General features: G+C 60.4%; 100 protein-coding genes and 2 pseudogenes (2 of these 102 only partly in view). 48 read left to right on the top strand and 54 right to left on the bottom strand.

Annotation, left to right across the window (positions count from 1 at the left end; translation table 11 throughout):
• The 4 genes from murA to hisC all read left to right on the top strand — a co-directional run.
• Positions 1–295, top strand: partial view of a UDP-N-acetylglucosamine 1-carboxyvinyltransferase gene (murA, locus tag HFK74_RS24385; RefSeq protein ID WP_180205711.1) — the end only. 971 nt of this gene lie to the left of the window's left edge; the window shows 295 of its 1,266 coding nt (coding positions 972–1,266); its start codon lies beyond the left edge, outside the window; its stop codon occupies positions 293–295.
• Between the two features lie 126 nt (positions 296–421).
• On the top strand, positions 422–1,057 hold the full coding sequence (hisG, locus tag HFK74_RS24390; protein WP_008018703.1) for an ATP phosphoribosyltransferase: 636 nt from the start codon (positions 422–424) through the stop codon (positions 1,055–1,057).
• A gap of 125 nt (positions 1,058–1,182) precedes the next feature.
• Positions 1,183–2,508: a histidinol dehydrogenase gene (gene hisD, locus HFK74_RS24395; protein WP_180205712.1), complete on the top strand. Its 1,326-nt coding sequence runs from the start codon at positions 1,183–1,185 to the stop codon at positions 2,506–2,508.
• A 1-nt stretch (position 2,509) separates the two neighbouring features.
• Positions 2,510–3,562 (top strand): histidinol-phosphate transaminase, encoded by a 1,053-nt coding sequence (hisC, locus tag HFK74_RS24400; RefSeq protein ID WP_180205713.1) that lies wholly within the window; start codon positions 2,510–2,512, stop codon positions 3,560–3,562.
• 101 nt (positions 3,563–3,663) lie between these two features.
• On the opposite strand, the gene HFK74_RS24405 is transcribed toward hisC, so the two are convergent.
• The 3 genes from HFK74_RS24405 to algW all read right to left on the bottom strand — a co-directional run bounded on the left by HFK74_RS24405 (position 3,664) and on the right by algW (position 7,749).
• Positions 3,664–4,383, bottom strand: a complete 720-nt coding sequence (locus tag HFK74_RS24405) for a DUF4198 domain-containing protein (protein ID WP_180205714.1) — start codon at positions 4,381–4,383, stop codon at positions 3,664–3,666.
• Between the two features lie 12 nt (positions 4,384–4,395).
• The gene (locus tag HFK74_RS24410; protein ID WP_180205715.1) at positions 4,396–6,501 is read right to left on the bottom strand and encodes a TonB-dependent siderophore receptor; all 2,106 of its coding nucleotides are present in this window, start codon (positions 6,499–6,501) and stop codon (positions 4,396–4,398) included.
• A gap of 87 nt (positions 6,502–6,588) precedes the next feature.
• Positions 6,589–7,749, bottom strand: coding sequence for a Do family serine endopeptidase AlgW (gene algW / locus HFK74_RS24415; RefSeq protein ID WP_180205716.1), 1,161 nt, complete (start codon positions 7,747–7,749; stop codon positions 6,589–6,591).
• Between the two features lie 103 nt (positions 7,750–7,852).
• Between algW and HFK74_RS24420 the strand changes: the two genes are divergently transcribed.
• The 3 genes from HFK74_RS24420 to cysN all read left to right on the top strand — a co-directional run bounded on the left by HFK74_RS24420 (position 7,853) and on the right by cysN (position 11,694).
• A complete protein-coding gene (locus tag HFK74_RS24420; protein ID WP_180205717.1) occupies positions 7,853–8,611 on the top strand; it encodes a Nif3-like dinuclear metal center hexameric protein in 759 nt (252 codons plus the stop codon).
• Between the two features lie 257 nt (positions 8,612–8,868).
• Positions 8,869–9,786 carry a sulfate adenylyltransferase subunit CysD gene (gene cysD, locus HFK74_RS24425; RefSeq protein ID WP_008054388.1) on the top strand — a complete coding sequence of 306 codons (918 nt, stop codon included), beginning with the start codon at positions 8,869–8,871 and terminating at the stop codon, positions 9,784–9,786.
• Positions 9,787–9,795: 9 nt separating this feature from the next.
• On the top strand, positions 9,796–11,694 hold the full coding sequence (gene cysN, locus HFK74_RS24430) for a sulfate adenylyltransferase subunit CysN (protein WP_180205718.1): 1,899 nt from the start codon (positions 9,796–9,798) through the stop codon (positions 11,692–11,694).
• 166 nt (positions 11,695–11,860) lie between these two features.
• Here cysN and HFK74_RS24435 read toward each other — a convergent pair whose 3' ends face one another.
• Genes HFK74_RS24435 through HFK74_RS24445 form a run of 3 tightly spaced genes read right to left on the bottom strand, consistent with a single transcriptional unit; the run spans position 11,861 to position 15,253 of the window.
• Positions 11,861–12,766: an acyltransferase gene (locus HFK74_RS24435; protein ID WP_180205719.1), complete on the bottom strand. Its 906-nt coding sequence runs from the start codon at positions 12,764–12,766 to the stop codon at positions 11,861–11,863.
• Positions 12,767–14,866 carry a phosphate acetyltransferase gene (gene pta / locus HFK74_RS24440; protein ID WP_180205720.1) on the bottom strand — a complete coding sequence of 700 codons (2,100 nt, stop codon included), beginning with the start codon at positions 14,864–14,866 and terminating at the stop codon, positions 12,767–12,769.
• A 60-nt stretch (positions 14,867–14,926) separates the two neighbouring features.
• Positions 14,927–15,253: a DUF3565 domain-containing protein gene (locus HFK74_RS24445; protein WP_180205721.1), complete on the bottom strand. Its 327-nt coding sequence runs from the start codon at positions 15,251–15,253 to the stop codon at positions 14,927–14,929.
• On the opposite strand from HFK74_RS24445, the gene HFK74_RS24450 reads away from it, so the two are divergent.
• From HFK74_RS24450 to HFK74_RS24460, 3 genes are all read left to right on the top strand, one after another.
• Positions 15,222–15,707, top strand: coding sequence for a peptidylprolyl isomerase (locus tag HFK74_RS24450; RefSeq protein WP_008054392.1), 486 nt, complete (start codon positions 15,222–15,224; stop codon positions 15,705–15,707). The two genes, HFK74_RS24445 and HFK74_RS24450, sit on opposite strands and share 32 nt — an antisense overlap.
• Before the next feature lie 122 nt (positions 15,708–15,829).
• Complete coding sequence (locus tag HFK74_RS24455) at positions 15,830–16,312, top strand: glutathione peroxidase (protein ID WP_180205722.1); 483 nt, start codon at positions 15,830–15,832, stop codon at positions 16,310–16,312.
• Positions 16,313–16,521: 209 nt separating this feature from the next.
• Positions 16,522–17,625, top strand: a complete 1,104-nt coding sequence (locus HFK74_RS24460; RefSeq protein ID WP_180205723.1) for an NADH:flavin oxidoreductase — start codon at positions 16,522–16,524, stop codon at positions 17,623–17,625.
• Positions 17,626–17,712: 87 nt separating this feature from the next.
• Here the strand turns inward: HFK74_RS24460 and HFK74_RS24465 are convergent, their stop codons facing one another.
• Both HFK74_RS24465 and cysZ read right to left on the bottom strand, forming a co-directional pair.
• Complete coding sequence (locus tag HFK74_RS24465; RefSeq protein WP_180205724.1) at positions 17,713–18,912, bottom strand: glycosyltransferase family 1 protein; 1,200 nt, start codon at positions 18,910–18,912, stop codon at positions 17,713–17,715.
• Positions 18,913–18,951: 39 nt separating this feature from the next.
• Complete coding sequence (gene cysZ / locus HFK74_RS24470; protein ID WP_180205725.1) at positions 18,952–19,704, bottom strand: sulfate transporter CysZ; 753 nt, start codon at positions 19,702–19,704, stop codon at positions 18,952–18,954.
• 314 nt (positions 19,705–20,018) lie between these two features.
• On the opposite strand from cysZ, the gene trxB reads away from it, so the two are divergent.
• Positions 20,019–20,975: a thioredoxin-disulfide reductase gene (gene trxB / locus HFK74_RS24475; protein WP_150769431.1), complete on the top strand. Its 957-nt coding sequence runs from the start codon at positions 20,019–20,021 to the stop codon at positions 20,973–20,975.
• 177 nt (positions 20,976–21,152) lie between these two features.
• Here trxB and HFK74_RS24480 read toward each other — a convergent pair whose 3' ends face one another.
• The 7 genes from HFK74_RS24480 to HFK74_RS24510 form a co-directional block, all read right to left on the bottom strand.
• Positions 21,153–22,403, bottom strand: a complete 1,251-nt coding sequence (locus tag HFK74_RS24480) for an aspartate aminotransferase family protein (RefSeq protein ID WP_180205726.1) — start codon at positions 22,401–22,403, stop codon at positions 21,153–21,155.
• A gap of 220 nt (positions 22,404–22,623) precedes the next feature.
• Positions 22,624–22,962, bottom strand: a complete 339-nt coding sequence (locus HFK74_RS24485; RefSeq protein WP_180205727.1) for a HopJ type III effector protein — start codon at positions 22,960–22,962, stop codon at positions 22,624–22,626.
• A complete protein-coding gene (locus tag HFK74_RS24490; protein ID WP_180205728.1) occupies positions 22,955–23,251 on the bottom strand; it encodes a DUF1244 domain-containing protein in 297 nt (98 codons plus the stop codon). Before HFK74_RS24490 ends, HFK74_RS24485 begins: the two co-directional genes overlap by 8 nt.
• 78 nt (positions 23,252–23,329) lie before the next feature.
• The gene (gene folX, locus HFK74_RS24495) at positions 23,330–23,701 is read right to left on the bottom strand and encodes a dihydroneopterin triphosphate 2'-epimerase (protein ID WP_008054404.1); all 372 of its coding nucleotides are present in this window, start codon (positions 23,699–23,701) and stop codon (positions 23,330–23,332) included.
• A gap of 2 nt (positions 23,702–23,703) precedes the next feature.
• On the bottom strand, positions 23,704–24,279 hold the full coding sequence (gene folE / locus HFK74_RS24500; RefSeq protein ID WP_180205729.1) for a GTP cyclohydrolase I FolE: 576 nt from the start codon (positions 24,277–24,279) through the stop codon (positions 23,704–23,706).
• 19 nt (positions 24,280–24,298) lie between these two features.
• A complete protein-coding gene (gene folM, locus HFK74_RS24505; protein ID WP_180205730.1) occupies positions 24,299–25,009 on the bottom strand; it encodes a dihydromonapterin reductase in 711 nt (236 codons plus the stop codon).
• A 53-nt stretch (positions 25,010–25,062) separates the two neighbouring features.
• Positions 25,063–25,632 carry an antibiotic biosynthesis monooxygenase gene (locus tag HFK74_RS24510; protein WP_180205731.1) on the bottom strand — a complete coding sequence of 190 codons (570 nt, stop codon included), beginning with the start codon at positions 25,630–25,632 and terminating at the stop codon, positions 25,063–25,065.
• 209 nt (positions 25,633–25,841) lie between these two features.
• On the opposite strand from HFK74_RS24510, the gene HFK74_RS24515 reads away from it, so the two are divergent.
• A complete protein-coding gene (locus tag HFK74_RS24515; RefSeq protein ID WP_180205732.1) occupies positions 25,842–26,801 on the top strand; it encodes a MerR family transcriptional regulator in 960 nt (319 codons plus the stop codon).
• A gap of 3 nt (positions 26,802–26,804) precedes the next feature.
• Here the strand turns inward: HFK74_RS24515 and HFK74_RS24520 are convergent, their stop codons facing one another.
• Both HFK74_RS24520 and HFK74_RS24525 read right to left on the bottom strand, forming a co-directional pair.
• Positions 26,805–27,410 carry a hypothetical protein gene (locus HFK74_RS24520; protein ID WP_180205733.1) on the bottom strand — a complete coding sequence of 202 codons (606 nt, stop codon included), beginning with the start codon at positions 27,408–27,410 and terminating at the stop codon, positions 26,805–26,807.
• Between the two features lie 64 nt (positions 27,411–27,474).
• Positions 27,475–27,939: a PAS domain-containing protein gene (locus HFK74_RS24525; RefSeq protein ID WP_180205734.1), complete on the bottom strand. Its 465-nt coding sequence runs from the start codon at positions 27,937–27,939 to the stop codon at positions 27,475–27,477.
• Positions 27,940–28,041: 102 nt separating this feature from the next.
• Between HFK74_RS24525 and HFK74_RS24530 the strand changes: the two genes are divergently transcribed.
• The 4 genes from HFK74_RS24530 (at position 28,042) to HFK74_RS24545 (ending at position 31,725) form a co-directional block, all read left to right on the top strand.
• Positions 28,042–28,497, top strand: coding sequence for a flavodoxin (locus tag HFK74_RS24530; RefSeq protein ID WP_180205735.1), 456 nt, complete (start codon positions 28,042–28,044; stop codon positions 28,495–28,497).
• Between the two features lie 168 nt (positions 28,498–28,665).
• On the top strand, positions 28,666–29,448 hold the full coding sequence (locus tag HFK74_RS24535; RefSeq protein WP_180205736.1) for a class II aldolase/adducin family protein: 783 nt from the start codon (positions 28,666–28,668) through the stop codon (positions 29,446–29,448).
• Positions 29,448–30,350, top strand: a complete 903-nt coding sequence (locus HFK74_RS24540; protein WP_180205737.1) for an alpha/beta fold hydrolase — start codon at positions 29,448–29,450, stop codon at positions 30,348–30,350. Before HFK74_RS24535 ends, HFK74_RS24540 begins: the two co-directional genes overlap by 1 nt.
• A gap of 463 nt (positions 30,351–30,813) precedes the next feature.
• Positions 30,814–31,725: an SDR family oxidoreductase gene (locus HFK74_RS24545; protein WP_180205738.1), complete on the top strand. Its 912-nt coding sequence runs from the start codon at positions 30,814–30,816 to the stop codon at positions 31,723–31,725.
• A 45-nt stretch (positions 31,726–31,770) separates the two neighbouring features.
• Here HFK74_RS24545 and HFK74_RS24550 read toward each other — a convergent pair whose 3' ends face one another.
• Positions 31,771–32,031 carry a hypothetical protein gene (locus HFK74_RS24550; protein ID WP_180205739.1) on the bottom strand — a complete coding sequence of 87 codons (261 nt, stop codon included), beginning with the start codon at positions 32,029–32,031 and terminating at the stop codon, positions 31,771–31,773.
• A complete protein-coding gene (locus HFK74_RS24555; protein WP_257230418.1) occupies positions 32,028–34,178 on the bottom strand; it encodes an S-type pyocin domain-containing protein in 2,151 nt (716 codons plus the stop codon). Before HFK74_RS24555 ends, HFK74_RS24550 begins: the two co-directional genes overlap by 4 nt.
• A 700-nt stretch (positions 34,179–34,878) precedes the next feature.
• Here HFK74_RS24555 and HFK74_RS24560 point away from each other — a divergent pair.
• From HFK74_RS24560 to HFK74_RS24575, 4 genes are all read left to right on the top strand, one after another.
• On the top strand, positions 34,879–36,672 hold the full coding sequence (locus HFK74_RS24560) for a DUF1302 domain-containing protein (protein WP_180205740.1): 1,794 nt from the start codon (positions 34,879–34,881) through the stop codon (positions 36,670–36,672).
• Between the two features lie 24 nt (positions 36,673–36,696).
• Entirely contained in the window at positions 36,697–38,067 is a 1,371-nt protein-coding gene (locus HFK74_RS24565; RefSeq protein WP_180205741.1) for a DUF1329 domain-containing protein, read from the top strand.
• Positions 38,068–38,207: 140 nt separating this feature from the next.
• Positions 38,208–40,760: a LuxR C-terminal-related transcriptional regulator gene (locus HFK74_RS24570; RefSeq protein ID WP_180205742.1), complete on the top strand. Its 2,553-nt coding sequence runs from the start codon at positions 38,208–38,210 to the stop codon at positions 40,758–40,760.
• Positions 40,761–40,953: 193 nt separating this feature from the next.
• Complete coding sequence (locus HFK74_RS24575) at positions 40,954–43,395, top strand: DUF6543 domain-containing protein (protein ID WP_180205743.1); 2,442 nt, start codon at positions 40,954–40,956, stop codon at positions 43,393–43,395.
• Between the two features lie 4 nt (positions 43,396–43,399).
• On the opposite strand, the gene HFK74_RS24580 is transcribed toward HFK74_RS24575, so the two are convergent.
• Complete coding sequence (locus tag HFK74_RS24580; RefSeq protein WP_180205744.1) at positions 43,400–44,194, bottom strand: IclR family transcriptional regulator; 795 nt, start codon at positions 44,192–44,194, stop codon at positions 43,400–43,402.
• A gap of 165 nt (positions 44,195–44,359) precedes the next feature.
• On the opposite strand from HFK74_RS24580, the gene hmgA reads away from it, so the two are divergent.
• Genes hmgA through maiA form a run of 3 tightly spaced genes read left to right on the top strand, consistent with a single transcriptional unit; the run spans position 44,360 to position 47,620 of the window.
• A complete protein-coding gene (gene hmgA, locus HFK74_RS24585) occupies positions 44,360–45,664 on the top strand; it encodes a homogentisate 1,2-dioxygenase (protein ID WP_180205745.1) in 1,305 nt (434 codons plus the stop codon).
• A 3-nt stretch (positions 45,665–45,667) separates the two neighbouring features.
• Entirely contained in the window at positions 45,668–46,972 is a 1,305-nt protein-coding gene (gene fahA, locus HFK74_RS24590; RefSeq protein ID WP_180205746.1) for a fumarylacetoacetase, read from the top strand.
• A 12-nt stretch (positions 46,973–46,984) separates the two neighbouring features.
• Entirely contained in the window at positions 46,985–47,620 is a 636-nt protein-coding gene (gene maiA / locus HFK74_RS24595) for a maleylacetoacetate isomerase (protein ID WP_180205747.1), read from the top strand.
• 282 nt (positions 47,621–47,902) lie between these two features.
• Here the strand turns inward: maiA and HFK74_RS24600 are convergent, their stop codons facing one another.
• Positions 47,903–48,706, bottom strand: a complete 804-nt coding sequence (locus HFK74_RS24600) for a SirB1 family protein (protein ID WP_180205748.1) — start codon at positions 48,704–48,706, stop codon at positions 47,903–47,905.
• A 182-nt stretch (positions 48,707–48,888) separates the two neighbouring features.
• On the opposite strand from HFK74_RS24600, the gene HFK74_RS24605 reads away from it, so the two are divergent.
• Positions 48,889–49,908 carry a Glu/Leu/Phe/Val dehydrogenase gene (locus HFK74_RS24605; protein WP_180205749.1) on the top strand — a complete coding sequence of 340 codons (1,020 nt, stop codon included), beginning with the start codon at positions 48,889–48,891 and terminating at the stop codon, positions 49,906–49,908.
• Between the two features lie 214 nt (positions 49,909–50,122).
• Here HFK74_RS24605 and HFK74_RS33295 read toward each other — a convergent pair.
• Positions 50,123–50,362, bottom strand: a pseudogene (locus HFK74_RS33295) (YebG family protein); the annotation flags it as partial.
• A gap of 292 nt (positions 50,363–50,654) precedes the next feature.
• On the opposite strand from HFK74_RS33295, the gene HFK74_RS24615 reads away from it, so the two are divergent.
• Entirely contained in the window at positions 50,655–51,155 is a 501-nt protein-coding gene (locus HFK74_RS24615; protein WP_180205751.1) for a phosphate-starvation-inducible PsiE family protein, read from the top strand.
• On the opposite strand, the gene HFK74_RS24620 is transcribed toward HFK74_RS24615, so the two are convergent.
• Both HFK74_RS24620 and HFK74_RS24625 read right to left on the bottom strand, forming a co-directional pair.
• Entirely contained in the window at positions 51,152–51,469 is a 318-nt protein-coding gene (locus HFK74_RS24620; RefSeq protein ID WP_180205752.1) for a DUF3509 domain-containing protein, read from the bottom strand. The two genes, HFK74_RS24615 and HFK74_RS24620, sit on opposite strands and share 4 nt — an antisense overlap.
• A 246-nt stretch (positions 51,470–51,715) precedes the next feature.
• Entirely contained in the window at positions 51,716–53,092 is a 1,377-nt protein-coding gene (locus HFK74_RS24625; protein ID WP_180205753.1) for an L-serine ammonia-lyase, read from the bottom strand.
• A gap of 135 nt (positions 53,093–53,227) precedes the next feature.
• On the opposite strand from HFK74_RS24625, the gene HFK74_RS24630 reads away from it, so the two are divergent.
• Complete coding sequence (locus HFK74_RS24630) at positions 53,228–54,175, top strand: LysR substrate-binding domain-containing protein (RefSeq protein ID WP_008054444.1); 948 nt, start codon at positions 53,228–53,230, stop codon at positions 54,173–54,175.
• A gap of 214 nt (positions 54,176–54,389) precedes the next feature.
• Positions 54,390–54,800 carry an HPF/RaiA family ribosome-associated protein gene (locus HFK74_RS24635; RefSeq protein WP_008054445.1) on the top strand — a complete coding sequence of 137 codons (411 nt, stop codon included), beginning with the start codon at positions 54,390–54,392 and terminating at the stop codon, positions 54,798–54,800.
• A gap of 235 nt (positions 54,801–55,035) precedes the next feature.
• Here HFK74_RS24635 and fecA read toward each other — a convergent pair whose 3' ends face one another.
• The 3 genes from fecA to HFK74_RS24650 all read right to left on the bottom strand — a co-directional run bounded on the left by fecA (position 55,036) and on the right by HFK74_RS24650 (position 58,985).
• Positions 55,036–57,369, bottom strand: a complete 2,334-nt coding sequence (gene fecA, locus HFK74_RS24640) for a TonB-dependent Fe(3+) dicitrate receptor FecA (RefSeq protein WP_180205754.1) — start codon at positions 57,367–57,369, stop codon at positions 55,036–55,038.
• Positions 57,370–57,561: 192 nt separating this feature from the next.
• Positions 57,562–58,500, bottom strand: a complete 939-nt coding sequence (locus HFK74_RS24645) for a FecR domain-containing protein (RefSeq protein ID WP_180205755.1) — start codon at positions 58,498–58,500, stop codon at positions 57,562–57,564.
• A complete protein-coding gene (locus HFK74_RS24650; RefSeq protein WP_180205756.1) occupies positions 58,497–58,985 on the bottom strand; it encodes a sigma-70 family RNA polymerase sigma factor in 489 nt (162 codons plus the stop codon). Before HFK74_RS24650 ends, HFK74_RS24645 begins: the two co-directional genes overlap by 4 nt.
• Positions 58,986–59,196: 211 nt before the next feature.
• Between HFK74_RS24650 and HFK74_RS24655 the strand changes: the two genes are divergently transcribed.
• The 3 genes from HFK74_RS24655 (at position 59,197) to HFK74_RS24665 (ending at position 63,395) form a co-directional block, all read left to right on the top strand.
• On the top strand, positions 59,197–59,754 hold the full coding sequence (locus HFK74_RS24655; RefSeq protein WP_180205757.1) for an RNA polymerase sigma factor: 558 nt from the start codon (positions 59,197–59,199) through the stop codon (positions 59,752–59,754).
• Positions 59,751–60,740, top strand: coding sequence for a FecR family protein (locus HFK74_RS24660; protein ID WP_180205758.1), 990 nt, complete (start codon positions 59,751–59,753; stop codon positions 60,738–60,740). The genes HFK74_RS24655 and HFK74_RS24660 overlap by 4 nt, the downstream gene beginning before the upstream one ends.
• A 228-nt stretch (positions 60,741–60,968) precedes the next feature.
• Positions 60,969–63,395 carry a TonB-dependent receptor gene (locus HFK74_RS24665; protein ID WP_180205759.1) on the top strand — a complete coding sequence of 809 codons (2,427 nt, stop codon included), beginning with the start codon at positions 60,969–60,971 and terminating at the stop codon, positions 63,393–63,395.
• Between the two features lie 97 nt (positions 63,396–63,492).
• Here HFK74_RS24665 and HFK74_RS24670 read toward each other — a convergent pair whose 3' ends face one another.
• Both HFK74_RS24670 and HFK74_RS24675 read right to left on the bottom strand, forming a co-directional pair.
• On the bottom strand, positions 63,493–63,942 hold the full coding sequence (locus HFK74_RS24670; RefSeq protein ID WP_180205760.1) for a hypothetical protein: 450 nt from the start codon (positions 63,940–63,942) through the stop codon (positions 63,493–63,495).
• A 148-nt stretch (positions 63,943–64,090) separates the two neighbouring features.
• Positions 64,091–64,966: a helix-turn-helix domain-containing protein gene (locus HFK74_RS24675; RefSeq protein ID WP_180205761.1), complete on the bottom strand. Its 876-nt coding sequence runs from the start codon at positions 64,964–64,966 to the stop codon at positions 64,091–64,093.
• A gap of 138 nt (positions 64,967–65,104) precedes the next feature.
• Between HFK74_RS24675 and HFK74_RS24680 the strand changes: the two genes are divergently transcribed.
• Positions 65,105–66,007 carry a DMT family transporter gene (locus HFK74_RS24680; RefSeq protein WP_180205762.1) on the top strand — a complete coding sequence of 301 codons (903 nt, stop codon included), beginning with the start codon at positions 65,105–65,107 and terminating at the stop codon, positions 66,005–66,007.
• Positions 66,008–66,019: 12 nt separating this feature from the next.
• Here HFK74_RS24680 and HFK74_RS24685 read toward each other — a convergent pair whose 3' ends face one another.
• Positions 66,020–66,529: a DUF2165 domain-containing protein gene (locus HFK74_RS24685; protein ID WP_180205763.1), complete on the bottom strand. Its 510-nt coding sequence runs from the start codon at positions 66,527–66,529 to the stop codon at positions 66,020–66,022.
• 175 nt (positions 66,530–66,704) lie between these two features.
• On the bottom strand, positions 66,705–67,679 hold the full coding sequence (locus HFK74_RS24690; protein WP_180205764.1) for a D-glycerate dehydrogenase: 975 nt from the start codon (positions 67,677–67,679) through the stop codon (positions 66,705–66,707).
• 199 nt (positions 67,680–67,878) lie between these two features.
• On the opposite strand from HFK74_RS24690, the gene HFK74_RS24695 reads away from it, so the two are divergent.
• Positions 67,879–68,136 carry a hypothetical protein gene (locus HFK74_RS24695; RefSeq protein WP_020796706.1) on the top strand — a complete coding sequence of 86 codons (258 nt, stop codon included), beginning with the start codon at positions 67,879–67,881 and terminating at the stop codon, positions 68,134–68,136.
• Positions 68,137–68,162: 26 nt separating this feature from the next.
• Here HFK74_RS24695 and norR read toward each other — a convergent pair whose 3' ends face one another.
• Positions 68,163–69,713 carry a nitric oxide reductase transcriptional regulator NorR gene (gene norR / locus HFK74_RS24700; RefSeq protein ID WP_180205765.1) on the bottom strand — a complete coding sequence of 517 codons (1,551 nt, stop codon included), beginning with the start codon at positions 69,711–69,713 and terminating at the stop codon, positions 68,163–68,165.
• Between the two features lie 156 nt (positions 69,714–69,869).
• Between norR and hmpA the strand changes: the two genes are divergently transcribed.
• Positions 69,870–71,051, top strand: coding sequence for an NO-inducible flavohemoprotein (gene hmpA / locus HFK74_RS24705; protein ID WP_180205766.1), 1,182 nt, complete (start codon positions 69,870–69,872; stop codon positions 71,049–71,051).
• Between the two features lie 123 nt (positions 71,052–71,174).
• Here hmpA and HFK74_RS24710 read toward each other — a convergent pair whose 3' ends face one another.
• The 5 genes from HFK74_RS24710 to HFK74_RS24730 all read right to left on the bottom strand — a co-directional run bounded on the left by HFK74_RS24710 (position 71,175) and on the right by HFK74_RS24730 (position 76,499).
• A complete protein-coding gene (locus tag HFK74_RS24710) occupies positions 71,175–71,816 on the bottom strand; it encodes a transcriptional regulator (protein WP_180205767.1) in 642 nt (213 codons plus the stop codon).
• Positions 71,817–71,907: 91 nt separating this feature from the next.
• Complete coding sequence (locus HFK74_RS24715) at positions 71,908–73,035, bottom strand: FAD-binding oxidoreductase (protein WP_180205768.1); 1,128 nt, start codon at positions 73,033–73,035, stop codon at positions 71,908–71,910.
• Between the two features lie 149 nt (positions 73,036–73,184).
• Positions 73,185–74,129: an ornithine cyclodeaminase family protein gene (locus HFK74_RS24720; protein WP_180205769.1), complete on the bottom strand. Its 945-nt coding sequence runs from the start codon at positions 74,127–74,129 to the stop codon at positions 73,185–73,187.
• 124 nt (positions 74,130–74,253) lie between these two features.
• Entirely contained in the window at positions 74,254–75,744 is a 1,491-nt protein-coding gene (gene rhlB / locus HFK74_RS24725; protein ID WP_180205770.1) for an ATP-dependent RNA helicase RhlB, read from the bottom strand.
• A gap of 98 nt (positions 75,745–75,842) precedes the next feature.
• Positions 75,843–76,499, bottom strand: a complete 657-nt coding sequence (locus HFK74_RS24730) for an alpha/beta hydrolase (RefSeq protein WP_180205771.1) — start codon at positions 76,497–76,499, stop codon at positions 75,843–75,845.
• Between the two features lie 468 nt (positions 76,500–76,967).
• Between HFK74_RS24730 and HFK74_RS24735 the strand changes: the two genes are divergently transcribed.
• From HFK74_RS24735 to HFK74_RS24750, 4 genes are all read left to right on the top strand, one after another.
• The gene (locus tag HFK74_RS24735; protein WP_180205772.1) at positions 76,968–77,999 is read left to right on the top strand and encodes an amino acid ABC transporter substrate-binding protein; all 1,032 of its coding nucleotides are present in this window, start codon (positions 76,968–76,970) and stop codon (positions 77,997–77,999) included.
• Positions 78,000–78,064: 65 nt separating this feature from the next.
• Entirely contained in the window at positions 78,065–79,246 is a 1,182-nt protein-coding gene (locus HFK74_RS24740; RefSeq protein ID WP_180205773.1) for an amino acid ABC transporter permease, read from the top strand.
• Positions 79,247–79,256: 10 nt separating this feature from the next.
• Positions 79,257–80,354, top strand: a complete 1,098-nt coding sequence (locus tag HFK74_RS24745) for an amino acid ABC transporter permease (RefSeq protein ID WP_180205774.1) — start codon at positions 79,257–79,259, stop codon at positions 80,352–80,354.
• 11 nt (positions 80,355–80,365) lie between these two features.
• Positions 80,366–81,130: an amino acid ABC transporter ATP-binding protein gene (locus HFK74_RS24750; RefSeq protein WP_007905492.1), complete on the top strand. Its 765-nt coding sequence runs from the start codon at positions 80,366–80,368 to the stop codon at positions 81,128–81,130.
• A 192-nt stretch (positions 81,131–81,322) separates the two neighbouring features.
• On the opposite strand, the gene HFK74_RS24755 is transcribed toward HFK74_RS24750, so the two are convergent.
• Complete coding sequence (locus HFK74_RS24755) at positions 81,323–82,291, bottom strand: LysR family transcriptional regulator (RefSeq protein ID WP_180205775.1); 969 nt, start codon at positions 82,289–82,291, stop codon at positions 81,323–81,325.
• A 269-nt stretch (positions 82,292–82,560) separates the two neighbouring features.
• Between HFK74_RS24755 and HFK74_RS24760 the strand changes: the two genes are divergently transcribed.
• The 4 genes and pseudogenes from HFK74_RS24760 (at position 82,561) to HFK74_RS24775 (ending at position 87,436) form a co-directional block, all read left to right on the top strand.
• Entirely contained in the window at positions 82,561–84,060 is a 1,500-nt protein-coding gene (locus HFK74_RS24760) for an efflux transporter outer membrane subunit (protein ID WP_180205776.1), read from the top strand.
• A 139-nt stretch (positions 84,061–84,199) separates the two neighbouring features.
• Positions 84,200–86,387, top strand: a pseudogene (locus HFK74_RS24765) (FUSC family protein).
• Entirely contained in the window at positions 86,377–86,577 is a 201-nt protein-coding gene (locus tag HFK74_RS24770; RefSeq protein ID WP_180205778.1) for a DUF1656 domain-containing protein, read from the top strand. The pseudogene HFK74_RS24765 and the gene HFK74_RS24770 overlap by 11 nt, the downstream one beginning before the upstream one ends.
• A 10-nt stretch (positions 86,578–86,587) precedes the next feature.
• A complete protein-coding gene (locus tag HFK74_RS24775) occupies positions 86,588–87,436 on the top strand; it encodes an HlyD family secretion protein (RefSeq protein ID WP_180205779.1) in 849 nt (282 codons plus the stop codon).
• 102 nt (positions 87,437–87,538) lie between these two features.
• Here HFK74_RS24775 and HFK74_RS24780 read toward each other — a convergent pair whose 3' ends face one another.
• The 15 genes from HFK74_RS24780 to yaaA all read right to left on the bottom strand — a co-directional run bounded on the left by HFK74_RS24780 (position 87,539) and on the right by yaaA (position 107,337).
• Entirely contained in the window at positions 87,539–88,363 is an 825-nt protein-coding gene (locus HFK74_RS24780; RefSeq protein ID WP_180205780.1) for an SDR family oxidoreductase, read from the bottom strand.
• Between the two features lie 33 nt (positions 88,364–88,396).
• Complete coding sequence (locus tag HFK74_RS24785; protein ID WP_180205781.1) at positions 88,397–88,861, bottom strand: multidrug transporter; 465 nt, start codon at positions 88,859–88,861, stop codon at positions 88,397–88,399.
• A 269-nt stretch (positions 88,862–89,130) separates the two neighbouring features.
• Positions 89,131–90,582, bottom strand: coding sequence for a mannose-1-phosphate guanylyltransferase/mannose-6-phosphate isomerase (locus HFK74_RS24790; RefSeq protein ID WP_180205782.1), 1,452 nt, complete (start codon positions 90,580–90,582; stop codon positions 89,131–89,133).
• A 196-nt stretch (positions 90,583–90,778) separates the two neighbouring features.
• Positions 90,779–91,435, bottom strand: a complete 657-nt coding sequence (locus tag HFK74_RS24795) for an alginate O-acetyltransferase AlgF (protein ID WP_110746934.1) — start codon at positions 91,433–91,435, stop codon at positions 90,779–90,781.
• Positions 91,436–91,452: 17 nt separating this feature from the next.
• Positions 91,453–92,628, bottom strand: coding sequence for an alginate O-acetyltransferase (locus tag HFK74_RS24800; protein WP_180205783.1), 1,176 nt, complete (start codon positions 92,626–92,628; stop codon positions 91,453–91,455).
• An 11-nt stretch (positions 92,629–92,639) separates the two neighbouring features.
• Positions 92,640–94,205, bottom strand: a complete 1,566-nt coding sequence (locus HFK74_RS24805; protein ID WP_180205784.1) for an MBOAT family protein — start codon at positions 94,203–94,205, stop codon at positions 92,640–92,642.
• A gap of 209 nt (positions 94,206–94,414) precedes the next feature.
• A complete protein-coding gene (locus HFK74_RS24810) occupies positions 94,415–95,527 on the bottom strand; it encodes a mannuronate-specific alginate lyase (protein ID WP_180205785.1) in 1,113 nt (370 codons plus the stop codon).
• An 8-nt stretch (positions 95,528–95,535) separates the two neighbouring features.
• The gene (locus HFK74_RS24815; RefSeq protein WP_180205786.1) at positions 95,536–96,987 is read right to left on the bottom strand and encodes an alginate O-acetyltransferase; all 1,452 of its coding nucleotides are present in this window, start codon (positions 96,985–96,987) and stop codon (positions 95,536–95,538) included.
• A 10-nt stretch (positions 96,988–96,997) separates the two neighbouring features.
• A complete protein-coding gene (gene algG, locus HFK74_RS24820) occupies positions 96,998–98,575 on the bottom strand; it encodes a mannuronan 5-epimerase AlgG (protein WP_180205787.1) in 1,578 nt (525 codons plus the stop codon).
• A gap of 26 nt (positions 98,576–98,601) precedes the next feature.
• Positions 98,602–100,092, bottom strand: a complete 1,491-nt coding sequence (locus HFK74_RS24825; protein ID WP_008060522.1) for an alginate export family protein — start codon at positions 100,090–100,092, stop codon at positions 98,602–98,604.
• A complete protein-coding gene (algK, locus tag HFK74_RS24830) occupies positions 100,089–101,591 on the bottom strand; it encodes an alginate biosynthesis TPR repeat lipoprotein AlgK (RefSeq protein WP_180205788.1) in 1,503 nt (500 codons plus the stop codon). The genes HFK74_RS24825 and algK overlap by 4 nt, the downstream gene beginning before the upstream one ends.
• 9 nt (positions 101,592–101,600) lie before the next feature.
• Positions 101,601–102,770 carry an alginate biosynthesis protein Alg44 gene (locus tag HFK74_RS24835; RefSeq protein ID WP_180205789.1) on the bottom strand — a complete coding sequence of 390 codons (1,170 nt, stop codon included), beginning with the start codon at positions 102,768–102,770 and terminating at the stop codon, positions 101,601–101,603.
• 36 nt (positions 102,771–102,806) lie between these two features.
• Positions 102,807–104,291 (bottom strand): mannuronan synthase, encoded by a 1,485-nt coding sequence (gene alg8 / locus HFK74_RS24840; protein WP_180205900.1) that lies wholly within the window; start codon positions 104,289–104,291, stop codon positions 102,807–102,809.
• 138 nt (positions 104,292–104,429) lie between these two features.
• Entirely contained in the window at positions 104,430–105,746 is a 1,317-nt protein-coding gene (locus HFK74_RS24845) for a nucleotide sugar dehydrogenase (protein WP_180205790.1), read from the bottom strand.
• Between the two features lie 811 nt (positions 105,747–106,557).
• Positions 106,558–107,337 carry a peroxide stress protein YaaA gene (gene yaaA, locus HFK74_RS24850; protein ID WP_180205791.1) on the bottom strand — a complete coding sequence of 260 codons (780 nt, stop codon included), beginning with the start codon at positions 107,335–107,337 and terminating at the stop codon, positions 106,558–106,560.
• Between the two features lie 244 nt (positions 107,338–107,581).
• Here yaaA and HFK74_RS24855 point away from each other — a divergent pair, with 244 nt between their 5' ends.
• The 6 genes from HFK74_RS24855 to HFK74_RS24880 all read left to right on the top strand — a co-directional run bounded on the left by HFK74_RS24855 (position 107,582) and on the right by HFK74_RS24880 (position 112,902).
• Positions 107,582–108,706 carry a polysaccharide deacetylase family protein gene (locus tag HFK74_RS24855; protein ID WP_180205792.1) on the top strand — a complete coding sequence of 375 codons (1,125 nt, stop codon included), beginning with the start codon at positions 107,582–107,584 and terminating at the stop codon, positions 108,704–108,706.
• A gap of 338 nt (positions 108,707–109,044) precedes the next feature.
• A complete protein-coding gene (locus tag HFK74_RS24860; protein ID WP_008060535.1) occupies positions 109,045–110,439 on the top strand; it encodes a PhoH family protein in 1,395 nt (464 codons plus the stop codon).
• Positions 110,440–110,673: 234 nt separating this feature from the next.
• Positions 110,674–111,147 carry a cyclic pyranopterin monophosphate synthase MoaC gene (gene moaC / locus HFK74_RS24865; protein ID WP_008060536.1) on the top strand — a complete coding sequence of 158 codons (474 nt, stop codon included), beginning with the start codon at positions 110,674–110,676 and terminating at the stop codon, positions 111,145–111,147.
• On the top strand, positions 111,144–111,386 hold the full coding sequence (gene moaD / locus HFK74_RS24870; protein WP_180205793.1) for a molybdopterin converting factor subunit 1: 243 nt from the start codon (positions 111,144–111,146) through the stop codon (positions 111,384–111,386). Before moaC ends, moaD begins: the two co-directional genes overlap by 4 nt.
• Before the next feature lie 3 nt (positions 111,387–111,389).
• The gene (gene moaE, locus HFK74_RS24875; protein ID WP_180205794.1) at positions 111,390–111,839 is read left to right on the top strand and encodes a molybdopterin synthase catalytic subunit MoaE; all 450 of its coding nucleotides are present in this window, start codon (positions 111,390–111,392) and stop codon (positions 111,837–111,839) included.
• A 286-nt stretch (positions 111,840–112,125) separates the two neighbouring features.
• Entirely contained in the window at positions 112,126–112,902 is a 777-nt protein-coding gene (locus HFK74_RS24880) for an ABC transporter substrate-binding protein (RefSeq protein ID WP_180205795.1), read from the top strand.
• A gap of 159 nt (positions 112,903–113,061) precedes the next feature.
• On the opposite strand, the gene HFK74_RS24885 is transcribed toward HFK74_RS24880, so the two are convergent.
• Positions 113,062–113,988, bottom strand: a complete 927-nt coding sequence (locus HFK74_RS24885) for a DMT family transporter (RefSeq protein ID WP_180205796.1) — start codon at positions 113,986–113,988, stop codon at positions 113,062–113,064.
• 122 nt (positions 113,989–114,110) lie between these two features.
• On the opposite strand from HFK74_RS24885, the gene HFK74_RS24890 reads away from it, so the two are divergent.
• On the top strand, positions 114,111–114,637 hold the 5' portion of the coding sequence (locus HFK74_RS24890; protein ID WP_180205797.1) for a LysR family transcriptional regulator. The gene runs 367 nt beyond the window's last position; only the first 527 of its 894 coding nucleotides appear in the window; it begins with the start codon at positions 114,111–114,113; its stop codon lies beyond the right edge, outside the window.

The following is a 114,637-nucleotide window of genomic DNA, read 5'->3' on the forward strand; positions in this document are numbered from 1 at the left end:
CGCTGTGATCGAGACGATCTTCGAAAACCGCTTCATGCACGTGTACGAGCTGCATCGCATGGGCGCCAAGATCCAGGTCGAAGGCAACACCGCCATCGTCACCGGCACCGAGAAGCTCAAGGGCGCGCCAGTGATGGCCACCGACCTGCGTGCTTCGGCCAGCTTGGTGATCTCGGCGCTGATCGCCGACGGCGACACCCTGATCGACCGCATCTACCACATAGACCGTGGTTACGAGTGCATCGAAGAGAAACTGCAGATGCTGGGCGCCAAGATCCGTCGCGTTCCGGGCTAGTTCCTGCTTCATGGGTACAGGGACGTGCCCGTTGATTTGTTGAAGTCGAGCCGGTTTCCGGCTCGATGTGTGTCCGGCGCCATTTGCGACCGGGCATGAGTACCTTGATAAGGACTGACGTTTCCCATGTTGACCATCGCACTGTCCAAGGGCCGCATCCTTGACGACACCCTGCCGCTTCTGGCTGAAGCGGGCATCGTGCCGACCGAGAATCCGGACAAGAGCCGCAAGCTGATCATCCCCACGACCCAGGAAGATGTACGCCTGTTGATCGTGCGTGCCACCGACGTGCCGACGTATGTCGAGCATGGTGCCGCCGACCTCGGTGTCGCCGGTAAAGACGTGCTGATGGAATATGGCGGCCAGGGCCTCTACGAGCCACTGGACCTGCAGATTGCCCAGTGCAAGTTGATGACCGCCGGCAAGGTCGGTGCGGTCGAGCCCAAGGGCCGCCTGCGTATCGCCACCAAGTTCGTCAACGTTGCCAAGCGTTACTACGCCGAGCAGGGCCGCCAGGTCGACATCATCAAGCTCTACGGCTCGATGGAGCTGGCGCCGCTGATCGGCCTGGCCGACAAGATCATCGACGTGGTCGACACCGGTAACACGCTGCGGGCCAACGGCCTGGAGCCACAGGATTTCATCGCGGCCATCAGCTCCCGGCTGATCGTCAACAAGGCTTCGATGAAAATGCAGCACGCCCGTATCCAGGCGTTGATCGACACCCTGCGCAAGGCAGTGGAGTCTCGACACCGCGGCTGATTCACTTGCGCGACGTTGAGTCGCGCCGTCTATCCGCCTCATAGCCAGAATTCTCAGGTGCCCAAGCGGATCGAATGTTAGTTTCGGGCGCCTGAGTTTTTTGCCAATCCTATGAGGCTCTCGCTATGACCGCACCGACTGCAATTCGCCGACTCAACGCTGCTGACCCGGATTTCGCGCATCATCTGGATCATCTGCTGAGCTGGGAAAGTGTGTCTGACGACTCGGTCAATCAGCGCGTGCTGGATATCATCAAGGCTGTTCGCGAGCGTGGCGATGCCGCATTGGTGGAATTCACTCGTCAGTTCGACGGGCTGGACGTCGCGTCCATGGCTGACCTGATCCTGCCGCGCGAGCGCCTGGAGCTGGCACTTACCCGCATTACCGTGCCACAGCGCGAAGCCCTGGAAAAAGCCGCGGCCCGCGTACGCAGCTACCACGAAAAGCAGAAACAGGACTCCTGGAGCTACACCGAAGCCGACGGCACCGTGCTGGGCCAGAAGGTCACGCCGCTCGATCGCGCCGGTCTGTACGTACCGGGCGGCAAGGCGTCGTACCCCTCTTCTGTGTTGATGAACGCGATTCCGGCCAAGGTTGCTGGTGTGACCGAAGTGGTCATGGTGGTGCCGACCCCGCGGGGTGAAATCAACGAGCTTGTACTGGCGGCTGCCTGCATCGCCGGCGTTGACCGCGTCTTCACCATCGGCGGCGCGCAAGCGGTTGCCGCGCTGGCTTATGGCACCGAAAGCGTCCCGCAGGTCGATAAAGTGGTTGGCCCGGGCAACATCTATGTCGCCACCGCCAAGCGTCACGTGTTTGGCCAGGTCGGTATCGACATGATCGCCGGTCCGTCGGAGATCCTCGTGGTATGTGACGGCCAGACCGATCCTGACTGGATCGCCATGGACCTGTTCTCCCAGGCCGAGCATGACGAAGACGCCCAGGCGATTCTGGTCAGCCCGGATGCGGCCTTCCTCGATCAGGTCGCCGCGAGCATCGCCAAACTGATGCCGACCATGGAGCGCGCCGAGATCATCGAAACCTCGATCAACGGCCGTGGTGCGCTGATCCTGGTGCGTGACATGGAGCAAGCCATCGAAGTGGCCAACCGCATCGCGCCGGAGCACCTGGAGTTGTCGGTCGCCGATCCGCACGCCTGGCTCCCGCAGATCCGCCACGCCGGCGCCATCTTCATGGGCCGTCACACCAGCGAAGCACTGGGCGACTACTGCGCAGGCCCGAACCACGTATTGCCGACGTCCGGCACGGCGCGGTTCTCGTCGCCACTGGGCGTATACGACTTCCAGAAACGTTCGTCGATCATTTTCTGTTCGGAGCAGGGCGCGTCCGACCTGGGCAAAACCGCTTCCGTGCTGGCCCGTGGCGAGTCGCTGACCGCCCACGCTCGCAGTGCCGAATACCGCATCATCGACGACAAGCAGGGGAACTGAGATGAGTAAATTCTGGAGCCCGTTCGTCAAGAACCTGGTGCCCTACGTACCGGGCGAGCAGCCAAAACTGGCGAAACTGGTGAAGCTCAACACCAACGAAAACCCGTACGGTCCATCGCCCAAGGCCCTGGCCGCGATGCAGACCGAACTGAGCGACAACCTGCGCCTGTACCCGGATCCGAACAGCGATCTGCTGAAAAATGCCGTTGCCAAATACTACGGCGTACAGAGCAACCAGGTGTTCCTCGGCAACGGTTCCGACGAAGTCCTGGCGCACATCTTCCACGGCTTGCTGCAACACGATCAACCGCTGCTGTTCCCGGACATCAGCTATAGCTTCTATCCAGTGTACTGCGGGCTGTACGGCATTAAGTTCGACGCAGTGCCGCTGGACGAGCAGTTCCAGATCAATCCTGCGGACTACGCAAAACCGAACGGCGGGATCATCTTCCCCAACCCGAACGCACCGACCGGTTGCCTGTTGGCGCTGGAGGCGGTCGAGCAAATCCTCAAGGCCAACCCGGATTCGGTGGTCGTGGTGGATGAGGCTTACATCGACTTCGGTGGCGAGACGGCAATCACCTTGGTGGACCGTTATCCGAACCTGCTGGTGACCCAGACCCTGTCCAAATCCCGTTCCCTGGCCGGCCTGCGGGTTGGCCTGGCGGTGGGGCATCCGGACCTGATCGAGGCGCTGGAGCGGATCAAGAACAGCTTCAACTCCTATCCGATCGACCGCATCGCGAACGTCGGTGCGGCAGCGGCATTTGAGGATCGCGAGTATTTCGACAAGACCTGTAGCCTGGTGATCGAGAATCGCGAATGGGTGACCTCCCAATTGCAAGCCAAGGGCTTTGAAGTGTTGCCGTCGGCGGCGAACTTCATTTTTGCCCGTCACGCGCAGCATGATGCAGCGGGACTGGCGGCGAAGTTGCGTGAGCAGGGCGTGATCGTGCGGCACTTCAAGCAGGAGCGGATTGCGCAGTTCCTGCGGATCTCGATTGGTACGCCGGAACAGAACCAGGCACTGATCGACGGCCTAGGCGACCTGTAAGAGCAAGGCTTGCCCGCGATGAACGATAACGCGATGAAACTGCTTTACCGCGGAACCGTTCATCGCGGGCAAGCCATGCTCCTACAGGGTTCGGTGTAGATCTACTCGTGATGCGCTTCGCCCAGGAACGTCAGCGAGCTGAACAGCCCCCGACTGTTCACGTCGGGGCTGTCCTTCACCGGCACTTCCACCTGCGCCGCAATCACATTCAACCCTTCATTGCGCACCAGCACCCGCGCCCGACCGTCTGCATCAGTCTCGGTGGTGAGGGTATTCGGCGCATTGCGGTAGGCGCCAACCAGCTTCACCCCCGCCGCCGGCTTGCCATCCAGTAGCACCCGGACCGGTAACTGCTGGCCCGGTCCAACGCCCAGCGGATCGACCTCCGGCAGGATCAGCAGTTTGATCTGATCGAGTTTCGGCAGCTTCGCTCCCGGCTGATAAATCGCCAGGCTGTACTTGAATGTCTCTGTGGATTCAATGGCGCCGGGCACTTTGCTGCGGCCCTCGTTGATCCATTTTTTCTCGGCTGTTTGCGACCACATGCCATTGTTGAGTGCCACGGCGATAACCGCGGCCGGCTTCAGCGGTTGCAGGCGTGCGTGGTCGGCCAGGCGCTGCACCGTGACCGGAATCATTTTTCCGTTGCTGTCGTAGGCCCAGGCACCGCTGATTTTCTGCGCCTTGAACGCATTGTCCTCGGCGCCATGGCCGTAGATCACTTCAATGTTGCCGCGGCGTTGTTCTGTCCACAGGCCGTGGGCCGAGGCCTGGGTGGCGAACAGCAAACCGAGCAGCGCCAGGGGTTTGAGAGGGTGCATGAAGACGTCCTTTTACAGAGTGAGTGTCAGGCTGACAGTGAAATTGCGCGGCTCGCCGGGGTTGACCCAGTAGTTGCTGTACGAGCGCTCGAAGTATTTCTCGTCGAAAACATTGTTCAGGTTCAGCCCCACCGTGACGTTTTCGCTTGCCCTGTAATGGGCCAGCAGGTCGACGGTGTGGTAAGCCGGTAGCTCGAAGTCGCTGCCGGCTTCACCCGAGCGATCGCCGACATAGGTGAAGGCCGCGCCGACGTCCGAACCGCGCCAGTGGCCGTCCTGAAACTCATAAACCCCCAATAGGCTGCCGCTGCGTTTAGCCACGCCGAGAATTCGGCTGCCAGTGGGAATGGCCTTGTCGCCTTGGGTGACTTCGGCATCGATGTAGGCGAAGGCGCCGATCACCCGTACCGCATCGGTGACTTGCCCGGCGAATTGCAGATCGAAGCCCTGGCTGCGCGCCTTGCCCATGGCGCGGCTGGTGTCAGTGCCCGGATCGAGGGCGAGGACGTTTTCCTTCTCGATATGGAAAGCGGCGAGGGTGCTGCTCACGCGTTCGTCGAACAGCTCGCTCTTGATGCCGACTTCATAGCCGACGCCTTCTTCCGGGTCGAAGGATTTGCCGGCGGCGTCCAGGCCGTTATTGGGTTTGAACGAGGTGGACACATTGGCGAACAGGCCGACGTCAGGCGTCAGCTGATAGAGCAGGCCGGCCCGTTGGGTCAGGGCGTCGTGACGCTGGCGGCTGGTGGTGTCGCGGGTGTGGTCGTCGATGCTCTGCTCGAAGTGTTCGAAGCGTGCACCGAGCATGCCCCGCACCTTGTCAGTGAAAATGATCTGATCCTGCAGGTTCAGTGCATGGCTTTCGACGTGCTCGAAGAAGTCCGTCCCTGAGCGCGCACCGTCGGGTTTCGGCTGGCCGTAAATCGGGTTGTAGATGTCGATGGCGTAGGGGCTGCCGGCGATCGTCGTGACCCGCTCGTCCTTGCGATAGTTCTCGTACTCGCTGCCGATCAGCAATTCGTGCTGCCAACTGCCGAGGTCGAACAGGCCGCGCAGTTCGAGCTGGGTGATGCTGTCGTGCCAGTTGTTGTCACGCTCACGGTAACGGCGGTTGACCGAGTGGCCATCGGCATTCAGCGGCCGTGACTCGGAGGCGAAACCCCAGAGTTTGCCCTCCTTGTAGTGGCTGGCCAGGCGCAGCTTCCAGGTGTCGTTGAGCTGATGTTCGAGTGCGGCTTGCAGCAGATTGTTGTGGTTGTCGATGTCGCCGTCGTTGGGTTCGCCGAGGAAGGTCGAACGGGAAACGCCACTCCACGTGTTGTTCGGCGCGACAATGCCACGGTCGAAGGTGGAGCTGTGCCGGACGAATTCGCTTTCCACCAACAGGCTGGTGTCGGGATTGAGTTGCCAGCTGAAGGAGGGCGCGACGAACACGCGTTGACTGTCGACATGATCACGGAAGCTGTGATTGTCTTCGACGGCCAGGTTCACTCGCGACAGGACATCACCTTGTTCATCCAGCGGCGTGTTGAGGTCCAGCGTGGTGCGATAGCGATCCCAGCTGCCAGCGCTGGTTTGCAGTGTGGCAAAGGCGCCAGGCTGTGGCTTCTTGGTGACGATGTTGACCGTGCCGCCGGGATCACCCCGGCCATACAGGCTGGCAGCCGGGCCTTTGAGCACTTCGATACGTTCGATGTTGGCCGCATCCGGTGTGCTGGGGTAGCCCCGGTTGGCGCTGAATCCGTCCTTGTAGAACTCCGACGTGGTGAAGCCGCGCACGCTGTATTCGTAGAGCGTCAGGCCGCCGAAGTTATTCTGCTTCGACACACCGCCGGCAAAATCCAGCGCGCGTTCGACGCTGGTACTGCCCAGGCCCTTGAGCACGCTGGCGGGAATCACGCTGATCGATTGCGGGATGTCGCGGATGGCCGTGTCGGTCTTTGTCGCGCTGGATGAGCGGGTGGCACGATAGCCTTCGACCGGGCCTGTGGGGGATTCGTAATCGGAAGTGACGCTGATGGCGTCCAGTTCAAACGTGGGTGATTCTTCGGCGAAGACCGGGTTTCCCAGCAGGCCGAGGGCGAATCCGACGAAGGAGGCCTTTGTTCGAGACGACATGTTATGTTGTTCCAATTACAGTAATTGAAACAATATAACATGTCTAATGAGAATGTCTTCCAATAGCCCGTTTTTCTCGGGCCAGGGTTAGTTCTCTTCTTTTTCCTTGACCGGCGCAGGTGGCGGACGCAGGCCGATTTCCGCCGTGAGCTTGAGTTCCTTGCCATTGCGCATCACCTGGATAGTGACCTTATCGGTCGGCTTGATCCGCGCCACCTGGTTCATCGAGCGGCGGCCATCGCCCGCCGGCTCGCCATCGATGCTGAGAATCACGTCACCCAATTGCAGGCCGGCCTTTTGCGCGGGACCGTCGCGGAAAATCCCCGCCACCACAATGCCCGGACGCCCCGACAGGCCAAACGACTCCGCCAGTTCCTGGGACAATGGCTGCACTTCGATACCGAGCCAGCCGCGAATCACCTGGCCGTGTTCGATGATCGACTTCATCACTTCCATGGCCAGCTTCACCGGAATCGCGAAGCCGATGCCTTGCGAGCCGCCGGACTTGGAGAAGATCGCCGTGTTGATGCCGGTCAGGTTGCCATTGGCGTCCACCAGCGCACCGCCGGAGTTGCCGGGGTTGATCGCGGCGTCTGTCTGGATGAAGTCTTCGTAGTTGTTCAGGCCCAGTTGATTGCGCCCGGTGGCACTGATGATGCCCATGGTCACGGTCTGGCCGACGCCAAACGGGTTGCCGATGGCGAGGGCCACGTCGCCGATGCGGATGTTGTCGGAGCGGCCGACAGTGATCGAAGGCAGTTTCTTCAGGTCGATCTTGAGCACCGCGAGGTCGGTTTCCGGGTCGCTGCCGATCACCCGTGCCAGGGTTTCACGGCCGTCCTTGAGCGCCACCACGATCTGGTCGGCGCCGCTGGTCACGTGGTTGTTGGTCAGGATGTAGCCTTCCGGGCTCATGATCACGCCGGAACCGAGGCTCGACTCCATGCGTTTCTGCTTGGGCGAGTTGTCGCCGAAGAAGCGACGAAACTGCGGATCCTCGAACAGCGGATGATTGGGTTTGTTGATGACTTTGGTGGTGTACAGGTTCACCACCGACGGCGCGGCGGTGGTCACCGCGTCGGCATAGGACACCGGGCCTTGCTGCATACTGGTGGTTTGCGGGGCTTGTTGCAGGTTCACGTCGAGGCTTGGAAGCCCGACCCACTGCGGGTAACGCTGGATGATTAACAGAGCGACAAGCACGCCGGCCAACAGCGGCCAGCCGGAAAAACGCAGCGCCTTGAGCATTAAGCACGTCCTGAGAGAGTTGCAGGCGGTTAGAGACCGCTCATAATGACGCGCATTATACGAGGCCGCGCGTGCCTCTGAACGGGATATTTAGGAGTCTTTTATGGCCGTCGCCCTGAGCACCCTGGTCGAAGAAGCCGACCGTTACCTCGGCAGTTCGAAAATTGCCGATTACTGCCCCAACGGCCTGCAGGTCGAGGGCCGGCCGCAGGTGATGCGCATCGTCAGTGGCGTCACCGCCAGCCAGGCCTTGCTCGATGCCGCGGTGCAGGCCAACGCCGACCTGGTGCTGGTGCATCACGGCTATTTCTGGAAAGGCGAGAACCCGTGCATCACCGGCATGAAGCAGCGCCGCCTGAAAACGCTGCTCAAGCACGACATCAGCCTGCTGTCCTATCACCTGCCGCTGGACTTGCACCCTGACGTTGGCAACAACGTGCAGTTGGCGCGGCAGCTGGACATCACCGTCGAAGGCCCGCTGGATCCCGATAACCTGAAACTCGTCGGTCTGGTCGGCTCGTTGAACGAGCCCGTGACGCCCCGGGATTTCGCCCGTCGGGTGCAGGAAGTCATGGGGCGCGAGCCACTGCTGATTGAAGGCAGCGCAATGATTCGCCGCGTTGGCTGGTGCACCGGTGGCGGTCAGGGCTACATCGATCAGGCGGTACTGGCGGGTGTCGATCTGTACCTCAGCGGCGAAGCCTCGGAGCAAACCTTCCACAGCGCCCGGGAAAACGACATCAGCTTCATTGCGGCCGGTCACCACGCCACCGAGCGCTATGGCGTGCAGGCGCTGGGTGATTACCTGGCGAAACGGTTTGCGCTTGAGCACATCTTCATCGATTGCCCCAACCCGATTTGACTTTGCGCGGAGTACGATTTTTTGTAGGAGCGAGGCTTGCCCGCGAAAAACGATGACCGGGCGCATCAGGTACACCGCATTATCGTTCTTCGCGGGCAAGCCTCGCTCCTACGAGATCGGAGAAGCCCAAACAGGCGGGCATATTCATATGCTCTTTCGATCTAGTTGGCGTCCTGATTAGAAGGGGTCGCTGTGCTAGGATTCCCCGCTCGAACACGGCCCGCTGGCCGTTCATAAGAATGTTTTCGTGAGTAGCCATGGTCGACAAACTGACGCATCTGAAACAGCTGGAGGCGGAAAGCATCCACATCATCCGCGAGGTGGCCGCCGAGTTCGACAACCCGGTGATGCTGTACTCCATCGGTAAAGACTCCGCCGTGATGCTGCACCTGGCACGCAAGGCGTTCTTCCCCGGCAAGCTGCCGTTCCCGGTAATGCACGTCGACACCCAGTGGAAATTCCAGGAGATGTACAGCTTCCGCGACAAGATGGTTGCCGAGCTGGGCCTGGACCTGATCACCCATGTGAACCCTGAAGGTGTGGCGCAAGGCATCAACCCGTTCACCCACGGCAGTGCCAAGCACACCGACATCATGAAGACCGAGGGCCTGAAACAGGCACTGGACAAGCATGGTTTCGATGCCGCCTTCGGTGGCGCGCGCCGCGATGAAGAGAAATCCCGCGCCAAGGAGCGCGTGTACTCGTTCCGCGACAGCAAGCACCGCTGGGACCCGAAAAACCAGCGCCCGGAGCTGTGGAACGTCTACAACGGCAAGGTCAACAAGGGCGAATCCATCCGCGTATTCCCGTTGTCGAACTGGACCGAGCTGGACATCTGGCAGTACATCTATCTGGAAGGCATCCCGATCGTCCCGCTGTACTTCGCCGCCGAGCGTGAAGTCATCGAGAAGAACGGCACCCTGATCATGATCGACGACGAGCGCATCCTCGAACACCTGAGCGATGAAGACAAAGCCCGCATCGTCAAAAAGAAAGTGCGTTTCCGTACCCTTGGCTGCTACCCGTTGACGGGCGCGGTGGAGTCCGAGGCCGAAAGCCTCACGGACATCATTCAGGAAATGCTCCTGACGCGAACTTCCGAGCGCCAGGGCCGTGTCATCGACCACGATGGCGCAGGCTCGATGGAAGATAAAAAACGTCAAGGTTATTTCTAAGGGGCTGTCATGTCGCATCAATCTGATTTGATCAGCGAGGACATCCTCGCCTACCTGGGCCAGCACGAACGTAAAGAGCTGCTGCGCTTTCTGACCTGCGGTAACGTCGACGACGGCAAGAGCACCCTGATCGGGCGCCTGCTGCACGACTCCAAGATGATCTACGAAGATCACCTGGAAGCCATTACCCGCGACTCGAAAAAAGTCGGCACCACCGGTGAAGACATCGACCTGGCATTGCTGGTCGATGGCCTGCAGGCCGAGCGTGAACAAGGCATCACCATCGATGTCGCGTACCGCTACTTCTCCACCGCCAAGCGCAAATTCATCATCGCCGACACCCCCGGCCATGAGCAGTACACCCGCAACATGGCCACCGGTGCGTCCACCTGTGACCTGGCGATCATCCTGGTCGACGCCCGTTACGGCGTGCAGACCCAGACCCGTCGCCACAGCTTCATCGCCTCGTTGCTGGGCATCAAGCACATCGTTGTCGCCATCAACAAGATGGACCTCAAGAACTTCGACGAAGGTGTGTTCGAGTCGATCAAGGCCGACTACCTGAAGTTCGCCGAAGGCTTGAAGCTCAAGCCGACCAGCATGCACTTCGTGCCGATGTCGGCCTTGAAGGGCGACAACGTGGTGAACAAGTCCGAGCGCTCGCCGTGGTACACCGGCCAGTCGCTGATGGAAATCCTCGAGACCGTCGAAGTGGCGGGCGACCGCAACTTCACCGACCTGCGTTTCCCGGTGCAGTACGTCAACCGTCCGAACCTGAACTTCCGCGGTTTCGCCGGCACCCTGGCCAGCGGCATCGTCAAGAAAGGCGACGAAGTCGTGGTGCTGCCGTCGGGCAAGAGCAGCCGCGTGAAATCCATCGTCACCTTCGAAGGTGAACTGGAACACGCAGGTCCTGGTCAGGCGGTAACGCTGACCATGGAAGACGAGATCGACATCTCCCGTGGCGACCTGTTGGTTCACGCCGACAACGTGCCGCCGGTCACCGACAGCTTCGAAGCGATGCTGGTGTGGATGGCTGAAGAGCCGATGCTGCCGGGCAAGAAATACGACATCAAGCGCGCCACCAGTTACGTGCCGGGCTCCATCGCCAGCATCGTCAACAAAGTCGACGTGAACACCCTGGAAGAAGGCCCGGCCAGCGCGTTGCAGCTGAACGAAATCGGCAAGGTCAAGATCGCGCTCGACGCGCCGATTGCCCTCGACGGTTACGACAGCAACCGCACCACCGGCGCGTTCATCATCATCGACCGCCTGACCAACGGCACCGTCGGCGCCGGCATGATCGTCGCGCAGCCGTTGGCGCATGGCACCAGCACGCACCACGGCAAACTGGCCCACGTCGCTACCGAAGAACGTGCCCAGCGCTTCGGCCAGCAACCGGCCACCGTGTTGTTCAGCGGCCTGTCGGGCGCGGGCAAAAGCACCCTGGCCTACGCCGTTGAGCGCAAGCTGTTCGACCTGGGTCGTGCGGTGTACGTGCTTGATGGCCAGAACCTGCGTCACGACCTGAACAAAGGTCTGCCACAGGATCGCGCCGGGCGTACCGAGAACTGGCGTCGTGCCGCTCACGTGGCGCGTCAGTTCAACGAAGCCGGCCTGCTGACCCTGGCGGCGTTCGTTGCGCCGAGTGCCGAAGGTCGTGAGCAGGCTCGGGAACTGATCGGCAAAGAGCGTCTGGTGACGGTCTACGTCCAGGCCTCGCCGACGGTCTGTGCCGAGCGTGATCCGCAAGGCCTGTACGCGGCGGCTGGGGATAACATCCCGGGCGAGTCCTTCCCGTACGACGTGCCGCTGGATGCCGATCTGGTGATCGACACCCAGTCCGTGTCGCTTGAAGACGGCGTCAAGCAGGTGCTGGAGTTGCTGCGCAAGCGTGGCGCTATTTAAGCGCTAGCCAGTAAAAAGAAACCCGCCGATGAGTGATAATCGGCGGGTTTTTTTATGCCTGCTCGGTCAACTGTAGGAGTGAGCCTGCTCGCGATAGCGGTGAATCAGTCGACATAAATTCTGAATGTACGACCGCTATCGCGAGCAGGCTCACTCCTACAGGGGATCAACGTTTGCCTGGGAATTCGTGGTGCAGCTGTTCCAGTAATGCATCCTTGTCTTCCCACAACTGATTGATCCAGCCCTGGAACTGCAAGCGGTACTCTCCATCCTGATCGTAATTCTTGCCAATGAACTGCGGTGGAATCTTCAGCTCCTGGAAATGCACCACCACGTCTTTGACATTGCCGCACAGCAAGTCCCAGAAGCCCGGTCGTCCAGCGGGATAGTGGATCGTCACGTTGACGATGGACTCCAGCTGCTCGCCCATGGCATCCAGTACAAACGCAATGCCACCCGCCTTGGGCTTGAGCAAGTACTTGAACGGTGATTTCTGCTGGGCATGCTTGCCTTCGGTAAAGCGCGTGCCTTCGACGAAATTGAAAATGCCCACTGGATTATCACGAAACTTCGCACAGGTCTTGCGCGTGGTTTCCAGGTCCTTGCCTTTCTTCTCCGGATGCTTTTCCAGATAGGCCTTGGAATAGCGCTTCATGAACGGAAAACCGAGCGCCCACCACGCCAGTCCAATCACCGGCACCCAGATCAACTCCTGCTTGAGAAAGAACTTCAGCGGCTGGATACGCCGATTGAGCACGTATTGCAGCACCAGGATGTCGACCCAGCTCTGGTGGTTGCTGGTGACCAGGTACGAGTGCTGGTAGTCCAGGCCTTGCAGGCCGCTGACGTGCCAGCGGGTGCGACGGACCAGGTTCATCCAGCCTTTGTTGATGCTGATCCAGGCTTCATGGGTATGGCTCATCAGCCAACGTGCGATGCGCTGGGTGAGGGCGAACGGCAATACCTTGACGAGCGCCACGCAGAACAGGAACGAGCACAGCAAAATCGTGTTCAGCGCCAGCAGCAGCGCAGCAATCACTCCGCGCCAAAACGCGGGTAGGAAATCCAGCATTTATACATCCATAGGTCGGTTGGCAGCTTGAATCGCAGTCAGGGCGATGGTGTAGACGATGTCATCGACCTGCGCGCCGCGCGGCAAATCGTTCACCGGTTTGCGCAGGCCCTGCAGCATCGGCCCGAGGCTGACGCAGTCGGCACTGCGCTGCACGGCTTTGTGCGTGGTGTTGCCGGTGTTGAGGTCGGGGAACACGAACACCGTGGCGCGACCGGCCACCTGGCTGTTCGGCGCCAGTTGCCGGGCCACGGTTTCGTTGGCGGCGGCGTCATACTGCAACGGGCCGTCGATCAGCAGAGAGTTTTGCTGCTCATGGGCGAGCAATGTCGCTTCGCGGACCTTCTCGACTTCCTCGCCGCTGGCCGACTCACCGCTGGAATAGCTGATCATCGCCACACGCGGGGTGATGCCGAATGCCGCCGCCGAGTCGGCGCTTTGCAGGGCGATCTCAGCCAGTTCGACGGCGCTCGGGTGCGGGTTCATCACGCAGTCGCCATAGACCAGCACTTCTTCGGGAAACAGCATGAAGAACACCGACGACACCAGGGTGCAGCCTGGCGCGGTCTTGATCAGCTGCAGGGCCGGGCGGATGGTATTGGCGGTGGAGTGAATGACGCCCGATACCAGGCCGTCGACTTCATCCAGCGCCAGCATCATGGTGCCGATCACCACGGTGTCTTCCAGTTGCTGCTCGGCCATCGGTGCGTTGAGGCTTTTGCTTTTGCGCAGGGCCACCATCGGCTCGACGTAGCGTTCGCGAATCAGGTCAGGGTCGAGAATTTCCAGCCCCGGCGGCAGCTCGATGCCTTGGGCGCGGGCCACGGCTTCGACGTCGGCGGGTTTGGCCAGCAACACGCAACGGGCAATGCCACGGGCCTGGCAGATCGCCGCGGCCTGTACGGTCAACGGTTCGCTGCCTTCCGGCAGGACGATGCGCTTGTTGGCGGCCTGGGCGCGCTGGATCAATTGATAGCGGAACACCGCCGGCGACAGGCGCATTTCCCGCGGGGTACCACAGCGCTGGTGCAGCCAGTTGGCGTCCAGGTGGCTGGCGACGAAATCGGTGATGATTTCTGCGCGCTCGCGGTCGTCGATCGGGATTTCCTTGTTCAGGCCGTTCAACTGGTTGGCGGTGTCGTAGGAGCCGGTACTCACCGACAGTACCGGCAGACCGGCCTGCAAGGCGCCACGGCAGAGGTCCATGATGCGCGGGTCGGGTAGGGTGTCGCTGGTCAGCAACAGGCCGGCCAGCGGCACGCCGTTGATGGCCGCGAGGCTGACGGCGAGGATGATGTCGTCGCGATCGCCGGGGGTCACCACCAGCACGCCGGGCTTGAGCAGCTCCACGGTGTTGCGCATGGTGCGCGCGCAAATGATGATGTTGGTCATGCGCCGGGTTTCATAGTCGCCGGCGTTGAGCACTTGCGCGCCCATCAGGTCGGCCACGTCGCGCGTGCGCGGGGCGTTCAGTTCCGGGCGGAATGGAATGCAACCCAGCAGGCGGAAGTCGCCACTGCGCAATAGCGGTGAATGTTCCTTCAGGCGCGCGGCAAAGGCCTCCATGCTTTCGTCGGTCTTGACCTTGTTCAGGATCACGCCGAGGACTTTCGGGTCTTTCGGGCCGCCAAACAACTGCGCCTGCAACTCCACGCGACCGGACAATTCGGTCAGCACTTCGTTTTCCGGTGCCGACACCAGGATCACTTCGGCATCGAGACTCTTGGCCAGATGCAGGTTGACCCGCGCGGCATAGCTGGCACTGCGGGTTGGCACCATGCCCTCCACGACCAGCACGTCCTTGCCGATGGCGGCTTGCTGGTAGAGGGTGATGATTTCTTCGAGCAGCTCATCGAGCTGGCCATCACCGAGCATGCGTTCGACATGGGCCAGGCCCAGCGGTTGTGGTGGTTTCAGGCCGTGGGTGCGGGCTACCAGTTCGGTGGAGCGTTCAGGGCCCGTGTCACCCGGATGCGGCTGGGCAATCGGCTTGAAAAAGCCGACTTTCAGGCCGGCGCGTTCGAGGGTACGTACCAGCCCGAGGCTGATGGAGGTCAGGCCCACGCCAAAATCGGTGGGCGCGATAAAAAAAGTTTGCATGCGGATTCTCTGAAGGTGCATGGCAATGGTGATGGCCTATGACTGGCCAACTACCGAAATTCAGTCGCCAAGGTTATCGCTAACCGAGCCCTGTGCGCACCAACCGCAATCAAAGGGCTGGCCTATTTTTTCCTGGCGCTGCAACGGGTCGAGGACCCAGGCCCGGGATTGCCAGGGTGGCTGGTGGCGCAGGTGCTGCGTGTGGCCGCAGGAAAGCTCGACCACCCAGTGGCTGTCTTCGTCCTGATGGAAGCCTGTGATCGTCGAATCCCGTCTGTCCGGGTTGTGTTCGCTTTCGGGCGATTGCTTCGCTAAACTGGGTCTTTCAATATTCTTATGCAAAAGGTCTCGCCCCATGCTGATCGCCGCCAATAAGGCTGTCTCCATCGACTATACCCTGACCAACGACGCTGGTGAGGTCATCGACAGCTCCGCCGGCGGCGCGCCGCTGGTCTACCTGCAAGGCGCAGGCAACATCATTCCAGGCCTGGAAAAGGCGCTGGAAGGCAAAGCAGTCGGCGACGAGCTGACCGTGGCCGTTGAACCAGAAGATGCCTACGGCGAGTACGCTGCCGAACTGGTCAGCACCCTGAGCCGCAGCATGTTCGAAGGTGTCGACGAGCTGGAAGTGGGCATGCAGTTCCACGCTTCCGCTCCGGACGGCCAGATGCAGATCGTGACCATCCGCGATCTGGACGGCGACGACGTCACCGTAGACGGCAACCACCCGTTGGCTGGTCAGCGCCTGAATTTCCAGGTGAAGATCATCAACATCCGTGATGCCAGCCAGGAAGAAATCGCTCATGGCCACGTCCATGGCGAAGGTGGCCATCACCACTGATTTCTGCGCTAAGCTCAGATAGCTGGAGAGGCGCCCCGAGGGCGCCTTTTTAGTCTGCGGCTGTTCCAGGCGACACCACCAAGTGGCTGTTTCGAGAAGAACACGGGAATCTGGAGTACGTCATGAGTGCTTTTCACGAACTTAATTTGACAGCCCTGGATGGTCAGGCGCTACCTCTGGCACCTTTCAAAGGCCAGGTCGTGCTGGTGGTCAACGTGGCCTCCAAATGCGGCTTGACCCCCCAGTACGCGGCGCTGGAAAACCTCTACCAGCAATTCAAAGGCAAGGGTTTCAGCGTGTTGGGTCTGCCGTGCAACCAGTTTGCCGGTCAGGAACCCGGTACCGAGCAGGAAATAAAGGACTTCTGCAGCCTCAACTATGGTGTGACCTTTCCGTTGTCCAGCAAGCTGGAAGTCAACGGTCACGATCGTCATCAGCTGTACAAGTTGCTGGCGGGCGAGGGCGCGGAGTTTCCTGGTGACATTACCTGGAATTTCGAAAAATTCCTGCTGGGTAAAGATGGACGTGTGCTGGCGCGCTTTTCGCCACGCACGGCGCCGGATGATCCAAGTGTCGTCCAGGCGATCGAAAAAGCCCTGGCCTGACATCTCCCTTGTAGGAGCGAGGCTTGCCCGCGAAGGCGGTCGGTCAGTCGACATCATTGTTGGCTGACATGACGCCTTCGCGGGCAAGCCTCGCTCCTACAATGCTTTCTGTCTTTTGACTCTTAATCACTAAAATCAATAATGCTTTTCAAGGCGCTCCACGCCCCATATTATCATCGTCATATAGTCATTCTTCGTGGAGCGTCCCCATGCCCGTCAAAGCCCTGTTCAAACCGTTCCACCTCGGCACCCTCGAACTGCCGACCCGCGTCGTCATGGCGCCGATGACTCGCTCGTTTTCGCCGGGCGGCGTACCCAATTCCAAAGTGATCGAGTACTACCGTCGTCGCGCCGCCGCTGGCGTGGGCTTGATCATCACTGAAGGCACCACCGTCGGGCACAAGGCTTCCAACGGCTACCCGAACGTACCGCATTTCTATGGCGAAGCCGCGTTGGCTGGCTGGAAGAAAGTCGTCGACGCGGTTCACGCCGAGGGTGGCAAGATCGTTCCGCAACTGTGGCATGTCGGCAGTGTGCGTCGCATCGGCACCGAGCCGGACGCCAGCGTGCCGGGTTATGGTCCGTCGGAAAAGGTGAAAGAGGGCAATGTCGTGGTGCACGGCATGACCCAAAAGGACATTCAGGATGTGATCGCCGCGTTCGCCCAGGCGGCGAAGGATGCCCAGAGCATCGGCATGGACGGCGTGGAAATCCACGGCGCCCACGGCTATCTGATCGACCAGTTCTTCTGGGAAGGCAGCAACCAGCGCACCGACGAATACGGCGGCAGCCTGGCCAACCGTTCGCGTTTCGCCATTGAGTTGATTCAGGCGGTGCGTGCAGCGGTCGGCGAAGGTTTCCCGATCATCTTCCGTTTCTCCCAGTGGAAGCAGCAGGACTACACCGCGCGCCTGGTGCAAACCCCTGAGGCGTTGGGCGAATTCCTCAAGCCGTTGGCCGACGCTGGCGTGGACATTTTCCACTGTTCGACACGCCGCTTCTGGGAGCCGGAGTTCGACGGTTCCGAGCTGAACCTGGCGGGCTGGACCCGCAAGCTCACTGGCAAGCCGACCATCACCGTGGGCAGCGTCGGTCTGGACGGTGAGTTCCTTCAGTTCATGGTCAACACCGACAAGGTGGCGCAGCCGGCCAGCCTGGAAAAACTGCTGGAGCGTTTGAACAACGACGAGTTCGACCTGGTGGCGGTGGGTCGTGCATTGCTGGTGGACCCGGACTGGGCGCAGAAAGTGCGCGACGGCCGTGAGGAAGACATCCTGCCGTTCAGCCGTGAGGCGTTGATGACGCTGGTTTAACCGGCGTCCAGAAGGGCCTCTTCGCTGGCAAGCCAGCTCCTACAGATCGCCGCTGAATTTGTAGGAGCTGGCTTGCAGGCGAAGCTTTTAAGGCAACAACGCTGCATCGGGTAGGGATTGCCCCTGCACACAAGCCCCCCGCAACTGCCCTTCGAACTGTTCGATGATCGCCGCCCACCCCTGCCGACTGGCATGCTGACGCGCATTGAGCCGCAGGCAGCGCAAGGTTTCGCGCTTCTCCAGCAGCCACACAGCAGCATCGCAGAACGCCTCCTCATCCCCCGGCATCGCCAGCACGCCGTTGTAGCCATGACGAATATGCTGCGCCGCTGCCGCCTGGTCGTAAGCCACTACTCCCAGTCCCGAGGCCAATGCCTCAAGCACCACATTGCCGAAGGTCTCGGTCAGGCTCGGAAATAGAAACACATCCCCGGACGCATAGTGGCTGGCCAGGGCTTCACCGCGTTGCGCCCCGCAGAAAATCGCCTCGGGCAATTCGCTTTCCATCAATTGCCGTTGCGGGCCATCGCCCACCACGATCAGTTTCAGAATGCGCTGTGGATAAGTGGCCTTGAGCGTATCGAAACAGCGTTTGAGCAAGCCGAGGTTTTTCTCCGTTGCCAAACGGCCGACATGGATAACGGCAATGTCCTTCTCGCCCAGCCCCCATTGCTCGCGCAGCGCGTTCAAGCGTTTTCTGGGGTGAAACAACTGGCTATCGACTCCGCGGGACAGCAACGCCAGGCGCTCGAAATGCCGGCGTTCCAGCTCCATGCGCTGGCTGACACTGGGCACCAGGGTCAGGTTCGAGCGATTGTGGAACCAGCGCAAATAGTGGGTCAGCAACCGAGTCAGCAAGCCGAACCCGTACTGGCTGGAGTACTGCTGGAAGTTGGTGTGGAAGCCGCTCACCACTGAAATGCCCAGGCGCCGTGCCGCGCGCAATGCCGACAATCCCAAAGGTCCCTCGGTGGCGATGTACAGCACATCGGGGCGATGGCGCTTCCAGCGCCGCAGCAACTTGTGCATCGACGACTGCCCCCACTGCAACCCGGGATAACCCGGCAGCGGCCAGCCCCGGCACAGCAACAAGCCATCGTCACCGCTCGCCGATTGATCGCAGCCCTGGCGTGGTCGCACCAATTCCACCTGGTGCCCGCGCGCGCGCAAACCGTCGCACAGTCGCCCAAGGGTATTGGCAACGCCGTTGATTTCCGGAGGAAAGGTTTCGGTGATCAGGGTGATATGCAGGGCTGTCGTCATGGCCTCAGTGTGGGCTGAGGCCATGTCGGCGTTGTGACGGCAAGATGATGGATTTGTGACCGACTAGCGTTGAGTCACCAGATTTTCCGCCCCACGCTCACGCACCCAGAACAAGGTCGCCCCGGCCACGGCCGCTGGCATCATCAGGATGTTCACCACCGGAATCAGCAGCACCAGATAGACGCTGCCGCCGAAACTCATGCTCTGCCAGCGCTTCTGCCGCAGCCATGCAAGCATCTCGTTCCATCCCAGCTTGTGGTTATCCGCCGGGTAGTCGATGTACTGGATCGCCATCATCCACACCCCGAACAGCAGCCACAGCGGTGCCGCGATGATGTTCACCACCGGGATGAACGAAAGGATGAACAGCCCGAGCGCCCGTGGCAGGAAATAACCGAGCTTGCGCATTTCCCGGGCGAAGGTACGCGGGATCATGGCGATCAGCTCACCCCAGCTGAAGGCCGGGAAGTCGTCGGTGCCGCGCACCACCACTTCGACTTTCTCCGCGAGGAAACCGTTGAAGGGCGCCGCGATGATGTTGGCGAGCATGGTGAAGGTGAAGAACACCATCAACACCACCAGCACCACGAACAACGGCCACAGCACATAGTTGAGAAAACCCAGCCAGTCGGGCAGGGACGGCATCAGCGTATCGACCCACAGGCTGAACTGATGGCCGGCCAGATAGATCAATCCGACGAACAGCACCAGGTTGATGGCCAGCGGTAACAATACGAACAAACGCAAACCGGGGCTCAGGACCAGCTTGAGGCCTTCGCGCAGGTATTGCGGGCCGGACAGAACGGGGGCGGGCATAACGGGCTCCGGACAATGGGAAACGCGCCGACCTTACCGGCTTTGCCTGACAGGCGAAAGCGCGACAGTGACATCGACATTAACTGTAACAAAGGCGTCCTCATTATCGCTCAGTGGGGATAGAGACCACCTATGAGCTGGATTGTTAAACCGTATTTCCTTAATCTTCGCCCCCTCGATACGCTGCACCCAATCTTTTTACAGGACTGTCGAGTTCAAGCCTTCCCCAAGTGCTTTCAATGGTCCTTTTTTATTCCCGCCGGTCAGCCGGCGTTCCGCGCCAGGTATTCCGGGCCGGTCAACAGGAGCAGGTCATGTCTGAAGTCCGTCATTCGCGAGTGATTATTCTCGGTTCCGGCCCTGCCGGTTACAGCGCCGCGGTCTATGCCGCCCGTGCCAACCTCAAGCCACTTTTGATCACCGGCATGCAGGCCGGCGGTCAACTGACCACCACCACCGAAGTCGACAACTGGCCGGGCGATGTCCACGGCCTGACCGGCCCGGCACTGATGGAGCGGATGCGCGAGCACGCCGAGCGCTTTGAAACCGAGATCGTTTTCGATCACATCAATGCCGTGGACTTTGCTGCCAAGCCTTACACCCTGACCGGCGACAGCGCGACCTACACCTGCGACGCCCTGATCATCGCCACTGGCGCCAGCGCTCGTTACCTGGGCCTGCCGTCGGAAGAAGCGTTCATGGGCAAAGGCGTTTCGGCCTGCGCGACCTGTGACGGTTTCTTCTACCGCAACAAGCCCGTGGCCGTGGTCGGCGGCGGTAACACCGCTGTCGAAGAAGCCCTGTACCTGGCCAACATCGCCAGCACCGTGACCCTGATCCACCGTCGCGAAACCTTCCGCGCCGAGAAGATCCTGATCGACAAGCTCAATGCCCGCGTTGCAGAAGGCAAGATCATCCTGAAGCTGAACGCGACCCTGGACGAAGTCCTGGGCGATAACATGGGCGTGACCGGTGCCCGTCTGAAAAACAACGACGGCAGCTTCGACGAAGTGACAGTCGACGGCGTGTTCATCGCCATCGGCCACACCCCGAACACTTCGTTGTTCGAAGGCCAGTTGACCTTGAAAGACGGCTACCTGGTCGTACACGGCGGCCGTGACGGCAACGCCACTGCGACCAACCTCGAAGGCATCTTCGCCGCCGGTGACGTGGCTGACCACGTCTACCGCCAGGCGATCACCTCCGCTGGCGCCGGTTGCATGGCGGCACTGGATGCCGAGCGTTACCTGGACAATCTGCAGAACGCTTGATTCTGTAGAAGCGAAAAAACCGGCCTCACAGCCGGTTTTTTTGTGCCCGGGATTCAATGCCTGATCACATACCAATGTGGGAGCGAGCCTGCTCGCGAATGCGGTTTTTCAACCAACATTGATTTCGACTGACACTCCCTCTTCGCGAGCAGGCTCGCTCCCACAAGGATTGCGGGCTCAGGTCAATTTCTGCAGGCACGCCTCAAGAATGTCCAGGCCTTCCTCCAAAACCTGCGCCTCGGTCGTCAACGGCGCCAACAGCCGGATGATGTGGCGCGATTTACCGCTGGGCATCAGCAACAAACCGGCGTCCCGGGCCAGGGCCAGCAGTTGCGTCAATTGCGCCGAAGCCGGCGTACCGTCGGCCTTGATCAACTCGATGCCACGCATCGCCCCGATACCGGTCAAGCGACCCAGGTACGGCGACAGGTTGTTCGCGCGCCAGGTTTCGTAGCGACTGACAATCGCTTCCTCCTGTTGCGAACCCCAGGCCTGCAGATTGGCGTCGGTCATTTCATCCAGGGTCGCGAGCGCGGCGGCGCAGGCGATCGGGTTGCCGGAATAAGTGCCGCCGAGCCCACCCTTGGGCAAGTTATCCAGCAACGCCTTGCGCCCGACCACCGCCCCCAGCGGCATGCCGCCGGCGATGCTCTTGCCCAGCAGGATCAGGTCCGGTTCGATGCCCAGTCGCGAGAACGCAAACCGCTGGCCAGTGCGGCCGAAGCCAGACTGGATTTCATCGGCGATCAGCACAATGCCTTTTTCGTCGCAAAACGTGCGCAGTGCCTGGGCGAACTCGACATCCATCGCCAGGAAGCCCGCTTCACCCTGCACCGGTTCGACGATAAAGCAGGCCACGTCCTCGACGTCGATCTCGACGCTGAACAGGCGCTCCATGGCTTTGAGGGCCTCGACACAAGTCACGCCGTTGTCCCGGCTGGGGAACGGCAGGTGATACACCGGCCCAGGCAGCACACCGATTTTCTGTTTGTACGGCGCCACCTTGCCGTTGAGGTTGAGGGTGGCCAGCGTGCGGCCGTGGAAGGCGCCATCGAAGGCGATGACGGCTGTGCGGCCGGTGGCGCCACGGACGATCTTCAGCGCATTCTCCGCCGCTTCTGCGCCGCTGTTGGTGAGCATGCCGCTGACCGGGTAATCCACCGGAATGAACGCCGCCAGGCGATCCATGAGTTCGAGGTAGGGAGTATGGGGCGCGGCGTTGAAGGCGTAGTGGGTCAGCCGGGTGGCCTGCTCGCGAATGGCCTCGACGATGCGTGGATGGCAATGGCCGAGGTTCAATACACCGATGCCGCCGACAAAGTCGATGTAGCGTTTGCCATCGGTGTCCCAGACCTCGGCGTTTTTGCCGTGGCTGAGGGTGACAGGGTGAACGATATTGATCGACTGGCTGATGGTTTCGCTGCGCATGGCTGACCGGCTCGGAAGAAGAAGGGCTTCTTTTTATCTAAGCCGGGAGCAGCTGTGCCCGGCAAACGAAATAAAGTCGCCGGGTTAATCTTTAAAGTCGGGATGTGGTTTCAAGCACGATTGAATCTGTAGGAGCTGGCTTGCCAGCGAAGGCGTCCGCAAGAATGACGCAAGACTCAATGGACCTTTCGCCGGCAAGCCGGCTCCTACAGGACCTCGGTCAGCGGCGGGTCAGTGGCTGTTGAGCGAACTTCACCCCGGCCAGGCCATGGGCGATCAACGCACGGATGTTGCCGTGATCGCTGCCTCCAGGTGTCGCCAGCACTGAACGGTAATGCTCGCCGAATGCCAGCAGCGCTTCTTCATCGCTCAGGCCTTCCAGCAGGGCCAGGCCCAGGGTCTTGCACGAACCTTCGTTCTGCCCGGCGGCGTTTTCCACGCCGCCATTGTTGAAGGCCTGGGGCTGGTAATCGTAGCCGGCGGCAATGAACGCCAGGGTATCGGCGAAGGCGTGTTCGCCGCTCTTGAGGCTGGCGCGCAGGGTGTTCAAATCACTCATTGGGTTTTCCTTTGGCAAACGCCGCTTGTTGTTCGGCGCTGGCTTCTTGCTGATATTGGGCTTTCCACTCGGCGTACGGCATGCCGTAGACCACTTCGCGGGCGTCATCGAGGCTGACCTCGATCTGGCGTTCATCGGCCGCTGCCTTGTACCACTTGGACAGGCAATTGCGACAGAAACCCGAGAGGTTCATCAGGTCGATGTTCTGCACATCCTTGCGGCTGTCCAGGTGAGCCACCAGCCGGCGGAAGGCGGCGGCTTCGAGCTCAAGGCGTTCTTGATCGGTCATAAGTCTCTCTGGGACAGCGTCAGCTGCAGATGAATGTCGGAGAGTCGAAGTTTACAGCTTGCCGCTTGAAGCTTGAAGCTAGCGGCTCGCTGCAAGCGTAATCGACACCGACTCGGCGAATCGCAGGGCATGGGGCTTGTCGACTTCGACTTCGGCGTACAGCACCGACTCGTTGGCCATGACCAGGTCCAGCAGTTCCTGGGTCAGGCGTTCGAGCAGGGCGAAGCGATTGCCTTCCACGTGGGCGATGATCGCCTTGGTGATGGTGCGGTAGTTCAGCGCGTGATCGATATCGTTGTCGCGCACCGCTTCCTGGGCGGCATAGAGGATGGTCAGGTTGATCAACACATCCTGCTTGTTGAGGATCTCGTCTTCGTTGATGCCAATGTAGGTGCGCAGGCACAGGTCCTTGACCCGGATGCGCGCCATGCCTGGTTGAAGTTGTGGCATTGCTACTTGCTCCGTCCAATCAATTGCAGGAACTCCTGGCGGGTGTTGCTCGACTCGCGGAAGGCGCCGAGCATCACCGAGGTGTTCATGGTCGAATTCTGTTTCTCGACGCCGCGCATCATCATGCACATGTGCTGCGCCTCGATCACCACTGCAACGCCGGCCGCGCCGGTCACTTGTTGCACGGCGTCGGCGATTTGCCGGGTGAGGTTTTCCTGGATCTGCAGGCGGCGGGCGAACATGTCCACCAGCCGCGCAATCTTCGACAGGCCCAACACCTTGCCCGTTGGAATATAAGCCACATGCGCCTTGCCGATGAAGGGCAGCAAGTGATGTTCGCAGAGGGAATAGAGTTCGATGTTGTCGACGATCACCATTTCATCGTTGTCGGACGCGAACAAGGCGCCGTTGATGATTTCCTCGACACTTTGCTCGTAACCGTGACACAGGTACTGCATGGCCTTGGCCGCGCGCAGCGGCGTATCACGCAGGCCTTCGCGGTCGGGGTTTTCACCGAGACCGATGAGGATCTCGCGATAGTTCTGTGACAGGCGGTTCTGGGGTAGGGAAAGCGTCATGGAAGATCCTCAGGGACACTTATTTGATGTGCCTTCCGCCGTTGACGGTCAGGGTCGTGCCGGTGACATAAGGGTTATCGAGCAGATAACGCAGGCTTTGGTAGATCACTTCGCTGCCAGGCTCGATGCCCAGCGCGGATTTGGCCAGTACCTTGGCGCGATAGGCTGCATCGTCGTCGGCATTGAACATTAGCAGGGCGGGCGCGATCCCGTTGACCTTGATGGCGGGCGCGTATTTGGCGGCGAAGGACAGGGTCAGGCTGTCGAGCCCGGCTTTGCTGGCACAGTAGCCGATGTGCTTGCTGCTGCCCTTGCGGGTCACGTCATCGCTGATGTGCACGATGTCGGCGGGGCTTGAGCGTTCGAGCAGGTCAGCGCAGTGCAGGTTGATCAGGTAGGGCGCCAGCATGTGCACGTTGAACATGCGGGTAAATGCCGTGGCATCGGTGTCCGGGGTCTCGGCCAGCCATTCGGAGGCGTTATGGATAATCGCCCGCAGGCTGTCGGTGTGTGTTTTCAGTTCACTGATGAAGGTGAGGACCCCGGCTTCGCTTGAGAAGTCCGCGAACAGCCCGATGGCCCCCAGGTCGCGCAGGGTTTGTACGCCGGGACGTTCGCTGCGGTAACTGAAAATCACGTGATGGCCGTCTTCGAGCAATCGCTGCGCGCAATGCAAGCCGACACGCTGGCCGGCACCGGTGATCAGAATGGGGGCTGCGGAAGAGGTCATGAACGGCTCGCATCGCGGTAAGAGCAAAACTATACCAGCGACGAGCCGTGAGCCTACAGGTTTTGGGTGCTCGGTTGCGCTGGCAACGGCCGCGTGGGCGCACTGTTCAGCCAGTTGGCCAACAGACGGGTCGACAACGGAATGAAGAAGTAGACCATCAACGGTGTCAGGCACAGGGTGCTGATCAGCACGCGAGGCAATAACGTCATCTCGCCAAGCAACGGCCCAAGCACAAAATTGAACAACAGGGACACCGGAAAGAACGCCAGCCAGATCGCAACGGCCTGTTTCCAGCGCGGCGGGCGCTGTCCTGCCGCGCCGAACCAGCCTTCGATGCCACTGACTCGATGCTCAGTCGGGTGGGCAAACAAATCGCTGCCACGGGCCAGCCAGGCGGTACGCGAAGCGGAGTGCTCCCAGGCGTGCAGTGTCGGTTCGTCGGCGAAGCGGAAAATGATCTGGAATTCGTTATCGCCGGGTGGCGGAGCGAGTACGCCGGAGCCCAGGTAGCCGGGGAAGTCGGTGGCCAGTTGTTCGCCTTCGCGCAACCAGGTCATCAGGTCCTGATAGCGCCCATCGGCGACGCGACGCGCAACCATCAGCGTGACGGGGGAGGTAGACATCATGTATCTCCGTAAACAAATGCGTCGCTCCGGATAGGAGTTTCGCCAGGCGCAGCGCCGGGGTGGTGGGCTGCATCTTGGAACAAGCAAATAGTATTCCCGATTCTACCTGCGACGTCGGTGACCCCGGTAACAATCTATTTCTTGAATGATTGAGGTGAAGCGGAGGTAGAATGGGACCTGATTAATACATGGACGTAGGCTTATAAATGCCTGTCTTGACCGACGTTGCCCCGGATGTGTCGCCGGCGCTCTCCCTGGAACGGGAAGAGCTTTTTCCGATACGCGAAGTGGCGCGGCTGACCGGTGTGAACCCGGTCACGCTTCGCGCGTGGGAGCGACGTTATGGCCTGATCGTGCCCACTCGCACCGAAAGCGGTCACCGCCTGTATTCGATGCACGACATCGAGCGGGTCCGCAGCATCCTCAACTGGATCGAACGCGGTGTGGCGGTCAGCAAGATCGGCAAGATCCTGGCCAAGGCTGCGCCATTACAGGCACTGGCTCACATCATCACCAGCGATCTGGTGCAGGCGGATTACGCGCAGTGGCAGCAACAGCTTGCAGCCGCGGTCAGTGCCTTTGACGACATCCGGCTGGAGCAGGTCTACGGACAGATTTTTTCCAGTTACTCCCAGCCGGTGGTTTTCCAGGACATCCTGCTTCCGCTATGGCGGCAATTGCTGCAGCGCCAGGAGATGTTTGGCCGGGCCAGCGAATGGTTGTTCCTCGATGGTTTCCTGCGCTCGCGGGTGGTTCAGCGCCTGCTGCTGATCCGTGACAGGCACCCCAAGCGAGTCATCATCAGCGCGTTGGCAGGCCAGTGTCGCGAACTTGAGTTGCTGATCGCCGCCCTGTTCCTGGCCAACGATCAAATGGGGGTACGGGTGCTGACCACCGGGCAACCGTTCGACGAACTGACCCTGGTCTGCGAGCGGATCAAGCCCCGGGCGTTGGTGCTGTTTTCCAATCACGTTCCCGCCCCTGACTTGCCGCGGCGTCTGAATCGCTTGGCGATGAGCCTGGATTGCCCCTTGTTGCTGGCCGGTGAGGCTTGTGACCTGGCGCAGGAAAGCCTCGCCGGGTCTTCGATCGGCTGTCTGGGTAACGAGGGCTTGGTCATGCGCCAGCGCCTCAGCCAGTTTCTGGCCGGCAGCCTGGATACCTGAGAATCAGAGGTGCAGGGTAGGATGGGTCAGGCGATGCTGTTGCAGGATGAACTGGCGCAGGCGCTCGGTTTCGTCCAGGTCGTTCTGGCTCAGCTGGTAGGCATGGAAACCCTGTTCGGTTTCTTTTTCGAGGGTCCCGCGCAGGGCGATTCGCTCATAGCCTGAGGGGCTGAACCACAGGGCGAAGTGCTTGGGTGCCTTGGTCTTGTTGCGAATCTCCAGCAGAACCCCTTTGAACGAAACTTCGTGCACCCACAGGGTGCCGGGTTGGCCCTTGGCGTTTTCCAGCGCCACCGGCTCGTCGAGCACCAACCGCCATGGCCGCACCGATGGCCCGCCTTCATAAATGCTGGGTACGCCCAGGCGCAGATGCATCGCATGAAACTCGTCTTCCACCAGGTGCAGGGGGAAGGTCATTTGCTGGTTTTCGAAGTTGGCTTGAAGAGTGACCTGCTCATGCGCTGCCAGGCGCGTGAGCAGGTCACGGATCTGCGACCCACCATTGACGAGCAGGCTCGACGTCGCATCCCGCACATTCAGCTGCGGGTTATGTTGCATGGTCTGGATGAAATCCAGCTCATCCTGGGTCAGGAGCGCGTCGCGTTGCATGGTGGGCTCGAAAGATTTAGTTACAGGCACTGGTGATTGTAGTTAATGACAATTGATTCGCTGTTTAGTTTTTGCCGTTCGTCGCTTTGAGCGCATCAAGCTCGGCCTGGACTTCTGCCAATTGCGCTTCCAGCTGCACCACCCGCTGCTGTGCCTTGACCTGTATGGTCACGTCCTTCTGCACGCCAATAAAATAAACCTGGTCGTCATTCGGATTTTTCACCGTTGAAAGCGACAGTTCGTTCCAGAACGGAGTGCCGTCCTTGCGATAGTTACGCAGGATTTCCCGGCAGCTGCCTTCACTGTTCAGCGCATCACGAATCTTCGACAGGGCTTCCTGATCGCGGTCGCCTGACTGCAGGAAGCGGCAGTCCTGGTAGAGGATTTCTTCACTGGTGTAACCGGTCAGGCGTTCGAATGCCGGGTTGACGTAGATCAGGATCTTGTCCTGATCGCCTTCCTTTTCGGCAATCACGATACCGTCGTTGGAGGCATTGATCGCCAGCTGCAGCAGTTTCGCGTTGATCATCGGTGAAACCCTTCCTTGTTGGTTGTCTGTGGGATTCTAAAAGAACAATGCAGGCCGTGCTGTTAATATCCCGGTCTTTTATTCCGCTTCAGGATCAGATTGATGAAAGTCGCCATCATTTCCGGCTCGGTGTACGGCACGGCTGAAGAAGTTGCCCGTCACGCCGCCAGTATTTTGAAAACCGCCGGTTTCGAAACCTTGCACAACCCCCGGGCAAGCCTTGCCGATCTTCAGGCTTTCGCTCCCGAGGCCTTGCTGGCGGTGACCTCGACCACCGGCATGGGCGAGCTACCGGACAACCTGCAACCCCTGTACTCGATGATTCGCGACCAGTTGCCCGCCGCCTGGAGAGGCTTGCCGGGGGCCGTGATCGGCCTGGGCGATGCCAGCTATGGCGATACCTTTTGCGGCGGTGGCGAGCTGATGCGGGAGTTGTTTGGTGAGCTGGGTGTTCGCGAAGTCCTGCCGATGCTGCGCCTGGATGCCAGTGAAAGCGTGACCCCGGAAACGGATGCCGAGCCCTGGCTGGCGGAACTGGTCGACGCGCTGCGAGGCTGATCGACAACGCGAGTGCAACCGGCAGCCAGGCGATGGATCCCGACTCTTTGAGTCACTGACTCGCTCGGCCATCAAGCTGGCTGCCAATGCAACTACGCGAACCTCGGAGGGTGACTAGACTCGGTAGTCATTGGAAACACTCCATAATAAAAACCGAGGTTCCTTGCCGTGAGCGTAGCCCCCGTCCAGTCCTCCTCCAGCGTCAAAGACCAGGTCAGCGCTGCCGAGTGGCAGACCCGCGTCGACCTGGCTGCCTGCTACCGCCTGGTCGCCCAGCATGGCTGGGACGATCTGATTTTCACCCACATCTCCGCCAAGGTGCCGGGCACCGAAGACTTTCTGATCAACCCCTACGGCCTGATGTTCCACGAAATTACCGCGTCGAGCCTGGTCAAGGTCGATCAGGCCGGCAACAAGTTGATGGACAGCCCCTACGAGATCAACCCGGCGGGCTACACCATCCATAGCGCGGTGCACGAGGTTCGCCACGATGTGGTGTGTGTGCTGCACACCCATACGGCTTCGGGCGTGGCGGTGTCGGCGCAGCGGCAAGGCATTTTACCGATCAGCCAGCAGTCGCTGTTTGTCCTGTCGAGCCTGGCGTATCACGCCTACGAAGGGGTTGCGCTCAACCACGAGGAAAAGGCGCGACTGCAAGCCGACCTCGGTGCGAACAATTTCCTGATGCTGCACAACCACGGCCTGCTGACCTGCGGCGCCAGCATCGCCGACACCTTCCTGATGATGTTTATCTTTCAACGCGCCTGTGACATCCAGGTCATGGCGCAGAACGGTGGGGCCGAACTGATTGCCATCGAACCGCAGATTCTGGCGGGTGCCAAGGCGATGATCGCCGGTGTCACCAAAAGTGCTCAAGGAATGGGCGGAGCGCTGGCCTGGCCGGCGCTGCTGCGCAAGCTCGATAAACTGGACCCGGGATACAAACTCTAATGCCACTCGCCGAGATTCCCCTGAGTGTCTGGCGCAAGCGCAGCCAGACTTTCATGTTCCATGGCCAGGCCATTCGTTACTGGACGGCGGGGCAGGGTGAGCCGTTGTTGCTCATCCATGGCTTCCCGAGCGCCAGTTGGGACTGGCATTACCTTTGGCAACCCTTGGCCCAGCGCTATCGGGTGATTGCCTGTGACATGCTCGGTTTCGGCGACTCGGCCAAACCGGTGGATCACGAGTACAGCCTGCTGGAGCAGGCCGATCTGCAGCAGGCGCTACTGGCGCATCTGAGGGTCGAGCAACCGTTGCACCTGCTTGCCCATGACTACGGCGACAGCGTGGCCCAGGAACTGCTGGCGCGGCATTACGAAGCGCGCATCAACCTCGCAAGCTGCGTGTTCCTCAATGGCGGGCTGTTCCCCGAAACCCATCGCCCGGTGCTGATGCAAAAACTCCTGCTCAGCCCGCTGGGATGGATGATCGGCCGTGCTTTCAGTCGCGATGGCCTGGTGAAGAGTTTTCGCCAGATCTTCGGCCCGCAGACCCGTCCCAGCGAGAGCCAGATGGATGATTTCTGGAGCCTGGTCGAAAGCAATCACGGGCCACGGGTCATGCATAAATTGATCGCCTACATCCCCGAGCGGCGAACCTGGCGCGAGCGTTGGGTAAGCGCGATGCAGCGCGGCGAAGTACCTCTGCGGGTGATCGATGGCGAGGTCGATCCGATCTCCGGCGCGCACATGGTCGCGCGCTACCGTGAGCTGATACCCAACCCGGACGTGGTCCTGCTCAGCGACATCGGCCATTACCCGCAGATCGAAGCGCCGTGCCAGGTGCTCAAGCACTACCTGGCCTTTCGCGACCAATCGATCTCACCGCCGCTCAAGGTGGCTTGTTCGTAGGAACCTGGGAGCCGGCTTTGAACATTGCGCCGGTCTTCCGGGCATTCTCGCCCCTGTAGGAGCCCGGCTTGCCGGCGAAGGCGTCCTTGAACATTGCGCTTAACTTTCGGACGCTTTCGCCTGTAGGAGCCCGGCTTGCCGGCGAAGGCGTCCTCGAACATTGCGCTGAACGTTCGGACGCCTTCGCCTGTAGGAGCCCGGCTTGCCGGCGAAGGCATCCTTGAACATTGCGCTGAACGTTCGGACGCCTTCGCCTGTAGGAGCCCGGCTTGCCGGCGAAGGCGTCCTTGAACATTGCGCTGAACGTTCGGACGCCTTCGCCGGCAAGCCGGGCTCCTACAAAGGCCTAACTCATCATCCCCCTACCTTATCGCACACCATTCAGCCTCCCCCCTGTTCATTGTGACCCGTAGCGCCGTGCCTGAAACTCCAGGCCAATGTCCCTGGCCTGCTGGAGTTCCCCATGAATGAGTCTGTGCGTTTCGAAGATAAAGTCGTGATCATCACCGGTGCGGGTGGCGGCCTGGGACGGGCGCACGCACTGTTGTTCGCCAAACAGGGCGCCAAGGTCCTGGTCAACGACCTCGGCGGCTCGACCCAGGGCGAAGGCGCCAATGCCTCGGCGGCAGACCGCGTGGTCAACGAAATTCGCGACGCGGGCGGCACCGCCGTGGCCAACCACGACTCTGTCACCGACGGCGACAAGATCGTCCAACACGCCCTCGACGCCTTCGGCCGCGTCGACGTGGTGGTCAACAACGCCGGCATCCTGCGCGACAAGACCTTCCACAAGATGGAAGATGCCGACTGGGACCTGGTTTACCGCGTCCACGTCGAAGGCGCCTACAAAGTCACCCGCGCCGCCTGGCCGCACCTGCGCGAGCAAAACTACGGGCGGGTGATCTTCACTGCATCCACCTCCGGCATCTACGGCAACTTCGGCCAGTCCAACTACGGCATGGCCAAGCTCGGCCTCTACGGCCTGACCCGCACCCTGGCCATCGAAGGCCGCAAGAACAACATCCTGGTCAACGCCATCGCCCCCACCGGCGGCACCCGCATGACCGAAGGCCTGATCCCGCCGCAAGTGTTCGAACAACTCAAACCGGAACTGGTCAGCCCGCTGGTGGTGTACCTGGCCAGCGAAAACTGCCAGGAAACCTCCGGGCTGTTCGAAGTCGGCGGCGGCTGGATGGGCAAAGTGCGCTGGGAGCGTAGTCTCGGCGCCGGGTTTGATCCGCGGGTGGGTTTCTCGCCAGAAGATGTGGCGGCGCATTGGCAACAGATTTGTGATTTCGAGGGCGCGGCGCATCCGAAGGACAATATTGAGGCGCTGAAGGAGATGATGGGGAATTTGCAGAAGTATTCGATTTAAGTGTTTAGATGCCCAAGCCGCAAGGTGCGGCTTGGGTGTCATTTTTTACTCGGCGTAGCGTTTTTCTATGACGAACTGGGGTGCTTTCCAGTTGGGCCCTTTGTTTGACAGTCCTTTTTCTCCTTTCACTAGCACACCCTTTTCATACAGTCGCGCATAGGAAATTTGAAGTTCTCCGTGCCGGATGGCTTCAGGCTTATAGCGACATATCATCATGTCTAAGTGTGGTTGAGCTTTAATCAAAGCGAAAACTGTAACGATATCGTCTAAAGATTCGTTGTTGACAACTCGTTCAATGTTGCTCATTTCCACATCTCCTTCAGAAGTCGTTGAAAGTCGCGTTCATCTTGTTCCGCTGCAGCGGCTAGCGCTTCCGGCGTGTACAGCAGTGATGGATCATCTTTCAATTTGAAGTCTTCCAAAGTCGCAGTATGAACATTGTTCCATACAGGGGAGTCTGGATCCGGCATTTCAGTATCGCCATAACCCAGAGCTTTAAATCGTTCAAACTCTCTGATCTCGTGAGTATAGTAACGTTTGTCCGTGTCGGTCATCTCAAGCACTCCTCGGAGAATCCTTTTCAAGCGATCGATCATCACGTCGTTGGCATCAGACTGAAGGAATTTTGAGGTGTGCAATTTCACGATAGTGAGCCCTTCTTGTGAAGTAGAGGCAGATGCCCATTCTAAATCCGCATTTGGTCCACCTGATTCCTGAGGGTTGAAATCTCGACCGCTGTTTTCCCCTTCTACAATTGCACCTTCATAAGGTGTATTGAACACCACAAACTGAGGCGGAATCCCAGACTCGGTCGGGAATACATAAATGAAACCTCCAAAGCTATAGAGATCCAGCTCCGGGTTTTCGTCGATCCTTCCTTCGAGGGCGGTTGCGGTAGCTCCGGTGTAGGGCGCGACGTCCGGTTGTGCCGCAGGAAGAGCTGTTGATGCATCGCCCGGGCTGACAATTGGCGTCCATGTCATGCCGGGCGAATGGGCGGTTGCGCTCTCGCTCCTGTAAACATTCAGAGCCGGATCGTAGGTCGCGAAACGCACCGGTACTTTGCGCGACACCGAGGTGCCATTCGTGGCAGCTACGGAAAACTCTGTGGTGTTATCCACAGACCGGGAGCCGATCGCGACCGGCAGTTCGATGTCTCCATTGGCCTGGGCGATGGCATTCAGTGCGTCGGCGTCGTAGGTCGTTAAATCCGAGAGCGGCACGCTCAAGGCGTACGATTCTTTGTTGTCCCGCAGTGCGTAATAAACAAGCGCTGCGACGCCAACAACTATCACGACGCCTGACGCTGTCCCGACGGCTGCTGCCAACGCCGTGATTGCAGTGGCTGCGGCCGAACGCAGAGCAGTCCTGATTGCGAGGTTGGTGACCGCATCGACTGCCAGGGTTCCTGCTGCAACGGTGAACACCGGACCGCTTGCCGCCGCCGCGCCCGATACAGGAAATGGACGAATACCTTTGGCGGCATTCTGCGACTGCGTTGCTTTGATGCTTGCTTCTTCCTCGGCTTGTCGCTGCCTTTCCAGACGGAGTTGCTCGGCTAGTCGTTGAACCTCGGCCTCGGCTTCAAGGCGAGCCCGTTCAGCAGCGATGTACTGTGCAGCAGCCTCAGCGGCAATCCGGGCTTGTTCGGCAGCCACTCTCTCGGCTTCTGCTAAAGCTGCTAAACGTGTCTGTTCTCGCAACTGAGCCTCAACCTCCGCCTTTAGGCGTGCTTCTTCAGCAGCGACACGTTGTGCTTCACGTTCCGCTTCCAGGCGCGCCTGTTCAGCAGCAACCCTTTGTTCTTGTGCTTGTGCACCGGCAAGAAGGTTCTGTACATGTCCGAGCTGATTGTTTAAAAGCTGAATCTGCTCCGTCAGCAGCTTTGCAGAGTAGCCAGCCTTGTAGGACGCAACCCATTTTGAGTAATCGGGGCCATACGGAATAACGGCCTTGTTCAGGGTTTTAGCCCTGGCTAGATAATCGGCAAAGTTTGTATTGAGAGGGCTGTGCCCATAAAAGTCATTCGCCAGTACTGTTTGAGTGTGCCGTTCAGCGGTCTTTTGTTGTATTAATACGTTTCTGACGTTCAGTTCGTGCTGGTAGGCTTGAGCGGTGGTGGCAGCTGCTGTCGGGTATTGAGCTCTTACATTGGCAAGGTCGGTTTCAGTTGACGCGGATAAATTTCCGAAATTGGCCTCATAAGCGGCTTTGACGGACAGTTCCGTAGCTCTTATTTTGTCCCCGGTCTCGCGTCTTAGCCCTTCTGTGTTTGTAATGCCAGAGCCCATTCCTCCAGCTCGTGTTGGTGGAATGCGAAAACCACCGCCGTGAGGGTTTTTCCCTGGTTTCGGTTGTGCTCCTACATAAGTTGTTTCTAAATGAACTGTGCGATCTTCTCCTCGGATATCAATTGGCGGCAGGGGAAATGGTGGTCCTTGTTTCTCTGACATTGGTTATTCTTCCTTGTGCGTGATTAATCGGTGCTGCCGAATAATGCTACGTCAGGAATGTTTGGGACGGGGCTGAGGTGGTTGTGAGTTGTTACATATAAAGTTGAAAGGGTTTTCGCAGTATCAGATGCGCAAGCAGAAAATTCCCACGCATTAAAAGACATTTCTTATGCAGTTATAGGAGGTGTCTCGTAGTATGTGTTTTTAATTAAAAGTGGGTGGGCCGATACCGCAGAACCCAGCGCCCATAAAAAAGGCCGCTGCAAACGCAGCGGCCAAAGAAGACGTTGGATCCAGGAGCTACAAATCAACGTCGATGTACACGGGGTGATGACTCGATACGTTCAAATCATCTGAAATCTGTCGCGAACGGCGAAGGCGCAATGCCTTTCGTTGCTGCGCGCTTTGCGGTGGTTGTCCCGAAAGCGCAGGGCAAGAATAAGTCTTTGCCGGCAAAGGAAAAATAGCGATCAGGGAGATGCACCGTTACCGCTGGCGCAACAGTCCCGCCTGGCAGCAGCCTAGACCATGTTTGCAATTGATGCCGCCACATCCAGTGTGTCTATACCCCGTGCAATCCCCCCGTTCCATGCAGGCATTCATCCTTTGGAGCGACACCACGAATACCTCCTTGGTGCGCTTATCGCTCCCGGCGTGCGGCAGTAGGGTGTGGCCTTCTGTCACTCACCGGGGAAGACGCATGACAAAAACAACAATGCGCGCCATCTTCACACCGCAGGCACTGGCCGTTGCGGTGGCCTTGGGGTGCTGTGCCCAGGCGCAGGCGCTTTCATTCAACATTGGGGAAATCGAGGGCACGTTCGACTCTTCGCTGTCGGTCGGTGCGAGCTGGGGCATGCGTGATGCCGATGATGCCCTGGTCGGCATCGTCAACGGCGGCAGCGGGCAGGCGTCGACCGGTGACGACGGGCGGCAGAATTTCGGCAAGGGTGAAACCTTCTCGAAGATTTTCAAGGGCATTCACGACCTCGAGTTGAAGTACGGCGACACCGGTGTGTTCGTCCGTGGCAAGTACTGGTACGACTTCGAATTGAAAGACGAAGACCGGCCTTTCAAGCCGATCAGCGATCACAATCGCAAAGAGGGTTCCAAGTCGTCCGGTGGGCAAATCCTCGACGCCTTCGTCTATCACAACTACTCCATCGCCGACCTGCCGGGCACGGTGCGCGCCGGCAAGCAGGTGGTCAGTTGGGGTGAAAGCACCTTCATCGGCAATTCGATCAACAGCATCAATCCGGTCGACGTGTCCGCCTTCCGTCGTCCCGGTGCCGAGATCAAGGAGGGCCTGATTCCGGTCAACATGCTGTTTGCCTCCCAGGGCCTGACCGACAAGTTGACGGTGGAAGGCTTCTATCAACTGGAGTGGGACCAGACCGTCGTCGATAACTGCGGCACCTTCTTCGGCGTCGACGTGGTGGCCGATGGTTGCAACAAGGGCTACACCGTGGCCAGCCCGGCCATTGCGCCATTGCAGCCGATTGCCGCCGCCTTTGGCCAGGGTTTCGAGGTCACTAGCGAAGGCGTGGTCGTTCCCCGTGGCGGCGACCGTGATGCCCGCGATTCGGGGCAGTGGGGCACGGCGTTGCGCTGGTTGGGGGACGACACCGAGTACGGTCTGTACTTCATGAACTATCACAGTCGCACGCCGAATGTGGGTACGACAACGGCCGGTCTCGCGACGCTGGCGAGCATTCCGCGCATCGTCGCCACCGCCAATGCCATCGCCCCCGGCACGGGTTCGGCACTGGCGCAAAGCGTGATGCTCGGTCGCGGCCAGTATTACCTTGAATACCCGGAAGACATTCGCCTGTATGGCGCGAGCTTCTCCACCACCTTGCCCACCGGCACGGCGTGGACCGGCGAGATCAGCTATCGCCCCAACGCGCCGGTGCAGGTCAACACCAACGACCTGACCCTGGCGATGCTCAACCCGATCGCCGGCGGCGCGGCGTCGCCGATTGCGACTTCGCCTGGCGCCGACAACAAAGGCTACCGTCGCAAGGAAGTGACCCAGATCCAGAGCACCCTGACGCACTTCGTCGATCAGATCGCGGGTGCGGATCGCCTGACCCTGGTGGGTGAAGCCGCAGTGGTTCACGTCGGCGGCCTGGAGTCGCGCAGCCAGTTGCGCTACGGCCGGGACTCGGTGTACGGGCAATACGGTTTCGGCGGCGATACCGATGGTTTCGTAACCTCGACCTCCTGGGGTTATCGCGCCCGCGCCATCCTCGATTACAACAACGTCGTCGCCGGGATCAATTTCCGTCCCAACCTGTCGTGGTCCCACGACGTCGCGGGCTACGGCCCCAACGGGCTGTTCAATGAAGGTGCCAAGGCCGTCAGCCTCGGCGTCGATGCGGACTACCGCAACACCTATACCGCAAGCCTCAGTTACACCGACTTCTTCGGGGGTGACTACAACGTGCTCGAAGACCGCGATTTCGTGGCGTTGAGCTTTGGCGTGAACTTCTGACCTGGCTGAAAGAGGATGAATTCTATGCGCAAGATGATTCTGCAATTGGGCAGCGCCCTGGCCTTGAGTCTGCTGGCCGTCAACGTGATGGCGGCGGTATCGGCGGAGGAAGCGAACAAGCTCGTTACCAGCCTCACACCGCTGGGCGCCGAGAAGGCCGGTAACGCCGCTGGGTCGATCCCGCCGTGGACCGGCGGCATTGCAAAAAATGCAGGTGCCGTGGACAGCAAGGGCTTCCTGGCCGATCCGTTCGCCAATGAAAAACCCTTGTTCATCATCACCGCGGCCACGGTGGACCAGTACAAGGACAAGCTGTCCGATGGCCAGGTCGCAATGTTCAAGCGCTACCCGGAGACCTACCGGATCCCGGTCTACCCGAGCCATCGCACCGCGGCGCTGCCGCCGGAAGTTTATGAGGCGGCCAAGCGCAGCGCACTGAATGTGACGCCGACCAATGACGGCAACGGCCTGGCCAATTTCACCGGCAATCGTTACTACGCCTTTCCGATTCCGAAGAACGGGGTCGAGGTGATCTGGAACCACATCACCCGTTATCACGGCGGTAACCTGCGTCGCACCATTACCCAGGCAACGCCCCAGTCCAATGGCGATTTCACGGTCATCCGCTTCAAGGACGAAGTGGCGGTGCCGTCGCTGCTGGGTGACCTCAAGCCTGGCAGCGATGAAAACGTGCTCAACTATTTCAAGCAGGAAGTGACCGCACCAGCCCGTCTGGCGGGCAACGTGCTGCTGGTGCACGAAACCCTCGACCAGGTCCAGGAACCCCGCAAGGCCTGGATCTACAACGCAGGCCAGCGCCGGGTTCGACGGGCGCCACAAGTGGCCTATGACGGCGTCGGCACCTCCTCCGATGGCTTGCGCACCACCGACAACTTCGACATGTTTTCCGGAGCGCCGGATCGCTATGACTGGAAGCTGATCGGCAAGAAGGAAATGTACATCCCCTACAACAGCTACAAACTTGACTCGCCCGACCTCAAGTACACGGACGTGATCAAGGCCGGGCACATCAACCAGGACCTGACCCGCTATGAGCTGCACCGGGTCTGGGAGGTCGTCGCCACGGTCAAGCCCAATGAGCGGCATGTGTATGCCAAGCGCCACATGTACATCGATGAGGACACCTGGCAGGTGGCCCTGGCCGATCACTACGACGGTCGTGGCCAGCTCTGGCGGGTGGCCGAAGGGCACGCACAGTTCTACTACGATCATCAGGTCCCGGCCTACACGGTCGAAGCGCTGTATGACCTGATCGCCGGTCGTTACATCGCCTTGGGGATGAAGAATGAGGAGAAGCGCAGCTTCGAATTCAACATCGCCGCCAAAGCAGGGGACTACACACCGGCGGCGCTACGGAGCACAGGTGTGAGGTAGATTTCCTACAGTGGATACACAAAAAGGTGACCTCGTGGTCACCTTTTTTATAGGGGTTGATCAGTGTGTTGAATACTTCTTCAACAAGCGCTCAACAGAGGACTAGGGTGGCGCCACAAAAATAAAAAAGGCGCACCACTATGACCGCCATGACGACGTGTCTGGACCGTCCTGGACTCCTGCCTCGATTGTCTCCCCATCACTTGTATCGCGCGCGTCTGGTCGAGCCGTTGCTGGCCTCGACGGCGCGGGTGAAATTGCTCTGTGCATCGCCCGGCAGTGGCAAGAGTGCGCTGCTCGCCGAATGCATGTTGAACGCGCCGGCAACCTGTGAGGTTCGCTGGCTGCCCTTGGCGGGGGAAGCGATCAGTGTGGATGGCTTTTGCCAACGCCTGGCTCAGACGCTGGGACTGGCAACGTCGGATGAGTCTGTGTTGTTGAACTACCTGGCTCGATTACCGACAGCCACCTGGCTGTTTATCGATGATTATTGCCGTGTTCCTCACCCGGAGCTGGACCTGTTGCTCGACCGGTTGCTGGCCGGCAGCAGCCCGATGATCACCTGGTGGCTGAGCGGACGGCGGCGCCCGCAATGCAACTGGCCGCGGTTACTGCTCGATGATGAACTGTACGAGGGCGAGTGCGCTGAGCTGGCGTTCAATCAAGGTGAAATCGAAAAGCTGTTGCATCACCTGGAACCGGCCCAGGCCGCGAAAGGTGCCGAGAGGATTTTTCGCCACAGTGGTGGCTGGTGCGCCGGGGTGCGGATTGCGCTGCTGCAAAAATGCGACTGGACGCGCCACGACACCCTCCATGGTCGACCGGATACCCTGCACGACTACCTTGAGCATGAACTCTTTGCCAACCTGACACCGGAACTTGCCGAAGCCTGGCGGGTGCTGGCGTTGTTGCCGCGATTCAACGCCCGGCTCAGCGATCACCTGTTCGGCGCTGGCGAGGGCGCGCAATACTTGAGTGCGTTGCAGGCGCTGGGCTGTTTCATCGAACCCTGGCAAGACTCGACAGACTGGTTGCAGATCTTCACTCCACTGGCCTTGTTGATGCGCGATGAACAATGGCCGGCCGGCCGTTTCTGGCATCGTCGCGCCTGTCAGTGGTTCGTCGCTGAACAGGACTGGAAGGCCGCGTTCGAACAGGCGTTGCTGGCGCAAGAGTTCGAGGTCGCAGTCAGCCTGTTGCAGCATTTCAGTTTCGAGCAGTTGTTCGAAGAGCAGACCGTGGTACTGCTGCTGCGTTTACACGAGCAACGCGGCGAGGAATTGCTGTTCGGCTCGCCGCAACTGGTCGGCCTGATCACCGCGGCCCTGTTGTTTGCCGGGCGGTTCGAGCGGGCGGGCGAATGCATCGAACAGTTGTCACGCTTCACGCCCCAGCCGTCGGCAACCCTCCAACGGCAATTGATCGCACGTTGGCAGTCTCAACAAGGTTGGCTGATGCATTTGCAGGGGCGCATGGAGGCTTCACGGGCACACTTTCTCGACGCGCTGGGCGAACTCGACCCCGAGTGCTGGACTGCCCGGCTGATGTGCCTGTCCGGTTTGACGCAACAGGCATTGCTGCGGGGCGAACTTGATGTCGCCCAGGCGCTTAATCGCGAAGCGTTGTGCCTCGCCCGGGCGCAAGGATCACTGGTATTCGAAGGGCTGCTGGAACTCGATCACGCCCAGTTGCTCGAACAGCGCGGAGCGTCCTGCAGGGCCGATGACCTCCTCGCCAACATGCACAGCCTGCTGTGCCGGCAGCATTCGAATGCCGAACCCTTGTTGGGACGGATCGCCCTGCGTCGTGGCCGATTGAACTTGAGTCTGGGTCGGGAGCAGCAGGCGGCCCTGTACTTCGAGAGCGGCCTGCAGATCTGCTTGCGCAGCCACGACAAGCGAGCGTTGTATGGTTTTCTGGGGCTGGCACAACTGGCGGCCAATCGCCTGGATTACGCCCAGGCTTTCGACCTGTTGCGTGACGCCGAACGATTGATGCAACAACGGCGGATTCCCGAGACGGTCTATCGTGGTGTTTTGCTGCACACCAGTATCCATTTCTGGTTGCAACAAGGGCGAACGGAACTGGCTCACCAGGCCCTGACACGGGTGCTGCGCCACTACCACGGCGCCAGTGCACGCCAGGCCCCACCAGCAACGCTGGAGCTGGTAGAAAGCCTGGAATATCTGCTGGTCCTGACCGAGGTTTACCTGGGGCAGGCGCAAACGCCTCTGGAGCAGCTTGAAGCTCAACTGCAACGGGCCAGCCGGCGGGGTATGGCAGCACTGCAAGCGCAATTGCATCTTGCCTTGGCTGAAGTCGCCTGGCTTAGAGGCGACCCGGACATTGCCCGGCAATCACTGGCGCAAGGTTTGGCTCTGGTTGAACGGTGCAACCTGCAACAGGCGTTGCGCGATTTGCAGTTGCGCCAGCCGCAGTTGCCGCAAGGCATTGGCCTGACCGCGCGCGATGATCACCAGGCACCGGGTGCCGCCCAAAACCGCTTGAGCCAGCGTGAAATACAGGTGCTGCGGTTAGTGGCGCAGGGCAACTCCAATCAACAAATTGCCGATCTGTTGTTCATTTCCTTGCATACGGTCAAGACCCATGCGCGACGTATCAACGGGAAGTTGGGGGTGGAGCGCAGAACCCAGGCCGTGGCCAAGGCGAAAGCATTGGGTATTGTTACTTGATGTACGAATTGTCAGGTGCTTTGTCTGTTCATGAATGCATACAAGTTTCGTGGTGTGCTTCGATGGCGGGAGTGATTATATGTTTTGAGTCGCCCCGGTAGTTCTAGTCGTTCAGTTTGAGTTTTTCTACAAGTTGAGATGGGGGGATTCACAGTAACGATCTGCATAAAAATGTATGCAAAAAGGACAGTGCATGGAAACTAATGGATTAACCAATGAGCCCGCGTACGGGCTTCAAGAAGAAGTTCTACGCCCCACCAGGCAAACACCACAGCTGCCGGATTGGCTGCAACGTGCAAGTGAGGACGATCGTCGATACTACTTTGATGCCGAGCAGTCCCTGACAGAAAGCGAACAGGCGCTGGATACACTGCTTGGAGAAGTGAAATCCCTCAAGGCGTTCGCCAGGTTTCAAGCTCGGGAAGTTGTTCGAGTCTTGAGCGGTGAAGTGGTTGACCCAGACCATATTTTCGTCAGCGCTCACTACACATTCTTCGTCGGCCAGCAAAAGGTTGTGCAGAGCAATCGATTGACGCTTCCTGAATTCATGCTCAACGATTTGTACGGCTCCACCACCATTCCATTGGAGATCAAACTGGAAGGGGAAGCGTTGCCGTCCGGCGTGACCGCAGAGGATCTTCTGGAGGTAATGGTCGGCGCGAGCATGCGCAAGTTCTATGCGGAAAGATTCGAAAAGAAATACACGGACGAAGCGGTACTTCAAGCGCAACAGATTCTGTTGAGTCGTCGTATAGGTCTGAGTTCATTCAGCGCGAAGCTGCAGAGGCACCTTAGTGATGAAAGCCTGCAGATCGTCGCTATCGCCACGCAAGGTGATGAGCGGTGTTCCATGGGCGCGCTCTCGTTTGGTGATGCAAAAGGCGCTTTCGAAGGGCTGATCGTCTATTGCGGGCCGCAGGGCGAAGAAGGCGCCTGTGTGCTTTATGCGCCCCAGGCTCCGGGTGGCAGGAGCTGGTATGAATTCGCGAGTTTCAGGCAGTTGAATTTCCATTTGTTCGACTGGACCGCTCAACCCGAAGGACGCAGTTACCTGAGTCGCCAAGCGCTGGCCAGTGAGCGCGCCAGCTTCGACGTGTACATGAGGCGTCTCCAGGACCTGCCGAGCCAGTGGTGCGGTATCCGGCGCAGCCCTTGGCCGAACAGCACGGAGGGTGCATTGCGCCAGGGGGTCATGCTGCATGTCGAGTGGTTGCGGGGGGAAGTGCAAGCGGTTGTTCCTGCCGGCTATCGCTCGGCCACCGCCGCCCAGCGACAATGTTTTGCCCGCCTGAACACCGAGCTCAAGGGGTTGGCCCGACTTGCAAGCCGCGAGGCAGCGCTGATCAGTTACGAGGATTTCGCCTCCAGGCTGATCAAGAGGTGTGCAGAGGAAGCCCTGGCGCAACACGGCGAAACAGTCGACATAGATCCTGACCTGATTGTGGTGAGGCTTGATGATTCCAAAGAGATGACGTTGTCCCGGATGATCATCGATGAACATCACATTACCGAAGAGAGTGGTCCGGCCCATAACCCCGGCATTTACCCGTCCATTCGCCTGGCACCCGGTCATCCACCCGTTTCCGATCTGCTGCTCAAGTATGTGCCAGGCTGGTCAAGAACGTTGCGCCCGGGTGAGCAGTACCTCGCCATGTTGAAGGCCGATTACCTGGATCAGGACGCCCCGGGGTATGCCTTGAAGCGCGATGTCTACGTGGCGTTGCGGCGCCACGAGATGCATCGTTCAGCGTTGGAAGCGCTGTTCACTGGTGATCTTGAGCGCAAACAATTCGAGCAGATCGAACGGCTCATTGATCAGTCGCTGGAAGTAGAACCTGACCCAATCTCGCATGTTGAAGATCCCGAGTCCCCACAACGCGAGGGTCTCTACAGGCTTTATCTAGAACTTTGCCAGGTCGACGGCGTTTATATCTTCCGCCTCATGCACAATGGCGTTGCGGATGATTTGCTGTATACCCCCTATGCACCGGATTGCAGATCGTTCAGACCCTTGGCCGAGTTTGCCAGATCGGTGAAAACGGCAGGGCTTGGCAGTTATTACAGCAAGCGAGTCAAGTCCACGCAGCAGAAAGTCGTCAGTGCATACCTCGAGAAAGTGAAGCTGCGTAGCATCGAGGACATCCCTCATTTGCAGTTCGATAGCCGAGTCCGCGATTTCTCCCGTTGCTACACCGATGGAATTGCTCAGATCGTTGACGATGTTGATGCCAAGACGACCAGCCTCGGGGAAATTGTCAGCAAACTGATCTACGACAATGCAATCGCGGCGGTCACCATTTTCAGCATCCCTTTTGCACCCATCGGACTCGCGTTGAGTGCTCTGGTGATGAGCAAGGCAGTGTTTGAGGGGACGAAGGCATATCTGGAAGGTAACCACGAGAAGTTGTTCTCGAGTTACATCGATTGCATGATGGAATTGGCCACCATGCGCATCGGCAAGTTAGGTTTTTCGGTGGTGCAGAAGGCCATTGCCAAGCAGATCGGCAATGTTAATACCTGCATGGGCGTCATCTCTGCGTGCACCGGCAAAACGGTGGACCTGGCCGTTGTCAGCGAACTGATCAAAGAGTCGCTCGCCGAGCCTGATTTCAGCGAGCAAACGATTTTGATGTGATCGGCTAGCCGATGACGGTAGGCGGTTCATACCCCATCCGCCAACTCACGGCCCGTGTCGCCGCCAGCAAACGCTGCGCCGCCGGGCCGTTTTCGTCGGCATGAAACAACGAAGTCGGGCCGACAATGGTGATCACCGCCACCACTTGCCCGACGGCGTTGAACACCGGTGCAGACAATGCATCGACACCCGGCATCAACAAACCATGCACATGATGCAAGCCGCGGCCGCGGATCTGCCCACATAGCGTTTCATAGACCTGATCATCGCTGAGGGAGTGAGCGCCGGCCGACAGCAGTTCCTGCTCACGCAACTCCACGGTTTCACGCTTGGGCAGGTACGCGCCAAACACCAGGCCGGTGGAGGAGCTGAGCAACGGCAACACCGACCCCAATTGCGTCACCACCGTCACAGCCCGTACCGCCGGTTCGATATGCACCACGGTCGCGCCCTGGTTGCCCCACACCGCCACAAAGCAGGTTTCATTCAAGTCGTCGCGCAACTCGGCCAACGGCAGGGCGGCGACTTTCAGCACGTCCATACTGTTGAGTGCCGCCAATCCGACGCGCAAGGCTTCGCGGCCCAGGCCGTAATGATTGGTCGCCGCATTCTGCTCGGCAAAGCCACTGGCAATCAGCGCCTGCAAGTAGCGGTGAACCTTGCTCGCCGGCATTTGCACGTGCTCGGCCAGGCGCGAGAGCGAAGTCGAGGGTGACAACTCGGCCAAGGCCTTGAGGATGTCGGTACCCACCTCGGCCGAGCGGACTTTCTGTTTACCGTTGCTGTCAGGCTTTTCCATGGAGGCGTTGTGATCCCGGGACGAATGGGCGTCTTTATAGCTTGACGGTCAATGCCAATCAAATTACGTTATGCGTAATTGGATTACGATAAAAATAACCCCGGCGTGCCATGACCTCTGCAACAGAGCGACCGGCCACTGTCGACTCTCTGTTCAGGAGGCTCCATGAACTCCGATTCAACGACGCCAGCACTGGCCTATCAGTCAGGCTTCGGCAACGAATTCAGCAGTGAGGCATTGCCCGGCGCACTGCCCGTCGGCCAGAACTCCCCACAAAAAGCCCCTTACGGCCTCTACACCGAACTGTTCTCCGGCACCGCGTTTACCATGGCCCGTAGCGAAGCGCGGCGGACGTGGATGTACCGGATTCAGCCTTCGGCCAATCACCCGGCATTCGTCAAGCTCGATCGGCAACTGGCCGGCGGCCCATTGGGTGAAGTGACACCCAATCGCCTGCGCTGGAACGCGCTGGACATTCCCGCCGAGCCAACCGATTTCATCGACGGCCTGGTGAGCATGGCGGCTAACTCCGGCGCAGATAAACCGTCGGGCATCAGCATCTACCAGTACCGCGCCAACCGTTCCATGGAGCGCGTATTCTTCAATGCCGACGGCGAAATGCTGCTGGTGCCGCAACAGGGCCGCCTGCGCATCGCCACCGAACTGGGCGTGCTGGAAGTCGAGCCGCTGGAAATTGCCGTATTGCCTCGCGGGCTGAAATGGCGCATCGAACTGCTCGACCCGCAAGCGCGCGGTTACATCGCCGAGAACCACGGTGCGCCATTGCGCCTGCCGGATCTGGGGCCGATCGGCAGCAACGGCCTGGCTAATCCGCGTGATTTCCTGACGCCGGTGGCTTGCTACGAAAACCTTCAACAGCCCACGACCCTGGTGCAGAAATTCCTCGGCCAGTTGTGGGGTTGCGAGCTCGACCATTCACCGTTGAACGTGGTCGCCTGGCACGGTAACAACGTGCCGTACAAATATGACCTGCGCCGTTTCAACACCATCGGCTCGGTCAGCTTCGACCATCCAGACCCGTCGATTTTCACGGTGCTGACGTCGCCAACTAGCGTCCACGGCCTGGCCAACCTCGACTTCGTGATCTTTCCGCCACGCTGGATGGTGGCCGAGAAAACCTTCCGTCCGCCGTGGTTCCACCGCAACCTGATGAACGAATTCATGGGCCTGATCCAGGGCGAGTACGATGCCAAGGCTGAAGGTTTCGTGCCCGGCGGCGCGTCGCTGCACAGCTGCATGAGCGCTCACGGGCCAGACGGCGAGACCTGCACCAAGGCGATCAACGCCGACCTGAAACCTTCGAAAATCGACAACACCATGGCCTTCATGTTCGAGACCAGCCAAGTGCTGCGCCCGAGCCGGTTCGCCCTCGATTGCCCGCAACTGCAAGACAACTACGATGCTTGCTGGGCCACTTTTCCCGCCACTTTCGACCCGACCCGGAGATAACCCATGACGCAAACTTCCATCACTCGCAGCTGGGTTGCTTCGGCCAATGGTCATGCGGATTTCCCGCTGCAAAACCTGCCGTTGGGCGTCTTCAGCGTGAAGGGGTCGGCGCCGCGCAGTGGCGTGGCCATCGGCGACCATATTTTCGATCTGGAAGCGGCACTCGATGCCGGCCTGTTCGAAGGCGCTGCTAAAGCCGCGGTCGAAGCCACCCGTGGCGGTCAGTTGAATGCATTCTTCGAGTTGGGTCGCGAAGCTCGCGTAGCCTTGCGTGAACGTTTGATCGAGTTGCTCAAGGACGGCAGCACCCTGCACGGCAAGATCGAGGCCCAGGGCGCAAAACTGCTGCCCCTGGCTGCCGATTGCCAGATGCATGTGCCAGCGAAGATCAACGACTACACCGACTTTTACGTCGGCATCGAGCACGCGCAGAACGTCGGCAAACTGTTCCGGCCGGACAACCCGTTGCTGCCCAACTACAAGTACGTGCCTATCGGCTATCACGGTCGCGCCTCGACCATCCGCCCGTCGGGCACCGACGTGCGTCGTCCAAAAGGCCAGACACTCCCGGCCGGGCAGACCGAGCCGAGCTTTGGGCCGTGCGCACGCCTCGACTACGAACTGGAACTGGGCATCTGGATCGGCCAGGGCAACGACATGGGCGATTCCATCGCCATTAGTGACGCCGCTGATCACATCGCCGGTTTCTGCCTGCTCAACGACTGGTCGGCGCGCGACATCCAGGCGTGGGAATACCAGCCGTTGGGTCCATTCCTGTCGAAGAGTTTCATCACCAGCATTTCACCGTGGATCGTGACCGCCGAAGCGCTGGAACCGTTCCGCCTCGCCCAGCCGGCGCGTCCGGAAGGCGATCCGCAGCCGCTGCCGTATTTGTTCGATAAGCGCGATCAAGCTGCTGGAGCGTTCGACATCGAGCTGGAAGTGCTGCTGCTCACCGAAGCCATGCGCGAGCAGAACCTGCCAGCCCATCGCCTGACCCTGAGCAACTCGAAACACATGTATTGGACCGTGGCTCAGATGGTTGCGCATCACAGCGTCAACGGCTGCCAGTTGCAGGCCGGCGACCTGTTCGGTTCGGGCACCTTGTCGGGGCCGGAAAACGGTCAGTTCGGCAGCCTCCTGGAAATCACCGAGGGCGGTAAAAAGCCGATCGAGCTGGCCTCGGGCGAAGTGCGTAAATTCCTCGAAGACGGCGATGAAATCATCCTGCGTGGCCGTTGCAGCCGCGAAGGGTTTGCGTCCATCGGTTTCGGCGAATGCCGCGGCAAAGTGTTGCCGGCTCGCTAAGGGGATCGGTTCATGGAACTCTATACCTACTACCGCTCGACATCGTCGTATCGGGTACGGATTGCGCTGGCGTTGAAGGGCCTGGATTACCAGGCGCTGCCAGTCAATCTGATCGCGCCGCCGGGTGGCGAGCATCGCCAGCCAGCGTACCTGGGCATCAATCCGCAAGGCCGCGTGCCGGCTTTGCGCACCGATGAAGGCGAGTTGCTGATTCAGTCACCGGCAATCATTGAGTACCTGGAGGAACGTTATCCACAGGTGCCGCTGCTGTCCAAGGATCTGGTTGCCCGCGCCCGTGAACGCGGCGTGGCGGCGCTGATCGGCTGCGATGTACATCCACTGCACAATGTCAGCGTGCTCAATCGGCTGCGTCAGTTGGGGCACGATGAGCCGCAGGTTGTCGAGTGGATCGGGCACTGGATCAACCAGGGCCTGTCGACCGTGGAACAGTTGATTGGCGATGAGGGTTACTGCTTTGGTTCGCAGCCCGGGTTGGCGGATGTGTACTTGATTCCACAGTTGTACGCCGCCGAGCGCTTCAACATTTCCCTTGAGGCTTATCCACGAATCCGCCGGGTTGCGGAGCTGGTGGCCAGCCATCCGGCGTTCATCAAGGCGCATCCGGCCAACCAGCCCGACACGCCTTAACGCCTCGCCCGTACCCCTGTAGGAGCGAGGCTTGCCCGCGAAGAACGATAGCGCGGTGCAACAGATAAACCGCAGCGTCTGCTTCGCCTGTAGGAGCGAGGCTTGCCCGCGAAGAACGATGACGCGGTGCAACAGGTACACCGCGGCGTCTGCTTCGCCTGTAGGAGCGAGGCTTGCCCGCGAAGAACGATGACGCGGTGCAACAGATAAACCGCAGCGTCTGGTTCGCCGGCAAGCCTGGCTCCTACAAGAAGCGAAGAGCGATACGCGGTGCTGAATGGTTCAGTGAACGATGGAATTGGGCGGCAAATGCCCCAGTCGTTCGGTCAGGCGAATTCGCTGGATCGGATCGTCGCTGAGCAGCAGTGCATGTTCCAGATCGAAGCGCTCGGCATTCGGGCAGTCCAGGCGTTGGTAGAGGCTGGCCCGGGCCAGGTAGTCGGAGGCGCTGGCGTCGCCCAGTTCCAACACACGTTCGGCGTCGATTAACGCGCCAATGTAATCGTCGTGGGAAAGATGCAACTGGCGCAGGTTGCGTGACAGGCGTTGGAGCATTTGCGCGGGAGTGGCGGTGACCAGGTGCTCAGCGTTGAGTTGCATGTTCGGGCCGTACTGACGGTGCAGCAGCTCCCGGCAATCGTTGGGATACAGGCGCCGGCCGCCGCAGGGGTCGAGCAGATGATCGGCGCCTGGCACCCGCAGCAGGAAATGCCCCGGGAAGTTGACTCCGACCATTGGAATCTCAAGGCCTCTGGCCAGTTCCAGGGCTATCAGCCCCAAGGCCAGCGGTTGCCCGCGGCGACGCTCCAGGACTTTATCGAGCAATGCCACTTGTGGTCGCAAGGGGGCGAAATCATCCTGGGCGAACCCCAACTCGACCATGCGCCTGAGCAACGGTTGCGCCAGCTCGCTCACGGGCAGCATCGGCAAGCCGCCACTGATCCGCAGTTGCAGTTCCTTGAAGTGCGCCAGCACTGCCTCGGGGTTCACCTGATTGTCATGTTCGACGGCAACCCATAGCGCCGCCTCGAACAGCGCAGGCGGTGATCGTTGCAGGCAGGCGAAAAACGATTGGCGCGGCGTCATGGAAATCTCCGGGCTATGCCTCGTTTTAGACCGGTCTTTGCCATTCGTCCAGTACCGTACAGGCCCAGTTTCGGTTATTTCCTAAAGCGTGCATGGCGCCTTTGCTTATGCCGGTGCGCTTCTGCAATTTTTGTGCGCAAGCCTATACTGGCGACTACAAGAAGTGATTCGGGAGCCTTACGATGTTCGCTCTCATGCAAAGCACTCGCCTTGAATCGCTGCATCTTAGCGTCGACCCGGCTACCGGGTTGAAGGCGGTGATTGCCATTCATAACAGCCGTTTGGGGCCTGCTCTGGGCGGTTGCCGTTATCTTGCCTATCCCAGCGACGAGTCTGCAGTCGAGGATGCGGTGCGCCTTGCCCAAGGCATGAGTTACAAGGCGGCCCTGGCCGGCCTGGCCCAGGGCGGCGGCGTGGCGGTGATCATTCGCCCCGTTCACGTGGCCGATCGCGCTGCGCTGTTTGAAGCGTTCGGGCGCTGTATCAACCAGCTCGACGGGCGCTACATCACCGCCATAGACAGTGGCACCTCGGTGGCGGACATGGATTGCATCGCCCAGCAAACCCAACACGTCACCAGCACAACGTCGGCGGGTGACCCCGCGCCTCACGCGGCGATGGGCGTGTTCACTGGCATACGCGCCACGGCGATGGCCCGGTTGGGCAGCGATAACCTCGAAGGCCTGCGTGTCGCCATCCAAGGCCTGGGCAACGTCGGGTTTGCCCTGGCAGAGCAGTTGCACGCCGCCGGGGCCGAACTGCTGGTCAGCGACATCGACCATGGCAAGGTGCAACTGGCGATGGAGCAACTCGGCGCGCACCCGATTGCCAACGACGCATTGCTCAGCACGCCTTGCGACATTCTTGCGCCCTGCGGTCTGGGCGGGGTGCTGAACAGCCACAGCGTGACGCAACTACGCTGCTCGGCAGTGGCCGGTTCGGCGAACAACCAACTGACCCATCTGGACGTCGCTGATCAACTGGAGCGGCGGGGCATCCTGTATGCGCCGGATTATGTGATCAACGCCGGTGGATTGATCTATGTCTCGCTCAAGCATCGCGGCGAAGAGCTGAGCACCATCACCGCGCACCTGTCGAAAATCAGCTCGCGACTCACCGAAGTCTTCGCCCACGCCCAGGCGGAAAAACGCTCACCGGCCCGGGTGGCGGACGAGTTGGCGGAGAAAGTGCTTTACCGATAGAAAGATCTTTTGATTTTTACAAATGAAAAAGGCCCAGAGTCCACCGGACTCAGGGCCTGTTCAATTCATACGTCGCTTACTTGGCTGTTTTCGCAGCCTTGGCAGGCTTGGCCGGGGCAACGGGCGCAGCAACGCTTGTCTCTTCAACAACAACAGGTGCTTCAACAGGAGCAGCTACTGCCATCGGCTGCGCAACTTCTGCTGGCGCTGTGAGCAATTCGGACAAGGCGTCCGGCTGGCTCTTGAACGCCTTGGCGAACACATCGCGGTTCTTCGCCATGTAGATCCCGACTTCTTCCACTTGCTGTTCGGTCAGGGACGGAACGGCTTTTTGCAACACGTCAGCCAGCAACTCGGCCAGTTCGAGCATTTTGTCATGACGGTCAGCTTCGGCTTTATCCATGAACAAGCGCTCCAGATCTCGGCTGCTGCGGTATACCACTTCGACGGCCATTCACCACCTCACATGCCTTCAAATTTGTTTGTCTGATTCGACTACTGTATCTATATACAGCAAAGGATAAGCGAATCCTCAGGGTTTGGGTAGTGGCTTTTTAATGTAGGCCGGTTTCAGGATTTGTCAGGCCCCCGCTAAAGGTAGCCTGGTAAAGGTAGCTGCGACCAAACGTCACGGAGCAGAATCCGGGGCGGCTCGCCATCATGGTAGTGGCCTTGTTTCTGCATGCAGAACAACCGTCACGTCCAACCTGCATTATCCGGTCGAGCCGACCTAAGGAAGCATCATCGTGAAAATCAACTGGGCCGAAAAGCTGCGGCAGAACGTGCATGAACTGGCCGAGTCACTGGGCAACCTGTTCGTCGAAACCTTCCACTATTTGGCGCTGTTCGCCATTGGTGCGGTGACCGCGTGGGCAGCGGTGATGGAGTTTCTCGGGATGCTCGAGCAGGGTCATATCAAGATCGATGACATCCTGCTGCTGTTCATCTACCTGGAACTGGGTGCGATGGTCGGGATTTATTTCAAGACCAATCACATGCCGGTGCGTTTCCTGATCTACGTGGCGATCACGGCGCTGACTCGGCTGCTGATTTCCAACGTGTCCCATCACAATCCGCCGGACCTGGGGATCATCTACCTGTGCGGCGGGATCCTGCTGCTGGCGTTTGCGATCCTGGTGGTGCGCTACGCCTCCTCGCAATTTCCCTCGGTGAAGATCGAGCACCCGCACCGTAAGATCGGTGCGGGCTCGGGTGAACATCCGGAAGTGGAGAAGGGTGAACTTTAAAGTCGGATGGCCGGGCGCGGCCGGTTTTTCACAGGCGGTGGCGGCAGGCTATGCGTGCCGCCATCGGTCATGGCTTCGAGGATGGCCACCGCGCTGTGGCCCTGTTCGATGGCAATGCCGAACTGAATGCTTTGCACCAGGCGTTTGAGGCGTTGCGGGTCGTTGCGTTGCTCGGCGCTGATCATGCGTTTTGCAACGACGCGGCCGTTGTTGGACAGGGTCAGCATAATGCTGCCATCCAGACCCTGAATGCTCAGGTTGATCTGATAGTCCGCTGCAAAAGCATCGGTAATGAGCTGAAAAGGGTTGTCCATGATGCGTCACCGCTTGATTGAACGTGCAGTTGTTGACCGGCCGTGATCGGGTTGGTTCGCAACGCCAGACCACCGGCCATGTTCTCGTCAATATCGCCATCATTGTTCCAAGCGGGATGTAGCAAGGGACATGCCGGAAAGATTGTCAGACAAGAAACGCAAGAAAAAACAACGCGGGCACGATGGCCCGCGTTGTTTTTTCTTGCCCGTTTCAGGGCACTGACCGTCCGCGTGCCACCAAACCGGTCAGCATTCCACCCAGCTCACCGCCAGGCCACCCCGTGAGGTTTCTTTGTACTTGTCATGCATGTCGGCGCCGGTGTCGCGCATGGTGCGGATCACCCGGTCCAGGGAGATGAAGTGTTTGCCGTCGCCGCGCAGGGCCATTTGCGTGGCGTTGATCGCCTTGACCGCAGCAATCGCGTTGCGCTCGATACACGGCACTTGCACCAGCCCGCCTACCGGATCGCAGGTGAGGCCGAGGTTGTGTTCAAGGCCGATCTCGGCGGCGTTTTCCAGTTGCTCCGGCGTGGCGCCGAGCACGTCTGCCAGGCCGGCGGCGGCCATGGCGCAGGCAGAGCCGACCTCGCCCTGGCAGCCGACTTCGGCGCCGGAGATCGAGGCGTTTTTCTTGCACAGGATGCCGACGGCGGCCGCGCCCAGGAAGAACGCCACGACGTCATCGTCCGACGCATCGGGGTTGAATTTCATGTAGTAGTGCAACACCGCCGGAATGATCCCCGCTGCGCCGTTGGTCGGCGCCGTCACCATGCGACCGCCAGCGGCGTTTTCTTCGTTCACGGCGAGGGCGTAAAGATTCACCCACTCCATGGCCGACAGGGTCGACGTGATGACGTTCGGCTTGCCGATTTCCAACAGGCTGCGGTGCAATTTCGCCGCACGTCGCGGCACGTTCAGGCCGCCAGGGAGGATGCCTTCATGTTCCAGCCCCTGCTCGACGCACTCGCGCATCACCGACCAGATATGCAGCAAGCCCTGGCGTATCTCTTCGTCACTGCGCCAGGCCCGTTCGTTGGCCATCATCAACTCGCTAACACGCAGGCCGTGCTGGTTGCAGAGCTTGAGCAGTTCGGCGGCGCTGGAAAAGTCGTAGGGCAACTCCACGTCACGGGTGGGTGAAATTCCGGACTCGGATTCTGCCGCCTCGATGATGAAACCACCACCGACCGAGTAGTAGGTCTGTTCGAAAAGTTCGCCGGTTTCCCCGAAAGCTGTCAGGGACATGGCGTTGGGGTGGTAGGGCAAACTCTCGTCGAGCAGCAGGAGATCGCGCGACCAGTTGAAGGCAATGTTCGCTTGGCCTGCCAGCAACAACTCGCCGGTTTCACGCAAGGCGTGGATCCGGCTGTCGATGGTGGAGGGATCGATACGGTCTGGCCATTCGCCCATCAGCCCCATGACGCAGGCCCGGTCGGTGGCGTGACCGACACCGGTCGCCGACAGGGAGCCGTAGAGGCGGATTTCCACGCGCCGTACGTCAGTCACTGACGCCTGGTCCACCAGCGCTTGGGCGAAGGTCGCGGCAGCACGCATGGGACCGACGGTATGGGAGCTGGACGGGCCGATGCCGACTTTGAAGAGATCGAAAACACTGATAGCCATGCTAAAGCCTATTCCTGCAATGGAAGATGAATCGCTGCCATTTTTGTAGGACAAGCGCACTTTCAGCGATACTGCCTCTCTCGGTCCTACGTGACCAACGAAACTTCCTAAGACAGCCTTTAGCAGGACTAAACGATGAGCCGTCAGTTACACGCCCAGACGTACGTCTGGCTGCAGGTGTTTTCCTGTGCCGCGCGGCACTTGTCGTTCACCCGTTGCGCAGAAGAACTGCACATCACGCCGGGGGCGGTCAGCCAGCAGATTCGGCAACTGGAGGAGCGCCTGGGATTTCGCCTGTTTCACCGGCGTGCCCGGGGCGTGGAGCTGAGCGCCGAAGGCCAGCGACTGGCCATCACGGTTAACGAGGCCTACGGCAGCATCGATGCGGAATTGCGCCGGCTGGACGCGGGCATGATCAGCGGCACGCTGCGAGTGCGCTCGATTCCGTCGTTTCTGAGCAAGTGGCTGACGCCACGCCTGCCACGCTTGCAGCAGCGCTTTCCGGACATCCAGCTACGCCTGGTGGCCGAAGACAGCAGCGTGCCGTTGCACGAAGGCGATTTCGACCTGGCCATCGATCTGAATGACGGAAGCTACCCCGGCTTGTTATCCACAGCCTTGCTCGACGAGCAGATTTTCCCGGTGTGCGCCCCGGGCCTGCTGCGCGGTCGACCGCCGCTGCATGGCCCGGCAGACCTGCTGCATTTTCCGTTGCTGCATGACATCACCGCCTGGCGCGGCAGCTACGAATACGCGGAATGGGAGTTCTACCTGGATGCCATCGGTTTTGAAGGTGCCGACGTGCGGCGCGGGCATACCTTCAACCGCAATCACCTGACCATCGAAGCGGCCATCGCCGGCATGGGCGTGGCGATCGCACGGCGTACGCTGCTCAATGACGAGCTGGAGCGGGGCGCATTGATCGTACCGTTCGGCCTGGCAGTGCCCAATCACAAGCGCTACATGGTGCTCTACGCGCCGGGGGCGCTGAGCCATCCGGGCGTGCGTGCGGTGCATGACTGGCTGGTGGAGGAGGCGGGGATCTTTCGCGGCTTGCACCCGCTGGGGGAGGGGCAAATGTGAGCAATTATTTCGCAATAGCGGGGCGACCCAACTCCCGACCTTAACAGCGCTTTTGCCGGTTGTCCGGCTTTTTTTGCGATTAGATATTTATCTTTTTTTAGGGGTTGAATTGTTCATCGTACAGACCGATTGTGTAAGCAAGAGGTCACGGTGATGACGCCCAAGGGCTTAGCTGACCGGCCTCTCGCGAGCTAGCTGAAATAAGGGATGAACTATGCAAATCCAAGTCAATAGCGATAACCATATTCAAAGCAGCATCCGACTGGAGGAGTGGGTACGAACCACCATTGAGAGCACGCTCGAACGTTATGAGGAGGACCTGACCCGCGTCGAGGTTCACCTGCGGGACGAAAACGGCGACAAGCCTGGTCCCCATGATTTGCGCTGCCAGCTGGAAGCGCGGCCAAAAGGCCACCAACCGATTTCTGTCACCCATAAAGCCGCCAGCCTGGAACTGGCGATCGACGGAGCTGCCGAGAAACTCGAACACGCCCTTGAACACCTGTTCGGCAAACTGCGCGGCAAACCACGCGCTGCCGTGGTGCCCTTCGAGCGCAGGCCTCACGCCGACAAGCTGTTGGAAGAAGAGTTTCTTGAAAACGAACAGGCTGCGCAAAACGCTTGATGCCTGATTGACCTTCCCAATGAAAACGGGCCTGCAATGCAGGCCCGTTTTGTTTCTGGTGATTACCTAGATCTCTGTGGCGAGGGGATTTATCCCCGCTGGGCTGCAAAGCAGTCCCAAAGCCTGCAATCGAGTTTTTCCTGGCACAACTCAGCGAATGGCTTTGGGGCCGCTTCGCAGCCCAACGGGGATAAATCCCCTCGCCACAAGAGCTTCTCGCCATCCCTTGCTTCAGCTAGAACGCCACCGACGTCTGCAGATAAACCGTCCGCGGTTCCCCCACGTACTTGCCCTTGTTGTTGTCGTCGAACGAACGGGTGAAGTACTGATGGTTGAGGATATTCTTCACGCCCACCGCCACCGTCAGGTCCGATAACTGCGGCCCGAAGTCATAGGCCGCGCGGCTGCTGAACAGCATGTAGCCGGGAATCTTGCCGGTGCTGCCATCGGCGCTTTCGGCCGAGGTGTTGGCGTTGTCGGCGAACTGGTCGCTCTGATAGCTGCTGTCCAGGTTCAACTTCCACGGCCCCTCGGTGTAACCAACGCCCAGGGTGCCTTTGTGTTTCGAGGAAAACGGTACACGATTGCCCTTGTTCGGACCGTCTTCGCGGATGGTCGCGTCAACATAGGCATAGGTGGCGTATACATCGAAACCTGCCAGTGCCGGGCTCAAGTCATCGAGGGCGTAGTTCACGCTGGTCTCGATGCCTTGGTGGCGAGTTTCGCCTCGGGCGATCACCGAATCGTTGGTCTGGTTGCTTTCGTACTGGTTATCGAAGTTGATCAGGAACGCGCCGATTTCCGCCCGCAGTGCACCATTGTCGTAACGGGTGCCCAATTCCCAGGTTCGTGCCTTCTCCGGTTTGACTTCGCCGCTGGTCACCCGATTAGGCATCTGGCTGTACTGCACGCTACCGAACGAACCTTCGGTGTTGGCGTACAGGTTCCAGGTGTCGGTCAGGTGATAGAGCACGTTCAACGCCGGCAACGCTGTGTTGTAGTCGCCTTGGTACTTTTCATTCGTCAGGTTGTTGGTCTGCTGCGAGTCGATCATTTCGTAGCGGATGCCGGGTGTGATGGTCCATTTGCCGATGTCGATCCGGTCATCGAGGAAGAATGCGTTGGCTTCGGTGCCACCGCGCGTGTCGCGGTCGTTGCGGCTGCTGGTGGTCGGGTATTCGTTGCTGGCGATCGGTGTGCGGTAGCGCAGTTCGTGGCCTGCCTCGTTGATGTAGCGATAGCCGATGCCGACTTCGTGGCTGGTGGCGCCGAGGTCAAAGCCTTGGGCAAAACGGGTTTCCAGGCCGCGCACCCAGTACTCGCGTGGCGACAGCGACAGGAAGGTGCCCTGGTCCAGATAGCCACTGCGCAAGGTCTTGGTGAAGAAGGTGTTGGCGGTGAACTCGCGACGATCCTGCTGGTAGCGATAGCCGAAGTTGAACATCGTGCGGCGGCCCCAGAACTGGTCTTTCGGGCGGGTCGACTGGTACGGATCGGCATCGTAGGCGGCGACGTTCAGGCCGCCAGGCATGTCGGCCTGGCCTTCGTAGTACTGCGCCATGGCGTTGAAGCTGTTGGCGTCGTCGAGCTGGTATTTGCCCTTGAGAATAAGGTCGTCGATTTCGGTATCGCTGTGTTCGCGCCAGTCGCCACCGCGGGTGCCGGAATACAGCAGTGCGCCACCCAGGCCATTGTCTGCGGTGCCACCGGCCAGCACGTTGCCCGTGGTCTTGAAGCCGTCGTGGCTGGAGGACGGGCTGGTCTCGGTCTGGAACCCCCCTTTGACCGTCGGCTCATCGGGAATCGCCCGGGTCACGAAGTTGACCACGCCGCCGACGTTTTGCGGACCGTAACGCACCGCGCCACCGCCACGCACCACGTCCACCGCGTCCATGTTGCCGATGCTCACCGGGGCAAACGACAGCTGCGGCTGACCGTAGGGCGCGAACGGCACGGGGATGCCGTCCATCAGCACCGTCGAGCGCGAGGCCAGGCGCGGGTTGAGACCGCGAATACCGAAATTCAGCGCCATATCGTGGCTGCCGGTGCCGTTATTGTCCGGCGCGTTGACGCCCGGGATGCGGTTGAGCACGTCCCGGGCCTGGGTGGCGCCCTGGCGTTCGAATTCCTCGCGACGGATCACATCACGGGCACCGGGGTGTTCGAAGACATTGATTTGCGAAGCATCGCCGAGCCAGTCGCCGACGACCGTGGAACTGTCCAGTTCCAGCGCCGCGCCGCCCACCGGTTGCAGGCTGAAGGCGTTGTCACCTTCGGTGCGGGCTTGCAGGCCGGTGCCTTCGAGTAGCGCGTTCAGACCTTGTTCCGGGTTGTAGTTGCCTTCAAGGCCACGGCTTTGTACACCGCTGGTGACGTGCGAGCCAAAGGTGATGAGCACGCCAGCTTCTCGGCCAAATTGGTTGAGGGCGTTTTCCAGTGAAGACGGCGCGATGTGGTAAGCCCTGGTGTCAGCGGCGTACACCGGAGGCAGGGCAGCGAAACCCAGGCTGGCGCCGAGCAGCAGTTGACGCAGGGTGCGGGCCAGCGGAGTGAGGCGGGTGGGTTGCATGAAGGACGATCCTGAGAAGGGGAATCAAGGTGGCTTTCCTTCTCTGTCACGCCAGATCTGAAAAACGGCTCATTTATTATCGTTCCCACGCTCTGCGTGGGAATGCAGCCCGGGACGCTCCGCGTTCCTTCAAAGCCGAACGCGGAGCGTCCGTAGAGGCATTCCTTTGCTGCGCGTGGGAACGATCTCCAGCTAGGCCCGTGCTTCGACGGACACCCAGTACCGCGTAAAGCGCCGAACCTTCACCGGCAAGCTGATCTCCAGCAATTGCAGGATTCGTTCGCTGTCATCCAGGGGATAAGTCCCGGAGATCAGCAGGTCGGCGACCTTCGCGTCGCAATGCAGTTGTCCACGTCGATAGCGGCCGAGCTCCTCGAGAAAATCACCGAGTCGCATGTGCGCCGCCACCAGCATGCCGTCGGTCCAGGCACCGCTGTTGGCATCCAGGGGCAGGGCCGTTCCTACGCCTTTTGCGCCGAAGCCCAGTTGCCGGGCGCTGGGCAGCATCAGCGGAGAGCCGCCATCGGCGGTCAACTCGACGCGACCTTCGAACACCGCCACTAGGGTGTGGTCGGCAAACTGCCGCACGTTCAGGCGAGCCCCTTGGGTAGTCAACAGGCCGTGGGCGGTCCGCACCTGGAATGGCTGGTGGGCGGTGAGCAGCATCTCGCCTTCGAGCAAGCGGATCAGCCGTTGCGAGCCTTCAAGGCGCACGTCCACCGAGCTGGCAGTATTGAGCTGCAACTGATCGCCACTGCCCAATGGCACGGTGTGCCGCTGGCCCACAGGGCTGCGGTAGTCGGCCAGCAAGGGGGGCAACACGTTGTGTTCACGCAGGCCCCAGGTGAGCGCCGAGCCCGCGCCGAGAATCAGCAGCAGCTTCAGCGCCTGGCGTCGGCTGGTGGATGTCGGCGCGTTCAGTGCGGCGTGCGCCAGCGGCGACGATAAACCCCGCAGCCGCTGGTTGACCCGCTGGATATGCGCCCACGCCCGTTGATGTTCACTGTGCGCGTCATGCCATCGCTGCCAGGCCTGTTGCTGGCGCGGGTTCAACGGCCCTTGCTGCATTTCCATCAGCCAGTGCACGGCCTGCTCGGCGACCTGGGTGGAAAAGTCCGCTGGAGTGTTCATAGGGCGAAGTAGCAGCGCATGGCCGCTTTGTTCAGGTGCCGCTTGACCGTGGCAATGGAAATGCCCAGTTCGGCGGCGATCTGTGGATAAGTCAGGCCATCGACCTGGGCCAGGAGAAACGCACGTTTGACCAGGCGCGGCAGGCCGTCGAGCAACTGGTCCAGCTCTACCAGGGTCTGCAGGATGATGGCTTTTTCTTCCTCGGACGGCGCGACCCGTTCCGGCATTTGCGCCAGCGCTTGCAGGTAGGCGCGTTCCAGATCCTGACGGCGGTAATGGTTGAACAGCACGCGTTTGGCGAGGGTAGTGAGGAATGCACGCGGCTCGATGATCTGTGTGGTTTCCCGCGCAGTCAGCACGCGCATGAACGTATCCTGGGCCAGGTCCGCAGCGCTGTCAGGGCAGCCGAGCTTGCGCCGTAACCAACCGTTGAGCCAGTTGTGGTGGGCGTTGTAGAGGGTTTCGACGAGATGGGCTGGCGGCAACGGGATCACTCGGGACGCATCTGGATGCGTTAGAGAACAAGAATTGTTCGCATTGTAATGGTTTAAGACAACCTCCGGCAATCAGCTCGCCCTGCTGATTTCACCCGACAGCTTTGCACATGAGAATATTTATCATTAGTATTGCGTCTTGCTGGCCGCATGATGTTCATGCGGCCTCACCCGATTGCCTTCATGGCGCAGTATTGAATCGATGACTTCCCCCGAATCTCCCGAGATCGAGCCACGCGGCGACCGCGCGCATTTTCTTCAGGTGTTTCTCTCCCAGCGTTCGCAAATGGAAGCGCTGGTGAGCCGTCGCGTCGGTTGCCGGGCAACGGCAGCGGACCTGGTGCAAGACTTGTTCGTGCGTTTCTGGCGACGACCGCTGGTGCAAGTTGAAGAACTCAGCACCTATCTATTACGCTGCGCCGGCAACATCGCCATCGACCACTTGCGCAGTGAAGGCTCGCGGGTGCGGGCCAACGAAGGTTTGATGGCTGAACCGGCAGACAGAGTGGGCAGCGAGCCGCAAGCGGCGTTGGAAGCTGGCAACGATCTGCGCCACGTCGAAACGGCATTACGCGCGTTACCTGCGCGCACGCGGCAGATCTTTTTGCTCAACCGCATCCATGGCCGCAAGTACGCCGAGATCGCCAAGGCCATGGGCCTGTCCCAGAGTGCCGTGGAAAAACATATGATGCGCGCGCTCGAGGCCTGCAAGGCCAGCCTTCGGGAACCTGACCCGCGCACGCCAGGGAAAGCACAGTGAATAGCATCGAACGCGTCATGCCGACACCCGCTCAGGAACAGCAAGCGCTGGCCTGGTTGAGTCTGTTGCATGACCAGCCCAGCAGCGGTGATCAGGCCACTTTCAGTCAGTGGTTGCAGGCCGACCCCGCTCATGCCGAAGCGTATGCCCGTGCGCAAGTGCTGTGGGAGTTGAGCGAAGGGCCGGCGCGCACGCTCGCCGATGAGGACGCGCTGGCCTTGCAGGGTTACCTCAACGCCATGAATCGCTCACGGCGCAGCAGCGTTCGGCGTTGGTCGGGTGCGCTGGCCATGGCGGCTTGCCTGCTGCTGACGATCAGCCTCGGCAGCGGTTGGCAGCCGTTGCGTTGGATAGACGACCTGGGCGCCGATTATGTCTCGGCGCCGGGGGAAATCCGCACCGTCACCCTGGCCGATCAATCGCAGGTCACCCTGGATGCCGACAGTGCGATTGCCGTGGATTTCAGTGCGGGTGAGCGGCACGTGCAGGTGCGCCGCGGTGCCGGATTTTTCAGTGTGACCCATACCGGCGAGCCGTTTGTGGTCGACGCCGAGAGGGGCCAGGCGCGGGTGCTCGGCACGCAGTTCGAAGTGCGACTGCAGCCCCGTGGGGCGCAGGTGACGGTACTGTCGGGTCGGGTTGGCGTGACGGCCGACAAGCACGCGCAGCAGCAGATCCTGACGGCCGGCCAGCAAGTGGCGTACGGTGAAGGCTCGGCGGAAAAACTCCACGCGGTGGACAGCGAAGCGCAGCTGGCGTGGCGCCAGGGATGGCTCACTTACTACAAGGCGACGCTGGCCGATGTGGTTGAAGATCTGCGGCGGTATTACCCGGGAAGGATCGTGGTGCTCAATGATGAGCTGGCCAAGCGCAAGGTCAGCGGCAGCTTTCCGAGCAAGGACCCGCAGGCGGTGTTGAGTTCATTGCAGGGGGTGTTGGGGTTTGAGCAACACCAGGTTCTGGGGCATCTGATTATTTTGCGCTGAGGCGACCGGCCCCTTCGCTGGCAAGCCAGCTCCTACAAATTGAACGCGGTCCTGTAGGAGCTGGCTCGTCGGGTCGCCGCATCGCAGCGAAGGCGTCAGGCCAAGCACCTCATTACCCCCAAAAAAATATTTTCAACTTTCTGCTGAGGTAAAACCAAACGCCATCCGTGTAGTGACTGAAACTGCGAGTCATTCGCATCCGTTGCGGTTCTACACAGGTCATGAGTCATGAAGTCCAGGGCAATATCGGGTTCGGTCAAACAATGGTTGGGTGTGTCTGCGTTGAGCTTCGCGGCGTTGGCGTTGCTGCCGCTGAACGGGGCGATGGCCGCGCAGGCCGGCACCTCGCAAAGTACGCTGTTCAGCTTTTCGATGGTCGCCAAACCACTGCCCCAGGCCTTGAGCGACTTCAGTCACGTCACCGGTATCAGCGTGGTCTACACCGATGAAGCGCCTTACGGCCTCACTGCCCCGGCGCTCAACGGTCAGTGGAGTGCCGAAGAGGCCCTGCAGCGTTTGCTCAGCGGTTCCGGCTTGACCTCGCGGCGCATCGACGGCCACACCATGGTCCTGGAACCATTGCCGACCGAGGGAGCGCTGAATCTGGGCGCCACCACCATCACCTCGGTGATGGATCAGTCCACAAGCTACCAGCCGCCGCCCACCAGCTCGGTAATGCGCTCTTCGACGCCGCTTCAGGAAATTCCCCAGACGGTCAACGTCGTCCCGGCCCAGGTCATTCGCGACCAGGCCCCGCGCAACCTGGATGACGCGCTGGCGAACGTCAGCGGCATCACCCAGGGCAACACGCTAGGCAGCACCCAGGATTCGGTGATGACCCGCGGTTTCGGCGATAACCGCAACGGCTCGATCATGCGCGATGGCATGCCGGTGGTGCAGGGGCGGGGCATGAACGCGACGGTGGACCGGGTCGAAGTGCTCAAGGGCCCGGCTTCGTTGCTCTATGGCATTCAGGATCCCGGCGGCGTGGTCAACATGGTCAGCAAGCAGCCGGAGCTTGATCCCTATAACGCCCTGACCCTGCGTGGCTCGACCTATGGCGAGGGCAAGAACGGCAGCGGCGGCACCTTTGACAGCACGGGCGCCCTGGGCGACTCCGGGTTCGCCTACCGCATGGTGCTGGACCACGAAGACGAAGATTACTGGCGCAACTACGGTGTGCACCGCGAGACGCTGGTGGCGCCATCGCTGGCCTGGTTCGGTGAAAGCACCCAGTTGACGTTCGCCTACGAACACCGGGAGTTCCTGACCCCGTTCGACCGTGGCACGGTGATCGATCCGCGTGATAATCATCCGCTGGACATCCCCCGTGATCGCCGGCTCGACGAACCGTTCAACAACATGGAAGGGCGCTCCGACCTGTATCACTTCCAGGCCGACCACGACCTCAACGACAACTGGAAAGCCCATTTCGGCTACAGCTGGAATCGCGAGACCTATGACGCCAGCCAGGTGCGCGTGACCGCCATCGACACCAGCAAAGGCACGCTGACGCGCAGCATGGACGGCACGCAGAACGCCATCAGCACGGACCGCTTCACCACCGCCAGCCTCGAAGGCAGGGTCGATGTCGGCGGCATGCAACATGACCTGGTGTTCGGGATCGATGACGAATACCGCAAGATCTACCGTGCCGACCTGATCCGCCAGAAAAGCCTGGCCACCTTCAGCTACCTCGACCCGGTGTACGGCCGCGAAGTGCCGGGCACCACGGTCAGCCCGGCCGACAGTGCACAGACCGATATCCTGCGCAGCGACTCGGTGTTCTTGCAGGACTCGATCCATCTCACCGACCAATGGATCCTGGTGGCGGGCGGACGTTTCCAGGAATACGACCAGTACGCCGGCAAGGGCGTGCCGTTCAAGGCCAACACCGACAGCAACGGGCAGAAGTGGGTGCCGCGCGCCGGTCTGGTCTACCGCTACACCAATGAAGTGTCGTTCTATGGCAGCTACACCGAATCGTTCAAGCCCAACTCGACCATTGCGCCATTGAGCGGCAGCAGCACGGTGCTCGATGGCAGCATTGCGCCGGAAGAAGCCAAGTCGTGGGAAGTGGGGGCCAGGCTGGAAATGCCGGGCCGCGTAACGGGCAACATTGCGCTGTTCGACATCAAGAAACGCAACGTCCTGGTGGCTAACGCCGAAGGCCCGGTGACCCTTTACAGTGCGGCAGGCGAAGTGCGTTCACGTGGCCTGGAAGTGGACTTGAGCGGCCAGCTCAGCGACCGTTGGAGCATGATCGGCAGCTACGCCTACACCGATGCCGAAGTCACCGAAGACCCGGTCTATAAAGGCAAACAGCTGCAGAACGTGGCGAAGAACAGCGGCTCGCTGTCGGCGGTGTACGACTTCGGCAGCGTCATCGGTGGCGACCAGTTGCGGGTTGGCGCAGGCGCCCGCTATGTCGGGGAGCGCGCGGGCAATGCCGTGAATGACTTCGACCTGCCGAGCTACACCGTCGCCGATGCGTTCGCCACCTACGACACCCAACTCGACGGGCAGCGGGTCAAGTTTCAGCTCAACGTGAAGAACCTGTTTGACCGCACGTACTACACCTCGGCGGCGAGCCGGTTCTTTGTGTCGATGGGGGACTCGCGGCAGGTGACATTGTCGAGCACCTTGGAGTTTTGACGGTGGTTGTGCAGTGGGGGTTAGCGGTTTTTTGTTCCTGAATCACACCGTCCTTGTAGTGCTGCTGGCAAGGACGGTGAGGTCGGCGGGGCGAGCGTTATTTACTATTGAGTTTGATTTGCCCCGTTGCCCAATCCAGCGGTCCGTCGACTCCGAATTTCAGGTTAAGGTTAAAATCAATTTCTTTAATGCTTCGGTCATCATTTAACTTGATGCGGATCCGGCCAGCTTTGTCGTGGGCGAGAGCATAAACATAGTGAGTGTCATCGATTTGTCTTGCCCAAAAATGCATTTGGAAAATAACGCGGAGAAAGTCCTCGCTCTCATCAAAATATTTTTTGTGAAGTTTAAGTGTTAAGCCGTAGGACTTGTCGTCGTTGGAGGCGAAAATTTCAAACAGTGATGTCTCCTGTATGATAGAGACGTTCGGGAAGTAGAAGTCTTTACCGTAGCTTTCAAGGTTGATCGTTACGGAACCTTCGGTTTTAGTGTCGTCGGGTTCGCTGTTCAGAGTGATTGCTTCAGTGTTACAGGTTGTTATGGACATAATATAAACTCCTTGGTGAGGCAGGAGTATTACTTGTCCTGGTGTTGAGTGGCTACTGTCAAAAGTACTAGGGTTTAGTTGTGTTTGATTGTGTTTCGAAATAAACAATATCGTTTTTTGTATTGAAAATAATCGAAGGCTTCCCTTTTTATCGTAAAAACGCCTGCCGATATTCTCCTGGGGTTCCACCCAGTGCCTGTCGAAACCGGTTGGTAAAGTGACTGGCACTGGCAAACCCACACGCCAATGCAATCTCGCCCAACGGTTGCGACGTCGAGCGCAGCAACTCCTGCGCCCGGTTCAGGCGCCGCGCGAGCACATACTGATGCGGCGGCAAACCGAAGCTCTCACGAAACATCCGCGCGAAGTGATATTCCGACAGCGCGCACAATGCCGCCAGTTGCCCCAGGCTGATGGCTTCGGCCAATTGACTGTCGATGAACTCCACCAGATGCCGCCGCTGATGCGCGGCCAGACCACCCTTGAGGCGCAAGCCGGGACGCATGCTGACCTGGCTGAGCAGGGCGTGGGCGAGCATTTCGTGGGCCAGGCTGCTGGTGAGCAGGCGCTCTCCGGGTTCGTCCCAGTTGAGGCTGATCAAGTGCCGAAAGCGCAACGCCTGCTGCGGGTCGTCAAGAAAGGTCTGCTCGCGCAACTGCAGTTGCCGTGGTTCGCGGTCAAGCAGGGTGACGCAGCCAAGGGCGAACTGTTCGGGGCTGAAATACAGGTGGGCCAGGCGAATGTCGCCATTGATCACCCAGCCTGATTGATGGTCGGCCGGCAGGATGCACAGTTTGTCCGGGCCGCCCTTGGTGCCGGGCTGGTCACGCCGGAAGGTCCCGGTGCCGCCAGCGATGTAGCAGGACAGCGTGTGGTGGCTCGGCGCTTCGTAGTCCTGGGCATCGTGATGGTTGTTCCACAAGGCTGCTGCCATTCCGTCACCGAGCTCGGCGCTGTGCTCAAGGCGAGCATTGGGCGAGCGGTTGAGGGCTTGAAAGACTTGCAGGGATTCCAGTGCGGGCATGATCGTTTCTCTCCAACGCCTTGCATCCTACTCCGTAGATATCCCGCTGCCAGCCCGTCGCCGAACAAAAGCGCAAGATTATGCAAGTGCCGCGCAACGCGGCGCAGGACACTGGGCGCCTATCGAGGAGCCTTTGCCATGAACCTTTCGTTGTACCTGCTGACCGTGCTGATCTGGGGCACCACCTGGATTGCCCTGAAATGGCAGCTGGGGGGGGTCGCGATTCCCGTGTCCATTGTCTACCGCTTTGGTTTGGCGGCGCTGGTGCTGTTCGTGATCTTGCTGCTCAGCCGCTGCCTGCAAGTGATGAACCGCCGTGGGCATCTGATCTGCCTGGCGCAGGGGTTGTGCCTGTTCTGCGTCAACTTCATGTGCTTCCTGACTGCCAGTCAGTGGATCCCCAGCGGCCTGGTGGCCGTGGTGTTTTCCACGGCCACGCTGTGGAATGCGCTGAATGCACGGGTGTTCTTCGCCCAGAAAATCGCCCGCAATGTGCTGATGGGCGGCGCGCTGGGCTTGCTCGGCCTGGGTCTGCTGTTCTGGCCCGAGCTGGCAGGTCACACCACCAGCCCGCAAACCTTGCTCGGCCTTGGCCTGGCCCTATGCGGCACCCTGTGTTTCTCGGCGGGGAACATGTTGTCGAGCCTGCAACAAAAGGCCGGGCTCAAGCCGCTGACGACCAATGCCTGGGGCATGGCCTATGGTGCGGCGATGTTGTCGGTGTGGTGCCTGGTAAAGGGTATCCCGTTCGACATGGAATGGAACGCTCGCTACATCGGCTCGCTGTTGTACCTGGTGATTCCCGGTTCGGTCATTGGTTTCACGGCCTACCTGACCCTGGTCGGGCGCATGGGCCCTGAGCGCGCGGCCTATTGCACCGTTTTGTTTCCGGTGGTGGCGCTAAATGTCTCGGCGTTTGCCGAGGGCTACCAATGGACTCCCCCGGCGCTCGTGGGACTGGTGATGGTCATGCTGGGTAACGTGTTGGTGTTTCGCAAGCCCGGGACGAGCGCCAGGCCCGTGGCGGGGAAGCTGGCTTGAGCAACAGGTTGTTCAGCTGTCTTTGACTGCGGTGAGATAAATCAGGCCGAGAAACATGTATGCAATGTTGTTTTCGGCCCAGTCATAGGTGTTGCGATGAGCAGAGTAATCCATGTCAAACCATTCATTGAGTATGATGATGTATAAGGCCTGATAAACAAAAATACCTGTCACGAGACCGGCGATCGCGAATTTTTTCGATTCGTGAAACTCATTGCGTGGTGCATCGATTTTTCGGCAGAGCTGATAGGTCCCCACCAGGCAACTGAACGTGTAAATGATCTCGAGCGAAATGATTGCCCAGTAAAAGCGATGATGAAATATGTTCGAGGTGATCGCCCTGTAGCGCCGGGAATCGTTGCCCTCGGTATCATTCATGCTGAGGACGCGCCCAATGAAGTCGGCGTAAGCCGCATAATCGGTGAGATTGTTGGTGAGAGTCGTCAGCCCGAATAATGCTGCGGTAAATACAATAATTACTTTGCTCCGCCTTATTACAGAGGCGGTGGTTAGTTTGTTCATGAGGGGTGTTCTCCGAGTGCACCTTTGGTGCTTTTTTAATGACTCGAAGTTTATAGCTGTTCAGGGAAGTTCAGTCGGAGACTGCATTGCAAGTTATGTCGTTTGTGCTGTTTAAATAGCAAGTCGCTTGATGCCAGGGAAAATGGCACGTCCAGCCAGACGTGCCATTGTTCAATCAGCCTTTCCAGACCTGCGGGTTGACCAGGTCTTGTGGGCGCTCACCCAGCAAGGCACTGCGCAGGTTCGCCAGGGCACGGTTGGCCATGGCCTCGCGGGTTTCATGGGTGGCCGAACCGATATGCGGCAGGGTCACGGCGTTTTTCAATTGAAACAGCGGCGACTCGGCCAGCGGTTCCTTTTCATACACATCCAGCCCGGCACCGCGGATGCGGTTGTTTTGCAGCGCCTCGATCAGTGCTGGCTCGTCCACCACCGGACCACGAGCGATGTTCACCAGGATAGCGCTCGGCTTCATCAAGGCCAGTTCGCGATGGCTGATAAGGTGCCTGGTCTTCTCGCTGAGCGGGACCACCAGGCAGACGAAGTCGGCTTCAGCCAGCAGCTCGTCCAGGCTGCGCATCTGCGCGCCGAGTTCCTGTTCCAGCGCAGCCTTGCGGCTGTTGCCGCTGTAGATGATCGGCATGTTGAAGCCCAGCCGACCACGGCGCGCGATGGCCGCGCCGATGTTGCCCATGCCGACGATGCCCAGGGTCTTGCCGTGAACATCGCAGCCGAACAGCGGGGCGCCGACGGTGGCTTGCCATTGACCTGCCTTGGTCCAGGCGTCGAGTTCGGCGACGCGGCGTGCACTGCTCATCAACAAGGCGAAGGCCAGGTCGGCGGTGCTCTCGGTGAGCACGTCCGGGGTGTTGGTGAGCATGATCCCGCGCTCGTTGAAATAGGCCAGGTCATAGTTGTCATAGCCCACCGAGACGCTGGACACGACTTCCAGGCTGGCGGCGTTTTCCAGTTGTGCGCGACCGAGCTTGCGGCCGACCCCGATCAAACCGTGGGCATGGGGCAGGGCTTCGTTGAACTGGGCGTTGATGTCACCCTTTTTCGGGTTCGGCACGATGACGTCGAAGTCTTGTTGCAAGCGCTCAACCATTTCTGGCGTGACGCGGCTGAAGGCGAGGACGGTCTTTTTCATGGGTACAGGGCTCGTCGGGCGGCGGAGAATGTGGGGAAAGCTACAAGCTTCAAGCAGCCGGCCGCAAGCTAAAAGCTACCCGAAGCGCTTTTAACTTGACGCTTGCAGCTTGAAGCTTATGGCTGCCGTTCCGTTATACTGGCGTCTTTCGCGGCTCGCTGACCGGGCCCGACACAGTGTGCATCACCCGGAGCTTTTCATGACTTCCCCGAAACAACCGCCGGTAGCCGACGCCTTGAGCGACGAGCAGGCAGAGCTGCCAGACAGCGTCGACTCCAGCGCTGACAGCGAGACCAAAACCGCGATCCCGGCGTTCAAGTTCCCGTTCAAGCCGGGTGAACTGCAGGCCACCAAGGACGCCAGCCAGCCGTGGTACAAGAACGGCGCCAAGAATGGCCACACCAAGACCCCGGGAATGGCGCCTCCGGGGACACGTCGTTCGATGGGCAAGCGTTAGGATTCACAGCGATCAGCGCCCGGTGTCTATTTCATCCCCAGACGCTTGGCCATCCGCCCGAGATTGGCCCGGTCCAGGCCCAGCTCGCGGGCAGCGCTCGCCCAGTTGTGGTGGTGGCGTTCCAGGCAGGCGCCGATCAATTGGCGCTGATAACGCTCGGTGGCTTCGCGTAAATCGCCGGTCACCGTTTCCACGGCCGCTTCGGCGGGTCGCTCGGCGCTGACTTCGACACTGCCATTGGGCAGGTCGAGGTCGGCGGCACTCAAGCTGAGAATCTTCGGCCGTTCCTTGCAGTTGCCCAACGCCTTCAACGCACTGCGGCCGATCAGGTGTTCCAGTTCGCGCACGTTGCCGGGCCAACCGTAGGCCAGCAACGCAGCCTGGGCATCGGTGCTCAGGCGCAGGCTGTTGAGGCCCATGCGCGAGCGGTTCTGTTCGAGGAAGTAACCGCTGAGCAGCAACACATCTCGCCCGCGGTCACGCAGCGCCGGCACCAGCAAGGGGTAAACACTCAGCCGGTGATAGAAGTCGGCGCGGTAGCGGCCACTGCGCACTTCCTCGGCGAGGTCGCGATTGGTGGCTGCGATCAGCCGCACGTCGACCTGATGCTCCTTGTCCGAACCCAGTCGCTGCAGCTGACCGCTTTGCAGCACGCGCAGCAATTTGGCCTGCACCGTCAGCGACAGTTCGCCCACCTCATCCAGAAACAGCGTACCGCCATTGGCCAGTTCGAACTTGCCGCGCCGGTCATTCATCGCGCCAGTGAAGGCCCCGCGAACATGCCCGAACAGCTCGCTCTCCACCAGCGTGTCCGGCAAGGCGGCGCAGTTGAGGCTGATGATCGGTTTGTCGGCGCGAGGCGAGGCGGCATGGATGGCCTGGGCCACCAACTCCTTGCCCACCCCGGTTTCCCCGGTGATCAGCACCGTCAGATCGCTGCCGCCCACCAGGTTGATTTCTTCCACCAGGCGTTTGTGCGCTTTGCTTTGACCAATCATTTCGCGGTTCTGCTGGCCGCTGGCCTGACGGTACACCTCGGCGCGCTGGTGTTCGTCTTCGACCCTGTTGTTCAACCGCTCGATGCGTTCGGCCGCGTTGACGGTAGCCGCCGCGAGGCTGGCGAAGGCCTCCAGGGCGTCCAGTTCGATCGGTTCGAACTGTTCCGGGTTGAGGGCGTCGAGTGTCAGCAGGCCCCACGGCCGCTCATCGATGAACAGTGGGCAACCCATGCAATCGTGGACTTCCAGATGATCGTCGAGGCCATCGACCAGGCCGTCATACGGGTCGGGCATATTGCTGTCAGCGGCAAACCTTGTGGGGCCGGTACTGCTGAGCAGGGCCTGGAAGCGCGGGTGTTCGCTGACCTTGAAGCGCCGGCCGAGGGTGTCGGTGCTCAAGCCGTCGACAGCCAGCGGCACCAGCCATTCGCCATCCAGGCGCAGCAGGGCGGCGGCATCGCAGGGGAGCAGGGCGCGCATGGCTTCCAGCAAGCGCCGATAGCGTTCGCCCTCCGGGAGTTCGCGGGACAGGTCCGCAACCAGTGGCAACAATGCGGTAAGCAGGGATTTTGCAGTCATAGTGACTCCGTGTAGTCGATAAGACTATAACCTGCTGTGTGTCGTAATGACTAGTATGTTGTTAACTATATGATTTATAACGATTTAATAGTTGGCATGGAAACTGATAAGTCTAAGGCAACTGTTACGAAAACCCCGTTGCCCAGGAGTCACCTTATGCTGAGCGTTCAAGACCGTGCCATCGTCAAGTCCACTGTGCCATTGCTGGAAAGCGGCGGCGAAGCGCTGATCACTCACTTCTATCGCATGATGCTTTCCGAGTATCCAGAAGTGCGTCCGCTGTTCAATCAGGCCCACCAGGCTTCCGGTGACCAGCCGCGCGCCCTGGCGAACGGTGTATTGATGTACGCCCGCCACATCGACCAGCTCGATCAGTTGGGCGACCTGGTGGCCAAGATCATCAACAAGCACGTGGCCCTGCAGATCCTGCCGGAACACTACCCGATTGTCGGCAGCTGTCTGCTGCGTGCCATTGCCGAAGTGCTGGGCGAAGAAATCGCCACCCCTGAAGTGATTGCGGCATGGGGGGCGGCTTACGGCCAGCTGGCGGACATCCTGATCGGTGCCGAAACCAGCATCTACGACCAGAAAGAGCAGGCACCGGGCGGCTGGCGCGGGGCGCGGGAGTTCATCGTGGTGGCCAAGGTCGAGGAAAGCGCGGAAATCACCTCTTTCTATTTCGAGCCGGCTGACAAGGGCGCGATCCTGGCTGCCGAGCCTGGCCAGTACATTGGCATGAAACTGATCCTCGATGGCGAAGAAATTCGTCGCAACTATTCGCTGTCGGCGTTGGCGAACAAGGGCCAGTACCGCATCAGCGTCAAGCGCGAAGACGGCGGGCGAGCCTCCAATCACTTGCACGATCAACTGCATGTAGGGGCGAGCATCCAGCTGTTCCCGCCATCGGGCGAGTTCACCCTGAGCGCCAGCGACAAACCGCTGGTGCTGATCAGCGGCGGCGTCGGCATCACCCCGACCCTGGCCATGCTGGAAGCGGCGCTGGAAACGGAGCGGCCGGTGCACTTTATCCACTGCGCGCGCAACGGCAGCGTCCACGCCTTCCGCGACTGGATCGACGGGCTGGCCGAGCGTCACCCGCAACTCAAGCGTTTCTACTGCTATGCCGAAGATGACGGCGTCAGCCCGGCGGCGCACAAGGTCGGGCTGTTGAGCCAGGAACAATTGGCCGCCTGGTTGCCCGAAGAGCGCGACGTGGATGCTTACTTCCTGGGGCCAAAAGCCTTCATGGCGGCGGTCAAGCGTCACCTCAAGGCGCTGGGTGTGCCTGAGAAGCAGAGCCGTTACGAGTTCTTCGGGCCGGCTGCGGCGCTTGAATAACCGCTAAACGCACATCCGCACACACGCACCTGTAGGAGCCCGGCTTGCCGGCGAAGGCGGTCTCACGGACGCCTTCGCCGGCAAGCCGGGCTCCTACAGGTGCATAGGGTTCCCAGCCATGTATCAGCCTTTGAGTTCCTTCAAATGCTTGTACACCGTCGCCCGGCCCATGTTCAGTACATTGGCGACATAATTCGATGCGCTCTTGCCCTTGAAGGCGCCTTCGGCGTGCAGGGCCAGTACCAGTTCGCGTTTGTGGTCGCGGGTCAGCAGGTTCAGGCTCAGCTGGCGTTCGCGCAGCCAGGCGTGGAGGAAGGTGTTGATCCGCTCCTGCCAGTCATCGCGAAACAGTGAGTCGGGCTGAGGAATCAGCTTGGTCGGCGACAGGAACAGGTCCAGCGCGGCCTTGGCATTCTCGAACAGCGAAATATTCAGGTTGATGCACAGCACCGCCAGCGGGTGTCCCTCGCGGTCGCGCAGCACGGTGCTGAGGCTGCGAATCTTCTGACCATCCCAATTGAGCTTTTCGTAGGGCCCGATGTTGCGCTCGCTGACATCGTCGCTGAGCATGTCCTCCAATGCCGAATCGTCACCGATTTCCCGTTTCGACAGGTTGTTGGCGATGTAGTCGACCTTTTGCGTGCGCAAATCGTGCAGCACCACCTCGGCGTGGGGGAAAAACAGAGTGGCGATGGCATCGGCGATGGCCCGGAAGTTGTCCAGGGACGTCTCGTTCAGGGCCGGGTCTTGTTCAGGTGCGTTCATACAGTGGGGCTCCGGGCAGCTTCAGCGCCCCGTAAAACAGGACGCTGAAAGTGTGCCGCAATCGAGTCGGCGCGTCACCTGAGGACAACAGTCAGCCCAGGCGGGCAGGGGACAGCATCCCGGCATTCAGGCCGAATCGGGTGAGGGGTTCGGGCAGGGGCTCACCGCGAACCAGTGCGGCGCTGGCCTGGCCCATGGCCGGCGAGGTCTGGATGCCGTAGCCGCCTTGTGCCGCCACCCAGAACAACCCTGGCACCTGCGAATCGAAACCGGACAGCAAGTCGCCATCGCTGACGAAGCTGCGCAGGCCGGCCCAGGTTCGGGTCGGGCGGCGGATGGTCAACGTGGTGGCTTCCTCGATCTGGTAGATGCCCATGGCAATGTCCAGTTCTTCGGGTTGCACGTCGTGGGGTTCGACCGGGTCGGCGTTGGCCGGCGAGCCGAGGAACATCCCTGCGTCGGGTTTCATGTAGAAGGATTCGTCGAGGCTGACCAGCATCGGCCAATGGTGGATGTCCACGCCCTCGGGGCCGGCGAAGATGAACGCGGCGCGACGCTTGGGTTGCAGGCCCAGTGGCCGGGCACCGGCCATTTCGCCGATCTTGTCGGCCCAGGCGCCGGCGGCATTGATGATCACCGGTGCGCTGAAGGTCTGGCCCTGGGTTTGTACCTGCCACAGGCCTGCGGCATCCCGAGTCAGGCTCAGGACTTCGCTGTCGGTATGAACTTCACCTTGATTGCGCCGGATACCGCGCAGGTAGCCCTGGTGCAGGGCATCGGTGTCGATGTCGCTGGCGGTCGGGTCGTAGATCGCGCCGTGGACTTTTTCCCGGCGCAGTATCGGCAGGCGCACGCAGGCCTCTTCGGCGCTGAGCAATTGCATTTCAGGCACCGTGGCTTTGGCGCTCAGGTACTGGTTGTTCAGTTCGGCCGGATCGCCGGTGAAGTCCACGGTCATTTCGCCACGCGGGGTCAGCAGCGGGTGTTCGCAGAAGCCGCTGGGCGGGTTGTCGAAGAAGTCGCGGCTGGCCTGGGTCAGCGCCCGAACTTGCGGCGTGCCATAGGCGGCGGTGTACAGCGCCGCGGAGCGACCGGTGGAGTGATAGGCCGGGTGGGACTCGCGTTCGAGCACGATCACGCGACTGTGCTGCGACAGCCAGAAACCGGTGGAAGCGCCGGCAATCCCGCCGCCGATGATGATGAAGTCTGCCTGGCTCATGAAGGTCTCCTGATCAAGCGCAAATGCCGAAATTGTTGAGATCCCTTGTAGGAGCGAGGCTTGCCCGCGAACGGGGCACCGCAGTCTGTCAGGTTCACCGCGTTATCGTTCTTCGCGGGCAAGCCTCGCTCCTACAGGGATTTGTGGTGTTAGGGTTGCAGGCGGTAGATGGCATTGGCCAGCGCAATATCTTCCAGCCCCAGGCCGATGGAGCGGAAGAACACATGGCGGTCGTAGTCGGGGCGCTGCACCTTCTCGCTGAGCAGGTCGGCCAGGTCGCCGACAATCGCATTTTTGTCCCAGCCATGCTGTTCAGCGGCAATCAGCATCTCGCCGGCCGAACCCGGGGTAGTCAAACGGTAGTCGCAGAATACCCGCATGTCATTGAGGCTCTGCGGCGGCACCTCGTGGGCGCGCGGTGCGTTGGTGCTGATGGAGGTGATCAGCGCCGGTTTGCCCAGGCTCGACGGATCGATCACCGGACCTGCGGACGAGGTGCAGAGCATGATGACATCCGCGTCGCTGATGGCGGCCTCACTACTTTGCGCAATGCTCAGGCGCGGATCGATGCTTTTCAGCAGGCTCACCGTTTCAGGGTCTTCACTCAGGCTCGGCGAGTACAGGCTGATGCTCTGCCAGTCGCGCAGGCATTTCACGTAATGCAGGTGCGCCTGGGCCACTTTGCCGCTGCCGATGATTGCCAGGCGGCTAGCCTTGAGCGGCGCGAGCCCGTCGACCGCCACCGCGGTGGTCGCCGCAGTCCGGGCGGTGGTCAGTTCGCCGGCATCACACAACAGCAGCGGCTGGCCGGTCTGCATCGACATAAGTAAGGTCCACGCCGTCACCAATGGACCCTGTTCACGGACGATGTAGGGCGAAGTCTTGACCCCGTACACGCCATCTTCGGCCAGCACGCCCAGGTAGTTGATGAAGTCGCCGGCACCCTGGGGAAATTCCACCAGCTGCTGTGCCGGCTGCACCGCTTGCCCGACGGCCAGGTCGCGGAACAGTTTGCGCAGGATTTGCGGCACGTCGACCTGCGCCAGCAACTCGCGGGCCTGGGTTTGATTGATCACGTAAGGGGTGCTGGACATGGTCGGCTCCGGGAGCTTGGTGTAAACTAATTTGTCCATTATGGACTTTTAGTTTTCTCTGGCAATCTCCGGGCGAAAAAAAAGCGCAGTCCGTTTCCGGCTGCGCTTGTTCCCGCAACGGCACTCAGTGCGGCCGTTTGCGCTCAATCGGCCGCAGTAGATGGGTCGGTGGCGTTTCACAGCTGATCTTGCGTCCCAGCTTTTCTTCGATGGCCGGTAGCTGGTAGGAGTCGTCTTCACCGGCAAAGCTGATGGACACACCGTCGGCGCCGGCACGACCGGTACGACCGATGCGATGCACATAGTCGTCCGGGACTTCCGGCAGGGTGAAGTTGATCACGTGGCTGATGCCATCGATGTGGATACCGCGACCGGCCACGTCGGTGGCGACCAGCACGCGAATGTGGCCTTCGCGGAAACCTTCCAGGGTCTTGATGCGCTTGTGTTGCGGCACATCACCCGACAGCTGCGCGGCGTTGACGCCGTCGCGCACCAGGCGCTCTTCGATGCGGCGCACTTCATCCTTGCGGTTGGCGAAGACGATGACCCGCTCCCAGCCGTTGTCGGTGACCAGGTTGTAGAGCAGTTTGTATTTGTCGGCACCGGCCACCGCGTAGATGTGCTGCTCGACGTTTTCGTTGGCCACGTTCTGCGATTCGATCTCGACGATGGCCGGGTCGGTGGTCCATTGCTTGGCCAGGTTCATCACGTCTTCGGTGAAGGTCGCGGAGAACAGCAGCGTCTGGCGCTCTGACTTCGGCGGGGTCTGGCGAATGATCTGGCGTACCTGCGGGATGAAGCCCATGTCGAGCATGCGGTCGGCTTCGTCCAGCACCATCACTTCGACCATGTCCAGGTGCACGTCGCCGCGCTGGTTGAAGTCCAGCAGGCGGCCCGGCGTGGCCACGAGGATGTCGCAGTGACGGGCCTCGAGGTGCTTGAGCTGCTTGTCGAAGTCCATGCCGCCGACGAACGTCATGACGTTCAGGCCGGTGTACTTGGTCAGGTCGGCCGCGTCCTTGGCGATCTGCACCACCAGTTCGCGAGTCGGGGCGATGATCAGCGCGCGCGGCTCGCCCATGTAGCGCTCTTTCGGCGGCGGGGTCTGCAGCAACTGGGTGATGATCGAGATCAGGAACGCCGCGGTCTTGCCGGTACCGGTCTGCGCGCGGCCGATGGCGTCTTTGCCGGCGAGGGTGAAGCCCAGCACCTGGGCCTGGATCGGCGTGCAGTACGGGAAGCCCAGGTCCTGGATGGCGTGCATCAGTTCCGGGGCGAGCTTGAAATCGTGGAAACGGGTCTTGCCTTCCTGGGGTTCGACGACGAAGTCTTCGAGTTTCCACGGGATGACCGACGCTTTCGGCTTCGGTTCGCGGCGGGGTTTGGCAGGTTTTGGCGTTTCGCTGCGTGGCTGCTCGGGGGCAGTGACCACCGCAGGCTGGTCGGCCGGCGTGCTCGCAGGCTCATGTTTCGGTGCCGCTACGGCGGCGGTCCGGCCAGGCTGACTACCGTCGGTGCGGTGGCTGGGGGCGTGAGAAGGAGCGCTGGGGACTGGCGCGAGTTGCTCAGTCTCGCTTTTACCGAACATTTTCTTGAGTGCTTTGAGCACGGTCATCTCATCAATTGGTTAAGGAATGTACGCCGGCCAGTGTAATGCAAGAATCGGGCGCGGCGTAGAGGGATGGATCAAAGGGCGTTTTTAAACGTCATTGTTTAGCGCAGGCGCTCGGCGAGCCACACGCCGATGTCGCGAATCTCCTCGGGTAACACTTCATGACCCATTGGGTATTCCTGCCATGTCACGGTGACACCACGCTGTTTCAAATGCTCGTAGGCGCTGCGTCCCATCGAGTTCTGCACCACGTCATCGTACTGGCCGTGCAGCGACAGCACCGGAATGCGCTGCTGGCTGGCGGACAGTTCCAGCGTATCGCTGAAGGTCGGTGCATAAGTAGAGAGGGCAAGTACGCCACCCAACGGACCCTGCCATTTCAGAAACGCGGTGTGTAGAACCACGGCGCCGCCCTGGGAAAAACCTGCCAGGAAAATTCGCGAGGCGTCTATTCCGCTGGCGCGCTGTTGTTCGAGCAATTCGATTATCCAGTTGGCCGACTCTTCCAGTTGCTCTGGGTTGATCGCGCGGGCCGGGCTCATGGCCAATATGTCGTACCAGCTCGGCATCTCGTAACCGCCGTTGATGGTGACGGCGCGGGTCGGTGCCTGGGGCAGGACGAAGCGTGTGCCCAGCAACGTTTCCTGCAGCGCTTCGGCCACCGGCAGGAAGTCGTAGCGATCGGCGCCCAGGCCGTGCAGCCAGATCACGCAGGCGTCTGCGGTCTTGACGGGTTCAAGAATCAAGGGATTGGTCATGGCTGCTCCAAATATGTGCGTGCGCGCTGATTAAGTGCGAGGTGCGAGTGCGCGCCTGGTTGATCAGTTACGAAGATGTCGCAAGGTTACAAGTTTTGCTATTGACCTGTCGCTTAACCGCTTAAGCGGTCGGTGTGGTACGGGCTTTGCTATAGGGATGTTGGTACGAAAATCCCACATCTGTCGGTAACACTATCAGGCCATTGTTGGCAGTGGGATAGCAAAAAAATCCGGTAATGGATGTTCGCCAGTGGCCGCTACGGGCTTCGCGAACGAGAAAGGGCTACAGCCCGTTCGGCCGATTGGTGAGAAGTGAGTTGTCCTTTATGTGGATTTTCTCCTACTAGACTCATGGCTACGGTCCTACGTCGGTTGACCCTAAAAAAAGCCAACACGGGTCACCACCGCCTCAAAAGGGTGCGACTGGACTCACGCTCCGACACAACAAGAGCAAAACTGGAGGTTTGAATGAAGATGTTGAAATCCACCCTGGCAGTCGTGACTGCAGCCGCGGTACTCGGCGTCAGTGGGTTCGCTCAGGCGGGCGCGACCCTGGATGCAGTGCAGAAGAAAGGTTTCGTACAGTGCGGCGTCAGCGATGGCCTGCCTGGCTTCTCGGTTCCGGATTCCACCGGCAAGATCGTTGGCATCGACGCTGACTACTGCCGTGCCGTGGCCGCAGCCGTATTCGGCGACGCGACCAAGGTCAAGTTCAGCCAGTTGAACGCCAAGGAGCGCTTCACCGCGCTGCAGTCGGGCGAAATCGACATCCTGTCGCGCAACACCACCATGACCAGCTCCCGTGACGCGGGCATGGGTCTGAAATTCCCTGGCTTCATCACTTACTACGACGGCATCGGCTTCCTGGTCAACAACAAGCTGGGCGTCAAGAGCGCCAAAGAGCTGGACGGCGCGACCATCTGCATCCAGGCCGGTACCACCACCGAACTGAACGTTTCCGACTACTTCCGCGGCAACGGTCTGAAATACACCCCGATCACTTTCGACACCTCCGACGAGAGCGCCAAGTCGCTGGAATCCGGTCGTTGCGACGTACTGACCTCCGACAAGTCCCAGCTGTTCGCCCAGCGCAGCAAGCTGGCCGCGCCGAAGGACTACGTGGTGCTGCCGGAAACCATTTCCAAGGAGCCTCTGGGCCCGGTCGTGCGTAACGGCGACGACGAGTGGCTGGCCATCGTGCGCTGGGTTGGCTACGCCATGCTCAACGCCGAAGAAGCAGGCATCACCTCGAAGAACGTCGAAGCTGAAGCCAAGGGCACCAAGAACCCGGACGTCGCTCGTCTGCTGGGCACCGACGGTGAATACGGCAAAGACCTGAAAGTGAAGAAAGACTGGGTCGTGCAGGTCGTCAAGCAAGTCGGCAACTACGGCGAAGTGTTCGAGAAAAACCTCGGCAAGAGCACTCCGCTGGAAATCGACCGCGGGCTGAACGCCTTGTGGAACGCTGGCGGCATTCAATACGCACCACCAGTGCGCTGATGGTTCTATCACCCGGTGGGCCAACCACCGGGTGATGTTCTGTTCCATTCTTTGCGGGGCACTTCATGCAAAATTCAATCGGCGCACCAAAGCAGAGGCTCAGCCTCAGCGATCCACGAGTGCGTGCGTGGGTATTCCAGATCATCACCATTATCGGGGTGGTCTCGCTAGGCTGGTATCTGTTCGACAACACACAGACCAACCTGCAACACCGGGGCATCACCTCCGGTTTCGACTTTCTGGAGCGCAGTGCCGGGTTCGGCATCGCTCAACACCTGATCGACTACACCGAAGCGGACAGCTATGCCCGGGTGTTTGTCATCGGCTTGCTCAACACCTTGCTGGTGACCTTCATCGGCGTGATCCTGGCGACGATCCTCGGCTTCATCGTCGGCGTAGCCCGACTGTCGAAAAACTGGATCATCGCCAAACTGGCGACGGTGTATGTGGAAGTCTTCCGTAACATCCCGCCGCTGCTGCAGATCCTGTTCTGGTACTTCGCGGTGTTCCTGACCATGCCGGGACCGCGCAACAGCCACAACTTCGGCGACACCTTCTTCGTCAGCAGCCGCGGCCTGAACATGCCGGCGGCGCTGATGGCCGATGGTTTCTGGGCGTTCGTGATCAGCATCGTCGTGGCCATCGTCGCCATCGTGCTGATGACCCGCTGGGCCAACAAGCGCTTCGAAGCCACCGGCGAGCCGTTCCACAAGTTCTGGGTCGGCCTGGCGTTGTTCCTGGTGATCCCGGCCCTGTGTGCCCTGATTTTCGGCGCACCTGTGCACTGGGAAATGCCGAAGCTGCAAGGCTTCAACTTCGTCGGCGGCTGGGTGCTGATCCCGGAACTGCTGGCCTTGACCCTGGCGCTGACGGTGTACACCGCGGCGTTCATTGCCGAGATCGTGCGTTCAGGCATCAAGTCGGTCAGCCACGGCCAGACCGAAGCGGCGCACTCCCTCGGCCTGCGCAACGGTCCGACCCTGCGCAAGGTGATCATCCCGCAAGCCCTGCGCGTGATCATTCCGCCGCTGACCAGCCAATACCTGAACCTGGCGAAGAACTCCTCGCTGGCGGCCGGTATCGGTTACCCGGAGATGGTGTCGCTGTTCGCGGGCACGGTGCTGAACCAGACCGGCCAGGCGATCGAGGTGATTGCCATCACCATGAGCGTGTACCTGGCGATCAGCATCAGCATTTCCCTGCTGATGAACTGGTACAACAAGCGCATTGCGCTGATCGAGCGGTAAGGAATAGCGCATGAGTACTCATACTTTCAAACCCGACATGCCGCCGCCGGCCAAGGTCTTCGGCCCGATGGCGTGGATGCGCGCGAACATGTTCTCCAGCTGGCTCAACACCCTGCTGACCCTGTTCGCGTTCTACCTGATCTACCTGGTGATACCGCCGATCCTGAGCTGGGCGATCGTCGATGCCAACTGGGTGGGCACCACCCGCGCCGACTGCACCAAGGAGGGCGCCTGCTGGGTGTTCATCCAGCAGCGTTTCGGCCAGTTCATGTACGGCTACTACCCGCCGGAACTGCGCTGGCGCGTGGACCTGACCGTGTGGTTGGCGGTCATCGGCGTGGCCCCGCTGTTCATCTCGCGCTTCCCGCGCAAAGCGGTGTATGGCCTGAGCTTCCTGGTGCTGTACCCGATCATTGCCTGGTGCCTGCTGCATGGCGGCGTCTTCGGCCTGACCCAGGTGGCGACCAGCCAATGGGGCGGCCTGATGCTGACCCTGGTGATCGCCACCGTCGGCATTGCCGGTGCATTGCCGCTGGGGATTGTCCTGGCCTTGGGGCGTCGCTCCAACATGCCGGCGATTCGTGTGGTCTGCGTGACCTTCATCGAATTCTGGCGCGGCGTGCCGTTGATCACGGTGCTGTTCATGTCCTCGGTGATGCTGCCGTTGTTCCTGCCTGAAGGCATGAACTTCGACAAACTGCTGCGGGCGCTGATCGGCGTGATCCTGTTCCAGTCGGCCTACGTGGCCGAAGTGGTGCGCGGTGGCCTGCAAGCGATTCCCAAGGGTCAGTACGAAGCCGCCGCAGCCATGGGCCTCGGCTACTGGCGCAGCATGGGCCTGGTGATTCTGCCGCAAGCCCTGAAGCTGGTGATTCCTGGCATCGTCAACACCTTCATCGCGCTGTTCAAGGACACGAGCCTGGTGATCATCATCGGCCTGTTCGACCTGCTCAACAGCGTCAAGCAAGCCGCCGCCGACCCGAAATGGCTGGGCATGGCCACTGAAGGCTATGTGTTCGCCGCCCTGGTGTTCTGGATTTTCTGTTTTGGTATGTCGCGCTATTCCATGCATCTGGAACGCAAGCTCGACACAGGCCACAAGCGTTAGGAGTTCTTTTTATGAGCGAAGCAATCAAGAAGCCTGTGAGCCCTGAAGGCATTATCCAGATGCAGGGCGTGAACAAGTGGTACGGCCAGTTCCACGTACTCAAGGACATCAACCTCAACGTCAAGCAGGGCGAGCGCATCGTTTTGTGCGGCCCGTCGGGTTCGGGCAAGTCCACCACCATCCGCTGCCTCAACCGCCTGGAAGAACACCAGCAGGGCCGCATCGTGGTCGATGGCGTGGAACTGACCAACGACCTCAAGCAGATCGAAGCGATCCGCCGTGAAGTCGGCATGGTGTTCCAGCACTTCAACCTGTTCCCGCACCTGACCATCCTGCAGAACTGCACCCTGGCGCCGATGTGGGTGCGCAAGATGCCCAAGCGCAAGGCCGAGGAAATCGCCATGCACTACCTGGAGCGCGTACGCATTCCGGAGCAGGCGCACAAATACCCGGGGCAACTGTCCGGCGGTCAGCAACAGCGTGTGGCGATTGCCCGTGCGCTGTGCATGAAACCGAAAATCATGCTGTTTGACGAACCGACTTCGGCACTCGACCCAGAGATGGTGAAAGAGGTGCTGGATACCATGATCGGCCTGGCTGAAGACGGCATGACCATGCTCTGCGTGACCCACGAAATGGGCTTTGCCCGCACTGTGGCCAACCGCGTGATCTTCATGGACAAGGGTGAAATCGTCGAACAGGCGGCACCGAACGACTTCTTCGATAACCCGCAGAACGAACGCACCAAGCTGTTCCTGAGCCAGATCTTGCATTGATCTAGCCCAGGCCATAAAAAAGCCGGACCTCTAAATGATCGTTCCCACGCTCTGCGTGGGAATGCATCCTGTGACGCTCCGCGTCACCGTTGCGCATGGCTCATGTCATGCGTCGTCAGCGGAACGCGGAGCGTCCCTGGCGGCATTCCTTTGCTGCGCGTGGGAACGATCAGATCCCGGACAGACCTGCAATCAGGTCGCCACTCGCGCCCCGGCGAGACTGCCGCTCAATTCATACGCCGCCAATTCCGCCTGATGCGCCGCCAACAGCTCCGGCAACGAGCCGCGCAGGTACTCCACCCAAGTCTTGATCTTCGCATCCAGGTACTGTCGCGACGGATAGATCGCGTACAGGTTCAGCTCCTGGGAACGGTACTTGGGCATCACCCGCACCAGCGTGCCGTTACGCAAGCCGTCGATCGCTGCATACAGCGGCAGTACCCCGATGCCCATGCCGCTGATGATCGCGGTTTTCATCGCGTCGGCCGAGTTCACCAGGAACGGCGAGCTGTTGATGGTGACCATTTCCTGGCCCTCGGGACCGTCGAAGGCCCACTTTTCCAGGGGGATGACCGGGCTCACCAGGCGCAGGCAGGCGTGGTTCAGCAGGTCGCTGGGTTTTTGCGCGCAGCCGTTGGCTTTGACATAGGCCGGCGACGCACAAACGATGCTGTAGGTAATCCCCAGGCGCTGGGAAACGAAACCGGAGTCCGGCAGTTCGCTGGCGAGCACGATGGACACGTCGTAGCCCTCGTCCAGCAGATCAGGTACGCGGTTGGCCATGGTCAGGTCGAAGGTCACGTCCGGGTGGGTCTTGCGATAGCGGGCGATGGCGTCGATCACGAAGTGCTGGCCGATGCCGGTCATGGTGTGAACCTTGAGCTGCCCGGCCGGGCGCGCGTGGGCGTCGCTGGCCTCGGCTTCGGCTTCTTCGACGTACGTCAGGATCTGCTCGCAGCGCAGCAAATAGCGCTTGCCGGCTTCGGTCAGGGCGATGCGTCGTGTCGTTCGGTTGAGCAGACGGGTTTGCAGGTGGGCTTCCAGGTTGGAGACCGCGCGCGAGACGTTGGCCGTGGTGGTGTCCAGTTGCACCGCGGCGGCGGTGAAGCTGCCGGCCTCGGCCACGTAACTGAAGGCGCGCATGTTTTGCAATGTGTCCATGGGGTGCTCTCGGGTTCGATGGCAAATTGTGACACGAAGTTTCAGGGCCTGAGACCCCTACAAAGGGATTATCGCGTTAACGGTAACAAAGATTCACAGGAATCCCAGCTTATCGCCTTCAAAACCCACCCCTAGAATTACGCCGTTCCCTTGTAGGAGCGAGGCTTGCCCGCGAAGAACGATAACGCGGTGTGCCTGTGAAACAGCGGCGCGCCTTTCGCGGGCAAGCCACGCTCCTACAGATCTCCCCATTTCAGGAAATCGCAGCAGTGCCGCGTCGCATCAGCAGAGCGCTTCAACCCCTCAGTATTCTGGCTTTAACCCTGGCAATCAGCGGCTGCATCGGAACCGGAGGTATTGCCCCCCAGGGCAAGGCGCTGGAGGCTGATTCACTGGCCACCGACGAAGCCATCCAGAGCGCGGCACAGGATGCGCATTGGCCCACCGCCCAATGGTGGCAGGCTTATGGCGATCCGCAACTCAATCGCTGGATCGACCTCGCCGTGCAAGGCAGCCCGAGCATGGCCATGGCCGCCGCGCGGGTGCGTCAGGCCCGGTCCATGGCCGGTGTGGCCGAGTCGGCCGAGTCGTTGCAGATCAACGGCCAAACCACCCTCAAGCGCCACAACTGGCCCACCGATCAGTTCTATGGCCCCGGCGATCTGGCCAACAGCACCACTTGGGACAACAACGCCGCGCTGGGCTTCAGTTACGCCCTTGACCTCTGGGGCCGTGAAAGCAACGCCACCGAGCGTGCCGTGGACATGGCCCACATGACGGTCGCTGAAGCGCGTCAGGCGCAGCTCGAACTGCAGAACAACATCGTGCGCGTCTACATCGAGCTCTCGCTGCATTACGCGCAGCGGGACATCGTCGAAGCGACATTGAAGCAGCAACAGCAAATCCTCGATCTGGCGCAAAAACGCCTGAACGGCGGCATTGGCACCCATTTCGAAGTCAGCCAGGCCGAGACGCCCCTGCCGGAAACCCATCGCCAGATCGATGCGCTGGACGAGGAAATCGCCCTGAGCCGCAACCAACTGGCCGCACTCGCAGGCAAGGGACCGGGGGAGGGGGCGCAGTTGCAACGGCCGACCCTGTCGCTGGGCGCCGCGCTGAAGCTGCCGTCGTCGTTGCCGGCGCAGTTGCTCGGGCAACGTCCGGACGTGGTCGCCAGCCGCTGGCAAGTGGCGGCGCAGGCCCGGGGTATCGATGTGGCGCATGCCGGCTTCTATCCCAACGTCGATCTGGTCGGCAGCCTGGGCTACATGGCCACGGGGGGCGGGGCGCTGGAGTTCCTGACCGGCAGGAAACTCAACTACAACGTGGGGCCGGCGATTTCCCTGCCGATTTTCGATGGAGGCCGTTTGCGCGCGGAGCTGGGTGAGGCTTCGGCCGGTTATGACATTGCCGTGGCCAGGTACAACCAGACCCTGGTCAATGCCCTGAAGAACATCTCCGATCAATTGATTCGTCGCGAGTCCATGGACAAGCAGCAAACCTTCGCCGCCGAGTCGGTGGCCACGGCGCAGAAAACCTATGACATCGCGATGATCGCTTACCAGCGCGGGCTCACCGATTACCTCAACGTGCTCAATGCGCAGACGCTGTTGTTCAAGCAGCAGCAGGTGCAGCAACAGGTGCAGGCGGCGCGCCTGAGTGCCCATGCGGAGCTGGTAACTGCATTGGGTGGTGGCCTCGGCGCCGGTAACGATGTGCCGAAAGACAGCCAGACAGCCGCTCCGAAAACCCCGAGTCTGTTGCGTTGAACACAACCCCTGTAGGAGTGAGCCTGCTCGCGATGAGGGAGTGTCAGTCGACATCAATGTTGAATGTCAGACCGCAATCGCCAGCAGGCTGGCTCCCACAGGTCCCGAATCAGGACTTAATTTCTTTGAGCAGGATCTGATGACTCCCTTGCCCGCACCCTTGCGCTGGCTCTATTCCCTTGAATGGCGCCGGGGTTTCTTCGACTGGGCACGCAGCGATGGCGTGACCTGGGTCTACATTTTCAAGGTATTGATCGCAGCGTTCCTGACCCTGTGGCTGGCCATGCGCCTGGAATTGCCGCAGCCGCGCACGGCGATGATCACCGTGTTCATCGTCATGCAGCCGCAAAGCGGCCAGGTGTTCGCCAAGAGCTTCTATCGCTTCCTCGGCACCTTGGCCGGTTCGGCGGTGATGGTGGCGTTGATCGCCCTGTTCGCGCAGAACACCGAACTGTTCCTCGGCGCGCTGGCGATCTGGGTCGGCATCTGCTCGGCCGGCGCGGCGCGCAGTCGCAACTTCCGCGCCTATGGTTTTGTGCTGGCCGGCTACACCGCGGCGATGGTCGGATTGCCAGCGCTGGCGCATCCCGACGGCGCGTTCATGATGGCGGTCTGGCGGGTGCTGGAAATCTCCCTGGGGATTCTCTGCTCGACCCTGGTCAGCGCCGCGATCCTGCCGCAATCCGCCAGTGCCTCCATGCGCAATGCCTTGTATCAACGCTTTGGTGTGTTTGCCCTGTTCGTCACCGACGGCTTGCGCGGCCGCAGCAAGCGCGACGCGTTCGAGGCCAGCAACGTGCGCTTCATCGCCGAGGCGGTCGGGTTGGAAGGGCTGCGCAGCGTGACGGTGTTCGAAGACCCGCACATGCGCCGGCGCAATGGTCGGCTCAGTCGCTTGAACAGCGAGTTCATGGGCATTACCACCCGTTTCAACGCCTTGCACCAGTTGCTCGAACGCCTGCGCAGCAGCGGCTGCGACCATGCGGAGGCGGCGATCAAACCGGGCCTGCAGGATCTCGCAGAGCTGCTCGACGGCTTCAGCGGCCGCGCCCTGACCAGCGCCGATGCGGCACGGCTGGTCACAGCGCTGACGGCGTACAAGGAAGGTTTGCCGTCACGGGTGCGCAGCCTGCGGGCGATCTATCAGCAGAGCAACCCGACTGACGCCGAACAACTGGATTTCCACACCGCCTACGAACTGCTCTATCGCTTCGTCGATGACTTGCACAGTTATGCACAGACCCACGCGTCCCTGGCTGATCACAGTCATGAGCGCGAGAATTGGGACGAACCCTTCACGCCGCAAACCAACTGGCTGGCGTCGGCGGCTTCGGGAATTCGTGCCTCGTTCATTCTCCTGGTGCTGGGCAGCTATTGGGTGGCCACGGCGTGGCCGAGCGGGGCAACCATGACCTTGGTCGCTGCTGCCACCGTGGGCCTGTCCGCCGCCACGCCAAACCCCAAGCGCATGGCGTTCCAGATGGCTTGCGGTACCTTGCTCGGAGCGGTGATCGGCTTCGCCGAGATGTTTTTCATCTACCCGTGGATCGATGGTTTTCCCTTGCTGTGCGTGATGCTCGCACCGGTGTTCGTGCTGGGCGCGTTCCTGGCATCGCGGCCGCAATACGCGGGCGTCGGGGTGGGCTTGCTGATCTTTTTCAGTATCGGTTCGGTGCCGGACAACCTCACGGTCTACAACCCCTACACCTTCATCAACGACTACATCGCCATGGTGATCGGCATGCTGGTGTGCGCGGCGGCCGGGGCAATCATCCTGCCGCCCAACAGCCGCTGGTTGTGGCGACGCCTGGAACAGGATCTGCGTGGCCAGGTGGTGTACGCCATCAGCGGCAAGCTCAAGGGCCTGGCGTCGAGCTTCGAAAGCCGCACCCGCGACCTGGTGCATCAGGCCTACGGCTTCGCGGCGGGGCAACCACAGGTCCAGCGCGATCTGCTGCGCTGGATGTTCGTGGTGCTGGAAGTCGGGCACGCGATCATCGAGTTGCGCAAGGAACAGGCGATCCTGCCGGTGCATCCGGCGTACGCCGAATCCCAGCCGTGGCGCCAGTCGATCCGCGTGATGGGCCGTTCGCTGGTGCGGCTGTTCCTGCAACCGGGCCAGAGCAATCTGGAGCGCGCCCTGATCGCCGTCGACCACGCGATCAGTCGCGTGCAAGCCACCGATGAGCCCTTCGCCCCGCACTTCGATACGTCGGCGTTGCGTCGGGTAAAGAGCTACCTGCACTTCATTCGCACTTCGTTGCTGGATCCGCAATCGCCCCTGTCCAGCTATGCCCAGGCCCCGAGGACTTGAACATGCCCCGTGAAATCGCCTTCCACGGCGTCTACATGCCGACCATGACCCTGATGTTTTTGATTGCCGCGGTGTTGGCCTGGGGATTTGACCGGTTCCTGTCCGGGTTCGACCTGTACCGCTTTTTCTGGCACCCGGCGCTGCTGCGCCTGAGCCTGTTTACCTGTCTGTTCGGCGCCCTGGCGCTGACTGTCTATCACTGAGAACGCCCTGATGAAAAAGCTTTTCAGCCTGCTCGCGACCCTGTTGGTGCTTGCCCTCGCGATATGGATCGGCCGCTCCCTCTGGGAGCACTACATGAATACCCCATGGACCCGCGATGGCCGGGTGCGCGCCGACATCATCAATGTGGCCGCCGATGTCACGGGCGAAGTGGTGGATGTGCCGGTACGCGATAACCAATTGGTGAAGAAGGGCGATCTGTTGATGCGCATCGACCCCGAACACTACCGCCTCGCGGTCAAGCAGGCGCAGTCACTGGTGGCATCGCGCAAGGCCACCTGGGAGATGCGCAAGGTCAACGCCCACCGCCGCGCCGACCTGGACAACCTGGTGATCTCCAGGGAAAACCGCGACGACGCCAGCAACATCGCCGACTCGGCCCTGGCCGACTACCAGCACGCCCAGGCCCAGCTGGAAGCCGCCGAGCTCAACCTCAAGCGCACCGAAGTCCGTGCGGCCGTCGACGGCTACGTGACCAACCTGAATGTGCATCGCGGCGACTACGCGCGCATCGGTGAAGCGAAGATGGCCGTGGTCGACATGAACTCGTTCTGGGTCTACGGCTTCTTCGAAGAAACCAAACTGCCCCACGTGCGCGTCGGCGACAAGGCCGACATGCAACTGATGAGCGGCGAAGTGCTCAAGGGCCATGTGGAAAGCATTTCGCGCGGCATCTACGACCGCGACAACCCGGAAAGCCGCGAGCTGATCGCCGACGTGAACCCGACCTTCAACTGGGTGCGCCTGGCCCAGCGCGTGCCGGTGCGGATTCACATTGATGAAGTGCCGGAGGGGGTGCTGTTGGCGGCAGGGATTACTTGCACCGTGGTTGTTAACTGACTACTGGACCGAGTCGTCTGCATTCGCGAGTAGGCTCGCTCCCACAAGGAACGCCACGGTACCTGTGGGAACGAGCCTGCTCGCGATGGGGGCGCAGCGGTCTCAGAGTTGCCCGCGCAACCCGAACCGCTTCATCAACGCCGACTCCAGCAAACCCTTGGGCAACAACCCCGCCAGCAACGGCAACGCCCGGCTGCCATTGCCGAGGCGAATCAACCGCGGCGGTTTACCCTGCTGCACGGCCTTGAGTAACCCGGCAGCAAATTCACTGGCGGGCGTCGGGTTGTCCTGGGAGGCCTTGGCCCGTGCCCGAATGCCTTCGCGCAGCGGGAACCAGGGTGATTGTTCGCTGATCAGTTGCTCGGCTTCGTGGCCGGCATTCTTGGCGAAACTGGACGCGATGGCGCCTGGCTGAACCTCCATGACCCGCACGCCAAAAGGTGCCAGCTCCATGCGCAAGGCATCGCTCAAGGCATGCACCGCCGCTTTCGACGCGCAGTAAGCGCCGGCGAACGGCGTCACCAGAACACCCGAAACGCTGCCGATGTTCACCACGATGCCCTTGGCCCGACGCAACACCGGAAATAACGCCCGGGTCACGCCAACGATGGCGAACACGTTGGTTTCAAACTGGCGTTGCATCGCCTGCACGCCACCATCGAGCAGCGGGCCCATGGCGCCGTAGCCAGCGTTATTGACCAGCACATCGAGGCCGCCATATTGCCGGTTGATCCGTTCGCCCAGCTGTTCGAGTGCCTGGCCATCGTTGACATCCAGTTGCACGGCGGTAAAACCGGCGGCGGTCAGTGCTGCGACATCTTCAGCCTTGCGGGCACTGGCCCAGACTTCGTAACCGGCAGCCTTGAACGCATCGGCGAGGGCGCGGCCGATGCCGCTGGAACATCCGGTAATCAACGCAACGGGCATGGCGCGGTCCTTGTGCAGACGGTGGGGGAAAGCTCAGTCGGAGAAAGTACCGTGCAAACGCTCGGCGCGAAACTCCAAAGTTTCCGGGCGATAGCCGGGACGCAGGGGCGGCAACGGCAAGCAGTCTTCCCAGTTGCCACCGGCCTGCAATTCGCCAGGCCCGCGGTAGCGTGGGGCGGTGTACTGATTGTCGGCGAGATTGACCGTGTCGCCCGGCGCATAAGCGGCGACACGCCAGCGCAATTCGGTCAGCGGTACATCGTTGCCGTTGTTCATGGTCAGTTGCAGTGGGCGGTCTGCCGGGCAGTGTTGCGGTGCGTAGCTGATGCGCAACTCCAGGCGCTCCAGTTGCTTGAGTTCGCGGTGGTCCATCCAGATGACCCAGGTCGCGACGATACCCAGGCCCACGGCAGCTGCCATCGACACCGGCAAGGCCTTGGCCGGATAGCGCAGCAACAGGATCAGCCAGGTGATGACCAGCAGGACGCCGATGAACATGACGCGCAAACCTTGGAGAGGGAGAAGACCATCCTACCTAAGTGCAGGGGAAGTTGGCGATGGGCTGATGTCTGCGGTTGATCGTTCCCACGCTCTGCGTGGGAATGCCTCAAGGGACGCTCCGCGTTCCAATGGGACGCGGAGCGTCCCCGGCTGCATTCCCACGCGGAGCGTGGGAACGATCATCCAGACAAAAAAAGCCCCCGCCCAACCCACTGCGGATAGGGGACGCAGTGGACCGGACGGGGGCTTTTTGTTTCAGCGATCGCTTACTGCGCGATGGTCTTCACCGACACGCCACGCTCGATCGGCGCAGTGCGCCCGTAGATATCTTCAAACCGCTCGATATCGTCTTCGCCCAGATAGCTGCCCGATTGCACTTCGATGATCTCGAGTGGAATCTTGCCCGGATTGCGCAGACGGTGAACCGAAGCAATCGGAATGTAGGTCGACTGGTTTTCCGTCAACAGGAACACATTCTCATCGCAGGTTACTTCCGCGGTGCCGCTGACGACGATCCAGTGCTCGGCACGGTGGTGGTGCATCTGCAACGACAGGCACGCGCCCGGCTTGACCGAGATGTGCTTGACCTGGAAGCGCCCGCCCATGTCCACCGAATCGTAGGAGCCCCACGGACGGTAGACTTCGCAGTGGTTCTGGGTTTCGCTGCGGCCCTGTTCGTTGAGGGTGTTGACCATCTGCTTGACGCCTTGGACCTTGTCCTTGTGGGCGATCATCATGGCGTCCTTGGTTTCGACCACGACGATGTTTTCCAGGCCGATCACCGACACCAGCTTGCCGTTGCCGTGGATCATGCAGTTCTTGCTGTCCTGGATCACCACATCGCCCTTGGTGACGTTGCCGTTGGCATCTTTTGCATTCACTTCCCACAACGACGACCAGCAGCCGACATCGCTCCAACCGGCGGTCAGCGGCACCACGCAAGCGCGCTGGGTTTTTTCCATCACCGAGTAGTCGATGGAATTGTCCGGGCAGCAGGCGAAGGTGGCTTCGTCGATGCTCACGGTGTCGGCGTCCTGGGCGCTGCGTTCCAGGGTCAGCAGGCAGGTGTCGTAGATGTCCGGATCGTGTTTTTTCAGCTCTTCGAGGAAGCGGCTGGCGCGGAACAGGAACATGCCGCTGTTCCAGAAGTAACCGCCAGACTGCACATACTCGGTGGCGCGTTTGACATCCGGTTTTTCGACAAAGTGCGAAACGCGGCTGACGCCTTCGGGCAGCAGCGAATCGTTGGTCGACTTGATGTAGCCGTAACCGGTTTCCGGTTTGGTGGCCGGTACGCCGAACAGCACCATTTCACCGTTTTCGGCGGCGACGGTGGCCAGGGCCAGGGCGCGTTGCAGGGCTTTCTGGTCTTCCAGCACGTGGTCGGCCGGCAATACCAACATCAGTTCGTCACGGCCTTCGTTGACCAGCATCATCGCGGTCAGGGCCACGGCCGGAGCGGTGTTGCGGCCGAACGGTTCCATCAGGATGCGTTGGGTTTCCAGTTTGCGCGTGGCCAACTGCTCGTTGACGATGAAGCGGTGTTCCTTGTTGCAGACCACGATCGGCGTGTCCATGCCTTCGAACACCAGGCGTTCCAGGGTTTGCTGGAACAGGGTGTGTTCGCCGGTCAGGGCCAGGAACTGTTTAGGGAACTGCTTACGGGAAAGCGGCCAAAGACGCGAGCCACTACCACCTGACAAGATCACCGGAATCATGTTGTTACTCCTTGAAAATCGTTTGGTTAGAGCTACGAACGCTGTGTCGTTTCACTCTTGTTTTTGTTCCGTGTCCAAAGGCTGACTCGGTTCTTCTGTAGGAGCCGGCTTGCCGGCGAAGGGGCCCTTGAGGACGCCTTCGCTGGCAAGCCAGCTCCTACAGGGACGCGCTTGCGGTCAGCTTTCGGAAAATTCTTTAGCGCGTCGATACCGGGCGTTTTACCCAGACCGGCGACAGGCTGCTGCCGCTGCCGGTGACGTACAGCACCGCAGCTTCACCGCGTTCCAGGGCGACTGGCTTCACGTCGCCGACTTTTGTTGCCCCATCGTATAGCGCGAGGCTGACTTTCACCGGGTTGATTTCACGCTCGCCACGGCCTTTGGCGGCCACGTTCGGCACCACGTCGGTCTTGCCGTCGGCGGTTTTCAGGGTCAGCGCCTTGTCGCTGAGGTTCTGCACGCGTACCAGGGATTTCTGCTTGTTCTTGAACGGTGGCTCTTCAATCAGTTGCGGCGCGCCGCTGGCGTTGTTGACCAGGGTGTAATAGTGGTCGCCGGCCAGTTTCACCGGCAGGGTCTGGCTGCCGACCTTGGCGCTGTAGTCACCGCCGGGCATGAAGCTGAAGTCGCTGCTGGACAACGGCGCGACATCGCTCAGGTTGGTGCTGCCGACGGTGGCGCTGACTTCGGCGTTGCTGGCGTTATAGATGCGCACGAAGGACGAGCCTTTTGGTGCGGTCGGGCCGTACAGCGCGGCGTCGCCAGCGGCGAACGCTTGCATCGAAAGCACGCTCATACCAGCAACCAGAGCAAAAGTCTTGGCGAGACGACGAGGAGTAGTCTTGAAAGTCATGGTAGTACCTCTCTCTTTCAGTTTTGCGCCCGGTCGGGCGTCTCGGATTTAGCGTTAATGGCTACGTTTTGTTGGCGGGCGCCGGCTTGTTTAAGCTCTGCGACCCACTGCGGGTCGGCGTCGCCGATTTCGTTGTTCACAGGCAGATAGCGTTCAGGAAACTCCCAGATCAGCACTTGTGGCGGGCTGTTCTTGAAAGCGTCGCTTTTGAGGTAGCTGAGCATCGGCAGGATCGGGCCGTGGCCGTCTTCGGCGTAACTGACCACGTCGCTGCGCAGGGCTTGTTTCAGCGCGCCGACGAAGTTCCAGTTGGGGTTGGCGCTGTAGCTGGTGCCGATCAGCGCAACCGGTACTTCGGTGTTGGCGAACAGGGCGTCGTCACCGGCCGGCTGGCCTTCAGCGGCAACCGTGTTGCGCTTTTGCAAAGGCTCTTGCGCCGGCATCAGGTTTTCGAACAGCGGATCCAGCGGCAGGAACAGACGCAGGTCGCCCTTGTGGGTGATTTTTTCCGCAGGCTCGGTGACGAAGTCTTGCGGATCGCCGCTCAGCGGGTACTTGTCGGCAATGGTTTTGGCCAGGCGGTTGGCGGCAATCTCGGCGCCTTCCGGGGTCCAGTGGGTGTCGGTGCGCAGGAACACTTGCTTGCCGTCGTTTTTGGCGGCTTGCAGCGGGCCCAGCAGGTCCGGTGCCGGAATCCGGTCGGCCGCCAGGCGCTGGTGGAAGTCCTTGTAGAGGTTGGCGTGGATGCTGGCCGGTTTCACCTCGCCGAGGTGTTCCGGGTACAGGCGCACCTTGGCCGGCACCACTGCCATCACCAATTGCACGCCTTTGTCCTTCAGGGTCTGGCGCACGCCTTCGACCAGCGCGTAGTTGCCTTGCAGGTTCAGCTCTTCGTTGACGACCGGATGGAATTCTTCATCGCTGTACAGCCACTGGTCGCGACCGAGCACAACGCCCGGACGACCCTCGTTGAACAGCTTGAAGTCCAGCGCGGCCCAGAGGTTGGTGCCCAAGCGCTTGATCGGGAACTCGTCGTCGTAGTGCGTCTCCACAGCCTTGGTCCAACGGCCGTTGAGCACCGTCGCATCGGCGTTGGTGCTGAAGCCCAGGAAGCTGCGAACCGACCACATGCCCAGGGCCAGCAGCGTCACCAGGAACAGGGCGATGTAGAAGATGCGTAATGAGCGGGTCATGGTCAGATCCCTCAGAACTGGAAGTAAAGGAACGGCGAGAAGCTTTGCGCCGAAAGTTTGAGAATCGAGGCGATGAACAGCAGCAGCACCAGGGCACGCATTGCGTAACGCGACCAGTCAGCGGTCCAGTAGGCCGGTTGCACCTGGGCTTCGACGCCGACGGTGTAGCCAGGCTGGTGGATGCTCGTCGGGTTATCCCCAGGCACGGCCTTGATCGTGCCGGCTGTTGCGGCGGCCGGGCCGTCTGCATCGACGTTGACTGCAGGCTTGGTCTTGGCCGGTGGCTGATTGCTGTAGAAATCGCGCAGGCCGAAGAACGCCAGGGTCACGTAGGCCACCACCAACGTTGCGATCTGCAGGCCGGTGAGGCTGGCCTGGTTGAGTTCCGACAGCGACCAGTCGCCGAAGCTGAACATCGCGCCGTACATGCGACCGGCAACGTGCAGGTTTTCTGCGCGGAAGATCACCCAGCCCATCACCACCAGCAGGAAGGTCAGTGCCCAGCGGATCGGGTTGAAGCTGCGCGGCGAAGTGTTCAGGCCGATGGCTTTCTCGATCGCCAGCCACATGCCGTGCCACGCACCCCAGACGATGTAGGTGATGTTCGCACCGTGCCACAGGCCGCCGAGGAGCATGGTCAGGAACAGGTTGCGGTAGGTGGTCAGCGTGCCTTTGCGGTTACCGCCCAGCGTGATGTACAGGTAGTCACGCAGCCAGGTCGACAGGCTGATGTGCCAGCGGCGCCAGAACTCGGTGATCGACTGGCTGATGTACGGCTGCTTGAAGTTTTCCATGAAGCGGAAACCCATCATCAAGCCCAGGCCGATGGCCATGTCGCTGTAGCCGGAGAAGTCGAAGTACAACTGCGCGGTGTAGGCGAGGGCGCCGAGCCAGGCATCACCCGTGGTCGGGTTTTGCAGGGCGAAGCAATGGTCGGCCACCACCGCGAGGGTGTCGGCGATGAAGACCTTCTTGATGAAACCCTGCATGAACCGCGTGCAGCCCTCGGAGAACTTGTCGAGGGTGTGGGTGCGGTTGTTGAACTGGTCGGCCAGGTCGCGAAAACGCAACACGGGGCCGGCGATCAGGTGCGGGAAGATCGCCACGAACGCCGCGAAGTCGATCAGGTTGCGCGTTGCCGGGGTGTCACCACGGTAGACGTCGATGATGTAGCTGATGGACTCGAAGATGTAGAACGAGATCCCGATCGGCAACAGCACGTGGGTCAGGATGAACGGCTCCAGACCGACGGAAGTCATCATGGCGTTGATGCTGTCGACACCGAAGTTGGCGTACTTGAAGTAGCCGAGGATGCACAGGTCGACGGCCACGCCGAGCAGCAGCCAGCGCTGTGCCGGTTTGGTCTTGACGCCGGCGGCACCGACTTTCAGGCCGATCCAGTAGTTCCACAGCGTGACCGCCGCGAACAGGGCGAGGAAGTCCACACGCCACCAGGCGTAGAACACGTAGCTGGCGATCAGCAGCAGCAAATTGCGATAGCGTTGCCCGCTCAGGTAGTACAAGCCGAGAAAGATCGGCAAGAACAAAAACAGGAACACGTTGGACGAAAAAACCATCCCGATCTCTCCTTGTTTAACCAACAGTCAAGGGCCAACGGCCCCCCCAAACCCCCCACAGAAAACCGGAGGGTGTATTGCATTCAAAACCGCCACGATCCCTGTAGGAGCTGGCTTGCCAGCGAAGGCTGTGTTTCAGTCGACATCTTTGTCGGATGTGCGAACGTCTTCGCTGGCAAGCCAGCTCCTACAGGGGTTTTGTGGTGGTGCTAAGAACCTTTGCCCTTCTCGTTGGCCGGGTCGTAGACCTTGGTCAGGTCGCCGCCGAGGCGGAAGGTCTTGAACGGTTGCATCTCGTGTTTCTTCTCAAGCACATCCGGCGAGCAGGTGTAGAGCGTGCAGAACGGTTCGAGCCAGGCGAATTTCGAGTCGATCTTGAGGTCGGTCATGTCCTGTTTCTTGCCGTTCTTTTTCTCGAACTCATCCGGGTCTTCCACCCCGGCCAGCACCCGGTCACCCAGGCGTTTCAACGCGCCGTTGTTTTCCTGGCGCAGATCCACACCGTTGACCTGGGCAAAACTGGCGATCATCGCCAGCGGCGGCAGGGCGTAGTTGTGGTAGGCCAGCGCCCGTTGCTGGCGCTTGAGTTCGTTGGGCAGGAAACCCTGGGCGTCGACCTGATTGGCACCGACCTTGAATTCCTTCACGGCCCAGTCGAACAGATCGCGGCGGTTGGTGGCGACCGAAGTTGCCATCACCGACCAGGCGGCCCAGTACGAGTGGTTGTTGGTTTTTTCCAGCGGCAGGTTGTCCCAGTCGCTGACCACCTGATCGGCCATCTTGCTGAACCAGGCTTCGATCAACTGCGACTCCTGCTGATGGTTGGCCAGCGGATGGGAGTCGGAAAACTTCAGGCGAATGTACGAAGACGCCATGCTGCCCAACGCCCATTTGCGCATGGACTTGCCGGTGTGGTTGAAGTCCTTGGACATCAAGGCATCGGCCTTGGCCCAGGCAGTCAACCAGTTGAGCGTGCATTCGAGTTGTTCCGGGCGACCGTCACGCATGAACTGCATGACGCGCTTGCTGGTACCGCGCTCGATCTTGGTGATGTCGGCGGTGCTGTCACGAAAGGCTTTTTCCGATTGCACGTTCAGCGTTGAACGGGCTTTGTCCGAGCCTTCGTACTTGCTGCGAAATTGCAGCGAGCCGGTGTACGGCGCCGGCATCGCGTCACAGCCTTCGCTCTTGTCGCCGGTTTTGACTTTTTCGATGGGCGCGAAGTAACCCTGGGGCGGACGCAGTGGCGCCGCGGCCTGAGTAGCGCCGGCGAACATCGCCAGGCTCAACAGCGTCAGTGTTGCAAGTTTCGGAGTTCGCATAGCAGACCTCATTGCCCGGCTGAAGCGGTACGTTGTCCAGCGCCCGGGAATACGTTGCGTTTGCAGATTTTGGCTTCGACTTTCTGTGGCGCCGCGCCCGCTTTTTCAGGGCCCTGGATTTCGACGGCCAGCAGATTCTGCGAGGCCCAGTCTTCGTCCGTGCGCAACTCGAAGGCGAAACGCCCGTCGGTGTCGGAGGTTTCCGGTTTGTCGATCTTGATGTCCTCGTGGCGCCCGTTCATGTACCAGAGGGTGGCTTGCAGGGTTTTCACCGAGGTGTCGGCGAAGCGGATGTCGACCTGGTGACTGCTGTTTTGCAGGTTCAGGTTTTTGCTGTTGACCATCAATTCGTTCTTGCCCGGTTTCAATGTGGTGCTGCCGGACATCTGTGCATCCTTGCCTTCGCAACCGTTGTCCAGCAGCGCCATCATCTGGCGGTAGATGGTTTCCTGGTCGAGACGGTAGAGCGGCGAGAATTCCCAGATGAGAATCTTCGGCGGGTTCTTCTGGAATTCGTCGCTGCCCAGGTACTGCAGCATCGAACCTTCCAGGCCGCCGCCGGGGAACGCCACGTTGAGAATGTCGGCGCCGATGGCCTCTTCGAGGAAACCGGCGAAGTTGTAGTTCTTGCCGCTGTGGCTGGTGCCGACCAGGGTGATCTGCGGATTGCCGGAATCGCCGAACAGGTCGCCATCGCCCGCTTCGCCCTTGGGCTCGGTGGTGAACTGATCCATGTACTGGATCGCGTAGCTGGTGCCACAGAGTTGACCGGCCATGTTGTGCAATGTTCCGGTCTTGCCCATGCGACCCGACTTATGGGTCTCGAATTCGCGCTTGGGAATGTCGGCGAAGGCCGGGATCTGCTTGACCTTCTCGGCGACGATTTTCGCCGTGCGCTGGGCGCCGTACGGGGTCCAGTGCTGGTCACCGCGGAAGTAGAAGTCGTGGGCGGGCAGGGTGTCCGGCAGTTGTTCGTTGGTCAGCGGCGACAGGTCCGGCACCACATAACCCATCTGCGCGAAACGGCCGAGCATGGTCTTGTAGTTCTTCAGCGCCTTGTCGAAATCGAAGCTGGCTTTCTCGGCCGGATTCAACTTGTTGCGGTTTACCAGGCCACGGGTCGGTTGATAAACCACCACCAACTCCACACCTTTGCTCTTGAACGCATCGTGCAGTTGCTGCATGCGTTTGTAGCCGGCCGGGGTGGTGTCGAATTCGGTGCGCAAGTCTTCCTGGGTACGGAACAGCCAGTCGCCCTGGGCCTGCACCAGCGTGGTGAAGTTCTGCTGGTAGCGCGTGGTGTAGTTCTTCGGGTCGTGGGCGGCCGGGCACAGGCTGCAGCACGGCTCAGCCGAGAATTTCGGCGCTTGGGCTTCATCGGCACGCGCGCCACCGCTGGCGGCGAGAATGCCGGCGGTCAGGGCCGACAGGCTGAGTAATTTGATCAAGTGTGGGTGCATAAAATTATCCTCAGTCCCGCATTTCGGTCTGGCGTTCGACGGGGTCGATCAGCACGGCTTTCTGCTGGCGCACCAACAGGTCGAGAATTTCATCCTGGCGCTCGCCGAGAATCCCCGAGAAGCTGATGCCGCTGGATTTGGTCGGTGCGAGCATGGACACGCGATACAGCTCGACGCTCAACGGCGAGTCGATGGACAGCGGGCCGCTGCCGTTGGCCGCCAGTTCACCGCCGACCACGATCAGCGACACCTGGGCGTCGAACGGGTCGAGCTTGATGTCACGGTCGGTGTCGCTCAGGTCCTTGATGTGCCCGTAGACGCCGGTCAGGCCGTTGGCCATGGCGACGTTTTCGTAGAGGCGAATGTTCACGCTGTTACGAATACGGATGCCGTGGCGACGGTTGCTGATCACCTTGTTGCCCCACAGCAAGTTGTCGGCACTCTCGTAGAGGGTGATGCCGTCGGTGTGGTTCTGGTAGATCTCGTTGTGCGCGATCAGGTTGTTCACGCTGTTACGGTCGATCACCAGGCCCGACAACTTGTTGTCGTAGCTGCGGTTGTTGAAGATGAAGCTGTCGTTGACCTCACGGGAAATGATGATCCCGTGCTTCTTCTTGGTCCCGAACACCGTGTTGTCGGCGATGATCAGGCCGTGGGAACGGTCGTGCGGGTCGATGCCGTAGACGATGTTGTCTTTGTAGGTGTTGCCCTTGACCACGAAGTTGCTGGTTTCGTAGCAGTAGAAGCCGTACCACATGTCCGAGAACTCGGATCCGACGATCCAGCCGGTCGGTTCAGGGCGCTTGAGCACCTTGGCCATGTTCGGCGTGTACTGGGAAATACTCACACCGTAGGACTTACTGTTGGCGTAGCCGAAGCTGGCCATCTTGCTGTTGGCGATGTAGGTCTCGGTGCCGCCCCAGGCCAGCAGGAACGGGCGGAATTCCTTGGGCGACTTGAAGGCCGCCGGGCCGTTGGCCTTCTCGCTCCAGCCAGTGACCTTGGTATCACGCACGAACAACTGGCCGTCGTTGACCAGGAACGAACCGGCCTCCTGGGACAGGCGCAATTCCTGGGTCTGCTTGTCGATTTCCAGGATGCCTTTCTCACCCACTACGATCGGCAGTTTGGCCAGGAACACACCCGGCGAAGTTTCGCTGAAGTACTGCTTGGGCAGCTTGTTCGCCAGGTCCTTGAGGTTCATGTAGCCGTCGTCGACGAAGATCGCCTGGGGGATGCCGTGCTGACGCACCACCCACTCGGCCATCTTGTTGTCGCCACCGATGAAGTCCTTCAGGGCGTTCTCTTGCATCATCCGGCGCACACTGATTTTGCCGGCCTTGCTGCGCACGATTTTCGCGGCGATGGCCTCTGCGGTGTAGCCTGAAAGGTCCGGCAGTTTCGGCGTGGCCAGCTCCAGCGGCGCGGTCGGTGCGCTGCTGACGGTGTAGGTCTTGGCCTGTTGCAGTTCCTTGGCCATGGTGGCCGGCTTGGCGGCCGGCTCCACATTGGCGAAGGCAGCCGCACTGGCCAGCAGCATCGCGCCGGCCAGCAGGCTGATCGAGCCTTTACGGGCTTGATGATTCATCTGGGAGACTCCCTTCGCAATGTGCATCAGAAGCGCCAGATCACGTCGACGAACGCGCGGTGCATGTACGAATCGACTTCCTTGCCGTAGGCATCGCCGGGCTTGAACACACCACCGCGGAAACGCACCAGGGCCGAAGGCTCATCGATCTTCTGGCTCAATGCTGCTGGCAGCAGACCTTGCTTGAAGTACTTGGTGACCACCAGGTCCATTTCCTGACCGAGGTCTTTGTCACCGTTATTCAGTGGCAGGGAAGTGCTGGACAGCACCGCGCCGGTCACGTCGTCGGTGTTGTTCTGCACGGCGTCGATGCCGTTGCTGGTGATCGGCTTGTTACCGTCGACGCGCCAGAATTTGTGGTAGATCAGGCTGGCGTCGTATTCGTCGTTGAGCATCCACGAACCGAACAGCGTGGCCGATTGCATGTTGTTCATTTCGCCACGGAAGGCTTCGCCGAAGCGGTGCACCCGCGAGCGGGTACCGGTGTAGTTCGAGCGGTTGCTTTCCAGGCCGTTCTGTTCGTAATCGGCGCTGGCACGGGCGTAGGCCGCACCGACTTGCCATTGCGGATCGAGGCGCAGGCGCACGCCCAGGTCAGTGGCCCAGCCGTCGACATCGCCGCTGCGCTTGGCTTGTGCCGGTGCGCTGCCATCGGCGTTCAGCGGGTTGACCGTGTCGCGGTCGCCGCTCATGCCGGTGATGCTGCCCCAGTAATTGACCGTGTTGGTGTTGCGCCAGTTGTAGGCATCGCTGTTGGCTTGCAGGCCCAGCCAGCTGATGTCGCCGTTCTGTTTCTTGTCCAGCGAATCGCCCGGTTCACCCGGTGTCGGGTAGTCGAGCTTGCCGTCATCGTGGGTGTGATGACCGCGGATGCCGGCCCAGTGACCCGGTGTCCATTGGTATTCGGCATCGGCGAAGGCGTGCAGGCGATCCTTGTCCTTGGGCGCCAGTTCCTTCAGGTCGGTGCGGTACTCGCTGAAGCGTTCGGCGACACCGGCGTTGGCGCGCAACAGGGTGGTGTCGAAGGTCCAGTTCAGGGCTTCGATGTTGGTGTCGCGCCATTGGCCGTCGTCGTTACGCAGGCGCTGGCGACCCAACTTGAGGATCTCGCCAGGGTAGGGCGTGAAGCCGCTGTAGCCGACCCAGAACTCGCGCATCGCCAGGTAGTTCTTCTTGGTCTTGCGATCACCGTTGTCGGTGGTCTGGGTGCCGTCGTTGTCGGATTCCTGCAGGGTGTCGGTTTCGATGATGTCGGTGGACGTCACCGCCTGACCCATGGCGAAGGCGCTCCACGCGCCGCTCTCGCCATAGACCCAAGGGCGCAGGTCGAGGCCCAGGCCGTTGACGTCGCCACCGCTCTGGGTGCCGAGGTCACGGTCGTCTTCGGACTGCCCGGTGATTTTCACGTCCAGGCCGTAGTTCTTGGTTTCTTCCGTCATCGCCGCCAGTGTCGGGCACGACCAGATCAGCGCGAACGTCAGGCCGATACCGGCCTTCATGAATGGATTCAACTTCATAGGGATTCCTCGCCGTCTTCTTGCAGGGCCTGCAGTTGCGGTGTGTTCTGGCTCAGGGCGCCACGGGTCGCCTGTTCCTGTTTCAACAGGCGTTGGGCCTCGGCCAGCTGCGCAGGCGGCAGTTGGGCTTCGAGTGTTTGCGCAAGCTCGGTGGCTTGCGGGGTGTTCTGGGTCTTGGCCAGTTGGCTGAAGACATACGCATTGAGCGGGTCAGGCTTGGTGCCCTTGCCCTGGGAAAACAGTTGGGCGATGGCGAAGTCGGCGCTGTTCTGGCCGTTGCGCGCAGCGGTCAACAGGTGATCCAGCGCCTTCTGCGGGTAGACCTTGCCCAGGTAGCCACGGCGATAGATCTGGCCGAGGTAGTAATCGGCAGCGACTTCGCGGCCGACGGCTTTCTGGAAGTGTTCCTCGGCGACCTTGGCGTCGGCCGGGACCATCTTGCCTTCGTAGTAGAGCTTGCCCAGCAACAGCTCGGCGCGCGGCTGGTCGGCGGCGCGGCCGTTGTCCAGGTACTTCATCATCTGGTCGACGTCGCCCAGTTCCGGGAAGTCGTAGATCAGTTGCGCCAGGGTGACCCAGGACGCCGGGTAGCCCGGGGCGATACCTTCGAGCAGCGACTGCGCGGTTTTTTCGTCGGGCTGGCCCAGGCTCGCATCGGCCAGCACGCGGGCGACGCTGTCGATACGTTGCGCCGACACGGTGCCGCGACTGTGCGCCGCCTGCATCTGCTTGATCAGCTCAGCCTGTTGCTCGGGCTGGGCCTTTTTCTGATAGACCGTGGCCAGTTCGACGTAGCAGATGTCGGTGGTGTTGAGCGCGGCCTTGCAGACCTTTTCCACGTCATCCAGATGCTGGTCATAGGTGCCCTGGGTGCGATACAGCAGCACTTGCGCCAGGCCCGCTTCCGGCTTGCCTTCGGTGCGCCATTGGCTGATCTGCTTTTGCGCATCGACGTTGGGGAAGCTGTGCGGGTATTGCAGGTACAGCATCGCCAGCGGGATCAGGGTGTTGCCTTCGCCAGCGGCGGAGGCTTTTTTCAGCAGGCCTTCGGCTTCCTGGTGTTCGGCTTCGGTGGCGCCAGGCTTGGCTACCAACAGACGGCCGAGACGGGCTTGGGCACGCGGCGAAACACTGGCGGCGGCGCGGTAAGTCGCCTCGGCCTGTTTCATCTGCGCCGGGTCGCGGCTGTCGACCTGGATGTCGGCCAGGCCGACCTGGGCTTCGCTGTAGCCCAGCGCTGCCAGTTGCTGGTAGTTCGCCGCGGCGGTGGCGGTGTCGCCACGCTTGAGGGCTTCGTTGGCCAGGCGCTGGTCGGGCAGGCCGGCGCAACCAGCGAGGCTCACCGCCAATGCCACAGCACACAGAGTTCCCATGTGGGAGCCAGCCTGCTGGCGATTCAGGCTACGCGGTGCATCAGTCGAACCGCGTTGATCCCATCGCGAGCAGGCTCGCTCCCACAGGGATTGCGGTGTGTTGAGGATAGGGGGCTTCACAGGCATGTCCTCCGGTTACAGACCAGCAGCCATGGCTTTGTCGATCAGCCAGTTCAGGTTCGGGCCACGGTCGCTGTTCACTTCCACCGGACGGCCGGCGAGGCTGCTGTCCAGGGCTTCGTCAGGCTGGATCAGCACGCGGATGTCGGAGGACAAGTCGGCACTTTTCAGGCTGGTGCTGTTGACGATCTTGCCGGTGCGGGTCTTGTCTTCGCCGGCGATCTGGAAGCGCACTGCGGTGCCCGGCAATACGTCGCCGAACTGGCGATAGGAGAAGCGCGCCTCAATGTTGGCTTCGGTGTTGCGCGGCACCAGCTGGAAGATCACGTCACCCTTGCTGGCGTACTGACCGTCGGCGACCATCTGCTGGGCCACGGTGCAATCGCAAGGCGAGGTCAGGGTGCCGGTCATTTGCTTGCCGAACAGCTCTTCAACCTTGGCCGGGGCCAGTTGATCGTCTTCCAGGTGGCCCTTGAGCACGTCGAGCATGCTGGTGCTGAAGGTCGCCAGTGGCGCACCTTTGGCGGCAACGCCGTCGGCTTTCACCAGGCTCTGCACGGTGCCGTCGCGGGGCATGGTGATGTTCACGCCGGGCACGCTGACCAGGCCCGCCTGGGCGTGGCTGACGAAGTACATGCCGTACACCGACTTGAAGATGAACCCGAATGCCGCCAGGCCGACGACGAAAATCCCCAGGCTGAAGGTCACCGCTTTCATGCGCCCGAACGGGGTCATGCCGTGGCCGCCGTCCTTGATCTTGCGCGCCTTGGTGAAGTTGTCGCGCTGCAGGGTCGCCAGCACTTCGCCGATGGTGACGATGTCGCCGGCCAGGTGCGAAGTGATCAGGTGGCGCAAGGTCGAGATGTCTTGCGGTTCCAGGTTCTGGAACTGGCAACCGGTGCGGCCGGTCTCGCGGTCGAAGGAGCGCACCTGCAATTCCACGTCCATGGCCAGGCCGAGGTTGTCGATGACGAATTGCAGACGGGCCTTGTACTTGTCGCCGATCTTCAGTGGCAGTTGCCCGGCATTGAAGGCCAGGCCACCGGCGGAAAGGTCGATCACTCGCGCTTCGACCGGTGTCCGGTCAGGGCCGAAGAAACGCAGCTTGGCCGGGATTTTCACCCGGGCGTGTTGGCGCTGGGCTTCGGATTCGTGCACTACGTTGGCATTGACGGCGGTATTCATAAGGGCGATTTCCTGGTTAATTCAAAAAGGGGGCGGTCAGACCATCATCAGCAGCACGGCGACAAAAATGCTGCCGGCGGAGAAGGTCATGGTCCGAGACGACCAGGTGTTGAACCAACGTTGAAAGCTGGCGAGATCACGGGTCAGGGCAGTGGGCTGGCGAGTCCAGGACTGTTGGTCGAGGCGGAAGAACACGTAGATCTTCACCAGCGCGCCAACGATCTGGTTGTAATAGAGAATCGCCGGGTAGGCCGGCCCGATCCGGTGGCCGGAGCAGGACAGCAACAGGGTCAGGATCAGGCGGGTGATGCCGATCCACAGCAGGTACACCAGGATGAACGCGGTGCCGTACTTGAAGCTGGCGATCAGCGCCACGGTCAGGCCCAGCAGCGAAGTCCACATCGACACACGCTGGTCAAACAGCACCACGGACGTGAACGCACCGAGGCGCTTGATCCCCAGGCCCAGGGCGCGGGAGTTCTGGCGCAGGTTGTTGCCGTACCAGCGGAACATCAGCTTACGACTGGCCTTGATGAAGCTCTTTTCCGGCGGGTGCTCGACGGTGTTGATCGCGGCATCGGGCACGTAGAAGGTGTCGTAGCCCAGGCGCATCAGGCTGAACCAGCTGGACTTGTCGTCGCCGGTCAGGAACTTGAAGCGACCCAGGCGCCAGTGCTGCAGCGAGTCGCTTTCCACGTCGGCGATGAATTCCGGGTTGGTGACCACGGTGGCGCGGAACACCGACATGCGCCCGGTCATGGTCAGCACGCGCTTGGACAGGGCCATCGAGCACATGTTGATGTGACGCTGGGCGAAACGCAGCTTGTGCCACTCGCTCATGATGTAGCCGCCGCGCACTTCGCAGAATTCGTTGGTGGTCAGGCCGCCGACATTGCCGAACAGCTGGAACCACGGCACGGTCTTGCGCACGACGCCTTCGCCGAGCACGGTATCGCCATCGATCACGGCCACCACGGCGCGGTCGTCCGGCAGGTGACGGGAGATGGCACGGAAACCGAATGCCAGGCCATCGCGCTTGCCGGTGCCGGGGATGCGCACGAAGTCGAGCTTCACCCGGGCAGGCGGATTCATCCGGTTCCACAGGCTCTTGACCAGCAGTTCATCGGACATTTCGACGATGGAGCAGACCACGGTGGTCGGCAGCTCGCAGTCGATCGCTTCGCGGATCACCGAGCTGTAGACCTGCGCGGTGGTCAGGGCATCGATACGGAAACTGGTGACCATCAAAAATACGTGGGACGGGTCTGCCGCCTTGCCCAGCTTGCGCACTTTGCGCCGCAGGTGCGGGTAGACCACGTACAGGAACAGCATGCCGCGCAGAAAGTGCGTGGCACCCATCGAGTAGCGCCAGATACCGACGATCCCGATCAGGAAAATGAAGTCCTTCGACTCGGAGTCGAACGTGGACACAGGCAGCGCCATGGCGATGCCCATCAGTAAACTCAGGTAGAACAGCCAACCGGCGGCCTGGAGTAGGCCGTGCTTTAGCCTGTGCATAATCTGCATCCGTCTCGATCTCGGGCTAGGCCCGATTGGGTTAATGCGTGTAGGAGCGAGGCTTGCCCGCGAAGGCGGCGTACCTGACGCACCGAGGCGCCCGGTTCGCCGGCAAGCCTGGCTCCTACAAGGGACGGTGCTTTACCAGCAGATACCTTCAGCGCGGCCAGCCTCGCTGGTGGCCTTGGACATGAAGCCCACCAGGTCGATCACTTGCTTGCCGTGCGGGACGTCCTGCACCAAGGCGCGGAATTTCTCGTCACGGTTGCCGAGGATGATCACGTCGGAGTTGTTGATCACCGCGTCGAAGTCGGAATTGAGCAGGGACGACACGTGCGGGATTTTCGACTCGATGTAGTCCTTGTTCGCACCATGGACACGGGCGTACTCGACGTTGGCGTCGTAGATGCTCAGGTCGTAGCCCTTGCCGATCAGCATTTCCGCCAGGTCCACCAACGGGCTCTCGCGCAGGTCATCGGTGCCGGCCTTGAAGCTCAGGCCCAGCAGCGCGACTTTGCGTTTGTCGTGGCTGGAAACGATGTCGAACGCGTTCTGCACCTGGGACTCGTTACTGCGCATCAGCGAGTTGAGCAGCGGTGCCTCGACGTCCAGGGAGCTGGCGCGGTAGGTCAGGGCACGTACGTCCTTGGGCAGGCAGGAACCGCCGAAGGCGAAGCCCGGGCGCATGTAGTACTGGGACAGGTTCAGGGTCTTGTCCTGGCAGACAACGTCCATCACTTCACGACCATCGACGCCGACGGCCTTGGCGATGTTGCCGATCTCGTTGGCGAAGGTCACCTTGGCGGCGTGCCACACGTTGCAGGTGTACTTGATCATCTCGGCAACGGCGATGTCCTTGCGGATGATCGGCGCGTCGAGTTCTTCGTACAGCGATTGCAGAACGTCGCCCGAGGCCTTGTCGAACTCGCCGATGACGGTCATTGGCGGTTGGTCGTAGTCGGCGATGGCCGTGCTTTCACGCAGGAACTCAGGGTTGACCGCCACACCGAAATCGACACCGGCCTTCTTGCCGGAGCAGTCTTCGAGAATCGGGATCACCACGTTGGCCACGGTACCCGGCAGCACGGTGCTGCGGACCACGATGGTATGACGGGTGGTCTTGTCACGCAGGACAAAACCGATCTCGCGGCACACGGCCTCGATGTAGTTGAGTTCCAGGTCGCCGTTCTTCTTGCTCGGCGTACCGACACAGATCATCGACAGGTCGGTGTCGCGAATCGCCTCGGCGAAGTTGGTGGTACCGCGCAGACGACCGGTCTGGATACCTTGGGCCAGAAGTTCGCCCAGGCCTGGCTCAACGATTGGCGATTTGCCTGCGTTGATCATATCGATCTTGTCTTTGGCAACATCAACGCCAACGACGTCATGGCCCCGTGCAGACAGGCAACCGGCACAGACTGCGCCAACGTAACCCAAACCAAATATGCTGATGCGCATCGCATTTACCTCAGTGTTGATCAAGCCATTAGATGGCCGGAGTTAATGGTGTTCAGCGGTTATAGTGCACGCGGAAGTTAAGCCTTGCAGGCGCGACAATACCGCGTGCTGGCATGAAAGTTCCGAGTGTCTAAATAAGTGCACTCAAGGTGTGCGCAACTAGGCCTTGTTGTTATGACTTGCCCTGTTATGCAGCCGGTCCTCTGTTCAGAAGATATTCGTGCAATGATCCTGCGCGCTCGATGTCAGGCTGGAAGCCCGTAGATCAAGCGGTCTGGTGCCCGGGTGAGCACGTTTATAGGGGCGCTGCCTTGGCCTTGTAGGGGATAGTAATGGTGCATATCTCCTGTCCGTTCTGTTGTTGCCCAAATCAGGGATAAAGCAGTGAAAGTTAGTGTTGCAACTTCACTGCATGGATCGCTGTTCTGCGTAAGTTATCTCGTACATCCTCGGCGAGAATCGTTACCGGTGGTATGAGCGGTGCATTCGGACATAGTTCCGACCCGACCATCACGAAATCTGAAATTTCTTGAAATATTGACAAAGATGGCACTGCTCTCAAATTGATAGCACTTCCCGTTTCGCCCTTTATATATAGGCGGATTATTGGAGGGGATAGTTATTTGCCACTACGGAGAAAAATTTTCAGTGCCACTACTGAAAAAAATGATCGAAGTCGAGTGAAACTAAAGTTAGAAAATTGACAATTTGTTTTTTGGCGTCATAAAAATGACGAAGATGGCGGGGGAATGCGAGGGGATCAATGAGGGGGCGCACGAGGGATCTTGAAGGTCGTGCGCCACCCGCTGCTTCACTCTGGTGCGTGGTCGCGCAGGAACACCAGGTTGTCCGGTTTGGACTGCTCGGCGCTGTAGCGATAGCCCTGCACATCGAACTGCTTGAGGGCTTGCGGATCGTTGATGCGCTCTTCGATGACGAAGCGGCTCATCATGCCCCGGGCTTTTTTCGCGTAGAAGCTGATGATCTTGTACTGACCGTTCTTCAGGTCCTTGAAGTCGGTGTTGATGATGCGTGCATTCAAGGCGCTGCGCTTGACCGCCGAGAAGTACTCGTTGGACGCCAGGTTGAGCAGCACGTCATCGCCCTGATCGGCCAGGGCTTCGTTCAACCATTCACTGATACGCGTGCCCCAGAAAGCATACAGGTCCTTGCCCCGGGCATTGGCCAGCTTGGTGCCCATTTCCAGGCGGTACGGTTGCATCAGGTCCAGGGGGCGCAGCAGGCCATAGAGGCCGGAAAGCATGCGCAAATGCTGCTGGGCGTAGTCGAAGTCGGCTTCGCTGAAGGTTTGTGCATTGAGCCCGGTGTAGACGTCGCCCTTGAACGCCAGCAAGGCCTGCTTGGCGTTGGCCGGGGTAAAGGCGGGTGTCCAGCTGCCAAAGCGGGCGGCGTTGAGCCCGCCGATCTTGTCGGAAACGTGCATCAACTCGCTGATCTGCGCCGGGGTCAGCTCGCGCAATTGCTGGATCAGCTCCTGGGAGTGGTCCAGGTATTGCGGCTGGGTAAAGCGCTGGGTCGCCGGCGGTGTTTCGTAATCGAGGGTCTTGGCGGGGGAAATCACCATCAGCATGAAGTCGTCTCCTTTAATCGTGGCGGCGATTCTAGGGGGTTGTCATCGTTGACTCCAGCTATCAAGGCCATAGGTGATGACCGGTGGCAATCCCTGTGGGAGCGAGCCTGCTCGCGAAAGCGATCTGCCTGTTGGCATTGTCGGGGGCTGACACACCGCATTCGCGAGCAGGCTCGCTCCCACACGAGTTTTAGGAATTGGATCAGCTATAGTGCCGCCCGGGTTTTGTTATGGAGACATCCCATTGCGTATCGTTTTTCTGCTCACAGCCTGGCTCCTGAGCTTCGGCGTCATGGCGGCGCCGGGTGAAGTGGCGACGCTGGATCGCAGCACCTGGCCGGAAAAACTCGACACCCCGACCCTGTTCGATGTCGCGTCGCGTGCCGAAATCCTCATGTTCGCCCGGGTGCTGTTGGCCAGTGAGTCCCTGGATGAAGCCGCACTGGCGCAACGCCTGGGCCTGCGCACGATCAATCTGGAGTCGGTCAATCGTGTTCGCCAGCGCCTCTGGCAGCGGCTGTTGGCCAACTACAATTTCGCCCAGCAAAGTTGCGACCAGGATGCCTCCTTCTGTTTCCTGGTCGAGGACATGGCCACCTTGCGCGAGCAGGCCGGCAAGTTTCAGCTCAGCGAGGACAGCTACTACATAAGGTGGGCCGAACCGAGCCGCCTGTTCCACAGCCAGTACCTGGATGAGCAACTGCGCAAGGCGGCGCTGTTTCCGCAAACCAGCAGCGAAGTCGATCATTTCGGTGACTATGAGCGTAATGGCGACGCGATGCATGACCGGCTGTTTCTCTTGACGTTCGACAGCGCCGCCAATGCCGTGCCGGACAATACCGACTGGATTGCCGAGTACTTGCGCAAGGCCAACCTCAGCGGCACCTTCTTCGTTCTCGGCAAGGACCTCCAGGCGCGTCTGGGCGAGCGTTCGGTGGCCAGCCTGCAAGCGACCTGGTCAGCCCAGTGCGTCGGTGTACAAGGCTGGGAGTTTCGTTCCCACAGCCATTGGCAGGACTGGCAGGACTCGGTACGCCGCAGCGTCGAGCTGGCCAGGAACAAACTGCCGGAGAACTTCGTGCCGCTGTTTCGCCCGCCCGATGGCCAGCGTCGCGCCGACGCTGGCGCTTTCTTCAAGGCCCAGGGGTTGCAGGTCGCCCTGTGGGACATCGATGCCCAGGACGGTGCCGGCAAGCTCAAGGGTAGCCAGAGTGCGCAACGGGTGCTGACCCTGATGCTCCTGTGGCGCCATGGCGTTATCAATTTCAATGTGAAGCAGGACGGGGTGAAAACGGCGTTGCCGTGGCTGATCACGCAAACGGCGCAAAGCGGGATCGGTTGGGAGGACTGTCAGGAAGGGTTTCGCTGAAAATCGCCAAAGCCCGTAAACATTGGGTAAACGGCGATTTCAGGGGGGGATTTTGCTACAGGTTGATCTCCGACTGTAAACAAGTGATGGCAGTCCGCCAAGGGCTTTTCGTCACTCTGCAAAATAAACTTCAAAAAAGCGTCAAAGTGCTTTTTTCTGTCATGGGTTTTGGAGTATTACGAAGACAGACCGCCGAAACCTGCAACACAGGTGGCGTCTCCCAAGACCCCGCTATGTAGGCAGAACACTTGAGTCCCCGCAGGTGTATTCGGTAGTCACTTCGAGGCGCAGCACCGCCAAGGTATTGCGTCCACTGGCTCTGACTAAGGTGACCGAGTATGGATGATCACGGACGTAGCTCTTCTTCCAACCAGCCAATCCTTTATGTACTCGATACCAACGTATTGATTCACGATCCAAACGCGCTGCTCAACTTCGAAGAACACCACGTCGCGATCCCGATGACCGTGCTTGAAGAGCTCGACAAGCTCAAGAGCGGGCATCACAGCGTTGCCGCCGAATGTCGCCAGGCCATCCGGCTGATCGACAAGACCCTGGGCGATGCCTCACCCGAGGACGTCGAGCAGGGCGTGCCGATCCAGCGGGGTAAGAGCGGACCCAAGGGATTGCTGTCAATTCTGATGAGTAAGCAGGCCGAACCCCACATCGTTCTGCCTGAGCATCTGAACGACAACAGAATCATCAACCAATTGATCGACCTGCACGCACGCGAGCCGAAGAAGCCCGTGGTGCTGGTCACCAAAGACATCAACATGCGCCTCAAGGCCCGGGCCTGCGGGATTGCGGCCGAGGACTACAGCACCGACCAGTTGGTCGACGACGTATCGCTGCTGCCTAATGGCTATCACAACATGACGGGTTCCTTCTGGGACCGGGTGAGCAAGGTCGAGACCCGTCAGGACCACGGTCGCACCTGGCACCAGGTACAGTTGATCGACAATCTGCCAGCGGTGCATATCAACGAGTTCATCATCGATGAGCAGGGTTTCGTCGGCTGGATCAAGGAGATCGAGGAAGACAAGCTGCTGATCCTGGACTTGCACCAGGAACCGTTGCTGCACCAGGAAGCCTGGGGCCTGAAGCCGCGTGACATCTATCAGAGCCTGGCGCTGTATGCCTTGCTCGATCCGGACATCCACCTGGTCAACCTGTCCGGTGCCGCCGGTTCCGGTAAAACCATCCTCGCGCTGGCCGCGGCCATCGAGCAGACCATGGTCAGCAAGCGCTACCGCCGCATCATCGCCACCCGCAGCGTGCAAGGCCTGGACCAGGAGATCGGCTTCCTGCCCGGCACCGAAGCGGAAAAAATGGAGCCTTGGCTGGGCGCCATCACCGACAACCTCGAAGCCTTGCACATGGATGACGAAAGCACCCATGGCAGCGTCGACTACATCCTCAGCAAAGTGCCGTTGCAGTTCAAATCCCTCAACTACATCCGCGGGCGTAGTTTCCAGCAGAGCCTGATCCTGATCGACGAATGCCAGAACCTGACACCGCACCAGATGAAAACCATCATCACCCGTGCCGGTGCCGGCTCCAAAGTGGTGTGCCTGGGCAACCTGGCACAGATCGACACCCCTTACCTGTCCGCGACCAGCTCCGGGCTGACGTACCTGACTGAACGCTTCAAGGATTTCCCCAACGGCGTGCACATCACCCTGCAAGGGGTGCCTCGTTCGATCCTGGCCGAATACGCCGAATCGCATCTGTAACCTTCACCCAAGCCGGGCGGCCTAACGGGTCGCCCGGTTTTTTATGGGCAACTCAGAACCCTGTGGGAGCGAGCCTGCTCGCGATGGCATCTACTCGGCGTACCTGTTCAACCGCGGCGTCTGAATCGCGGGCAAGCCTCGCTCCTACAGAGGGGATTGTTTGAGCCGATAATCGTGCGTGCGAAAAATTGACCCACAGGTTTACAATCGGGACTCCTGATCAGGAGTAACCCCGTGCTGACTCATCTCGATTCCCAAGGTCGCGCCAATATGGTCGACGTCACCGAAAAAGCCGTGACGTTCCGTGAAGCGACGGCCCAAGCGCTGGTGCGCATGCTGCCCGAAACCCTGCAGATGATCGTCAGCGGCGGTCACCCCAAGGGTGATGTGTTCGCCGTGGCGCGCATTGCCGGTATTCAGGCGGCGAAAAAAACCAGCGACCTGATTCCCCTCTGCCATCCGTTGATGCTGACCGGGGTCAAGGTCGAGCTCAGTGCCGAAGGCGACGACAGCGTACGCATCGTGGCGCGCTGCAAGTTGTCCGGGCAGACCGGGGTCGAGATGGAAGCGCTGACGGCTGCCAGTGTCGCCGCCTTGACTATCTATGACATGTGCAAGGCCGTGGATCGCGGCATGACCATCGAAAGCGTGCGCCTGCTGGAGAAGGTCGGCGGCAAGAGCGGCCATTTCCAGGCGGATCCATCATGAACGTCACCGTGAAGTTTTTTGCCCGTTACCGTGAAGCGCTGGGCGTGGATTCGGTGAAGGTCGAAGGCCAGTTCGCCACTGTTGACGACGTGCGGGCATTGCTGGCGCAACGTGAGGGTGCTGACGTGCTGCACGAGCAGAACCTGATGTGCGCGCGCAACGAAGACCTTTGCCAGCTCGACGAACCGGTCAGTGATGGCGATGAAGTGGCGTTTTTCCCCACTGTGACCGGGGGCTGAGACATGGCCATTCGCGTGCAATCGACCGCGTTCGATCCCGGTGCCGAAGTCAACGCCATGCACGATGCCAATGTCGGCGTTGGGGCGGTGGTGAGTTTTGTCGGCTATGTGCGCGACTTCAATGACGGCCTTGATGTCGCCGGGATGTTCCTTGAACACTATCCGGGCATGACCGAAAAAGCCCTCGGCAAGATCGCCACCGAGGCCGAGAAGCGCTGGCCCTTGCTCAAGCTGGAGGTGCTGCACCGCATCGGTGCCCTGGAGCCCGGCGAACCCATCGTCTTCGTCGGCGCCGCGAGCGCCCACCGCCAGGCGGCATTCGACGCCTGCGCCTTTGTCATGGACTACCTGAAAACCCGCGCACCGTTCTGGAAGAAGGAAAACACCAGCGACGGTCCGCGTTGGGTCGAGGGGCGTGACAGCGATCATGCGGCGGCGGATCGCTGGCTGTAGGAGCTGGCTGTAGGAGCTGGCTTGCCAGCGAAGGCGTCCAAAAGACCTGCGCAGTGTTCAAGGACGCCTTCGCCGGCAAGCCGGCTCCTACAGAGAAGAGGCCATTCGCATCCCCCAAAAACTCCCTGACACGCCACCCGACCATCGGCCGGCACGCCCCGCATTTACCCGATTGACGCCTAATACATAAAAGTCCAGTATGGATTTATAAGTACAAAAAAGGCTTCTCCCGTTTCTGCTCTTCTTCCATCTTGCCAAACCAACAACAACCCGCGAGAGAACGAACATGAAGAAATTCCCCCTCATCACTGGTCTGGCCCTGAGCCTGTTGGCGTGCAGCAGCCTGTTTGCCGCCGAGAAAACCCTTCGCATCGGCATCGAAGCGGCCTACCCACCGTTTGCCTCCAAGACCGACAAAGGTGAGATCGTGGGTTTCGACTACGACATCGGCAATGCGCTGTGCGCGCAGATGAAGGTCAAGTGCGTGTGGGTCGAGGGCGAGTTCGACGGCCTGATTCCTTCCCTGAAAGTGAAGAAAATCGACATGGCACTCTCGTCGATGACCATCAACGAAGACCGCAAGAAGTCGGTGGATTTCACCCACAAGTACTACTTCACTTCATCGCGCCTGGTCATGAAGGAAGGCGCGGTGGTGGATGATCAATACGCCAGCCTCAAGGGCAAGACCGTTGGCGTGCAACGGGCGACCACCACCGACCGTTACGCGACCGAAGTCTTCGAACCCAAGGGCATCAACGTCAAGCGCTACAGCAATAACGAAGAAATCTACATGGACCTGGCGGCCGGCCGCCTCGATGCCATCTTTGCCGACACCATTCCGCTCAACGACTTCCTGTCGATGCCGCGCGGCAAGGGCTATGCATTCGCCGGCCCGGAGCTCAAGGACCCGAAATACGTGGGCGAGGGCGCCGGGATTGCAGTGCGCAAGGGCAATACCGAGCTGGTATCGGAGCTGAACAACGCAATCGACGGGATTCGCGCCAGTGGCGAGTACCAGAAGATTTCGCAGCAGTACTTCAAGTCTGATATCTACGGCGACTGATCAACCGCTCTTGGGGCTTTGTGGTGAGGGGATTTATCCCCGCTCGGCTGCGAAGCAGTCGTAATCCGAACAAATGAGTCTGTTTGAACGGACGCTGAGGGCCGCTTCGCGGCCCAGCGGGGCGACGTCTCGATAAATCCCCTCGCCACAGACCTGTGCTCAAACGTTGTCGAGAGGTACCGCGACTTTCAATGGCTGCAGATTGAGGGCAAGCACGCTCGTCAGCACGATGACCATCCCGACAATGACCATGATCGAAGGGCGTTCTGCCAGAACCACCGAGGCCATCAACATGGCGGTAGGCGGTATCAGGTAAAGCGAAATGGACGCGCGGCTGACATTGCTGTGCGCCAGCACGTATGCCCAGGCGAGGTACGCAAGGGCGCTGGGAAAAATGCCCAGGACGAGCACCGCCAGATTGACCGAAGCCGGGGCGTTCTGCACTTCGCTCCACAAGCCCGGTGCATAGACAAGTAGCAGCGCGGTGCCTGACCAAATGGTGTAGCACACCATCGTCAGCCCGTTGTAGCGATGGGAATGGCCTTTTTGCAGGGCGAAATAGAGACTCCAGGACAACGCCGCCAACAGGACCAGCAGCCCGTGCGCATCCAGATCACCCAAACCACGATCACTGCTGACCACGACAGCGGCACCCAATAGGCCACCTAGTACGCAGCTCCATTGCCAGCGGTTGACACGCTGTTTGAACACGAAATGCGCCAGCAATGTGCTGAATAGCGGAGTGGATTGTGCCAGTACACTGGACGCGCCGGCACTGACGCCTCGTTGACCGTAGTTGATTGCGATGTGGTGCAGGCTGACAGCAAAGAATCCCAGCACAGCCAACAGCGGCAGGTCTTTCAGGCGCGGCAGGGAAATGCCCGCCACCCATGCGACCCCGGCCATGAACGTCGAGGCGATGAGAAAGCGGATCAACGCCAAATGACCGGGCTCGTAAGCCACTAGCCCGATGTGGATTCCAGTGGGCGAATAGGCCCAGCAAAGGATCACAAAAAACGTAGCCAGGGCGATTTTTACGCCGGGCCTTGTGGCGAGGCTCAGGTTCATGCGCTGAATCAAATCCATAAAACGTCCTGTTTATCCAAAGTGTGATGACGTAACTGAAGTGCGCGCAGTCGAATTATCAAAATCATCCGGATTCACTACAAGTGACTTAAACTGAGTCAAGAATTCACTTTGGGTGAGCTATGGAACTGTCCCAACTGCGCATGTTCAACACGGTTCACCATCTCGGCAGCATCGCGCGTGCGGCCGAGGTGCTGCATTGCGTACCGTCCAATATCACCGCACGCCTCAAGTCCCTGGAGCGTGAACTCGGTACTGCGCTGTTTTCTCGCGATGGCCGAGGATTGCGGATCACGCCTGCCGGGGAGGTGTTTCTCGATTACACGACGAAAATCCTCGGCCTGGCCGACGAAGCGCGCAGGGCATTGGCTCCCGACAGTGCGCCGAGCGGTCCTCTGCGCATTGGTGCCATCGAGTCCACTGCCACTGGGCGATTGCCCCGGTTATTGGCCAAGTACCACGAGCTTTACCCAAAGGTGATGCTGGAGTTGAGCACTGGCACCTGGGCTCAATTACTCGACGACACCCAACATCGGCGGCTGGATGGGGCGTTCGTGGCGGTAAACGTTGAACGCCCGGGACTGCAGCGGGAAGTGATGTACCGCGAAGATCTGATTCTCATCGCGTCCGCCTCCCATGGGCCTTTGCG

It is taken from the genome of Pseudomonas sp. SbOxS1 (assembly GCF_013416725.1).
Lineage (GTDB): Bacteria > Pseudomonadota > Gammaproteobacteria > Pseudomonadales > Pseudomonadaceae > Aquipseudomonas.

Bases quoted from the DNA above. Each gene is read 5' to 3' on its own strand.
- HFK74_RS24420 (WP_180205717.1), top strand. From the start codon at position 7,853: ATGGCCGTCGCCCTGAGCACCCTGGTCGAAGAAGCCGACCGTTACCTC.
- HFK74_RS24710 (WP_180205767.1), bottom strand. From the start codon at position 71,816: ATGAACGCACCTGAACAAGACCCGGCCCTGAACGAGACGTCCCTGGAC.
- HFK74_RS24555 (WP_257230418.1), bottom strand. From the start codon at position 34,178: ATGTCAGAGAAACAAGGACCACCATTTCCCCTGCCGCCAATTGATATC.
- HFK74_RS24490 (WP_180205728.1), bottom strand. From the start codon at position 23,251: ATGACCGATCAAGAACGCCTTGAGCTCGAAGCCGCCGCCTTCCGCCGG.
- HFK74_RS24465 (WP_180205724.1), bottom strand. From the start codon at position 18,912: ATGGCCTCAGCCCACACTGAGGCCATGACGACAGCCCTGCATATCACC.
- moaE (WP_180205794.1), top strand. From the start codon at position 111,390: ATGGCCATTCGCGTGCAATCGACCGCGTTCGATCCCGGTGCCGAAGTC.
- HFK74_RS24485 (WP_180205727.1), bottom strand. From the start codon at position 22,962: ATGAGTGATTTGAACACCCTGCGCGCCAGCCTCAAGAGCGGCGAACAC.
- HFK74_RS24630 (WP_008054444.1), top strand. From the start codon at position 53,228: ATGAGCCGTCAGTTACACGCCCAGACGTACGTCTGGCTGCAGGTGTTT.
- HFK74_RS24540 (WP_180205737.1), top strand. From the start codon at position 29,448: ATGCCACTCGCCGAGATTCCCCTGAGTGTCTGGCGCAAGCGCAGCCAG.
- HFK74_RS24675 (WP_180205761.1), bottom strand. From the start codon at position 64,966: ATGCCCGCACTGGAATCCCTGCAAGTCTTTCAAGCCCTCAACCGCTCG.
- HFK74_RS24550 (WP_180205739.1), bottom strand. From the start codon at position 32,031: ATGAGCAACATTGAACGAGTTGTCAACAACGAATCTTTAGACGATATC.
- moaD (WP_180205793.1), top strand. From the start codon at position 111,144: ATGAACGTCACCGTGAAGTTTTTTGCCCGTTACCGTGAAGCGCTGGGC.
- HFK74_RS24885 (WP_180205796.1), bottom strand. From the start codon at position 113,988: ATGGATTTGATTCAGCGCATGAACCTGAGCCTCGCCACAAGGCCCGGC.
- HFK74_RS24795 (WP_110746934.1), bottom strand. From the start codon at position 91,435: ATGACTTTCAAGACTACTCCTCGTCGTCTCGCCAAGACTTTTGCTCTG.
- HFK74_RS24805 (WP_180205784.1), bottom strand. From the start codon at position 94,205: ATGGTTTTTTCGTCCAACGTGTTCCTGTTTTTGTTCTTGCCGATCTTT.
- HFK74_RS24545 (WP_180205738.1), top strand. From the start codon at position 30,814: ATGAATGAGTCTGTGCGTTTCGAAGATAAAGTCGTGATCATCACCGGT.
- HFK74_RS24645 (WP_180205755.1), bottom strand. From the start codon at position 58,500: ATGAACACTCCAGCGGACTTTTCCACCCAGGTCGCCGAGCAGGCCGTG.
- HFK74_RS24525 (WP_180205734.1), bottom strand. From the start codon at position 27,939: ATGATCAACGCGAAACTGCTGCAGCTGGCGATCAATGCCTCCAACGAC.
- HFK74_RS24715 (WP_180205768.1), bottom strand. From the start codon at position 73,035: ATGAGCCAGGCAGACTTCATCATCATCGGCGGCGGGATTGCCGGCGCT.
- HFK74_RS24405 (WP_180205714.1), bottom strand. From the start codon at position 4,383: ATGCACCCTCTCAAACCCCTGGCGCTGCTCGGTTTGCTGTTCGCCACC.
- HFK74_RS24730 (WP_180205771.1), bottom strand. From the start codon at position 76,499: ATGACCAATCCCTTGATTCTTGAACCCGTCAAGACCGCAGACGCCTGC.
- HFK74_RS24835 (WP_180205789.1), bottom strand. From the start codon at position 102,770: ATGAATACCGCCGTCAATGCCAACGTAGTGCACGAATCCGAAGCCCAG.
- HFK74_RS24605 (WP_180205749.1), top strand. From the start codon at position 48,889: ATGTTCGCTCTCATGCAAAGCACTCGCCTTGAATCGCTGCATCTTAGC.
- HFK74_RS24575 (WP_180205743.1), top strand. From the start codon at position 40,954: ATGGAAACTAATGGATTAACCAATGAGCCCGCGTACGGGCTTCAAGAA.
- yaaA (WP_180205791.1), bottom strand. From the start codon at position 107,337: ATGCTGATGGTGATTTCCCCCGCCAAGACCCTCGATTACGAAACACCG.
- HFK74_RS24435 (WP_180205719.1), bottom strand. From the start codon at position 12,766: ATGCTGGATTTCCTACCCGCGTTTTGGCGCGGAGTGATTGCTGCGCTG.
- HFK74_RS24810 (WP_180205785.1), bottom strand. From the start codon at position 95,527: ATGCGAACTCCGAAACTTGCAACACTGACGCTGTTGAGCCTGGCGATG.
- HFK74_RS24600 (WP_180205748.1), bottom strand. From the start codon at position 48,706: ATGACGCCGCGCCAATCGTTTTTCGCCTGCCTGCAACGATCACCGCCT.
- HFK74_RS24515 (WP_180205732.1), top strand. From the start codon at position 25,842: ATGCCTGTCTTGACCGACGTTGCCCCGGATGTGTCGCCGGCGCTCTCC.
- HFK74_RS24860 (WP_008060535.1), top strand. From the start codon at position 109,045: ATGGATGATCACGGACGTAGCTCTTCTTCCAACCAGCCAATCCTTTAT.
- HFK74_RS24790 (WP_180205782.1), bottom strand. From the start codon at position 90,582: ATGATTCCGGTGATCTTGTCAGGTGGTAGTGGCTCGCGTCTTTGGCCG.
- hisG (WP_008018703.1), top strand. From the start codon at position 422: ATGTTGACCATCGCACTGTCCAAGGGCCGCATCCTTGACGACACCCTG.
- rhlB (WP_180205770.1), bottom strand. From the start codon at position 75,744: ATGACCGTGCTCAAAGCACTCAAGAAAATGTTCGGTAAAAGCGAGACT.
- norR (WP_180205765.1), bottom strand. From the start codon at position 69,713: ATGACTGCAAAATCCCTGCTTACCGCATTGTTGCCACTGGTTGCGGAC.
- HFK74_RS24720 (WP_180205769.1), bottom strand. From the start codon at position 74,129: ATGTCCAGCACCCCTTACGTGATCAATCAAACCCAGGCCCGCGAGTTG.
- HFK74_RS24690 (WP_180205764.1), bottom strand. From the start codon at position 67,679: ATGAAAAAGACCGTCCTCGCCTTCAGCCGCGTCACGCCAGAAATGGTT.
- HFK74_RS24625 (WP_180205753.1), bottom strand. From the start codon at position 53,092: ATGGCTATCAGTGTTTTCGATCTCTTCAAAGTCGGCATCGGCCCGTCC.
- HFK74_RS24455 (WP_180205722.1), top strand. From the start codon at position 15,830: ATGAGTGCTTTTCACGAACTTAATTTGACAGCCCTGGATGGTCAGGCG.
- hmgA (WP_180205745.1), top strand. From the start codon at position 44,360: ATGAACTCCGATTCAACGACGCCAGCACTGGCCTATCAGTCAGGCTTC.
- HFK74_RS24750 (WP_007905492.1), top strand. From the start codon at position 80,366: ATGAGCGAAGCAATCAAGAAGCCTGTGAGCCCTGAAGGCATTATCCAG.
- HFK74_RS24665 (WP_180205759.1), top strand. From the start codon at position 60,969: ATGAAGTCCAGGGCAATATCGGGTTCGGTCAAACAATGGTTGGGTGTG.
- HFK74_RS24685 (WP_180205763.1), bottom strand. From the start codon at position 66,529: ATGAACAAACTAACCACCGCCTCTGTAATAAGGCGGAGCAAAGTAATT.
- HFK74_RS24670 (WP_180205760.1), bottom strand. From the start codon at position 63,942: ATGTCCATAACAACCTGTAACACTGAAGCAATCACTCTGAACAGCGAA.
- hisC (WP_180205713.1), top strand. From the start codon at position 2,510: ATGAGTAAATTCTGGAGCCCGTTCGTCAAGAACCTGGTGCCCTACGTA.
- fahA (WP_180205746.1), top strand. From the start codon at position 45,668: ATGACGCAAACTTCCATCACTCGCAGCTGGGTTGCTTCGGCCAATGGT.
- HFK74_RS24635 (WP_008054445.1), top strand. From the start codon at position 54,390: ATGCAAATCCAAGTCAATAGCGATAACCATATTCAAAGCAGCATCCGA.
- HFK74_RS24560 (WP_180205740.1), top strand. From the start codon at position 34,879: ATGACAAAAACAACAATGCGCGCCATCTTCACACCGCAGGCACTGGCC.
- HFK74_RS24780 (WP_180205780.1), bottom strand. From the start codon at position 88,363: ATGCCCGTTGCGTTGATTACCGGATGTTCCAGCGGCATCGGCCGCGCC.
- HFK74_RS24785 (WP_180205781.1), bottom strand. From the start codon at position 88,861: ATGTTCATCGGCGTCCTGCTGGTCATCACCTGGCTGATCCTGTTGCTG.
- HFK74_RS24880 (WP_180205795.1), top strand. From the start codon at position 112,126: ATGAAGAAATTCCCCCTCATCACTGGTCTGGCCCTGAGCCTGTTGGCG.
- hisD (WP_180205712.1), top strand. From the start codon at position 1,183: ATGACCGCACCGACTGCAATTCGCCGACTCAACGCTGCTGACCCGGAT.
- folX (WP_008054404.1), bottom strand. From the start codon at position 23,701: ATGCCACAACTTCAACCAGGCATGGCGCGCATCCGGGTCAAGGACCTG.
- HFK74_RS24800 (WP_180205783.1), bottom strand. From the start codon at position 92,628: ATGACCCGCTCATTACGCATCTTCTACATCGCCCTGTTCCTGGTGACG.
- hmpA (WP_180205766.1), top strand. From the start codon at position 69,870: ATGCTGAGCGTTCAAGACCGTGCCATCGTCAAGTCCACTGTGCCATTG.
- pta (WP_180205720.1), bottom strand. From the start codon at position 14,866: ATGCAAACTTTTTTTATCGCGCCCACCGATTTTGGCGTGGGCCTGACC.
- HFK74_RS24570 (WP_180205742.1), top strand. From the start codon at position 38,208: ATGACCGCCATGACGACGTGTCTGGACCGTCCTGGACTCCTGCCTCGA.
- algG (WP_180205787.1), bottom strand. From the start codon at position 98,575: ATGAATCATCAAGCCCGTAAAGGCTCGATCAGCCTGCTGGCCGGCGCG.
- HFK74_RS24745 (WP_180205774.1), top strand. From the start codon at position 79,257: ATGAGTACTCATACTTTCAAACCCGACATGCCGCCGCCGGCCAAGGTC.
- HFK74_RS24735 (WP_180205772.1), top strand. From the start codon at position 76,968: ATGAAGATGTTGAAATCCACCCTGGCAGTCGTGACTGCAGCCGCGGTA.
- folM (WP_180205730.1), bottom strand. From the start codon at position 25,009: ATGACCTCTTCCGCAGCCCCCATTCTGATCACCGGTGCCGGCCAGCGT.
- HFK74_RS24620 (WP_180205752.1), bottom strand. From the start codon at position 51,469: ATGGACAACCCTTTTCAGCTCATTACCGATGCTTTTGCAGCGGACTAT.
- HFK74_RS24410 (WP_180205715.1), bottom strand. From the start codon at position 6,501: ATGTCGTCTCGAACAAAGGCCTCCTTCGTCGGATTCGCCCTCGGCCTG.
- HFK74_RS24825 (WP_008060522.1), bottom strand. From the start codon at position 100,092: ATGAAGTTGAATCCATTCATGAAGGCCGGTATCGGCCTGACGTTCGCG.
- HFK74_RS24530 (WP_180205735.1), top strand. From the start codon at position 28,042: ATGAAAGTCGCCATCATTTCCGGCTCGGTGTACGGCACGGCTGAAGAA.
- HFK74_RS24655 (WP_180205757.1), top strand. From the start codon at position 59,197: ATGACTTCCCCCGAATCTCCCGAGATCGAGCCACGCGGCGACCGCGCG.
- cysN (WP_180205718.1), top strand. From the start codon at position 9,796: ATGTCGCATCAATCTGATTTGATCAGCGAGGACATCCTCGCCTACCTG.
- HFK74_RS24460 (WP_180205723.1), top strand. From the start codon at position 16,522: ATGCCCGTCAAAGCCCTGTTCAAACCGTTCCACCTCGGCACCCTCGAA.
- HFK74_RS24755 (WP_180205775.1), bottom strand. From the start codon at position 82,291: ATGGACACATTGCAAAACATGCGCGCCTTCAGTTACGTGGCCGAGGCC.
- maiA (WP_180205747.1), top strand. From the start codon at position 46,985: ATGGAACTCTATACCTACTACCGCTCGACATCGTCGTATCGGGTACGG.
- algW (WP_180205716.1), bottom strand. From the start codon at position 7,749: ATGCTCAAGGCGCTGCGTTTTTCCGGCTGGCCGCTGTTGGCCGGCGTG.
- HFK74_RS24815 (WP_180205786.1), bottom strand. From the start codon at position 96,987: ATGCACCCACACTTGATCAAATTACTCAGCCTGTCGGCCCTGACCGCC.
- HFK74_RS24480 (WP_180205726.1), bottom strand. From the start codon at position 22,403: ATGCGCAGCGAAACCATCAGCCAGTCGATCAATATCGTTCACCCTGTC.
- cysZ (WP_180205725.1), bottom strand. From the start codon at position 19,704: ATGCCCGCCCCCGTTCTGTCCGGCCCGCAATACCTGCGCGAAGGCCTC.
- HFK74_RS24775 (WP_180205779.1), top strand. From the start codon at position 86,588: ATGAAAAAGCTTTTCAGCCTGCTCGCGACCCTGTTGGTGCTTGCCCTC.
- algK (WP_180205788.1), bottom strand. From the start codon at position 101,591: ATGCCTGTGAAGCCCCCTATCCTCAACACACCGCAATCCCTGTGGGAG.
- trxB (WP_150769431.1), top strand. From the start codon at position 20,019: ATGTCTGAAGTCCGTCATTCGCGAGTGATTATTCTCGGTTCCGGCCCT.
- folE (WP_180205729.1), bottom strand. From the start codon at position 24,279: ATGACGCTTTCCCTACCCCAGAACCGCCTGTCACAGAACTATCGCGAG.
- HFK74_RS24580 (WP_180205744.1), bottom strand. From the start codon at position 44,194: ATGGAAAAGCCTGACAGCAACGGTAAACAGAAAGTCCGCTCGGCCGAG.
- HFK74_RS24845 (WP_180205790.1), bottom strand. From the start codon at position 105,746: ATGCGCATCAGCATATTTGGTTTGGGTTACGTTGGCGCAGTCTGTGCC.
- HFK74_RS24445 (WP_180205721.1), bottom strand. From the start codon at position 15,253: ATGGAGACAGCCTTATTGGCGGCGATCAGCATGGGGCGAGACCTTTTG.
- HFK74_RS24565 (WP_180205741.1), top strand. From the start codon at position 36,697: ATGCGCAAGATGATTCTGCAATTGGGCAGCGCCCTGGCCTTGAGTCTG.
- HFK74_RS24695 (WP_020796706.1), top strand. From the start codon at position 67,879: ATGACTTCCCCGAAACAACCGCCGGTAGCCGACGCCTTGAGCGACGAG.
- HFK74_RS24520 (WP_180205733.1), bottom strand. From the start codon at position 27,410: ATGCAACGCGACGCGCTCCTGACCCAGGATGAGCTGGATTTCATCCAG.
- HFK74_RS24770 (WP_180205778.1), top strand. From the start codon at position 86,377: ATGCCCCGTGAAATCGCCTTCCACGGCGTCTACATGCCGACCATGACC.
- HFK74_RS24680 (WP_180205762.1), top strand. From the start codon at position 65,105: ATGAACCTTTCGTTGTACCTGCTGACCGTGCTGATCTGGGGCACCACC.
- fecA (WP_180205754.1), bottom strand. From the start codon at position 57,369: ATGCAACCCACCCGCCTCACTCCGCTGGCCCGCACCCTGCGTCAACTG.
- HFK74_RS24510 (WP_180205731.1), bottom strand. From the start codon at position 25,632: ATGTCTACCTCCCCCGTCACGCTGATGGTTGCGCGTCGCGTCGCCGAT.
- cysD (WP_008054388.1), top strand. From the start codon at position 8,869: ATGGTCGACAAACTGACGCATCTGAAACAGCTGGAGGCGGAAAGCATC.
- HFK74_RS24450 (WP_008054392.1), top strand. From the start codon at position 15,222: ATGCTGATCGCCGCCAATAAGGCTGTCTCCATCGACTATACCCTGACC.
- HFK74_RS24740 (WP_180205773.1), top strand. From the start codon at position 78,065: ATGCAAAATTCAATCGGCGCACCAAAGCAGAGGCTCAGCCTCAGCGAT.